The 113,983-nt window shown below is 63.7% G+C and carries 102 protein-coding genes, 1 tRNA gene and 1 pseudogene (2 of these 104 cut by a window edge); 46 read left to right on the forward strand and 58 right to left on the reverse strand.

Annotated elements, in window-relative coordinates; translation table 11 throughout:
- On the forward strand, nt 1-929 hold the 3' portion of the coding sequence (locus NL532_RS01355) for an integrase core domain-containing protein (RefSeq protein WP_023826017.1). Its footprint begins 262 nt before the window's first position; only the last 929 of its 1,191 coding nucleotides appear in the window; the start codon falls outside the window, past its left edge; its stop codon occupies nt 927-929.
- Nucleotides 930-1,123: 194 nt separating this feature from the next.
- On the opposite strand, the gene NL532_RS01360 is transcribed toward NL532_RS01355, so the two are convergent.
- The 6 genes from NL532_RS01360 to NL532_RS01385 all read right to left on the reverse strand — a co-directional run bounded on the left by NL532_RS01360 (nt 1,124) and on the right by NL532_RS01385 (nt 9,219).
- Nucleotides 1,124-1,963: an alkaline phosphatase family protein gene (locus tag NL532_RS01360; RefSeq protein ID WP_023755806.1), complete on the reverse strand. Its 840-nt coding sequence runs from the start codon at nt 1,961-1,963 to the stop codon at nt 1,124-1,126.
- Between the two features lie 64 nt (nt 1,964-2,027).
- Entirely contained in the window at nt 2,028-3,683 is a 1,656-nt protein-coding gene (locus tag NL532_RS01365; protein WP_023694741.1) for an ABC transporter ATP-binding protein, read from the reverse strand.
- Entirely contained in the window at nt 3,683-4,507 is an 825-nt protein-coding gene (locus NL532_RS01370; protein ID WP_023671389.1) for an ABC transporter permease, read from the reverse strand. The genes NL532_RS01365 and NL532_RS01370 overlap by 1 nt, the downstream gene beginning before the upstream one ends.
- A gap of 9 nt (nt 4,508-4,516) precedes the next feature.
- Nucleotides 4,517-5,476, reverse strand: a complete 960-nt coding sequence (locus NL532_RS01375; RefSeq protein ID WP_023671388.1) for an ABC transporter permease — start codon at nt 5,474-5,476, stop codon at nt 4,517-4,519.
- Between the two features lie 16 nt (nt 5,477-5,492).
- The gene (locus tag NL532_RS01380; RefSeq protein WP_023755805.1) at nt 5,493-7,079 is read right to left on the reverse strand and encodes an ABC transporter substrate-binding protein; all 1,587 of its coding nucleotides are present in this window, start codon (nt 7,077-7,079) and stop codon (nt 5,493-5,495) included.
- Nucleotides 7,080-7,233: 154 nt separating this feature from the next.
- Nucleotides 7,234-9,219, reverse strand: coding sequence for a CocE/NonD family hydrolase (locus NL532_RS01385; RefSeq protein WP_023755804.1), 1,986 nt, complete (start codon nt 9,217-9,219; stop codon nt 7,234-7,236).
- Between the two features lie 182 nt (nt 9,220-9,401).
- On the opposite strand from NL532_RS01385, the gene NL532_RS01390 reads away from it, so the two are divergent.
- Together NL532_RS01390 and NL532_RS01395 are read left to right on the forward strand one after the other, a co-directional pair.
- The gene (locus NL532_RS01390) at nt 9,402-9,656 is read left to right on the forward strand and encodes a BrnT family toxin (protein WP_023755803.1); all 255 of its coding nucleotides are present in this window, start codon (nt 9,402-9,404) and stop codon (nt 9,654-9,656) included.
- Nucleotides 9,643-9,954, forward strand: coding sequence for a BrnA antitoxin family protein (locus tag NL532_RS01395; RefSeq protein WP_023755802.1), 312 nt, complete (start codon nt 9,643-9,645; stop codon nt 9,952-9,954). The genes NL532_RS01390 and NL532_RS01395 overlap by 14 nt, the downstream gene beginning before the upstream one ends.
- Nucleotides 9,955-9,964: 10 nt before the next feature.
- On the opposite strand, the gene NL532_RS01400 is transcribed toward NL532_RS01395, so the two are convergent.
- Genes NL532_RS01400 through puuE form a run of 4 tightly spaced genes read right to left on the reverse strand, consistent with a single transcriptional unit; the run spans nt 9,965 to nt 13,367 of the window.
- Nucleotides 9,965-10,558 (reverse strand): nucleoside deaminase, encoded by a 594-nt coding sequence (locus tag NL532_RS01400; RefSeq protein ID WP_023671383.1) that lies wholly within the window; start codon nt 10,556-10,558, stop codon nt 9,965-9,967.
- Between the two features lie 3 nt (nt 10,559-10,561).
- Nucleotides 10,562-11,062 (reverse strand): ureidoglycolate lyase, encoded by a 501-nt coding sequence (locus tag NL532_RS01405; protein WP_023755801.1) that lies wholly within the window; start codon nt 11,060-11,062, stop codon nt 10,562-10,564.
- The gene (locus NL532_RS01410; protein WP_460221660.1) at nt 11,059-11,916 is read right to left on the reverse strand and encodes a bifunctional allantoicase/(S)-ureidoglycine aminohydrolase; all 858 of its coding nucleotides are present in this window, start codon (nt 11,914-11,916) and stop codon (nt 11,059-11,061) included. Before NL532_RS01410 ends, NL532_RS01405 begins: the two co-directional genes overlap by 4 nt.
- 32 nt (nt 11,917-11,948) lie before the next feature.
- Nucleotides 11,949-13,367: an allantoinase PuuE gene (gene puuE / locus NL532_RS01415; RefSeq protein ID WP_023755799.1), complete on the reverse strand. Its 1,419-nt coding sequence runs from the start codon at nt 13,365-13,367 to the stop codon at nt 11,949-11,951.
- Nucleotides 13,368-13,551: 184 nt separating this feature from the next.
- On the opposite strand from puuE, the gene uraH reads away from it, so the two are divergent.
- The 4 genes and pseudogenes from uraH (at nt 13,552) to xdhC (ending at nt 18,876) form a co-directional block, all read left to right on the forward strand.
- Complete coding sequence (gene uraH / locus NL532_RS01420) at nt 13,552-13,926, forward strand: hydroxyisourate hydrolase (protein WP_023694734.1); 375 nt, start codon at nt 13,552-13,554, stop codon at nt 13,924-13,926.
- Nucleotides 13,927-13,929: 3 nt separating this feature from the next.
- Nucleotides 13,930-15,411: a xanthine dehydrogenase small subunit gene (gene xdhA, locus NL532_RS01425; RefSeq protein WP_023755798.1), complete on the forward strand. Its 1,482-nt coding sequence runs from the start codon at nt 13,930-13,932 to the stop codon at nt 15,409-15,411.
- Nucleotides 15,411-17,777, forward strand: coding sequence for a xanthine dehydrogenase molybdopterin binding subunit (gene xdhB / locus NL532_RS01430; RefSeq protein WP_023755797.1), 2,367 nt, complete (start codon nt 15,411-15,413; stop codon nt 17,775-17,777). Before xdhA ends, xdhB begins: the two co-directional genes overlap by 1 nt.
- A 74-nt stretch (nt 17,778-17,851) precedes the next feature.
- A pseudogene (gene xdhC, locus NL532_RS01435) lies at nt 17,852-18,876 on the forward strand (xanthine dehydrogenase accessory protein XdhC).
- 12 nt (nt 18,877-18,888) lie between these two features.
- On the opposite strand, the gene NL532_RS01440 reads toward xdhC, so the two are convergent.
- From NL532_RS01440 to NL532_RS01450, 3 genes are all read right to left on the reverse strand, one after another.
- Nucleotides 18,889-20,139: an LLM class flavin-dependent oxidoreductase gene (locus tag NL532_RS01440; RefSeq protein ID WP_023742582.1), complete on the reverse strand. Its 1,251-nt coding sequence runs from the start codon at nt 20,137-20,139 to the stop codon at nt 18,889-18,891.
- On the reverse strand, nt 20,136-21,077 hold the full coding sequence (locus NL532_RS01445; protein ID WP_023755795.1) for an LLM class flavin-dependent oxidoreductase: 942 nt from the start codon (nt 21,075-21,077) through the stop codon (nt 20,136-20,138). Before NL532_RS01445 ends, NL532_RS01440 begins: the two co-directional genes overlap by 4 nt.
- A 107-nt stretch (nt 21,078-21,184) precedes the next feature.
- Entirely contained in the window at nt 21,185-22,105 is a 921-nt protein-coding gene (locus tag NL532_RS01450; RefSeq protein ID WP_023671373.1) for a LysR family transcriptional regulator, read from the reverse strand.
- 135 nt (nt 22,106-22,240) lie between these two features.
- Between NL532_RS01450 and NL532_RS01455 the strand changes: the two genes are divergently transcribed.
- The 4 genes from NL532_RS01455 to NL532_RS01470 all read left to right on the forward strand — a co-directional run bounded on the left by NL532_RS01455 (nt 22,241) and on the right by NL532_RS01470 (nt 27,045).
- Nucleotides 22,241-23,458: a urate hydroxylase PuuD gene (locus tag NL532_RS01455; protein WP_023671372.1), complete on the forward strand. Its 1,218-nt coding sequence runs from the start codon at nt 22,241-22,243 to the stop codon at nt 23,456-23,458.
- A gap of 2 nt (nt 23,459-23,460) precedes the next feature.
- Nucleotides 23,461-24,777 carry a guanine deaminase gene (guaD, locus tag NL532_RS01460; RefSeq protein ID WP_023829368.1) on the forward strand — a complete coding sequence of 439 codons (1,317 nt, stop codon included), beginning with the start codon at nt 23,461-23,463 and terminating at the stop codon, nt 24,775-24,777.
- Between the two features lie 312 nt (nt 24,778-25,089).
- The gene (locus NL532_RS01465; protein ID WP_023671370.1) at nt 25,090-25,596 is read left to right on the forward strand and encodes a heme-degrading domain-containing protein; all 507 of its coding nucleotides are present in this window, start codon (nt 25,090-25,092) and stop codon (nt 25,594-25,596) included.
- A 168-nt stretch (nt 25,597-25,764) separates the two neighbouring features.
- On the forward strand, nt 25,765-27,045 hold the full coding sequence (locus NL532_RS01470) for a glycerate kinase type-2 family protein (protein WP_023671369.1): 1,281 nt from the start codon (nt 25,765-25,767) through the stop codon (nt 27,043-27,045).
- A gap of 266 nt (nt 27,046-27,311) precedes the next feature.
- On the opposite strand, the gene NL532_RS01475 is transcribed toward NL532_RS01470, so the two are convergent.
- The 4 genes from NL532_RS01475 to NL532_RS01490 all read right to left on the reverse strand — a co-directional run bounded on the left by NL532_RS01475 (nt 27,312) and on the right by NL532_RS01490 (nt 32,939).
- Complete coding sequence (locus NL532_RS01475; RefSeq protein ID WP_023700412.1) at nt 27,312-28,778, reverse strand: UdgX family uracil-DNA binding protein; 1,467 nt, start codon at nt 28,776-28,778, stop codon at nt 27,312-27,314.
- A gap of 2 nt (nt 28,779-28,780) precedes the next feature.
- The gene (locus tag NL532_RS01480) at nt 28,781-30,016 is read right to left on the reverse strand and encodes a putative DNA modification/repair radical SAM protein (RefSeq protein WP_023700413.1); all 1,236 of its coding nucleotides are present in this window, start codon (nt 30,014-30,016) and stop codon (nt 28,781-28,783) included.
- A gap of 119 nt (nt 30,017-30,135) precedes the next feature.
- Nucleotides 30,136-31,521, reverse strand: coding sequence for a glutamine synthetase family protein (locus tag NL532_RS01485; RefSeq protein ID WP_023829367.1), 1,386 nt, complete (start codon nt 31,519-31,521; stop codon nt 30,136-30,138).
- Nucleotides 31,522-31,556: 35 nt separating this feature from the next.
- Nucleotides 31,557-32,939 (reverse strand): aspartate aminotransferase family protein, encoded by a 1,383-nt coding sequence (locus tag NL532_RS01490; protein ID WP_023683506.1) that lies wholly within the window; start codon nt 32,937-32,939, stop codon nt 31,557-31,559.
- 155 nt (nt 32,940-33,094) lie between these two features.
- Between NL532_RS01490 and NL532_RS01495 the strand changes: the two genes are divergently transcribed.
- The gene (locus NL532_RS01495) at nt 33,095-33,547 is read left to right on the forward strand and encodes a hypothetical protein (protein WP_023683507.1); all 453 of its coding nucleotides are present in this window, start codon (nt 33,095-33,097) and stop codon (nt 33,545-33,547) included.
- Nucleotide 33,548: 1 nt separating this feature from the next.
- On the opposite strand, the gene NL532_RS01500 is transcribed toward NL532_RS01495, so the two are convergent.
- Nucleotides 33,549-34,523 carry a WD40 repeat domain-containing protein gene (locus NL532_RS01500; RefSeq protein WP_023829366.1) on the reverse strand — a complete coding sequence of 325 codons (975 nt, stop codon included), beginning with the start codon at nt 34,521-34,523 and terminating at the stop codon, nt 33,549-33,551.
- A gap of 248 nt (nt 34,524-34,771) precedes the next feature.
- Entirely contained in the window at nt 34,772-35,824 is a 1,053-nt protein-coding gene (locus tag NL532_RS01505; RefSeq protein ID WP_023689243.1) for a CobW family GTP-binding protein, read from the reverse strand.
- A gap of 421 nt (nt 35,825-36,245) precedes the next feature.
- Here NL532_RS01505 and NL532_RS01510 point away from each other — a divergent pair, with 421 nt between their 5' ends.
- Nucleotides 36,246-36,716 (forward strand): MarR family winged helix-turn-helix transcriptional regulator, encoded by a 471-nt coding sequence (locus NL532_RS01510; protein WP_023671361.1) that lies wholly within the window; start codon nt 36,246-36,248, stop codon nt 36,714-36,716.
- A 10-nt stretch (nt 36,717-36,726) separates the two neighbouring features.
- Here the strand turns inward: NL532_RS01510 and NL532_RS01515 are convergent, their stop codons facing one another.
- Complete coding sequence (locus NL532_RS01515) at nt 36,727-37,590, reverse strand: AraC family transcriptional regulator (RefSeq protein ID WP_023829365.1); 864 nt, start codon at nt 37,588-37,590, stop codon at nt 36,727-36,729.
- Nucleotides 37,591-37,636: 46 nt separating this feature from the next.
- On the opposite strand from NL532_RS01515, the gene NL532_RS01520 reads away from it, so the two are divergent.
- The gene (locus tag NL532_RS01520) at nt 37,637-38,044 is read left to right on the forward strand and encodes a DUF2000 family protein (RefSeq protein WP_023694715.1); all 408 of its coding nucleotides are present in this window, start codon (nt 37,637-37,639) and stop codon (nt 38,042-38,044) included.
- Here NL532_RS01520 and NL532_RS01525 read toward each other — a convergent pair.
- Nucleotides 38,041-38,829 (reverse strand): alpha/beta fold hydrolase, encoded by a 789-nt coding sequence (locus tag NL532_RS01525; protein WP_023689240.1) that lies wholly within the window; start codon nt 38,827-38,829, stop codon nt 38,041-38,043. The two genes, NL532_RS01520 and NL532_RS01525, sit on opposite strands and share 4 nt — an antisense overlap.
- 128 nt (nt 38,830-38,957) lie before the next feature.
- On the opposite strand from NL532_RS01525, the gene NL532_RS01530 reads away from it, so the two are divergent.
- The 5 genes from NL532_RS01530 (at nt 38,958) to NL532_RS01550 (ending at nt 43,528) form a co-directional block, all read left to right on the forward strand.
- Nucleotides 38,958-39,923: a LysR family transcriptional regulator gene (locus NL532_RS01530; protein WP_023689239.1), complete on the forward strand. Its 966-nt coding sequence runs from the start codon at nt 38,958-38,960 to the stop codon at nt 39,921-39,923.
- A gap of 157 nt (nt 39,924-40,080) precedes the next feature.
- On the forward strand, nt 40,081-40,965 hold the full coding sequence (locus NL532_RS01535) for a DMT family transporter (RefSeq protein ID WP_032886143.1): 885 nt from the start codon (nt 40,081-40,083) through the stop codon (nt 40,963-40,965).
- Nucleotides 40,966-41,032: 67 nt separating this feature from the next.
- A complete protein-coding gene (locus NL532_RS01540; RefSeq protein WP_023752463.1) occupies nt 41,033-42,055 on the forward strand; it encodes a LacI family DNA-binding transcriptional regulator in 1,023 nt (340 codons plus the stop codon).
- A complete protein-coding gene (locus tag NL532_RS01545) occupies nt 42,052-43,035 on the forward strand; it encodes a 2-hydroxyacid dehydrogenase (RefSeq protein ID WP_023671354.1) in 984 nt (327 codons plus the stop codon). Before NL532_RS01540 ends, NL532_RS01545 begins: the two co-directional genes overlap by 4 nt.
- A gap of 82 nt (nt 43,036-43,117) precedes the next feature.
- On the forward strand, nt 43,118-43,528 hold the full coding sequence (locus NL532_RS01550) for a hypothetical protein (RefSeq protein WP_023683514.1): 411 nt from the start codon (nt 43,118-43,120) through the stop codon (nt 43,526-43,528).
- 10 nt (nt 43,529-43,538) lie between these two features.
- Here NL532_RS01550 and NL532_RS01555 read toward each other — a convergent pair whose 3' ends face one another.
- Nucleotides 43,539-44,312: a gamma-glutamyl-gamma-aminobutyrate hydrolase family protein gene (locus NL532_RS01555; RefSeq protein WP_023703661.1), complete on the reverse strand. Its 774-nt coding sequence runs from the start codon at nt 44,310-44,312 to the stop codon at nt 43,539-43,541.
- 294 nt (nt 44,313-44,606) lie between these two features.
- Between NL532_RS01555 and NL532_RS01560 the strand changes: the two genes are divergently transcribed.
- The gene (locus tag NL532_RS01560) at nt 44,607-45,716 is read left to right on the forward strand and encodes a TRAP transporter substrate-binding protein (protein WP_023671351.1); all 1,110 of its coding nucleotides are present in this window, start codon (nt 44,607-44,609) and stop codon (nt 45,714-45,716) included.
- 252 nt (nt 45,717-45,968) lie between these two features.
- Here NL532_RS01560 and NL532_RS01565 read toward each other — a convergent pair whose 3' ends face one another.
- The 4 genes from NL532_RS01565 to NL532_RS01580 form a co-directional block, all read right to left on the reverse strand.
- Nucleotides 45,969-46,997 (reverse strand): zinc-dependent alcohol dehydrogenase family protein, encoded by a 1,029-nt coding sequence (locus NL532_RS01565; RefSeq protein WP_023829364.1) that lies wholly within the window; start codon nt 46,995-46,997, stop codon nt 45,969-45,971.
- A 33-nt stretch (nt 46,998-47,030) separates the two neighbouring features.
- A complete protein-coding gene (locus tag NL532_RS01570) occupies nt 47,031-48,809 on the reverse strand; it encodes a TRAP transporter large permease (protein WP_023750422.1) in 1,779 nt (592 codons plus the stop codon).
- The gene (locus NL532_RS01575; protein ID WP_023683517.1) at nt 48,806-49,411 is read right to left on the reverse strand and encodes a TRAP transporter small permease subunit; all 606 of its coding nucleotides are present in this window, start codon (nt 49,409-49,411) and stop codon (nt 48,806-48,808) included. The genes NL532_RS01570 and NL532_RS01575 overlap by 4 nt, the downstream gene beginning before the upstream one ends.
- Nucleotides 49,412-49,608: 197 nt before the next feature.
- Nucleotides 49,609-50,514, reverse strand: a complete 906-nt coding sequence (locus tag NL532_RS01580) for a branched-chain amino acid ABC transporter permease (RefSeq protein ID WP_023746552.1) — start codon at nt 50,512-50,514, stop codon at nt 49,609-49,611.
- 148 nt (nt 50,515-50,662) lie between these two features.
- Between NL532_RS01580 and NL532_RS01585 the strand changes: the two genes are divergently transcribed.
- The 10 genes from NL532_RS01585 to NL532_RS01630 all read left to right on the forward strand — a co-directional run bounded on the left by NL532_RS01585 (nt 50,663) and on the right by NL532_RS01630 (nt 62,678).
- Nucleotides 50,663-51,271, forward strand: a complete 609-nt coding sequence (locus NL532_RS01585; protein WP_023746551.1) for a CGNR zinc finger domain-containing protein — start codon at nt 50,663-50,665, stop codon at nt 51,269-51,271.
- Nucleotides 51,264-51,794 (forward strand): hypothetical protein, encoded by a 531-nt coding sequence (locus NL532_RS01590; RefSeq protein WP_023746550.1) that lies wholly within the window; start codon nt 51,264-51,266, stop codon nt 51,792-51,794. Before NL532_RS01585 ends, NL532_RS01590 begins: the two co-directional genes overlap by 8 nt.
- Nucleotides 51,795-52,015: 221 nt before the next feature.
- Nucleotides 52,016-55,486, forward strand: coding sequence for an indolepyruvate ferredoxin oxidoreductase family protein (locus NL532_RS01595; RefSeq protein ID WP_286487870.1), 3,471 nt, complete (start codon nt 52,016-52,018; stop codon nt 55,484-55,486).
- Nucleotides 55,487-55,577: 91 nt separating this feature from the next.
- Entirely contained in the window at nt 55,578-57,893 is a 2,316-nt protein-coding gene (locus NL532_RS01600) for a putative bifunctional diguanylate cyclase/phosphodiesterase (RefSeq protein WP_023829363.1), read from the forward strand.
- Nucleotides 57,894-58,060: 167 nt separating this feature from the next.
- Nucleotides 58,061-58,831, forward strand: coding sequence for an N-acyl amino acid synthase FeeM domain-containing protein (locus NL532_RS01605; protein ID WP_023683521.1), 771 nt, complete (start codon nt 58,061-58,063; stop codon nt 58,829-58,831).
- A 99-nt stretch (nt 58,832-58,930) separates the two neighbouring features.
- Entirely contained in the window at nt 58,931-59,080 is a 150-nt protein-coding gene (locus NL532_RS01610) for a DUF3096 domain-containing protein (protein ID WP_023829362.1), read from the forward strand.
- 165 nt (nt 59,081-59,245) lie between these two features.
- Entirely contained in the window at nt 59,246-59,470 is a 225-nt protein-coding gene (locus NL532_RS01615; RefSeq protein WP_023671340.1) for an aa3-type cytochrome c oxidase subunit IV, read from the forward strand.
- A 101-nt stretch (nt 59,471-59,571) separates the two neighbouring features.
- Entirely contained in the window at nt 59,572-60,849 is a 1,278-nt protein-coding gene (locus NL532_RS01620; protein ID WP_023695932.1) for a Re/Si-specific NAD(P)(+) transhydrogenase subunit alpha, read from the forward strand.
- Nucleotides 60,849-61,274, forward strand: a complete 426-nt coding sequence (locus NL532_RS01625) for an NAD(P) transhydrogenase subunit alpha part 2 (protein ID WP_032891560.1) — start codon at nt 60,849-60,851, stop codon at nt 61,272-61,274. The genes NL532_RS01620 and NL532_RS01625 overlap by 1 nt, the downstream gene beginning before the upstream one ends.
- A 6-nt stretch (nt 61,275-61,280) precedes the next feature.
- Nucleotides 61,281-62,678: an NAD(P)(+) transhydrogenase (Re/Si-specific) subunit beta gene (locus NL532_RS01630; RefSeq protein WP_023671337.1), complete on the forward strand. Its 1,398-nt coding sequence runs from the start codon at nt 61,281-61,283 to the stop codon at nt 62,676-62,678.
- A 92-nt stretch (nt 62,679-62,770) separates the two neighbouring features.
- On the opposite strand, the gene NL532_RS01635 is transcribed toward NL532_RS01630, so the two are convergent.
- Nucleotides 62,771-63,688, reverse strand: a complete 918-nt coding sequence (locus NL532_RS01635) for a membrane protein (RefSeq protein WP_023829361.1) — start codon at nt 63,686-63,688, stop codon at nt 62,771-62,773.
- Nucleotides 63,689-64,019: 331 nt separating this feature from the next.
- Between NL532_RS01635 and NL532_RS01640 the strand changes: the two genes are divergently transcribed.
- Nucleotides 64,020-65,066 carry a hypothetical protein gene (locus NL532_RS01640; protein WP_245270311.1) on the forward strand — a complete coding sequence of 349 codons (1,047 nt, stop codon included), beginning with the start codon at nt 64,020-64,022 and terminating at the stop codon, nt 65,064-65,066.
- A complete protein-coding gene (locus tag NL532_RS01645) occupies nt 64,990-65,433 on the forward strand; it encodes a hypothetical protein (RefSeq protein WP_023829359.1) in 444 nt (147 codons plus the stop codon). Before NL532_RS01640 ends, NL532_RS01645 begins: the two co-directional genes overlap by 77 nt.
- Nucleotides 65,434-65,469: 36 nt before the next feature.
- On the opposite strand, the gene gyrB is transcribed toward NL532_RS01645, so the two are convergent.
- From gyrB to NL532_RS01660, 3 genes are all read right to left on the reverse strand, one after another.
- Nucleotides 65,470-67,941, reverse strand: a complete 2,472-nt coding sequence (gyrB, locus tag NL532_RS01650) for a DNA topoisomerase (ATP-hydrolyzing) subunit B (RefSeq protein ID WP_023732636.1) — start codon at nt 67,939-67,941, stop codon at nt 65,470-65,472.
- 144 nt (nt 67,942-68,085) lie between these two features.
- Entirely contained in the window at nt 68,086-70,716 is a 2,631-nt protein-coding gene (locus NL532_RS01655; RefSeq protein ID WP_023829358.1) for a caspase family protein, read from the reverse strand.
- Nucleotides 70,717-70,792: 76 nt separating this feature from the next.
- Nucleotides 70,793-71,362, reverse strand: a complete 570-nt coding sequence (locus NL532_RS01660; RefSeq protein ID WP_023829357.1) for an NADPH-dependent FMN reductase — start codon at nt 71,360-71,362, stop codon at nt 70,793-70,795.
- A gap of 217 nt (nt 71,363-71,579) precedes the next feature.
- On the opposite strand from NL532_RS01660, the gene NL532_RS01665 reads away from it, so the two are divergent.
- Complete coding sequence (locus NL532_RS01665; RefSeq protein ID WP_023829356.1) at nt 71,580-72,950, forward strand: cytochrome P450; 1,371 nt, start codon at nt 71,580-71,582, stop codon at nt 72,948-72,950.
- A gap of 15 nt (nt 72,951-72,965) precedes the next feature.
- Here the strand turns inward: NL532_RS01665 and NL532_RS01670 are convergent, their stop codons facing one another.
- From NL532_RS01670 to NL532_RS01710, 9 genes are all read right to left on the reverse strand, one after another.
- Nucleotides 72,966-73,946, reverse strand: coding sequence for a complex I NDUFA9 subunit family protein (locus NL532_RS01670; protein WP_023693143.1), 981 nt, complete (start codon nt 73,944-73,946; stop codon nt 72,966-72,968).
- 104 nt (nt 73,947-74,050) lie between these two features.
- Nucleotides 74,051-74,503, reverse strand: coding sequence for a DoxX family protein (locus tag NL532_RS01675; RefSeq protein WP_023829355.1), 453 nt, complete (start codon nt 74,501-74,503; stop codon nt 74,051-74,053).
- A gap of 195 nt (nt 74,504-74,698) precedes the next feature.
- Nucleotides 74,699-74,980, reverse strand: a complete 282-nt coding sequence (locus NL532_RS01680; protein WP_023671327.1) for a hypothetical protein — start codon at nt 74,978-74,980, stop codon at nt 74,699-74,701.
- 238 nt (nt 74,981-75,218) lie between these two features.
- Entirely contained in the window at nt 75,219-76,220 is a 1,002-nt protein-coding gene (locus NL532_RS01685) for an Ldh family oxidoreductase (protein ID WP_023829354.1), read from the reverse strand.
- Nucleotides 76,221-76,334: 114 nt separating this feature from the next.
- Nucleotides 76,335-77,144, reverse strand: a complete 810-nt coding sequence (locus NL532_RS01690; RefSeq protein WP_023689221.1) for an ABC transporter permease — start codon at nt 77,142-77,144, stop codon at nt 76,335-76,337.
- Entirely contained in the window at nt 77,144-77,857 is a 714-nt protein-coding gene (locus NL532_RS01695) for an ABC transporter permease (protein WP_196813869.1), read from the reverse strand. The genes NL532_RS01690 and NL532_RS01695 overlap by 1 nt, the downstream gene beginning before the upstream one ends.
- A gap of 139 nt (nt 77,858-77,996) precedes the next feature.
- Entirely contained in the window at nt 77,997-78,797 is an 801-nt protein-coding gene (locus NL532_RS01700) for a transporter substrate-binding domain-containing protein (protein ID WP_023829353.1), read from the reverse strand.
- Nucleotides 78,798-78,851: 54 nt separating this feature from the next.
- Nucleotides 78,852-79,667, reverse strand: a complete 816-nt coding sequence (locus tag NL532_RS01705; protein WP_023671322.1) for an ABC transporter ATP-binding protein — start codon at nt 79,665-79,667, stop codon at nt 78,852-78,854.
- Nucleotides 79,668-79,811: 144 nt separating this feature from the next.
- Nucleotides 79,812-79,967, reverse strand: coding sequence for a hypothetical protein (locus NL532_RS01710; protein WP_196813870.1), 156 nt, complete (start codon nt 79,965-79,967; stop codon nt 79,812-79,814).
- Between NL532_RS01710 and NL532_RS01715 the strand changes: the two genes are divergently transcribed.
- The 4 genes from NL532_RS01715 to NL532_RS01730 all read left to right on the forward strand — a co-directional run bounded on the left by NL532_RS01715 (nt 79,894) and on the right by NL532_RS01730 (nt 83,876).
- Nucleotides 79,894-80,766: a dimethylarginine dimethylaminohydrolase family protein gene (locus tag NL532_RS01715; protein WP_023829352.1), complete on the forward strand. Its 873-nt coding sequence runs from the start codon at nt 79,894-79,896 to the stop codon at nt 80,764-80,766. The genes NL532_RS01710 and NL532_RS01715 overlap by 74 nt on opposite strands.
- On the forward strand, nt 80,736-81,404 hold the full coding sequence (locus NL532_RS01720; RefSeq protein ID WP_023725953.1) for a TetR family transcriptional regulator C-terminal domain-containing protein: 669 nt from the start codon (nt 80,736-80,738) through the stop codon (nt 81,402-81,404). Before NL532_RS01715 ends, NL532_RS01720 begins: the two co-directional genes overlap by 31 nt.
- A complete protein-coding gene (locus NL532_RS01725) occupies nt 81,401-82,981 on the forward strand; it encodes a 5-guanidino-2-oxopentanoate decarboxylase (protein ID WP_023829351.1) in 1,581 nt (526 codons plus the stop codon). Before NL532_RS01720 ends, NL532_RS01725 begins: the two co-directional genes overlap by 4 nt.
- Before the next feature lie 187 nt (nt 82,982-83,168).
- Nucleotides 83,169-83,876: an SDR family NAD(P)-dependent oxidoreductase gene (locus NL532_RS01730; RefSeq protein WP_023829350.1), complete on the forward strand. Its 708-nt coding sequence runs from the start codon at nt 83,169-83,171 to the stop codon at nt 83,874-83,876.
- A gap of 136 nt (nt 83,877-84,012) precedes the next feature.
- Here NL532_RS01730 and NL532_RS01735 read toward each other — a convergent pair whose 3' ends face one another.
- The 4 genes from NL532_RS01735 to aroA all read right to left on the reverse strand — a co-directional run bounded on the left by NL532_RS01735 (nt 84,013) and on the right by aroA (nt 89,240).
- On the reverse strand, nt 84,013-84,834 hold the full coding sequence (locus NL532_RS01735) for an MOSC domain-containing protein (protein WP_023829349.1): 822 nt from the start codon (nt 84,832-84,834) through the stop codon (nt 84,013-84,015).
- Nucleotides 84,835-85,076: 242 nt separating this feature from the next.
- Entirely contained in the window at nt 85,077-86,774 is a 1,698-nt protein-coding gene (gene rpsA, locus NL532_RS01740) for a 30S ribosomal protein S1 (protein ID WP_023671316.1), read from the reverse strand.
- Between the two features lie 204 nt (nt 86,775-86,978).
- Nucleotides 86,979-87,623 (reverse strand): (d)CMP kinase, encoded by a 645-nt coding sequence (gene cmk / locus NL532_RS01745; protein ID WP_023826651.1) that lies wholly within the window; start codon nt 87,621-87,623, stop codon nt 86,979-86,981.
- A gap of 258 nt (nt 87,624-87,881) precedes the next feature.
- Nucleotides 87,882-89,240 carry a 3-phosphoshikimate 1-carboxyvinyltransferase gene (gene aroA / locus NL532_RS01750; RefSeq protein ID WP_023829348.1) on the reverse strand — a complete coding sequence of 453 codons (1,359 nt, stop codon included), beginning with the start codon at nt 89,238-89,240 and terminating at the stop codon, nt 87,882-87,884.
- A 206-nt stretch (nt 89,241-89,446) separates the two neighbouring features.
- On the opposite strand from aroA, the gene NL532_RS01755 reads away from it, so the two are divergent.
- The 3 genes from NL532_RS01755 (at nt 89,447) to NL532_RS01765 (ending at nt 90,580) form a co-directional block, all read left to right on the forward strand.
- Nucleotides 89,447-89,839: a TIGR02300 family protein gene (locus NL532_RS01755; protein ID WP_023671313.1), complete on the forward strand. Its 393-nt coding sequence runs from the start codon at nt 89,447-89,449 to the stop codon at nt 89,837-89,839.
- 173 nt (nt 89,840-90,012) lie between these two features.
- Nucleotides 90,013-90,088 (forward strand) — tRNA-Ala (locus NL532_RS01760).
- A 102-nt stretch (nt 90,089-90,190) separates the two neighbouring features.
- Nucleotides 90,191-90,580, forward strand: a complete 390-nt coding sequence (locus tag NL532_RS01765; RefSeq protein WP_023829347.1) for a hypothetical protein — start codon at nt 90,191-90,193, stop codon at nt 90,578-90,580.
- 48 nt (nt 90,581-90,628) lie between these two features.
- Here the strand turns inward: NL532_RS01765 and NL532_RS01770 are convergent, their stop codons facing one another.
- From NL532_RS01770 to msuE, 5 genes are read right to left on the reverse strand one after another with little or no spacing between them, the layout of a single operon-like run.
- Entirely contained in the window at nt 90,629-91,393 is a 765-nt protein-coding gene (locus tag NL532_RS01770; protein WP_023671311.1) for an ABC transporter ATP-binding protein, read from the reverse strand.
- Nucleotides 91,394-91,417: 24 nt separating this feature from the next.
- On the reverse strand, nt 91,418-92,416 hold the full coding sequence (locus tag NL532_RS01775; protein WP_023732650.1) for an ABC transporter substrate-binding protein: 999 nt from the start codon (nt 92,414-92,416) through the stop codon (nt 91,418-91,420).
- 42 nt (nt 92,417-92,458) lie between these two features.
- Nucleotides 92,459-93,307 (reverse strand): ABC transporter permease, encoded by an 849-nt coding sequence (locus NL532_RS01780; RefSeq protein WP_023711343.1) that lies wholly within the window; start codon nt 93,305-93,307, stop codon nt 92,459-92,461.
- Between the two features lie 24 nt (nt 93,308-93,331).
- Nucleotides 93,332-94,708 (reverse strand): LLM class flavin-dependent oxidoreductase, encoded by a 1,377-nt coding sequence (locus tag NL532_RS01785; RefSeq protein ID WP_023683544.1) that lies wholly within the window; start codon nt 94,706-94,708, stop codon nt 93,332-93,334.
- 55 nt (nt 94,709-94,763) lie between these two features.
- Nucleotides 94,764-95,321 carry an FMN reductase gene (gene msuE / locus NL532_RS01790; RefSeq protein ID WP_023683545.1) on the reverse strand — a complete coding sequence of 186 codons (558 nt, stop codon included), beginning with the start codon at nt 95,319-95,321 and terminating at the stop codon, nt 94,764-94,766.
- A gap of 60 nt (nt 95,322-95,381) precedes the next feature.
- Between msuE and NL532_RS01795 the strand changes: the two genes are divergently transcribed.
- Complete coding sequence (locus NL532_RS01795; protein WP_155923605.1) at nt 95,382-95,579, forward strand: hypothetical protein; 198 nt, start codon at nt 95,382-95,384, stop codon at nt 95,577-95,579.
- 82 nt (nt 95,580-95,661) lie between these two features.
- The gene (locus tag NL532_RS01800; RefSeq protein WP_023711345.1) at nt 95,662-96,681 is read left to right on the forward strand and encodes an LLM class flavin-dependent oxidoreductase; all 1,020 of its coding nucleotides are present in this window, start codon (nt 95,662-95,664) and stop codon (nt 96,679-96,681) included.
- An 81-nt stretch (nt 96,682-96,762) separates the two neighbouring features.
- On the opposite strand, the gene NL532_RS01805 is transcribed toward NL532_RS01800, so the two are convergent.
- The 5 genes from NL532_RS01805 to NL532_RS01825 form a co-directional block, all read right to left on the reverse strand.
- Nucleotides 96,763-97,608 (reverse strand): fumarylacetoacetate hydrolase family protein, encoded by an 846-nt coding sequence (locus tag NL532_RS01805; protein WP_023742297.1) that lies wholly within the window; start codon nt 97,606-97,608, stop codon nt 96,763-96,765.
- Nucleotides 97,609-97,754: 146 nt separating this feature from the next.
- Complete coding sequence (locus tag NL532_RS01810) at nt 97,755-98,486, reverse strand: SDR family oxidoreductase (protein WP_023693125.1); 732 nt, start codon at nt 98,484-98,486, stop codon at nt 97,755-97,757.
- Nucleotides 98,487-98,778: 292 nt separating this feature from the next.
- Complete coding sequence (locus NL532_RS01815; protein ID WP_023829346.1) at nt 98,779-101,151, reverse strand: aldehyde dehydrogenase family protein; 2,373 nt, start codon at nt 101,149-101,151, stop codon at nt 98,779-98,781.
- A gap of 225 nt (nt 101,152-101,376) precedes the next feature.
- A complete protein-coding gene (gene deoC, locus NL532_RS01820) occupies nt 101,377-102,426 on the reverse strand; it encodes a deoxyribose-phosphate aldolase (protein ID WP_023829345.1) in 1,050 nt (349 codons plus the stop codon).
- A gap of 218 nt (nt 102,427-102,644) precedes the next feature.
- Entirely contained in the window at nt 102,645-103,472 is an 828-nt protein-coding gene (locus NL532_RS01825; RefSeq protein ID WP_023700427.1) for a ferredoxin--NADP reductase, read from the reverse strand.
- Between the two features lie 219 nt (nt 103,473-103,691).
- Here NL532_RS01825 and NL532_RS01830 point away from each other — a divergent pair, with 219 nt between their 5' ends.
- Both NL532_RS01830 and NL532_RS01835 read left to right on the forward strand, forming a co-directional pair.
- Nucleotides 103,692-105,776: a hydantoinase/oxoprolinase family protein gene (locus NL532_RS01830; RefSeq protein ID WP_023742295.1), complete on the forward strand. Its 2,085-nt coding sequence runs from the start codon at nt 103,692-103,694 to the stop codon at nt 105,774-105,776.
- Between the two features lies 1 nt (nt 105,777).
- Nucleotides 105,778-107,460, forward strand: a complete 1,683-nt coding sequence (locus NL532_RS01835; RefSeq protein ID WP_023700429.1) for a hydantoinase B/oxoprolinase family protein — start codon at nt 105,778-105,780, stop codon at nt 107,458-107,460.
- A 22-nt stretch (nt 107,461-107,482) separates the two neighbouring features.
- Here the strand turns inward: NL532_RS01835 and NL532_RS01840 are convergent, their stop codons facing one another.
- Complete coding sequence (locus NL532_RS01840) at nt 107,483-108,373, reverse strand: SGNH/GDSL hydrolase family protein (RefSeq protein WP_023689203.1); 891 nt, start codon at nt 108,371-108,373, stop codon at nt 107,483-107,485.
- Between the two features lie 254 nt (nt 108,374-108,627).
- Here NL532_RS01840 and NL532_RS01845 point away from each other — a divergent pair, with 254 nt between their 5' ends.
- The gene (locus NL532_RS01845; protein WP_023829344.1) at nt 108,628-109,398 is read left to right on the forward strand and encodes an ABC transporter substrate-binding protein; all 771 of its coding nucleotides are present in this window, start codon (nt 108,628-108,630) and stop codon (nt 109,396-109,398) included.
- 70 nt (nt 109,399-109,468) lie between these two features.
- Complete coding sequence (locus NL532_RS01850; RefSeq protein WP_023829343.1) at nt 109,469-110,581, forward strand: aminomethyl transferase family protein; 1,113 nt, start codon at nt 109,469-109,471, stop codon at nt 110,579-110,581.
- 1 nt (nt 110,582) lies between these two features.
- Here the strand turns inward: NL532_RS01850 and NL532_RS01855 are convergent, their stop codons facing one another.
- The 4 genes in view from NL532_RS01855 to NL532_RS01870 are tightly spaced (each overlapping or abutting the next) and all read right to left on the reverse strand, a layout consistent with a single transcriptional unit that may run on beyond the window.
- On the reverse strand, nt 110,583-111,044 hold the full coding sequence (locus NL532_RS01855; protein ID WP_023714550.1) for a MarR family winged helix-turn-helix transcriptional regulator: 462 nt from the start codon (nt 111,042-111,044) through the stop codon (nt 110,583-110,585).
- A complete protein-coding gene (locus tag NL532_RS01860) occupies nt 111,041-111,625 on the reverse strand; it encodes an amino acid synthesis family protein (protein WP_023714549.1) in 585 nt (194 codons plus the stop codon). The genes NL532_RS01855 and NL532_RS01860 overlap by 4 nt, the downstream gene beginning before the upstream one ends.
- Complete coding sequence (locus tag NL532_RS01865) at nt 111,618-112,502, reverse strand: UPF0280 family protein (RefSeq protein WP_023714548.1); 885 nt, start codon at nt 112,500-112,502, stop codon at nt 111,618-111,620. Before NL532_RS01865 ends, NL532_RS01860 begins: the two co-directional genes overlap by 8 nt.
- Nucleotides 112,502-113,983, reverse strand: the 3' portion of a protein-coding gene (locus NL532_RS01870; RefSeq protein ID WP_023683557.1) for a hypothetical protein. It continues 60 nt past the right edge of the window; 1,482 of the gene's 1,542 nt are visible here — the last part of the coding sequence; the start codon falls outside the window, past its right edge; the stop codon is at nt 112,502-112,504. Before NL532_RS01870 ends, NL532_RS01865 begins: the two co-directional genes overlap by 1 nt.

The following is a 113,983-nucleotide window of genomic DNA, read 5'->3' on the forward strand; positions in this document are numbered from 1 at the left end:
GTCCAAAGAAGATCGTGGCACGGCTCAGGCGCACGGCTCCCGAGTTCATGTGGCCTTCAGCCTCGACGGTCGGCGCGATCCTTGCGCGGCATGGGCTTGTCCGCGCCCGCAAGCGACCCCGCCTGCGGGCCTGCGGCAATGGACCCTGGCCACAGCCGCAAGAACCGAACGCGGTGTGGACTGGCGATCACAAGGGCTGGTTCCGGACCCGCGACGGCTGGCGTTGCGAACCCTTGACGGTGATGGATGCGTCGAGCCGCTATCTTCTGGCGCTCGAAGCGACGGGGTCGACGGCCGATAGCGAAGCCTGGCCGGTGTTCGAACGGCTGTTTGAAGAGCATGGCCTGCCGGATCGCTTCAGAAGCGACAATGGCCCGCCCTTCGCATCGGCCGGCGTCACCGGGCTGACGCCGCTTGTCGTGCGCTTCATCAAGCTCGGCATCACCCTGGAGCGGATCGCACCCGGCAGGCCACAGCAGAACGGACGTCACGAGCGCTTTCACCTGACCATGCTGCCGATGGCCGAGGCACCGGAAGCCGACCGAACGGCACAGGGCCAGGCCTTCGAGACCTTCCGCCACAGCTACAATGAGGAACGTCCCCATGAGGCGCTGGGCATGGATACGCCCGCCCAGCACTACCGGTCCTCACAGCGCGCCATGCCCAGGACACCACCCGAGCCCGTCTATCCGGCCGAGGCCTCGGTCCGCCGCGTGCGCCACAATGGCGAGATCCGATGGAATGGCGGCTTCATATATGTCTCGCAAGCGCTGGCGGGCGAACCGGTCGCTGCGTTGGAGACCGAAGACGGACAATGGACACTCTCATTCCATGCCCACCCGCTCGGCATCATCGACACACGGCACATGAAGCTTGTCCGCCGCAGCGCCGCGCCAACCAATCCGCTTGGCGCTGCGGCGGACGCATAGGGGGAGAGAAGTGTCACCTATGTATCCGGTTCAAAGTGTTACCCATCTATCGGCTGGACAGCGGCAGCCGGATGAGGGGCGGCACCGGCGTTGGGGTATTTATGTTTGATGTTGCGCTGCCCCTCACCCTTACCCTCTCCCCGTATAGTGACGGGGAGAGGGGGTAGCGAACGGCGGCTCAGCGACGACCTCCGTCACCCCAAAAACGGCTTAGCCTTCATGGTCTCCGGCACCGGCACACCCAGCCGCTTCAGCACCGTCGGCGCCAGTTGCAGCTGATCAAGCAGCGTGTCCGGATCCGGCCCTTTGCCGGCTCCGAAATAATACAGCGCGAAATCCTGCATTTCATCGTCGCGGCCGCCATGATGGCCGCGGTCTGTCTGGCCGTGGTCGGCGGTTACGATCACCTCGTAACCGGCTTGCCGCCAGCCCGGCAGGAAGGCTGCCAGCATGCCGTCCATCGCATAGCAGGCATGGTCCATTTCGTGGCAGTCATGGCCGAAGCGATGGCCCATCGAATCGAGCGTGCAGGTGTGCAGGATCCCGTAGTCGATATCATGGCGCCGGGTCAGCATGGTCAGCGTCGCAAACAAATCGACATCGCTCGGCGTCATCTGGTTGCGGGCATTATAGCCGGTCATGGTGTGGAAGCGGCCATGCGCGATCGGTCCGTTGGGCTCGTCATACTCCATGTCCTCGACCAGATCGAACGGATAGGAACGAAAGAATTCCGACCAGTAGGAATGCGTCACCGCGCCGGTCTTGCCGCCGGCCTTGCTGACCTCGGAGAAAATATCCGGCTTGTTGACGAGAAAACGGTTCTCGTTGGATAGGATGCCGTGCTCCTGCGGCGAAACGCCGGTGTGGATCGAGGCATAGCAGCAGGCCGAGGTCGACGGCAGCACCGAGCGCATCTTCCACACCTGCGCCTCGCCCGATTGCACCCAGCCTTCGAGATTGCCCATCAGCCGGCGCCAGTTCCGGTAGGGCACGCCATCGAAAATGATGAGCAGCAGTTTGGTCTTGAGCGCCATGGGCGGCTCCGGAAAGCTTTTGCCGTTGAAGGAAGTTTTCGCGACAAAGGCCGCGAATTCCCTACTAATTCCCCGCGCTCGCCATGCGCCGTCCCTTGATCGCCTTTTCCAGCCAGCCGATCTCCATCTCGGGAACGGACGACAGCAGCAGGTCGGTATAGGCGTCGAAGGGCGGCGTCAGCACCTTGCTCTTGGCGCCGTAGCGCACCACCTCGCCGCGGTACATCACCGCGATCGAATCGGCGATCGACTTCACCGTCGCCAGATCGTGGGTGATGAAGAGGTAGGCGACCTTCTCGTGCTGCTGCAGGTTGAGCAGCAGCTTGAGAATGCCGTTGGCCACCAGCGGGTCGAGCGCCGATGTCACCTCGTCGCAGATGATCAGCTTGGGCTTGGCAGCGAGCGAGCGGGCGATACAGACGCGCTGTTTCTGGCCGCCGGAGAGTTCGGCCGGATAACGATCGAGAAAGCCCTTGCCCATCTCGATCTCGTCGAGCAGTTCGGCGACGCGCTTGTCGCGCTCGCGACCGCGTATGCCGAAGTAGAATTCCAGCGGCCGGCCGATGATGGTGCCGACGGTCTGGCGCGGGTTCATCGCCACGTCGGCCATCTGGTAGATCATCTGCAATTGCCGCAGATCCTCCTTCGGCCGGTCGGCAAGCCTGTTGGCGAGCGGCCTGCCGTCGAAGGTGACGGTGCCTTCTTCCGGCGGCAACAGCCCGGTGATGGCGCGCGCCAGCGTCGACTTGCCGGAGCCGGATTCACCGACGACAGCCAGCGTCTGTCCCGGAAAGATGTCGACCGAGACGTTCTTCAGCACCTTGACGTGGCTGCCGCCGTAAGCGGCGGTGACGTTCTTGACCGACAGGAACGGCGCGGCGCCGGGCTTCTGCTCGGCATGCTCGATCTCATGCACCGAGACCAGCGCATTGGTGTATTCCTGGCGCGGCTCCTTGATGATCTGGCGAGTGCCGCCCCATTCGACCAGCCTGCCATGGCGCAGCACCATGATCTCGTCCGAGACCTGGGCGACGACGGCAAGATCGTGGGTAATGTAGAGCGCCGCGACATGGGTGTCGCGGATGGCGTCCTTGATCGCCGCCAGCACGTCGATCTGCGTCGTCACGTCGAGCGCCGTGGTCGGCTCGTCGAAGACGATCAGGTCGGGTTCCGAACACAGCGCCATAGCCGTCATCACCCGCTGCAACTGACCGCCGGAGACCTGGTGCGGGAACCGTTCGCCGATGATTTCGGGGTTTGGCAGGCTGAGCTTCTTGAACAACGCCACGGCACGTTTCTCGGCCTCGGCGCGTGTCGCCGTGCCGTGCAGCAGCGTTGCTTCCACCACCTGGTCCATCAGCTTGTGCGCCGGATTGAAGGCCGCGGCCGCCGACTGCGCGACATAGCAGACCTCGCGGCCGCGCAATTTGCGGAAACCTTCCTTGCCGCCCTTGAGGATATCGCGGCCGTTGAGCAGCACCTCTCCGCCGGTGATGCGCACGCCGCCACGGCCATAGCCCATCGACGACAGGCCGATGGTCGACTTGCCGGCGCCGGACTCGCCGATCAGGCCGAGCACCTTGCCCTTTTCCAGCGTCAGCGAGACATCGTGGACCAAAACGATGTTCTTCGGCGCCTCGCCGGGCGGAAACACTGTCGCTTCGATGCGCAGATTGCGGATATCGAGCAGCAGGCCGGGCTTTGCTTTTGTGTCAGCCATCACCCGCGTCCTCCCTTCAGGCTTGTCGTGCGGTTGAGCACCCAGTCGGCGACCAGATTGACCGAAATCGCCAGTGCCGCGATCGCCGCGGCGGGAATGAGTGCCGCCCCGATACCGAAGACGATGCCGTCCTTGTTCTCCTTGACCATGCCGCCCCAGTCGGCATCCGGCGGTTGCACGCCAAGCCCGAGAAAGGAGAGCGTCGACAAGAACAGCACCGCGTAGATGAAGCGCAGGCCAAGTTCCGAGACCAGCGGCGAAAGCGCGTTGGGCAGGATCTCGCGGAAGATGATCCAGCCGCTGCCTTCGCCCCGCAGCTTGGCGGCCTCGACATAGTCCATGACGTTGATGTCGACGGCCACCGCGCGCGACAGCCGGTAGACGCGGGTCGAGTCGAGGACGCCCATCACCAGGATCAGCGTCACCAGATTGGTCGGCAGCACCGAAAGCACGACGAGCGCCATGATCAGGGTCGGGATCGACATCAGCAGATCGACAAGGCGCGACAGAAGCGTGTCGAACCAGCCGCCGAACACCGCCGCCGAAAAGCCGAGGATGGCGCCGAGCGAGAATGACAGCGCGGTGGCCAGCACCGCGATGAACAGCGTGATGCGAGCGCCGTAGATCATGCGCGACAGAAGATCGCGACCGAGATTGTCGGTGCCCAGCAAATGTGCCGCCGTCATCGGTTCCCAGACATCGCCGACGATTTCGGCATTGCCGTACGGTGCGATCAACGGTGCGAAAACTGCCGCCAACACGAACATAGCCGTCAGCACGATGCCGATCAGCGCGGGGATGGGGATGCGTTTGATGTCGAGCATGCCCGCCGCCTATTTCGGATGTCTGAGGCGCGGATTGGCGACGATCGCCCCGATGTCCGCAATGATGTTCAGGCTGATATAAACGGCGGCGAAGACCAGGCCGACCGCCTGCACCACCGGCACGTCGCGCTTGGTGACGTGGTCGACCAGATATTGTCCCATGCCGGGATAGACGAAGATCACCTCGACCACGACGACGCCGACGATGAGGTAGGCGAGGTTGAGCATGACGACGTTGATGATCGGCGCTATGGCATTGGGGAAAGCATGCTTGCGGATGACGTTGAAGGCCGACAGGCCTTTCAGTTCTGCCGTCTCGACATAGGCCGACTGCATGACGTTGAGGATGGCCGCGCGGGTCATACGCATCATATGCGCCAGCACAACCAGCGTCAGCGCGGTGGCTGGCAACGCGATCGCCTGCATGCGCTCACCGAACGGCATGCCGTCATAGACCGTGGAAATGGCCGGGAACCATTGATACTTCACGGCAAAGAAATAGACGAGCACATAGCCGATGAAGAATTCCGGGAAAGATGTCGAGGCGAGCGCCAGGCCGGAGATCAGCTTGTCGACCCAGCCATTGCGGTAACGCACGGCGATCAGGCCGAGGATGATGGCCAGCGGCACGGCCACGATCGCAGCCCAGAAGGCGAGGAACAGCGTGTTCCACAGCCGCCCCTTGATCGACGTGGCAATATCCTGGCCGCTCGACATCGCCGTGCCAAGATCGCCGGTGAGCACACCGCCTAGCCAATGGAAATACCTGATGTAAGCCGGCTGATTCAGGCCGAGCTGCTCGCGCAGATTGGCGAGCGATTCCGGCGTCGCCGACTGTCCGAGAATGGCTTGCGCGACGTCGCCGGGCAGGATCTGGGTGCCGGCGAAGATCAGGACCGAAACGGCCAGCAAGAGGACGATGCCCAGCGCAACGCGCTGGGCCACAAGTTTCACGACGGGTGAGGACATATCCGCAAAGCCGGGCTCAGGCTTCGAGCCAGCACTTCGCCAGCGCGTAGCCGTTCATCAGCTCCTGATGCGGATCGTCTACCCAGCCGCCGACCTTGGCGCCTGTCGCATCGATGAACTGATTGAACATCGGCAGGATCAGGCCGCCCTCGTCGCGCACCAGCACGGCCATGTCGTGGTACATCTGCTTGCGCTTGGTCTCGTCGAGTTCGGCGCGTGCGGCCAGCACCAGCTTGTCGAAGTCCGGACGCTTGAAACGGGTGTCGTTCCAGTCGGCGGTCGACAGATAGGCGGTCGAGTACATCTGGTCCTGGGTCGAGCGGCCGCCCCAATAGGAGGCGCAGAAGGGCTGCTTGTTCCAGACCTCGTTCCAGTAGCCGTCGCCGGGCTCGCGCTTGAGCTCGATCTTGATGCCGGCCTTGGCCGCGCTCTGCTGGAAGAGCTGCGAGGCGTCGACCGCGCCCGGGAAGGCGACGTCGGAGGTGCGCAGCAGCACGGTGCCGTCATGGCCCGACTTCTTGTAGTGGAACTTGGCCTTGTCGGGATCATATTTGCGCTGCTCGATCTCGGAAAACAGCGGATAGGACGAATTGATCGGGAAGTCGTTGCCGAGCGAGCCGTAGCCGCGCAGCACCTTGTTCAGCATCTCTTCGCGGTCGATCGCGAGCTTCAGCGCCATGCGCAGGTCGCTGTTGTCGAAGGGCGCGGTGTTGCAATGCATGATGAAGACGTAGTGGCCGGGGCCGGCATGGTTGCGGATGGTGACGCCCGGTACGCGCTTGATGAGGTCGACGATCTTCGGCTCGACGCGGTTGATCATGTTAACCTGGCCGCCCTGCAGGGCCGCCGTGCGCGCGGTCGCGTCGTTGATGACGATGATCTCGATCTGGTCGGCATGGCCCATCTTGTCGGCCTGCCAGTAATTGGCGAAGCGCTCGCCGCCATGGCGCACGCCGGGCTCGTTGGTAGTGACCTTGTAGGGTCCTGCCGAGATGCCGGCATCCGCCTTGTCCTTGCCGCCGTTGGGCTGGACGATGAGGTGGTAGTCGCTGAGGAGATAGGGAAGGTCGGCGTTGGCCTCCTTCAGCGTCAGGACGACTTCCTTGCCACTGGCCTTGATGCTGTCGATGCCCTTCATGTAGCCCAGCGCGCCGGACTTCGACTTTTCATCAGAATGGCGCTCGAGCGTTGCCGCCACATCCTCAGCGGTCACCGTCTTGCCGTTGTGGAATTCGACGCCGTCGCGGATTTTCAGCGTCCACACCTTGGCGTCGTCCGACGAGCCGATCTCTTCGGCGATGCGGTTCTCGAGCTTGCCTTCCGGAGACAGCTCGACGATCAGTTCGCCCCACATCTTGCCAAAAGCGAACGGCACTTGCGTCATGAACAAAGCCGGGTCCAGGCTGTTCGTGGATTCGCCGCCGACGAGGCCGGCCTTCAGCGTGCCGCCCTTGACCGGGCCTTCCGCGCGAGCCGCACTGGAAAGCAGCATATTGGCGAAGGGCGCTGTGGCGCCGAGTGCTGCGGCGCGGCCGAGGAAATCACGACGGCTCAGCTTGCCGGACGCAACGCGCCGGCTCAGATATTCGAGTTCGTTGGACATTTGAGTTCCTCACTCTGTTGGTTCGACCTTATGGTCGTTTTTTGCTTGTTGTTACCAAAGGGATATTGACCGGAAGGCAAAGCGGTAAGCAAGACGGAATGCGACATGCCGTGGCGTAAATCGTGCGTCGCAACTGGACCAGTCGCGTGGACGCTCAGAGCAGGTCGCGCGGGATCGTCTCTTCGAAATCGCGTTCGAAAACCAGCGTTTCGCCCTCATAGGCTTCGATTCTGGCGCTGACGATGAAGTTTTGCGCATCGCAGCGCATTTCAGCCGACGTCTCGGTGCGCACCGACCATCCGTTTCGCGACAAGGTCTGCGTCCAGTGCGTGCGGCCCGAGGCAGACAGCGGCTCGTCGGGGTGGATCGTCCAGCTCTCGCGGGCAATGCTGCCATTGGCCAGTCCATGCGCGAGATCGCGCACTTCTCCGAAATCATCCGTGATCGACAGCGTGACGATGCCGGTCTTCTCATCCCGATCGACGTGACGCTCGGAATTCGCTGCACGAACTGTCGCGGTTGCCCAGGGTGTTGCGCCTTCGGGAGACTGGAACGAGGTCTCGTCGGCTTTTGCGAGCGGGCGCAGCGGCAGCCTCAGCGTCGCCGCTGAAAGGTCTAGCCGCACCGGCTCCGGCGACGGCCAGATCATCGGCCAGTAAGCGTTGGAAACAGCGATGCGCAGGCGGTGTCCGGCCGGCACGCGGTAGGCGCACTGGTCGAGAATAACGCGCGCCGAAACCGTTTCGCCCGGCACCAGCGCTTGCGGCTGTTCGTGCGAAGCACGATGCGTCAGGTTGAGCACGCCGTAGGAGATAAGTTCCGAGGCGCCGTCGGGGTGCACGTCGCACAGCCGCACCGCGATGTTCGCCTGCGGGCGATCGGACGACACCCGGATGAGAAGCTCCGGCGCGCCGACGATGTCGAGTGCCTCGGCAAGCACAGGCTGATCGAAGCAGACGGACAGCGCATCGTCCGGGCGCTGGTCGCCGGGCAGTTCCGGGCCAAAGGTGAAGGGAAAATATTCGCCGCCGGCGAGCCCGCAGCTTTGCGGGGTCGCCACGATCGCCGGCCTGACTCCGTCAGCAATGAGTTCGATCGCCCCGACCTTGATGTTGGGAGACGGCCATTCCTGTTCGGCCACCCAACGGCCCGGCCGCTCCGGGTGCCAGCGCGCCGGCCGCACACTGTCCATGACATAGGCGCGGTAGTCCGGGTCGGCCTCGACGCCGGTGTCGACGCCCTTCAACCAGTTGTCCCACCAGCGCAACGCCTCCTGCAGGAAGCCGATGGCGGGTTTGGGTTCGGCATAATGCGGGTATTTGTGGATCCATGGCCCGACAATGCCCTTCACCGGCGCCTGGATGTTGGTGACCAGATGCGAGATCGTGTTGCGATAACCGTCATGCCAGCCGCCGATCGACAGCACGGCGGCTTTGACGGCGGAGAAATCCTCGCAGATCGAACCGCGTTTCCAGTAGGCGTCACGATGCTGGTGGCTGAGCCAGAGCGGCAGCAGAAAAGACTGGTTCTCCAGCCGCGTCAGCCAGAGGTCGCGCCATCTGTTGTCGCCGGCGATCAGCGGATCCGGCGGACGCGATGAGTAGGAGAGCATGGTCGAGGCCCAGCCGAAATTCTCGGTCAAAAGGCAGCCGCCCTTGTAGTGGATGTCGTCGGCGTAGCGGTCGACGGTCGAGCACAGGCTGATCACCGCTTTCAGCGCCGGCGGCTGCTTGGCCGCCACCTGCAGGCAGTTGAAGCCGCCCCAGGAAATGCCCATCATGCCGACGCTGCCATTGCACCAGGGCTGGCTGGCCGCCCAGGCGATCACATCACAGGCGTCCTGCAATTCCTGCTCGGAATATTCGTCGTCCATCAGCCCTTCGGAATCGCCATTGCCGCGCATGTCGACGCGGATCGAGGCGTAGCCGTGGCCGGCGAAATAGGGATGCGTCAGCTGATCGCGAAAGATGGTGCCGTCGCGCTTGCGGTAGGGCAGGTGCTCGAGGATCGCCGGCACCGGATCGCTGCTGGCGTCCTCCGGCATCCAAACCCGCGCCGACAGCCGGCAACCATCCGGCATGACGATGCCCATATCGGGGAATTCGACGACCTTGCGGGGAAATTCGGTGATGGTTTTCATGCGATGCTCCAGGATGTCAGTGACGCATGAAGCGGGCATGTCATGAAGTCAAACGGGCGACGGCCGGTGTCGCCGCGACGACGCCACGATATGTAGCCCGATTGTTTTGCCCTGATGTTGCAGGATTATAATTAATGTATTACATTTATTAACTGAACCCAACGTGATGAGGATGGTTTCGCCTGAAAATCGTTTGGGACGAGCCAAAGCGCGTGACGAACCTGGACAGCCGGGGTCTCGATTTTGCCGAACTCGATATTGAGTTTTTTGCGACTTCAACCGTCTTTCCAGCCAAGGCCGACCGGTTCAAGGCGATTGGCGAATTCGGAGAGATCATCCTGGCCGTGATTTTCAAGCCGCTTGGTTCGGAGGCGATTTCGGTGATCTCGATGCGCCGTGCCAGCCGAAAGGAAAGGTCAGTATATGAACAATCATAAATCGCGTGTTCGACCGCTTACCGATGCGGAGGAAGTGGAAATTCAAAGACAAATTGTTGATGATCCCGACGATGCGGAGACGACAGACGAACAGTTGGCGCAAGCCAGGCCTTTCGCGGAAGTGTTTCCAGAACTTTTCGAGAGCATAAGGCGTGCTCGTGGCCGGCCAGCCGTGGAGAAGCCTAAGCAAGTCGTGTCCATCCGTCTGGATCAGGATGTCATCAGTAAATTCAAGGCGACCGGCAAGGGCTGGCAGGCCAGGATCAACGAGGTGCTGAAAAACGCGAAGGTAGGCTAGGCAATCCGCGTCAGTTCAGCGGAATGTCGTTTTCGGACTTGCGCGCCTGATAAGCGCCGGACAGTTCGTCGTAGCGGGTGGAAATATTGCCGATCCTTGCCTCAAGCCGGCCGCGCTCGGCCTCGGGCAGCGCCCGCACCAGCCTGCGAATGGAAAAACTCTTCCAATAAGCGTTCTCGGCATTGTAGCCGCCGGGATCAAGAGTGAAGACCTCTTTCAGGATTTTCAGATCGTGCGGGATCGCAAAGCTGTCGCGTGAATCCTCGTGGCTGAAGAGGTAGTAGAAATTGTCGAAGCCGGTCCAGGTGATCGCCGACAGGCAGAGCGAGCAGGGCTCATGCGTGGCGATGAAGATGGCGTCCTTGGTGTCGACGCGCTCGGCTTTCGGCATTTCATAGAAACGCTTCAGGCAGTGCACCTCGCCATGCCAGAGCGGATTTTCCATCTCGTTGTTGGTTTCGGCCAGCACCAGCGAGCGGTCGCCCTTCCGCAGGATGGCGGCGCCGAACAGCTTGTTCCCATGGGCCACGCCCTCTGCCGTTTTCGGCACGATGTCGTGCTCGATGACATCGAGCAGGCGGTCGATCAGCGATATGTCGGTCATTTCTCAGGTCTCGTTGGGGAGATGGATTTCGTAGGGGTGCGAGAAATGGAACTCTTGGAGGTTGGAGCCGTCACCGCCGCGGTCGACGATGACGAAATCCTGCGCTTCACCGAGTGGTGTCAGCACGCCGTGCCAGAGATTGCGCGGATAGTTGACGCCTTGCCCCGGTGCGGTGATGAAGGCATGCGGCTCGCGCGGACCGTCCTTGCCGTCATGGCAGACGACGACCAGGAAAGGCCGCGGTGACAGCGGGATGAACGCCTGGCTGCCTAAGGGATGGCGCTCGACCATGGTCAGCTTCAGCGGCAGGTCGTAAGGCGTGCCGCGCGCCATCGAGATCAGCACGCGGGCATTCGGTCCCGCGGCTTCAGCGGTGGCGAGATTGTGGTAGCGCTCGGTCTTGCCGCCATTGATCGGGTAGTGATTGCCGCCGCCCATGTCGATGACATCGCCGAAGCCGGCAAAGCTTTCGCGGGTCAGCGGCCGCGCTGTGATGCGGGTCACCGCGCGCGACCGCCAATGCCCGCCCCGCCGAGCTTGGCGTGCCGGTTGACGTCCTTGTAAAGGAGATAGCGGAATTTGCCTGGGCCGCCCGCGTAGCAGGCCTGCGGGCAGAAGGCGCGCAGCCACATGAAGTCGCCGGCCTCGACCTCGACCCAGTCCTGGTTGAGGCGGTAGACCGCCTTGCCTTCCAAGACATAGAGCCCGTGCTCCATGACATGCGTCTCGGCAAACGGGATGACGGCGCCAGGCTCGAGCGTAACGATGGTGACATGCATGTCGTGGCGCATGTCGGCTGGATCGACGAAACGGGTCGTCGCCCAGCGACCCTCGGTGCCGGGCATCGGCGTCGGCGCCATTTGCTGGTCACTGCTGAACAGGACTTCCGGCGCGTCGATGCCGTCGACGGCCTCATAGGCCTTCCTGATCCAGTGGAAGCGTACGGCGTCGCGACCTTCGTTGCGCACCGTCCAGCCGCTGTCCGGCGGCAGGAAGGCAAAACCGCCGGCTTGCAGCACGTGCTTCTTGCCGGCCAGCGAAACGGTCAACTCGCCCTCAACCACGAACAGCACGCCCTCGGCGCCGGCGTCCGGCTCGGGCCGGTCGCTGCCGCCGCCGGGCAGGACCTCGATGATGTACTGCGAAAATGTCTCGGCGAAACCCGACAGCGGCCTGGCGATGATCCAGGCCCTGGTCTCGTCCCAGAACGGCAGGGGGCTGGTGACGATGTCCTGCATCACTCCCTTCGGTATGACGGCATAGGCCTCGGTGAAGACGGCGCGGCCGGTCAAAAGCTCATTTTGGCCGGGATGGCCCCCATGCGGTGCATAATAGGTTTTCTGGTCAGTCTTGATCATATCCATTGGGTCCTGACCCCTCAGTCATTTCATTAGAGCGGGAGCATGTCTTTCAGGCGGAGCAGCGCGATGCGCTCGACCTGTTTGCAGGCGGTATCGAGTTCTACGCCACGGCTGTTGCCGATGCGCGCCTCGAACTCGGCGAGGATCTCCTCCTTGGTCTTGCCCCGCACCGCGATGATGAAGGGAAAGCCGAAGGTGGTGACGTAGGCGGCGTTGAGCTTGGAAAACAGCTCGCGCTCCTTGTCGGTCAGCGCGTCGAGGCCGGCGGAGGCCTGCTCGCGTGTGGATTCCGCAGTGAGGCGTCTCGCTTCGGCCAGTTTGCCAGCGAGATCGGGATGGGCGTTGAGGACGCCGATCCGCTCGGTTTCGCTGGCGGCGCGGAAGACGCGGCAGAGCGCATTGTGCAGGCCGCCGGCGCTGTCATGCGCCGGCCCAAGCTCCAGCTCATAGGCACGTTCGGCGATCCAGGGCGAATGTTCGAACACGCCGCCGAAAGTGTCGACGAAGGTCTCGAACGCCATCTTCGACGGCTTGAGCGCCGCCGGCTGGTAAGGGTGGTTCTCCTGCCAGTGCCTGGCGATATCGATGCGCCGTGCCAGCCAGACCTTGTCGTGCGATCTGACATAGTCGACGAAGCGCTTCAGCGCCGCCACCCGCCCGGGACGTCCGACGAGGCGGCAATGCAGGCCGATATTCATCATCCGCGGCCGGCCCGCTTTGCCCTCGGCATAGAGCGTGTCGAAACTGTCCTTCAAATAGGCGAAGAACTGGTCGCCGGAATTGAATCCCTGCGGCGTGGCGAAACGCATGTCGTTGGCATCGAGCGTGTAGGGGATGACGAGTTGCGCGCCGCCGCTGTGCTCGAACCAGTAGGGCAGTTCGTCGTCATAAGTGTCCGACACATAGTCGAAGCCGCCCTCTTCGGCCACCAACCGCACCGTATTGACCGAGGTGCGGCCGGTGTACCAGCCGGTCGGCCGTTGGCCCGTCACCTCGTAGTGCAGCTTGATCGCCGCTTCGAGGTCGCGGCGCTCGTCCTCGGCGCTGTGGTCGCGGTAGTCGATCCATTTCAGCCCGTGCGAGGCCATTTCCCAGCCGGCCTCCTGCATCGCCGCAACCTGGTCGGGCGACCGGGCTAATGCTGAGGCGACCCCGTAGCAGGTCACCGGCACTTGCGCCTCGCTGAACAGGCGCAGCAGCCGCCAGAAGCCTGCCCGCGCGCCATATTCGTAGATCGATTCCATGTTCCAGTGGCGCTGGCCGACCCAGGGCGCGGCGCCGACGATTTCCGACAGGAAGGCTTCCGAGGCCTTGTCGCCGTGCAGCACGCAGTTCTCGCCGCCTTCCTCGTAGTTGACGACGAATTGGACGGCCACATGCGCACCGCCCGGCCATTTCGGATCCGGCGGATTGGCTCCGTAGCCGCGCATGTCTCTAGAGTAACGCATTGCCCCTCCCCGCCGGACGCTGCCGGAAGTTGTGATCAGGATAGTCGAAAGGGTTGCTCGCGCATTCCCCCGAAATTTTTGAAAGTGTTTTTGTGCCACTCCGCTCGACCGGGCCTTATGCATCGCCTTTAATTGGCGCACAATTCACTGCTTTGTTCGGCTGTATCGGAAATGGGAGGCGCCAGTGGCAGAAACGTCGAAAGCCGATGGCGGACGTCTGACGACGCATGTGCTCGACACTGCGACCGGCAAGCCGGCGGCGGGCCTGTCGATCGCGCTTTATCATCTTGAGAGCGACGCGCGGATACATTTGAAGACCGTCGTCACAAATGCCGACGGCCGCTGCGATGCGCCGCTGCTGGCAGGAGCGGAATTCCGCCTTGGCGAATACGAACTGGTGTTCGCCGCCGGTGACTATCTACGCGGCCAGGGCACCAAACTGCCGGAACCGGCCTTCCTCGACAGTGTGCCGATCCGCTTCGGCATGGCGGAATCCGTCCATTATCACGTGCCGTTGCTTATCTCTCCTTATGGCTACTCGACCTACAGGGGGAGCTGACGCATGGCCAAGATCACCATACGCAACGAGATCCGCTTCATCCTCAATGGCAGGGATGTCGCGCTGTCGTCGGTGGCGCCCGACGCGACCTTGCTCGACTGGTTGCGGCTCGACCGCTCGCTGCGCGGCACCAAGGAAGGCTGCGCCGAGGGCGATTGCGGCGCCTGCACGGTGCTGGTCGGAAAATTGTCCGCCGGCAAGCTGGTTTATGAAAGCGTCAATGCCTGCATCCGCTTCCTGGGATCGCTCGACGGCACCCATGTCGTCACCGTCGAGCATCTGCGCGGCGCGCCTGGCCAATTGCATCCGGTGCAGCAGGCGATGGTCGATTTCCACGGTTCGCAATGCGGCTTCTGCACGCCGGGCTTCGTCATGTCGCTCTACGGCCTGTGGATGAAGTCGCCGGACCCGTCGAATGCCGCGATCGAAAAGGCCTTGCAAGGCAATCTTTGCCGCTGCACCGGCTACGAGGCAATCATGCGCGCCGCGCGTGCCATCTCCAGCTACGGCAAGGCGGCGAAGGATCCGCTGGCGGCCGAGCGCAAGGCGATCACCGCCAGGCTCGAGGCTATGCATGACGGTGCCCGCGTCGAAATCGGCGCCGGCAAGCAGCGGCTGGTTGTGCCGGCTGACGTCGACGATTTCGCCGCTGTACTGGACAAGGAACCCGGCGCCACTGTTGTCGCCGGCTCGACCGACGTCGGCCTGTGGGTCACCAAGCACATGCGCGACATCTCACCGGTAGTCTTCATCGGCAATCTCGAGGGGCTGTGCGCGATCTCCGAAGAAAATGATGTCATCACCATCGGCGCCGGCGTCACCTACACCGACGCCTTCGCGACACTGGCCAAGCGCATCCCCGCGCTCGGGCCATTGTTCGACCGCATCGGCGGCGAACAGGTACGAAACATGGGCACCATCGGCGGCAACATCGCCAATGGCTCGCCGATCGGCGACACGCCGCCGCCCCTGATCGCGCTGGGTGCGCAACTGACGCTGCGCCGCGGCAAGAAGCGGCGCACCATCGCGCTCGAGGATTTCTTCATCGCCTATGGCAAGCAGGACCGGCAGCCAGGCGAATTCGTCGAGGCCGTGCACGTTCCCGTGCCGGCCAAGGGCACGAAGTTTGCCGTCTACAAGATCACCAAGCGCCGCGACGAGGACATCACCGCAGCCCTTGGCGCCTTTTTCCTCGACTTGGCCAAGGACGGAACCGTGGCCGATATATGCATCGCCTATGGCGGCATGGCGGCCACCCCGAAGCGGGCTTTCGGTGTCGAAAAAGCGCTGCTCGGCAAGCCGTGGACGGAGACAACGGTGGAAGCGGCCATGGCTGAATATGCCGGCGATTTCACCCCGCTGACCGATATGCGGGCATCGGCCGAATACCGGGCGCTGGCGGCCAGGAACCTGCTGCTGCGCTTTTTTGCCGAAACCAGCGGCAGCAAGGCGCCGTTCCAGGTGTCACGCAACGAGGCGGCCTGATGAACAAGCACGCCTCTCCAGATCTCAAGGCGCAGAAGATTTCCGGTGGCGTCGCCGCCGACCAGCGCCACGATTCCGCGCACAAGCATGTCAGCGGCAGCGCGGTCTATATCGACGATATGCCGGAACCGGCGGGCATGCTGCATGGCTGCCTCGGCCTGTCCACGGCGACGCATGCGACGATCAGCAAAATGGATCTGTCGGCGGTGCGCGCGGCGCCGGGCGTCGTCGATGTGCTGACGGCCAAGGACGTTCCGGGCGAAAATGACATTTCGCCGACCGGTCGACACGACGAGCCGGTGCTGGCCGACGACAAGGTGCAGTTTTATGGTCAGCCGATCTTCTGCGTTATTGCCAAGACGCGCGAACAGGCGCGCCGCGCCACCCGGCTGGCCAAGGTCGAATACAGTCCATTGCCTTTCGTCACCGACATTGGCGATCTCGACCCCCGCAAGGACAAGCTGGTCACGCCGCCGCTCACGCTGAAGCGTGGCGATGCCGCTGCCGCGATCAAGGCGGCGCCGCGCCGGCTGAAGGGCAAGATGCGCATCGGCGGCCAAGAGCATTTCTATCTCGAAGGCCATATCGCAGTGGCCATTCCTGGCGAGGACCAGGACGTCACCATCTATTCCTCGACCCAGCATCCGAGCGAAGTCCAGCATATGGTCAGCCATGCGCTGGGCGTGCCGAGCAACGCCATCACAGTGGAAATCCGCCGCATGGGTGGCGGCTTCGGCGGGAAGGAGACGCAAGGCAACCAGTTTGCGGCATTGGCTGCGATCGCCGCCAAGAAACAACATCGCGCGGTCAAGATCCGGCCCGACCGTGACGACGACATGATTGCCACCGGCAAGCGCCATGACTTCCTCGTCGACTACGAAGTAGGTTTCGACGACGCCGGCAACATTCTTGGCGTCGACTTCATGTTCGCGGCGCGTTGCGGCTTTTCATCGGACCTGTCCGGCCCGGTCACCGACCGCGCGCTGTTCCATTGCGACAACACCTATTTCTGGCCGGCGGTGCATGCGCAATCGGCGCCGCTTTACACCAACACCGTGTCGAACACGGCGTTTCGCGGCTTCGGCGGCCCGCAGGGCATGGTCGGCGCCGAACGGGTCATCGACGAGGTTGCCTTTGCCGTCGGCAAGGACCCGCTCGAAATCCGCAAGCAGAATTTTTATGGCACCAGTGGTGATAAAGACGGGGGCCGCAACGTCACCCCTTATCACCAGACGGTCGAGGACAACATCATCCACCGCATCGTCGCCGAGCTGGAGGCGAGCGCCGACTATGCGGGGCGCCGCCGCATCATCCAGGCCTTCAACGCCAACAGCCGCTTCATCAAGCGCGGCCTGGCGCTGACGCCGGTCAAATTCGGCATCTCTTTCACGGCCACCCACTACAACCAGGCCGGCGCGCTGGTGCATGTCTACACCGATGGTTCGGTGCATCTGAATCACGGCGGCACCGAGATGGGGCAAGGCCTCTACGTCAAGGTGGCGCAGGTGGTGGCGGAAGAGTTCCAGATCGACCTCGACCAGGTCAAGATCACCGCGACGACCACCGGCAAGGTGCCCAACACTTCGGCCACCGCGGCGTCGTCCGGCACCGACCTCAACGGCATGGCGGCGCAGAACGGCGCCCGCCAGATCAAGGAACGGCTGACCGACTTCGCCGCCGAAAAATACCAGGTGCCGCGCGAGCAGGTGCTTTTCCTGCCCAACCGGGTGCGCATCGGCAACCAGGAGATCGCCTTCACCGACCTCGTCAAGCAGGCCTATATGGCCCGCATCCAACTGTCGGCGGCGGGTTTTTACAAGACGCCGAAAATCCACTGGAACCGTGACAAGGGCGAGGGCCGTCCGTTCTATTATTTCGCCTATGGCGCCTCGTGCTCGGAAGTCTCGGTCGACACGCTGACCGGCGAATATGTCGTCGAGCGCACCGACATATTGCATGAAACCGGCCGCTCGCTGAACCGCGCCATCGATCTCGGCCAGATCGAGGGCGGCTTCATCCAGGGCATGGGCTGGCTGACGACGGAGGAGCTGTGGTGGGACGACAAGGGCCGGCTGCGCACGCATGCGCCGTCGACCTATAAGATCCCGCTCGCGTCCGACCGGCCGAAGATATTCAACGTCACGCTGGCCGACTGGCCGGAGGCCAACGAGCCGACGGTGCACCGTTCCAAGGCGGTCGGCGAACCGCCCTTCCCGCTCGGCATGTCTGTGCTGCATGCGCTGTCGGACGCGGTGGCAAGTGTGGCCGATCATAAGGTCTGTCCGCGTCTCGACGCTCCTGCAACACCAGAACGGGTGCTGATGGCGATCGAACGGCTGAAGGGTGAAGCCAAGAATAGCGCCTGACTCTGACCTGGATTCTGGCAAAACGTGCAATTCAGACTGAAAAACCCTATATTTCCCGTACGGGAATGCGAAATATGAAGTCGAAAGTGCAAAGCCTCAGAGCTTTTCTCGCCAGCGCCGGCCGGCTTGCTCTGGTCGAAGTGGCCGACACCAAAGGCTCGACCCCGCGCGAGAAGGGCGCCTTCATGCTCGTCTCGCAGGCGGCGACTTTTGGCACGATCGGCGGCGGTCAGCTCGAGTACATCGCGATCGACAAGGCGAGGCAGATGGTGGGGTCTTCACCCTCCCCCTTGGGGGGAGGGTCGGCCGGCGAAGCCGGCCGGGGTGGGGGTGCGGACGATCGTGCCAAGCCACCCCACCCCGTTTCGCTGACGCCGCCACACGGCGTCCGCTCACCGACCCTCCCCACAAGGGGGAGGGTAAAGAAGCCCGCATTGGCTTCGACGAAGTCTGCGCCACGCTGGACGTGCCGCTAGGCCCCGAGATCGGCCAGTGCTGCGGCGGGCGCGTCGAAGTCTTGATCCGTATCGTCGATGCCGCGCTTACAGCCGAGCTGATCGCGGCCGCAGAAGCCGAGGAAGCCCACCTGCCGCATGTCTATATCTTCGGCGGCGGCCATGTCGGCCAGGCGCTGGCCGCGACGGTTGCACTTCTTCCCGTGCATGGCGTCGTCATTGAGACGCGGGTCGAAGCGCTGGAAGGTATGCCGGAGACGGTCGAGAGGCGGCTGACGCCGATGCCCGAGGCCGAGGTTCGAAACGCTCCCGCCGGCACCGCCTTCGCCGTCCTCACCCACGACCATGCGCTGGATTTCCTCATCGTCGCCGAGGCGCTGAAGCGCGACGACGCGGCCTATGTCGGCATGATCGGCTCGAAAACCAAGAGAGCGACGTTCACGAACTGGTTCCTGAAATCGGCGGATGGCACGGAGGCTGAGTTGGCCCGCCTCGTCTCCCCGATCGGCGGCGACGCCGTCAGGGACAAGCGCCCGCCGGTGATCGCGGCGCTCGCTGCAGCCGAGATCGTGACGGCACTGGTCGTTCACAACACCGCGCCGAATGCCGACCATGAAGTCCAGCACAAGATGATGGCCGGCTAAGCTTCGGCGCGGCTAAGCAGGCCGCTTCAGGCCAAGATGATCTCGCAAGGTGCTGCCTTCGTATTCCCGACGGATCAGTCCGCGCCGCTGCAGTTCCGGCACCACCAGCGTGGCAAAGGCATCGAGCTCGCCGGGGAAGTATGACGGCATGACGTTGAAGCCGTCCGCGCCGCCGCCCTCGAACCGCGCCTGCAATTCGTCAGCGATCTGCGCCGGCGTGCCGACGATACGCCAATGGCCACGTGCGCCGGCGAAATGGCGCGCAAGCTGGCGGATCGACAGGCCGTCGCGGCGCGATTGTTCGATGACCAGCGCCTGGCGGCTTTTCATGCCCTCGGTCTCCGGCAGCTCGGGCATCGGTCCGTCGATCGGATAGCTCCCGAGATCGGAGATGCTGAGATAGCTGGACAGCAGCGCCACGCCGACATCGTCAGGGATCAGCGCCTGCAATTCCTCCTGTTTCTCCCGCGCTTCGGCCTCGGTTTCCGCCACCACCGGGGAGACGCCGGGCATGATCTTGATGTCGTCGGGTTCCCGCCCATAGGCTGCCATACGGCCCTTGAGGTCGTCGTAAAAGGCCTTGGCTTCCTCGAGGGTCTGCGCCGCCGTGAACACCACGTCGGCCGTGCGTGCGGCAAGGTCGCGGCCGACATCCGAGGCGCCGGCCTGCACCATCACCGGCGCGCCCTGCGGCGAGCGCGGCAGGTCGAGCGGGTCGCGCACCGAAAAGCTCTGGCCGTTGTGACAGTGAAAGCCACTGCCTTGCCAAAGTCCCGATACCACCTCGGCGAATTCGCGCGCCCGCTCGTAGCGGTCGGCATGGGGTTTCAGGCCCGTCGCGCCGAAATTGGCGGCTTCGATGGGGCTGGCCGACGTCACCAGGTTCCAGCCAGCCCGGCCACCACTCAGATGATCGAGCGACAGAAAGGTGCGCGCCAGCCCATAGGGCTCGTTGTAGCTGGTCGAGGCCGTCGAAACGAGGCCGATGCGGCTGGTCTGGACGGCGAGCGCGGACAGCAGGCTGATCGGCTCGAAGCCGATCGAGCGTGAGGTCTGGCTGGCGATGCCGACATTGGCTTCGCGCAGGCCGGCGGCGTCCTCGCAGAACACCATGTCGAACTTCGCCGCTTCCGCCGTGCGCGCCAGCCGGATGTAATGATCGATGTCGATGCCTGCCGTGACATGCGCCTTGGGGTGACGCCAGGCGGCGATGTGGTGGCCCGTCGCCCACAGGAAGGCGCCAAGCTTCATCTGGCGGGTCATTGCGCTCCTCCGGCAAGTCTGAGATGCGAGCGCAAGGTGGTGCCGGGATAATCCGGGCGGACGAGGCTGCGGCGCTGCAATTCCGGCAGCACGCGGCCGATGAAACCGTCAATCGCGGCAGGCGGTATTGCGATGTTGAACCCGTCGCAGCTTTGCGAGCTGAACAATGTTTCGAGCGCGTTAGCAGCGACATCTGCGCCAACGTTCAGCAGCAGCTTGACCGCACCCGGATCGCGTCCGCAGGCCACAACGCGGCGCTTGAGATCGTCATGGCGCGCCTTGGCGTCCTCTGTGGGTCTGTCCAGCAGGACGACATCGGCGGTGCGGGCGGCGATATCCAGGTCGGCCTCGGACAGGCCGGACAGCACCAGCACCGGCGTATCCTGCGGCGAGCGCGCGACGTTCAGCGGCCCGCGCACGGAGAAAAATTCGCCTTTGTGGTCGAGCAGGTGCATTTTTTCGGGATCGTGGAAGCGGCCGCCGGCCTTGTCGAACAGCAGCGCGCCGGCATCCCAGCCCTGCCACAGGCGCTGAACGATGCCGATGTATTCCTGCGTGCGGCGGCGGAACACATCGTCGGAAAATCCATCCGGCCGGCTGAAATTGGCGGCTTCCCGTGGCGCCTGCGCCATGGTCGCGTGCCAGCCGGCGCGGCCATGGCTGATGATGTCGAGCGAAGCAAAACGGCGCGCCAGATTGTACGGCTGGTGAGCCACCGTCGAGGCTGCAGCGACAAGGCCGATCCGACTTGTCACCGTCGCCAGCGCCGCCAGCAAGGTCGTCGCTTCGAAAGAACTCGACCCGGCGCTGTTCGGCGCGGAATCATCGAGGACAATCATGTCCAGCCCCGCCGCTTCCGCTTGCTTGGCAAAGCCGGCCAGGTCGCTAAACCCGAGCGGCTGCCCGGAAGTAATGTTGAGCGAAACGGCAAGATGCATTGTGGCTTGCTGGTCAGTCGGCATGGGACCATCGATCATAGCCCGGCGTATGCGAACCTAAGGTCACCTGCTTGTAAGACAACCCTGGCGACTGGGCCAACAGCCCCTCACTTGCCGGCCAGCAAATCCTTGATCAGCCGCTGGCAACGCTCGGCCATGAAGTCGAGCAACAGCCGCACCTTTGGATCCTGCAGCTTCTTGTGCGGATAGACGGCGGCGAACTGCACCGGCGTTGGCGGCGTGCTGGCCAGGATGACCTGCAGCCGCCGGTCGCGGATGAAGGGTTCGACCTCGAAGCGCGGCTTGTTGATGATGCCGCGGCCCGACAGCGCCCAGCCGGTCAGCACATCGCCATCGTCGGTGTCGTAGGGGCCGTGCACCTCGAATTTCTGCGGGCCGGACGGCGTCTGCAGCGTCCAGACATATTCGCGCGCCCCGGAATAGCGCAGCATCAGGCAGTCGTGCTTCTTGCCGATAAGCTCCTGTGGCTCCACCGGCTCGCCGCGCGCTTCGAGATATTTCGGTGCCGCCACCAGCACGCGTTCACATTCCATGATGCCGCGCATCCGCAGGCTGGAATCCTCGATGATGCCGAGCTTGAAGGCGACGTCGATGCCTTCCTTCATGATGTCGATATTGTGGTCGGAGAGCCTCAGCCGCACCTCGATATCGGGGTATTTGTCGTGGAAATCCGGAATGCCCGACGCCACCAGCCGCCGTCCGAGGCCGAGCGGTGCGGTCACCTTGATGGTGCCGCGCGGTTGGCCGGAAAGCGCCGAAACCGCGGCTTCCGCCTCGGTGATAGCCTCCAGCACCTGCTTGGCGCCGGAGTAGAACACCGTGCCATGCTCCGTCGGCATCAATTGCCGTGTCGTGCGGTTGAACAGCCGCACGCCGAGGTGTTTTTCCAGCTCCTTGATGCGGTTGGAGGCGACCGCCGGCGAAATGCGCATGTCGCGGCCTGCCGCCGAGAGATTACCAAGCTCGACGACGCGGACGAAGACGGCGATGTTGTCGAGATAGGCCATTCGTGGCTCTTTATGTGGCGGCGTACGTGGTCAGCCTAGTATTTTCCATTTTTTTTTGAAAGTCATCGTACACCTCGCCTCTTTTCGTTTGCGCCCCACACCGTAAAGTCAGCCGATCGGCAGGGACGATTTCACATGATGGATTTCGCGATTTTCTGGGACTGGCTGAGTTTCGCCGTGCGCTGGCTGCACGTCGTCACCGGCATCGCCTGGATCGGCTCGTCCTTCTATTTCGTCGCGCTCGACCTTGGCCTGCGCCAGCGCCCCGGCATGCCGGTCGGCGCATTCGGCGAGGAATGGCAGGTGCATGGCGGCGGCTTCTACCACGTCCAGAAATATCTGGTGGCGCCGGCCGAAATGCCGGAACATCTGACCTGGTTCAAGTGGGAATCCTACGCCACCTGGCTGTCCGGCTTCGCCATGCTGTGCGTGGTCTACTATGCCGGCGCCGACCTGTTCCTGATCGACCCCAATGTTCTGTCCATGTCGGTTCCCGTGGGCATCCTGCTGTCGATGGCGACGATCGGCGTCGGCTGGGTTGTCTACGATCTGCTCTGCCGGTCGCCGCTCGGCAAAAGTGACACCGGACTGATGCTGGTGCTCTATGGCGTTCTGGTGTTCATCGCCTGGGGTCTGACGCATCTGTTCACCGGCCGCGCCGCTTTCCTGCATCTCGGCGCCATCACCGCCACTATCATGTCGGCCAATGTCTTCATGGTGATTATTCCAAACCAGAAGATCGTCGTCGCCGACCTGATTGCCGGCCGAAAGCCCGACCCGAAATACGGCAAGATCGCCAAGCAGCGCTCGCTGCACAACAACTACCTGACGCTGCCCGTGCTGTTCCTGATGCTGTCGAACCACTATCCGCTGGCGTTTGCGACGGAGTTCAACTGGGTCATCGCCTCGCTGGTGTTCATCATCGGCGTCTTGATCCGGCACTATTTCAACACCGTGCATAAGCGTGCCGGCAACCCCCACTGGACCTGGATGGCGGCTGCGGTGCTATTCGTCATCATCATGTGGCTGTCGACAGCGCCGAAAATACTGACCGGCGAGCCCAAGGCATCCGCCGCGGCCGAAGTCTATATCGCCTCGTCGCATTTCCCGGCGGTGCGCGACACCGTGCTTGGCCGCTGCTCGATGTGCCATACGGCCGAGCCGGTCTATGAAGGCATCTACCATGCGCCGAAGGGCGTGATGCTCGACACCGACGCCGGCATTGCCGAGCATGCGCGTGAAATCTATTTGCAGGCCGGGCGCAGCCACGCCATGCCGCCCGCCAACGTCACCCAGATCAGCGACAAGGAACGGGCGCTGCTGGTCGCCTGGTTCGAAGGCGCAGGGAAATAGGGATGACCTCCACACTTCTGCGCGGCCGCACGCTAAGCTTCTTGCGCTGGCCCGAAGCCATCGACGACCATGCCGCCTGGCGCTATGAGGAGGATGGCGGCCTGCTGATCCGCGACGGCCGGATCGTTGCCGCAGGCAGCTACACGGAAGTCGAAAAGCAAGCGGGCGACGGTGCGAAAAGGATCGATCATCGGCCGCATCTGCTGCTGCCCGGCTTCATCGATGCGCATGCGCATTTCCCGCAGATGCAGGTCATTGCCTCCTACGGCGCCGAACTGCTCGACTGGCTGAACACCTACACCTTTCCCGAAGAGACCAAATTCGCCAACGCCCAGCATGGCCGCCGCATCGCCCGGCTGTTCCTGGACGAGATGGTGCGCCACGGCACGACGACGGTCGCCGCCTACTGCTCGGTGCACAAGGCGTCTGCCGAAGCGTTCTTTGCCGAATCGCATGCGCGCGGCATGCTCAACATTGCCGGCAAGGTGATGATGGATCGAAACGCGCCGGTAGGCGTGCTCGACACGCCGCAATCCGGCTATGACGATACGAAGGCACTGATTGCGGAATGGCACGGCAAGGGCCGCCAGCTTTATGCGATCACGCCGCGCTTCGCCATCACCTCTTCGCCCGAACAGTTGGAGATGTCGGGCGCGCTCTGCCGCGAAAACCCCGACCTGCACATGCAGACGCATCTGTCGGAAAACCACGCCGAAATCGCCTTCACGCAAAAACTCTATCCGCAGGCGCGCGACTACACCGATGTCTACGAGCAGTATGGCCTGCTGGGGCCAAAGAGCCTGTTCGGCCACTGCATCCATCTCTCGGAACGAGAGGCCGATGCGCTGTCGGACTCAGGCTCGGTGGCGGTGTTCTGCCCGACCTCGAACCTGTTCCTCGGCTCCGGCCTGTTCGATTACCAGCGCTTTCGGCGCCGCGACAAGCCGCTGCGCATCGCCGCGGCCAGCGATGTCGGCGGCGGCACCAACTATTCGATGCTGCGCACCATGGACGAGGGCTACAAGGTGATCGCGCTGACTGGCGAAAAGCTGAACCCGTTCCAGTCCTTCTGGCAATTAACGCGTGGCAATGCCGAGGCGCTGTCTATGGCGGACAAGGTCGGCACGCTGGATGAAGGCACCGATGCCGACATCACCGTGCTCGACGCCCGCGCCACGCCGGCGATGCGGCTGAGGATGGAGACTGTGGACACGCTGGCGGAGGAGCTGTTCCTGCTGCAGACATTGGGCGACGACCGCGCGGTGCGCGAGGTCTATGTTGCGGGGCGGCCGGCCAAGAGTGATATGATCGCGGGTTAGGACTCATCATCCGCGCGGGACAAGATGATGATTGCGCCTGGTTGCCAAGAGGTTCCCCCACTCCGTCGCCGCTTCGCGGCGCCACCTATCCCCCTCCGGAGGGAGAGGAAGGGAGCCTTTGCTTCGGAGGACGGGCGCCGGTTCGGACAGCTTTGCGCCCTTCCTCTACCCCGTCGATCGGGGGAGAGGTGTCGAGAGAAGCTCGACGGAGTGGGGGGGCGATCCTGGCGGGGCAAGACCACCACCGCGACGAGACCTTGACCGGGCGGAGCTTGTCGTACACACGATTTGTGACGATTTCGGAGAACAAAAATGGCCGCCGCAGACGACATCGCTCTGATCCAGAAACAGGAAGAGACGCTGGTCTTCCCGGCCTTCGACGAGGCCGTCGCGTTCAAGGTCGGCGCGGCGATCCGCGAGCGGGCGCTGGCCGAAAAGCTGCCCATCATCATCGATATCAGGCTGTGGGATCGGCCGCTGTTTTATGCCGCGATGCCCGGTTCAAACGCCTCCAACCCCGACTGGGCACGACGCAAGATCAATGTGGTCAAGCGCTACCTCAGGAGCACCTATCGTCTGGTGCTGGAACAGCAGCGACCGGACCGCACCTTCAAGGTCGGCGAGGGGCTGGATATTGCTGATTACGTACTGGCCGGCGGCGGGTTTCCGGTGACTGTAAAGGGTGCCGGCGTCATCGGCGTCATCGCCGTCTCCGGCCTGCCGGAACGCCAGGATCATGGCGTCGTCGTCGATGCACTGTGCGATCATCTCGGCGTCGATCGGACACAATTGGCGCTGCCGCCGGAAGGTAAATCGTGACGTTGGCGCTGCCCCTCATCCGCCTGCCGGCACCTTCTCCCCGTATAGTGACGGGGAGAAAGGACAAGCTCGAGCGCTGGCGATCCCCTCTCCCCGTCTTTCACGGGGTGAGGGTGAGGGGCAGCGCCAACGTTTGCTCATTTTGAAAACCGCCAGTTACGGCCAAGGATAACCGTGCTCGATCCCAAATCCTTTCTCATCTCGATCTTCAATGCCGCTGTTGCCGCTGCCGATCCTGAACGGACCATCAGGGATCATCTGCCGGCCAGGCCCAAGGGCCGCACCATCGTCATCGGCGCCGGCAAGGGCTCGGCGCAGATGGCGGCGGCATTCGAGAAGGTGTGGGATGGCCCGATCGAAGGGCTGGTCGTCACCCGCTACGGCTATGGCGCCAGATGCGAGCGCATCGAAATCATCGAGGCGGCACATCCGGTGCCGGACGCTGCCGGTCTTGAGGCGTCGCGGCGCCTGCTCGAAAAGGTGCAAGGGCTGACTGCGGACGACCTGGTAGTGGCGCTGATATCGGGCGGAGGATCGGCGCTGCTGCCGTCGCCTGCCGCCGGCCTGACGCTCGCCGACGAAATCGCCGTCAACGAGGCGCTGCTTGCCTCCGGCGCGCCGATCGCGGCGATGAACACAATCCGCAAGCATCTCTCGACCATCAAGGGCGGCCGGCTGGCAGCTGCCGCCTGGCCGGCCAAACTGGTATCACTGGTTGTCTCTGACATTCCCGGCGACAACCCGGCGCTGGTGGCCTCCGGCCCGACCGTGCCCGACTCCGGCAACCGCGCCGATGCGCTGGCCTCGATAGCGGCCTACGGCATGAAACTGCCCGACGCCGTCATGGCGCACATCAACTCGCCAGAGGCCGATGCGCCAGATCTGGATGACCAGCGCTTTTCACGCAATGAAGTGCACCTGATCGCCTCGGCTGGCGTGTCGCTGGAAGCGGCAGCCGCTGAGGCAAAACGGCAGGGCATCGAAGCCGTCATCCTCTCCGATTCCATCGAGGGCGAGGCGCGCGAGGTCGGTGGCGTGCATGCAGCCATTGCGCGCGAAGTGGCGACGCGCAACCGGCCGTTCAAAAAGCCGGTGCTGATCCTGTCCGGCGGCGAGACGACCGTGACCTTGCGGGCCCCTGTTGACGGAAAAAGGGGCAAGGGCGGCCGCAACTCCGAATTCCTGCTCGCCTTTGCCATCGGCATCAGCGGCGCGGAAGGTATTCATGCACTGGCCGCCGATACCGACGGCATCGATGGCTCGGAAGACAATGCCGGCGCCTTTGCCGATGGCTCGACTGTCTCGCGCATGCGTGCCGCCGGCATCGACGCCAAGGCGATGCTGGCCGGCAACAATGCCTGGACGGCGTTCAACGCGATCGGCGATCTGTTCGTGCCGGGGCCGACGGGTACGAATGTGAACGATCTGAGGGCAATCCTAATCAGTTAATCTGGCCGTGGCGGCCGAAGTTTTCCAACGTTGGATTCACGACCGTGAAGCCACCCAGCTTCGTCATCCCTGGGCGAAGCAGGAGCGAAGCTCCGTCGCGAAGACCCCTGGGATCCATTCCGTGATGTTAGCCGTCGAGCGCAACGGCATAATTCTGCACCGTAGCAGCGTGCAAACGTCGCGGCATGGATCCTCGGGTCTGCGCTGCGTCGCTTCACTCCTTGCTCCGCCCGCGGATGACGATGTCGCTGAGGCTTTCGCTCATCTCACGACCCCATCAGCCGCTTCACCTCTTTCATATCCTTTAGGAACCGCTCGCGCTCAGCCTCCTTGTCCGTCGGCTCGTGAATGCGCAGGATAAAGGAGGGGTGGATGGTGATGAACACGCGCAAGCCATCCTCGCGTTCGATCAACTGGCCGCGCATTTTCGTCACGGCAATGGCCTTGCCCAGCAGCGACAACGCCGCCGTTGCCCCAAGCGCCACGGCGAGGTCCGGCTTGATCAGCTCAAGCTCCCGGCCGATCCACCAGCGGCAGGCCTGGACTTCGCCGGCATTTGGCTTCGAATGGATGCGGCGCTTGCCGCGCGGCTCGAACTTGAAATGCTTGACGGCGTTGGTGACGTAGACTTTTTGCCGGTCGACGCCTGCGTCATCGAGAATTGCATCGAACACTTTGCCCGCTGGCCCGACAAAAGGTTTGCCGGCGAGATCTTCCTGATCGCCCGGTTGTTCGCCGACGAAGACCACTTTGGCATCATCCGGCCCCTCGCCGAACACGGTCTGTGTCGCGTCGCGCCACAACGGGCAGCGGCGGCAGCCTTTCGCGGCTTCGCGTAGCTCGGAAATGGTGTTGGCGTCATCGTCCGGCGCCTCGGCCGGCTCGCGCTTCGGCCAATGTTTCGCCTGCAGCTTGGCGTGGTGCGGCGCCGGCGTTGTCGGCAGTCTGGCAATCATATCCCTGGCGGCCTCGTCCGCTCCTGCGATCAGATCTGGAATGAGCGAGGCCTCGGGAAGGTTCCGCCAATATTTCTTCGGCATCTCCTTCTGCATCGCCTTCACCTTGAGCCGCGCCGGGTTGAAGATGTTTTCGAAATAGGTCAGCCACAACGCCTCGGTGTCGTCCTGATCGGGTGCATCGCCCTTGGCCGCACCCGGCCCGATCGCCAGCCTTTCGCCGTTCCAGTCGGCGGAGGCATAGGGCGTCAGGATGGTCCAGCGCATGCCGGTGAACCGCCGGACGAAGAAATCCGCGTTGCGCTCGACAATGAAATGCTCCGGCTCGAACCAGGCGACGTAGCGCTCGTTCTCGCCGTCGCCGATCTTCCGGAAGCGTACGAAGGCATGCATCTTATGGCTGTCGCGCCGCACCGCCTTTTCCATGGCTTCGAGCCGCCTGGTGTCGGGATCGGATGCGATCGCCAGCAGTTTCGGCTCGGTGCGCAGGCGCCAAAGCATCCAGTAGAGAAAGGCAAACCGGCCGGGGTCGGAGTGGCAGAAGGCCGTTTCGGCATGGGCGATGAACTCGCGCGGGACGGTAAGCTGCGCGCCCTCTGGCACCGCCGGCAAGGCATCTTGAGTATCATTGGCGTCGGACCCGACACCCCAACTAATATCCTCAGGTCGGACCTCATTCAGCGCCAGACGCCGTGCCGCATCGCGCCAACCGGCGAAATCGGTCTGGCTCGCTAGCCGGACAGTGTATCGGGCAAGGTCGAGCTGGGCCGGCTGCATGGTCAAAACAGAGACAGTTGTTCGCAGGACTTTACGATCGTGTCGCGCAAGCCGGTCTTGTCCGTTAGTCCACCCGGCGACCAGCCTTCGGCGATGATGAAGGGCCTCAGCTTGGCGATCGAATGGCAGATCCGTCCGACATCTTCCAGCCGCATGTGTCGGTGGCGGCGGGTTTCAAGGATCTTCGCCACCACCTTGGTGCCCAGACCCGGAACCCGCAGCAGCGCTTCCCGATCGGCGCGGTTGATGTCGACGGGAAACCTCGCCCGATTGCGCAAAGCCCAGGCGAGCTTGGGGTCAATGGCGAGATCGAGCATGCCGTCGCTGCTGCCGGCGAGGATTTCCGGCTGCGAAAAGCCGTAGAAGCGCATCAGCCAGTCGGCCTGATAGAGCCGGTGCTCGCGCATCAGCGGCGGTTTCTGCAGCGGCAGCGACGATGACGAATCCGGGATCGGGCTGAAGGCGGAGTAATAGACGCGCCGCAGATGGTAGCTGCCATAGAGCCGCGCACTGGTGTGCAAGATGCCGTCGTCGGATGTCTTGTCGGCGCCGACGATCATCTGCGTCGACTGACCTCCGGGCGCAAAGCGTTCGCGCTTCTTGGTCCTCAGCGTCGGCTCGGCTTTTTCCTCCATCTTCCGGCGCAGGTTCGCCATGGAAAGGCGGATCGTTTCCGGCTTCTTCTCCGGCGCCAGTTTCTTGACGCCCTCATCGGTCGGCAGTTCGACGTTGATAGACAGCCGGTCGGCGTAGAGCCCGGCCTGCTCGACCAGTTCGGCCGAGCTTTCCGGAATGGTCTTCAGATGAATATAGCCGGAGAATTTTTCGTCCAGCCGCAGCCGCCGCGCCACCTCCACCATCTCGGCCATGGTCTCGTCGGGCGAACGGATGACGCCGGAGGACAGGAAGAGGCCCTCGATGTAGTTGCGCCGGTAGAAATCCATGGTCAGCTTCACCACCTCGTCGATGCTAAAGCGGGCGCGGCGCACATTCGATGACGAGCGGTTGATGCAGTAGCTGCAATCGTAAATGCAGAAATTGGTGAGCAGGATTTTCAGGAGCGAAATGCAGCGGCCATCCGGCGCGTAGGAATGGCAGATGCCCATGCCTTCTGTGGAGCCGATACCGCCGGATTGGAGCGAATCCTTCTTCGCCCAGCCGGACGAGGCGCAGGAAGCATCGTATTTGGCGGCGTCAGACAGGATTGCCAGCTTTTCACGGACGGTAGGTGCGCTCATCCGTTCATGATATGTTCTTGAAGGCTGCAGCGCCACCTCATTTGATGCAGGCGGCGAAAAAGTAATCGCCGCCTGATCGTCGGGCTAGCAGGACGACTGCCCGAGTTCCAGGCGGTCTCTCAGACCTCATGGAGGTAGAGGTGGTAATCCAGCTCGCTGACGGTGCGGGCGACGCGCAGATACTCCGACTGCTTGATCGCCACGAAGGTGCGATGCAGATCCTCGCCAAGCGCCTCTTTCAGGAAGCTCGATGCCCGCGCCGCCTCGATCGCAGCGCGCCAGTCGACCGGCATGGTCGTGCGCGTGATGGCGGCTTCATAGCCATTCCCAGTGGTTTCGGGGCCGGGGTCGAGGCCTTCATCCAGACCCTTGATGATGCCGGCCAGCACCGTTGCCGCGATCAGGTAGGGATTGGCGTCGACACCCGACGGCCGGTGCTCGATGCGCCGGTTCTTGGCGTCGCCCGCCGGGATGCGCAGCGCCACCGAACGGTTGTTGACGCCCCAGGTCGGCGCCACCGGCGCATAGGACTGCGAGACGAAGCGCCGCCAGGAATTGGCGTGCGGCGCAAACACCAGCATCGATTCGGCCATGGTCTGGATCAGCCCGCCGAGCCCCTGCAGCAGCGGCAGCGACCAGCTTTCGCCGCCAGCCTCGGCAAAAACGTTGCGGCCGTTCTTGTCCTGCAACGAAACATGGAAATGCATGCCGGAGCCGGCGTATTTTTCGATCGGCTTGGCCATGAAGCAGGCGGTGACACCATGGCGGCGCGCCTGCGCCCGCACCAGCCGCTTCAACATGACGAGGTCGTCGGCCGCCCGCATGACATCCTTGCGATAGTTCAGCGTCAGCTCGTACTGGCCGGGCGCGTATTCGGAAATCACCGTTTCGGCCGGAATGCCTTGCGCCTTGGCCGCGGCATAGATGTCGGAAAACAGCGGCTCCATGCCGTGCAGATGGTCGACGGAATAGACTTCCGTCTTGGCCGAGCGGCGGCCGTCGAGCACGGCGTCCGCCGGCTTTACCTTGCCGTCGGCGTCACGCTCATTGGCAAGCAGGAAAAATTCGAGTTCGAAGGCGCCGGCGGGATAGAGGCCCTTGGCCGCCAAGATGTCGACCTGCCTGGCCAGCGCCAGCCGTGGGTCCGACGACATAGGCTGTCCCTCGAGATGGTACATCGCCATCAGCAACTGGCCGCGCGGCGGGTTCGTGCCGTAAAGCGGCACCAGCGTGCCGGGGATCGGCCATGCCCTGAGATCGCCGTCTCCAGTCGTCCAGATCAGCCCGGTTTCGTGCACATCCTCGCCGGTGATGTCGAGGCCGAGGATCGAGATCGGCATGTGGCGGCCGCCCTCGAAGATGCTTTTCAGCTCATGCCGGCGCACGATCTTGCCGCGGCCGACCCCGTTGGCGTCGGTCAAGACGATATCGAAGGCTTCGATTTCGGGATGGGCGTCGAGAAAGGCTTGCGCCTCGGCGGGCATCGAGCCCGAAGGTGAAGTCATGATTAGTGTACTCGAGTTTGGCTTGGCAGCTTGTCTCATGCCGTCAGCCTTGCCGCAACCGTGGCGAAGGCGGTGATCAGCCGGTTGACCTGGGCGCCGGTGGTGGCCGGTGAGATCAGCATCATGTTGTGAAAGGGCGCGATCAGCACGCCCTGGTTGACCAGCGCGACATGGATAGCCGCCTCAAGCTCCGGCGCATGGGCAGTCTCGGCTTCGGCGCCGTTCCTGAGCGGGCCAGGGGCGCAGATGAACTCGACGCGGGCGCCGACGCGGGCGACATGCCAGGGCAGATTGTAGCGATCGATGACGCCGGTCAGCCCGGCATCGAGCCGCAGGGCGAGGCGATCCATCCGGGCATAATTCTCCTGCGTCATCACCTCTTCGAGCGTTGCGCGCATGGCTGCGAACTGCAGCGGGTTCGCCGACAGCGTCGTGCCCATGCCGGAATAGCCCGGCTCCTTGGTTCGATTGTAGTCGGCATAGCGCGAGGCGACCTCGTCGCTCATGCCCCACACGCTTGCCGGCACGCCACCGGCGATCGGCTTGCCCAACACGAATAGGTCGGGCTGCAGTCCGAATTTCCTGGTGTAGCCGCCGGGTCCAGTCGAAATCGTGTGGGTCTCGTCGATCAGAAGCAGCGTTCCGGCCGCGCGCGTCAGTTTGCGCAAGGCGTCGTGAAAACCCGGATCGGGCAGCACCATGCAGGAATTGGTCAGCACCGGCTCAGCAATGACGCAGGCGACATCCTTGTCCTTGAGCGCTGCTTGCAGCGCGGCGACATCGTTGAATTCAATGACCTTCGCCGTCTTGGTCAGGTCGCGAAACTCACCCGCCAGCCCCGGCCGATTCACGGGCTTGCCGTCGACCATCCGGACCATCGTCTCGTCGACCGAGCCGTGATAGCAGCCGTTGAAGACCAGTATCTTTTCGCGGCCGGTGACGGCGCGGGCGACGCGCAGCGCGAAGCGGTTGGCGTCGGTGGCGGTGGTGGCGATCTGCCAGAACGGCAGACCGAAACGCTGTGTGAGCAGCGGCCCGATGGCCAGCGCATCCTCCGAAGGCAGCATATAGGTCAGGCCGCGCCCGGCCTGGCGGCGGATGGCGCGCGCCACCGGCGGCGGCGAATGGCCGAACATCGAACCGGTGTCGCCGAGGCAGAAATCGTCCAGCCTGTTGCCGTCGATATCCGTGATGGCGGCGCCCTTGGCGCTTTCGACCAGGATCGGGAATGGCGTCGGCCAGTCGTTCATCCAGTGCATCGGCACACCGCCGAAGAAGCCTGGCAGGCCGTTACCGACCTTGGCCTGCGATTTCGGCCGCGCCTTGCGGAAGGTGTTCGCCTCGCTTGTCCGCAATGCAGCGATGCGGTCACGGCTGATACCGCCAATGGACGCCTTTGAACTGTTCGTGCTGTGCATGAAATCCCTCTCGGCCGGCACACTACCCAATTGGCGACGGCAACCGCAATTGGCCGTGTTGGTGCGCTGCATTGGGTCAGCAGCAAGTTCGGCAGACTTGACCTTCCGGCGCAGTCGGGCGCCAATGCGATCGGGTCTGTGGTTTGGGGAGAAAAATGCGGACGATCATCTGCGCTATTGCGCTACTCTTGTCGGCCGCTGCGGCTTCCGCATCGGGCGGCGTCTGGTGTTCCGTCGATGACAAAGCGGTGCAATTCGAGGTCGGCGCCGGGGTCACCAGAGGTATGGGCGGCCCGACCTTCAATTTTCGCGGCGATCTCGAGATACTTGGCCGGCCGGAAGGCGACAGTCTGCGCAAGACCGTCTTCGAGGATTCCGACCTCACCCAGTACTGGCTGGACGACAAGGAGTTGCGGCTGAACGTCTACCACGAGCATCAGCTCGGAGATAAATTCAACTCTGTCGAACTGACGATCCTGACCAAGACCAGTGACGAGGGCGTCTATGACGGCCGGTACACGCTTGCCGTCTATGACAACGCCGCCGACACGGAACAGGACGGCAAGCCGAAAGAATTGACCGGCAAGGTGTCGTGCGGAGCCGAATAGGTCACGCCGAGATATCAATGACGCCGCAGTCGCCGGCGGCACTGCCGAAGGCGACCCGGCGCTCTTCCTTATCCCACATCATCGCGGTGATGGCGCCCTTGCCCGGGCGGCGCAACAGCACCTCTTTGGCATCGGTAAAGCGCACCGCCATGACCATGCCGTCATCATAGCCGACGGCGACGACATCCTGGCTCGGATGGCAGGCAACCGATGTCACCATGGCGTTGCCGCGCGTGCCGAGCTCCAGCGGCGCCTTGCCCATCGGGCCGTCCTTGCCCGAAAACGGCCAGACGATCGCCGCCGGCGCGCCGGAACTCGCCAGCCATTTGCCCTTCACGCTCCACGACAGGCTTTTGACCTTGCCGGGATAGCCGGTCATGCGCATGTGCTTGCCGTCGGCGAGCTTCCAGCCATGCAGCGCGTTTTCCTGCATGGTGGTGACGAGGAAGGCGCCATCCGGCGAGAAGGTGACGCCGGTATGGGCACCGGCCCATTCCAGCTCCACCGGCTTGCCGTCGGCGGCCGGGAAATGCAGCGTCGCGCCATTGTAGCGGGCGACGCCGAAGCGTATGCCCTTGGGGGAGAAGGCCAGCCCCTCGACCGAACGCGGATGGGCAAACTCTTTGGTCTTGCCGTCGGCAAAGCGCACGAACGCAGTCTTGCCCGTGGCATAGGCGATAGCGCCTTGCGGCCCGGCGGCAACGCTGGTGATCCACTTCTTGCCGACGCTGGCGAGTTCGCTGACATTGCCGCCGGCGGCAACGGCAAAAATCTTGCCGTCCTCGCCGCCGGTGATCAGGCGGTCGTTGGCGGCGTCATGGAACGTGGAGAGCAGGCCGTCAGTGGCCTGAATTGTCTTGTGGCCGTTGTCGAGCCTATGAACTGTCCCATCGGCGAGCGCAAAATGCGGCACGTTGTCGAGGAAGACGGCGGCAAGGCAGTGACCTTCCAGGTCGAGGGGAGCAACTGTGGGCATCAGGACCATTCCAATGAAGCTGTCACCACTCCCGGGAAGCCACTGAGGCGGCCAGGCCTGGCGCCGACCTTCTCCCCTTGTGGAGAAGGTGGATCGGCGCGCAGCGCCGAGACGGATGAGGGGTGTTGAACGGATCGCCGTCGGTGCCGAGCTGGAGCACCCCTCATCCGACCTCGCTTCGCGAGGCCACCTTCTCCCACAAGGGGAGAAGGAAGAGCGGGCAGCGCTAGCGCCATAGAGTCCGGAAATCAAGCCGCCTGGCAGGCGTCAAAGCTCTTCTTCAGCCGTTCGGCGTCAAGCTCGCGGCCGATGAACACCAGCCGGCTCTCATGCTTTTCGCCGTCTTTCCAAGCGCGCTGGTGGTCGCCTTCGATGATCATGTGCACGCCCTGGATGACATAGCGCTCGTCGTCGCCCTTGAGCGCGATGATCCCTTTCAGCCGCAGGATGTTGGGACCTTCCATCTGAGTGATCTTCTCGATCCACGGGAAGAATTTCTTCGGGTCCATCTCGCCGCCGCGCAGCGACACCGACTGCACGGTCACGTCATGGATGTCGGAGGGATGCGCGTGATCGTGATGATGATGGTCGTGATCATGATCGTGGTGATCGTGGTCGTGATCATGGTGGTCGTGATCATGATCGTGCGCCTCGAGAAAATGGGGATCGTTTTCCAATGCGCGCGACAGGTCGAAGGCGCCGCGGTCGAGCACTTCGGACAGCGCCACGCCGGCGCGCGTGGTGCGGTGAATCCTGGCCGCCGGGTTGATGGCGCGGATGGTGGCTTCGACCTTGGCCAGCTCTTCGGGCGTCACAAGGTCGGTCTTGTTCAGCACGACAACATCGGCAAACGCGATCTGGTCCTCGGCTTCCTTGGAATCCTTCAACCTGAGCGGCAGGTGCTTGGCGTCGACCAGGGCCACGACAGCGTCGAGTTTGGTCTTGGAGCGCACGTCGTCGTCCATGAAGAAGGTCTGCGCCACCGGCACAGGATCGGCGAGGCCGGTGGTCTCGACGACGATGGCGTCGAAGCGGCCGGGACGGCGCATCAGGCCTTCGACGACGCGGATCAGGTCGCCGCGCACCGTGCAGCAGACGCAGCCATTGTTCATTTCGTAGATTTCCTCGTCGGATTCCACGATCAAATCATTGTCGATGCCGATCTCGCCGAATTCATTGACGATGACGGCATAACGCTTGCCATGGTTTTCCGACAGGATGCGGTTGAGCAGCGTCGTCTTGCCGGCGCCGAGATACCCGGTGAGAACGGTCACGGGGATTTGCGTCTGTGCTTCGCTCATATCTTGCCTCGAAATGGCTGGGCCACGGAATTGCGGGCCGCAAGAAGGGATTGTTGGCCTGATATAGGATGTGTGCCGGCCTTTTGCACGAGGCAAACCGCCTGGGTGTTTGACCCAGGATTGACGAAGCGGATGGGTAGACCCGAGAGGCCGAGTGCGAGGGATGCCGACCATCAACGTGTTGCCGGAAACGCCTCTTCGTTGACCTGTGCTGAGCCGCGCCGCGTCAAACCGTTGCAATCGCCTTGGCGGAAACTCGTTTGTCATCTAACTGAAATAAACATCTGGCATCACCATTTCGAGCACCACAAATGCTTGCCGGCAAAGCTGTTTCGAAAGCCGGAATCTTTTTGATCGTCGATTGCCAACCGGCCGGCTGCGTCTATGCTGCACGCACCGGTACGGCCGAAGAGGGATCACCATGGCCAAGGCGGACAAGACTGCAACGATGAGCCGGCTGCATTCGGCGGCAAGGCTGGCAAGGACCGCGCTGGCGGCGCGGCTTCTGGCGCACGGCTTCTATGCCGGCCAGGACCAGATCATGCTGACGCTCGACCGCGAGGACGGCCAGACGCCCGGCAATCTCGCCGGCCGCCTCGGCGTGCGCCCGCCGACCATCACCAAGACCATCAACCGGCTGCAGGCCCAGGGCTTTTTGGAAAAGCGCGCCTCTTCCGCGGATGCACGCCAGGCGCATATCTTTCTCACCGACACCGGCCGCGAGATCATCCACGCCATCGAGAAGTCGGTGAAGAAGACCGAGAAGCAGGCGTTGAAGGGCCTCGACAAGAAAGAACAGAAGACGCTGTTCAAGCTGCTCGCCCGCATCGAGGCCAATTTGTCGAACGAGGAGCTGGTGCTTGTCGACGACGATGGCGACATCGACGATTGATCTTCCTGACCTAGGCGGCTACCGAAGGCCCGCGCACCAGGGTCGACCAGCGGCCGGGCGTCAGGCCGAATGCTTTCTTGAAATGCCTGTTGAAATGGCTCTGGTCGCTGAAGCCGGCGCCAACGGCAATCTCGGCCAGCGGCTCGCCCACCTCGATCATCCGTCTTGCCTTTTGCAGCCGGCGCATCAGCAGGAACCGATGCGGGCTGGTGGAATAGGTCGCGCGAAAATGGCGTGACAGCGCATAGCGGTCGAGCCCGGTGACGGCTTCCAGCTCATCGGAACGAACGGACCGCTCGGCATTCTCCTCGAGATAGCCGCGCGCCAGCGCTGCCGCACGCGAGGCCGACTTCCCCATCGGCTTTGCTTTCTGTCCCGCATGACGCCCCAGCTGCTGCGCCAGCTCCGCAACGAAATCGGCGACGAACAGCTCGTCCAGTTCCTCATCGAGCGGCGACAGGGCCGAAAGCAGCGTGCCACGCAAGGCAGGATCGCTGACCACAGAATCCCTGACGAAAGGCAGCGGCGCGCCGTCGAGGCAGTCGAGCAGCAGTGAGGGTTCCAGATAGAGGATCCGGTAGCGCAGACCATCCTCGGTCCCGGCGCCGCCATCGTGCACTTCGTCGGGATGCAGCACGATAACCTGGCCGGGCAGGCTGTAGTTGACAGTGCCCCTGTAGTGGAAGCGCTGCACACCGGAAAGCGTCACGCCGACGGCGAGTGTATCATGACGGTGCAGGTCGAAGGCGTTGCCATGGAAATGCGCCTCGATGCGCTCGATGCCGGTGCTGCCTGGCGCCGAGACGATCCGGTCTTCATCCGCGCACGAACGTCCAAGACCCTGTGTCGCCTCACCGTCTAGATCGTGCGTCATCACCTATCCCTGCCCTTCATGGGCGTGCTCCGGAGTCCTCATTTTGGTGTTCGATACGAAATTTGCAATCGTGCTGCGGGACGATCTCGCCGTCTGGCAAAAGCTCAACGTCACGGCCTTCCTGACCAGCGGCGTCGTCGCGCAATTCCCCGACATTATCGGCGAACCCTACCGCGACCGCGCCGGCAACCTTTACAATCCTCTGTCGATCCAGCCGGTCATCGTGCTTTCGGCCGATGGGCCGACGCTCAACTCCATCCACCGGAAGGCGCTGGAGCGGGGCGTGACGGCGTCAGCCTATGTCGAGGAGATGTTTGCCACCGGCTTCGATGCGGCCAACCGCGCCGTCTTCGCCGAGTTCGGCCCTGAGGACGCCAAGATCGTCGGCATCGCGCTGCGTGCCGACAAGAAACTCGTCGACAAGATCACCAAGGGCGCCCGCATGCACGCCTAATTCAGCAGGAAGCGTGTAACGGCGCTCATGAATTCAGTCGGCCGCTCGACGTTCAGCATATGGACGCCCGGAAGCAGTGTAAGCGTGGCGCCGGGGATGCTGGCTGCGATCGCCTCGCTGTGGCTTGCCAGCGTTACCTTGTCGTCTTCTCCACCGATCACCAGGGTGGGGGCGGTAATGAGGGAGACAGTCCGGCGCAGATCGCAATCGCGTACGGCGGCGAAGCATCCCGCGAGACCTTGGGGCGGCGTCGCCAGGACCATCGCGCGGAACGCGTCGACGGTTTCGTTTGGGCCGGCAAGCATCGAGGCGGGAAACCAGTTGTGCATGAACATGTCCGCGGCGGCCGACATGTTGCTCGCAGCAAGGACAGTACGGATCTGCTCGTCAAAGTAAGAAGCCGGCCCGAGATGTGGCGAGGTGTTGGAAAGGATGAGACGCTCGATGCGGTCCGGGGCATGGATACCCAGCCACTGCCCTACGAAGCCGCCCAGCGACAGCCCGCAGAAATGCACGCGGGCGATCTGAAGCGCATCCAGCAGCTCAAGGACGTCGCGGCCCAGCCGATCGAGCGAATAGGCTCCGGCCGGAGCATCGGAACTGCCGTGGCCGCGCAGATCATAGCGCAGCACCCGGAAAGATCCGGCAAATTCCGCAAGCTGCCGGTCCCACATATGCAGGTTCGTCGCAATGGAATTCGAGAGCACAAGCACAGGGCCGGCCCCCGCCAACTGATAGGCGATCCGGCAGCCGTCGCCCGTCGTAAAATAAAGCGTGTCAGTCATCTGGTCCTCATCTCACCCTGGCGAAAGGAGTTCGATGCTCCCGCCGCCCTTTGAATGAGCCACACTAGGCCTCGTAATTATCCAGGAAAATTACTATGATTGGACAATCTCAGTAGGTTTTGGCGATAATGAATGGTCTGAAACTCCACGACCTACGGTGCTTTGACGCCGTGGCAAGCGAGGGCAGCTTCCAGGCGGCCGCCCTTGCCTTGAACCGATCGCATCCATCCGTCTTCGCCGCTGTCGCACGCCTCGAGCAGTTGCTCGGGCTCACACTTCTCGACCGCAGCGGATATCGGGTGGGGCTGACGGAGGCGGGCCGCGAGTTTCACGCGCGAGCGCAGCTGACATTGCGCGAGCTCGACCATCTGCGAACCTATGCGGGCCAGTTGGCGAGTGGCGAGGAGACGGTCCTGCGTGTCGTCATGGGTGATCTCTGCCCGCGACCGCAAATCCTGCGTATGCTCAGCGGCTTCTTTGCCGAACGCACCGGGACACGCCTGCACCTGGAGTACGAGGCGGTCGGCGGTCCGCTCGAACGGTTGATGGAAGGCTCGGCTGACCTCATCTTCCATCGCGCGGATCCTTCCGATCCGCATCTCGAGCGGATCGATCTCTGCGCGGTGCCCCTCGTGCCGGTGGTGGCGCCTGGGTTCCTTCCGTTCGCGCCTGGCCGCGAGATTGCGCCGGAGCAGATGCGGCCCTTCACCCAGTGCGTGATCCGCGACACGGCGCGGCGGCCAGCGCCGGAGAGCTATTTCCTCATCGACGGCGCGCATCAGTGCTCGGCGCCGGATCATCTGATGAAGAAGGAACTGATCCTTCACGGACTGGCCTGGGGCCATCTGCCGGCATGGCTGATCGAGGACGAACTGCGGGATAGGAGGCTGATCTCGATCGCTGGTGCACATCTGCCCGGCCGGACGGAGATCCTGGCGGCGGTGCGCCGGCGCGACCGACCGCATGGACCCGTCGCCGAGGCGTTGTGGCTTCATCTCCAGGCGCAAGTGGCATCCGACGGCAAAGCACCGGATGTCAGAACGTCGCAGCGGAACGCAAAGCGCCTTAGCTGGCATCGGATCGGCCTGCGCTGAACCTGTCTCAGACGCCTGTTGTGCCAGTCGCTTTTGGCTTGCCGGGCGCAGGCGATTGCCGCAAAGGTTAAGCGTTGATCCTCCCTGCCCGGCCTGACATTTGAACGTTCCCGCAAAATCAGACGAAAGCGCAACGCCGCCCGCGGCGATGCTGTTCATGCTTTCGACCTATGTCTTTTTCACCTTTCTCGACACCTCGAGCAAATATCTGGTGCTGGCCGGCGTCTCGGCGCTGATCGTCGCCTGGGCCCGCTTCACCGTCCATGTCCTGCTTGTCGGCGTCTTCCTGCGCGGCTGGCGCGAGCCGTCGCGCTTCCGCGCCAACAATTTGCCGGCCCACATCCTGCGCGGCGGTCTGCTGTTCGGCTCGACCATGTGCAACGTCATGGCGCTCAAAACGCTTCAACTGGCCGAGACCACCTCGATCTACTTCTTCGGGCCGATGGTGATCACCGCCCTTGCCGGACCGCTGCTTGGTGAATGGGCCGGCTGGCGGCGCTGGCTGGCAATCCTGTCGGGCTTTGTCGGCGTGCTCGTCATTACAAGGCCGGGCATCGGCGTGTTCGGCATCGGCCATCTTTTCGCGCTCGGCTCGATGCTGTCGAACAGTTTTTACGTCATCATGACGCGGCGGATGTCAGCCAGCGAAACCTCGGAAAGCCTGATCCTGTTTTCGGCGCTGGCGCCGGCCGTGCTGCTTCTGCCGATGCTGCCGTTCTCGCATGGGCTGCCGCAGGATGGCTGGCACTGGTTCATACTGGTGATGCTGGGCGTGTTCGGCGCCGGCGGCCACTGGCTGCTGGTGCAGGCCTACCGCCTGGCGACCACCACGGCGCTGGCGCCGTACCCCTATTCGCAGATGGTCTGGATGATCCTGTCCGGCTGGATCATCTTCCACCAGTTCCCCGACCGCTGGACGCTGGTGGGTGCTGCCATCATCGTCGCCAGCGGCCTTTACATCATCCATCGCGAGCACCGTTTGCGGCTGCGCAATCGCACGACCGTCGATGCCGAGGCGGAGGCGCTGGCGAAAAAACTTTGATTTGCTCCGAATCCGATGGCATAACGCCGCATTTAAAAAATTTTAAAAAAACTCGGGGAGCGAAGGGCTGGCACAAAAGATCAAGCTTTCGACGATCGCGGATGCGCTTGGCGTGTCCACGGCCACGGTCTCCCTCGCCTTGCGCGACAGCCCGCTGGTCGCCGGCGCCACGCGTGACCGCATCAAGGAACATGCGCGGGCCATCGGGTATATCTACAACCGCCGCGCCGCCTCACTGCGCACCTCGCGCTCGGGCATTGTCGGTGTCGTCGTGCACGACATCATGAACCCGTTCTTCGCCGAGATCCTGCGCTCGATCGAAAGCGAACTCGATCGCAGCCGGCAGACCTTCATCCTGTCCAACCATTATGACCAGTTGGAAAAGCAACGCACCTTCATCGATACGCTGCTGCAGCTTGGCGCCGACGGCGTCATCATGTCGCCGGCCATCGGCACGCCGGCTTCCGACATCGTCATGGCCGAGGAAAACGGCCTGCCGGCGGTGCTGATCGCACGCAGCGTGGAAGGCGCCGACGTGCCGGTGTTTCGTGGTGACGATGCCTATGGCACGGCACTTGCCACCAATCATCTGATCTCGCTCGGGCACAAGCGCATCGCCATGATCGGCGGCACCGACCAGACCTCGACAGGGCGCGACCGCTACCAGGGCTATCTCAACGCCATGGAGGCCGCCGGGCTTGAGGTCAGGCCGTCCTGGCGCATCGCCGGGCCGCGCACCAAGCAGGGCGGATTCGAGGCGGCTGGACAGTTTTTGGCACTTAAAGACAAGCCAACCGCCGCTTGCTGCTGGAATGATCTGGTCGCCATCGGCCTGATGAACGGCATTGCCCGCGCCGGCCTGGTGCCGGGCGCCGACATCTCGGTCACCGGCTATGACGATCTCGAGGAGGCGGCAATCGCGACACCGGCGCTCACCACAGTCTGGAATGGCCAGCGAGAGGTCGGCCGCCGTGCCGCCAGCGCGCTGCTCGACAAGCTGAACGGACAGGCGGTACGGCCGTCACAGGAACTGATCAAGCCGGAACTGCATGTGCGCCAGTCGACCGGCAAGCCGGTGGAGCGTGAATGACCAAGACTGATGCGTTGCAGACCGTCGCCGTTCTGGTGCCGGGACATTTCAACGACCATGCGGTCGAGCGCATCGACCGCACCTTCAAGCGGGTCAAGATAGAGCGAGCCGATCCCGCCCTGGTCACCGAGGAGATGCGCCATGACGTGCGCGCCATTGCGTCCTTTGCCGGCGTCAATGCGGCATTGATGGATGCATTGCCCAACCTCGAACTCATCGCCTCCTTCGGCGTCGGCTATGATTCGGTCGATGCCGGCCATGCGGCCAAGAAAAACATCATGGTCACCAACACCCCCGATGTTTTGACCGAGGAGGTCGCCGACACCACGATCGGCCTTTTGCTCAACACCGTGCGTGAACTTTACAACGCCGAGAAATGGCTGCGCGACGGCAGTTGGGTGAAGAAGGGCAACTATCCCCTGAGCCGGCTGACCTTGCGCGGTCGGCATGTCGGCATTTTCGGCATGGGCCGCATCGGCCTTGCCATTGCGCGCCGGCTGGAAGCGTTCGGGCTGCCGGTGGCCTACCACAACAGGCGCAAGGTCGAAGGTCTGGCTTATGAATACCACCCGACGCTGAAGGGCCTTGCCGAAGCGGTCGATACGCTGATTTCCGTAGTGCCGGGCGGCGCTTCCACGGAGAAGGCGGTCAATGCCGAAATCCTGGCGGCGCTTGGCGCCAACGGCGTTTTCGTCAACATCGGCCGTGGCAGCACGGTCGACGAGGCAGACCTCGCCGCAGCGCTTGCCAACGGCACCATCGCCGCGGCCGGGCTCGATGTTTTCGCCGATGAACCGAATGTGCCCAAGGCTTTGCTGGAGGCGCCCAACACCTCGCTTTTGCCCCATGTCGGTTCGGCCTCGCACCACACGCGCCGCGCCATGGCGGATCTGTGCGTCGACAATCTGGTATCCTGGTTCAGCGAGCGCCGGCCACTGACCCCGGTGCCGGAGACGGCGCAAGTCAAGCCACGAAGCTGAGCGGCTGTCTGCCACACTCGTTAACGTCGGCTTAACGCTTTGGAATCATTCTGCATCTGCGCCGGGGGGCGCGGAGTGCAAGATGACGAAACTTCCGGCATTGATTGCGGCAGCGGCACTTTTCGCCGGCTTTCAGCTGTTTCACGGCGGCAGCAGTGAAAGTTCGGCCAATGAAGCAAGGCCGGCAACCACCTTCAGGCTGGTCGCCAATGGCGACGAAGGCGACTGCGCGGTTAGCCGCGGCGCCGCGATTGACGATGGCCTGTCGCTGTTGACCGTGGCGCCGAACTGCCGCGGGCTGCTGCCGGGGATCGAGCGGGCAAAATTCTGGCGAGAGGGCGAGGACGGCACGATCGCGTTCAGCGCCGACGGCACCGACCCGATCGTCACCTTCTCGGTTGCGGATGGCGACGGCTACGAATCCTACGCTCCGGCCACGCCGCTGCTTTCGCTGGCGACAACCGGCGAACGGGATCAATCCGCCGGCAATTGATCGTCGGGATTTATTCCGCCGCCGCCCGCGCGCCGGCCTTCGCCGCCGCATGCAGGCGCACCGCATCGCCGAAGGCGCGGAAGATCTTGGCCGAGTTGCCGTCCGACTTGACCCAGTATTCGGGGTGCCATTGCACGCCGACGGCGAAGGCGCGGGCGTCCTTCACCGAAACTGCCTCCACCGTGCCGTCGCCGGCAACCGCCTCGACCTGCAGCTTCGAGCCGAGCCGGTCGATGCCTTGGCGGTGCAGCGAGTTGACCTTGATGTCGCCGGCGCCAAACACGCCGGCCAGGCAGCTGCCCGGCTTGATCGAAATGGTCTGGTGAATGGCGAAGCGTTCGTCCTGGTTGTCGCTCACCGGCGCGCGATGGTCGAGCGAGCCTTCGCGCTCCTGGATCTCGGTGCCAAGCGTGCCGCCCAGCGCAACGTTCAACTCCTGGATGCCGCGGCAGATGGCAAGCAGCGGCACGCCGCGCTCGATCGCCTTGCGGATTAGCGGCAGCGTGGTGGAATCGCGCGCCGGGTCGTAGGGGCCGTTGGCTTCGCTGGCGTCGCCGCCATAGAGCGATGGATGCACGTTGGACTTCGAGCCAGTGACCATGACACCGTCGACCGAAGACAACAGCTCGTCGAAGTCGAGCCGGTCACCGAATGACGGCACCAAAAGCGGGAACACGCCGGCGCCGGAAAGTGCTGCCTCGATATATTGCTGCGGGACGGCATGCCAGGTGTAGTTGTCGAACTGACGGACGTCGGTTGATATGGCGACGAGCGGCTGGTGCATTTTGGGTCCGGATTCCATTTGGCGCGAAGCGAATAGCTATTGTGCCTGCAAAATAGGCGATCCGAAGGCGCTTTTCCATGGCAAGTTTCGCCATCTCGCATGGGCCACGCGGCGAACGTTAGACTATAGTTGCAGGCTGGCCGGCCGGCCCGCGGATTTGTCGCCAGCGCCGCCGTCAAATCCCGCCACCATGCTGGACTCGACCTTTTGCCCGTGTATTGTTTCGGGCAAATCGATACCGGACGTGAGGAGATGTCCCTGATATCGGTTGTTGGTCCAATAGGGAGGAACTGCATGGATCGTCGTTCATTCATCCGCAAGGCCGGGGTCACCGGCGTGGGCGCAGCGGCGGCTGCCGCTACGCTAGCCGCACCGGCAATCGCCCAGTCCAATCCGAAAGTGACGTGGCGGTTGGCGTCATCCTTTCCCAAGTCACTCGATACGATCTATGGCGGCGCCGAAGTCTTCTCCAAGATGCTGTCTGAGGCGACGGACGGCAATTTCCAGGTCCAGGTCTTCGCCTCCGGCGAACTCGTGCCCGGCCTGCAGGCCGCCGACGCCACCACTGCCGGCACCGTCGAGGCCTGCCACACGGTGTCATACTATTATTGGGGCAAGGACCCGACATGGGCGCTCGGTGCGGCGGTGCCGTTCTCGCTCAACGCGCGCGGCATGAACGCCTGGCACTATCATGGCGGCGGCATCGACCTGTTCAACGAGTTTCTTGCCACGCAGGGTCTTTTCGGCCTGCCCGGCGGCAACACCGGCGTGCAGATGGGCGGCTGGTTCCGCAAGGAGATCAACACCGTCGCCGACCTGTCCGGCCTCAAGATGCGCATAGGCGGCTTTGCCGGCAAAGTGGTGCAGAAGCTCGGCGTCGTGCCGCAGCAGATCGCCGGTGGCGACATCTATCCGGCGCTGGAAAAAGGCACGATCGACGCCGCCGAATGGGTCGGCCCCTATGACGACGAGAAGCTCGGCTTCTACAAGGTCGCGCCCTACTACTATTATCCCGGCTGGTGGGAAGGCGGCCCGACCGTCCATCTCTTGTTCAACAAGGCCAAGTACGAGGAGCTGTCGCCCGCCTACAAGTCGCTTGTGCACACCGCCGCGCAGGCGGCGGACGCCAACATGCTGCAGAAATACGATTTTCTCAATCCTGCGGCGGTGAAGCGGCTGGTGGCCGGCGGCGCGAAATTGCGCCCGTTCAGCCAGGACATCATGGCCGCCTGTTTCGAGAAGGCCAATGAGGTCTACACCGAAATGGAAGCCACCAACGCGCCGTTCAAGAAGATCTGGGACTCGATCAAGGGCTTCCGCAAGGAGCATTATCTCTGGGCCCAGGTGGCCGAGTACAATTACGACACCTTCATGATGGTCCAGCAACGCAACGGCAAACTGTAGGCTGGGATCTGCCCCTTCTCCCCGTCACTATACGGGGAGAAGGTCCCGGCAGGTGGATGAGGGGCGGCGGCAAACTTCGGCGATCGATCGCCTTGGGCTTGGTAGTCGCCCCGAAATTATAGCTTATCTTTCCAAGCGTTGACGCTGCCCCTCACCTGCCTGCCGGCATCCTCTCCCCGTATAGTGACGGGGAGAGGGACGCGGTCATCGTCGTTTCGCCAATCGCCAACGTCGCAGGATTGAGGCTGCCCTTCATTCCCTGCCCGGCACCACCAACACCTTGACCTCGCCGGGGGCGGCCGGGTTGGAGATAACCGAGGGGGCTCCGTCCAGGCCGACCTGTCTGGAGATGAGCTTGTCGATCTCGATTGCCCCGGACGCGACAAGGTCCGCCGCCCGCCTGTGGGTGAAGGGGTTGATGAACGAGCCGAGAACCTTCAGTTCGCGAAACAGGATGTCGAACGGTTCGAAGGGCACTTTCACGCCTTGCGGCATCACGCCGACGATCACCACCGAGCCGCCGGACTTCGCCAGCCGCATCGATTGTTCGACGGTATCGGGGACACCGGCGCATTCGAGCACCACGTCGGCCCCGCCGGGCACAAGGCCGGCTGGGCCGGCGATCGCCTCGATCGGGTCGACCGCGCTTGGGTCGACCGTCGTCGTTGCACCGAGCTCTTCGGCGAGCGCACGGCGGGAGGCCTGCCGCGTCGACAGGATGATGGTCGCCGCTCCTGCGAGCCTCGCCAATTGCACGGTAAGCAGGCCGATGACGCCGCCACCAAGCACCACCACGGCAGCGCCGGGTCTGATTCCGGCGAGGTCGACAGCGTGCAGGCAGCAGGCCAGCGGCTCGCAGAAGGCGCCATGCGTTGGCTTGAGGTTCGCAGGCAGAAGAAAGGCCTGGCTCTGCGGCATCACGACGTAGTCGGCGAAGCCGCCGTCGCGATGGATGCCGATGGCCCTGAGATTGCTGCACAAATTGACCCGGCCAGCCCGACAATGACTGCAGCGTCCGCAGAAGATGTTGGGATCGCCGGTAACACGGTCACCGATGGCGATGCCGGAAACCGCATCACCGACAGCCTCGACGATGCCGCAGAATTCGTGACCAAGCGTCACCGGTGGGCTCGAAGGGAATTCGCCGTGGAGGAGGTGACGGTCGGTGCCGCAAACGCCGCAGGCTTCGACGCGCACCAGAACGTCCTGCGGTCCCGCAACAGGCTTGTCGACCTCCCGTAGCGCAATGCTGCCCACGGCTTCCAGGCGCACGGCTCTCATAACATCCTCACTCAGGTTCTCAGTGTTCACACATCAGTTGAAGTTCGGCGGCTGCGACAGGTCGGTCGCCGGCGCCGCCGGCTTGGCGGGCGGCGTCTCGCCGAAATTCGGCGGCTGCGAGAGATCGTTCAACGGTGGCGCCGCGGGTGATGGGCCACCGTTGGCTGGTGGTGGTGTGCCGAGAGGCGCAAGGCCTGGCATATCAGGCAAGTTGATCTCGATCGTTCCCGGATCGACGGCCGCACCCTTGTAGCGCATGACCATTTGCGGGAAGGCGATGGTCAGCCCGATCATGATCACCTGGATGCAGACGAAGGGCACGGCGCCCCAATAGATCTGGCCGGTGGTCACCGGCGCGATCTGCTTGCCGGTGAGGCGATCGAGATAGGGCACGCGCGCGGCGACAGAGCGCAGGTAGAACAGCGCAAAGCCGAAAGGCGGGTGCATGAAGGAGGTCTGCATGTTGACGCCGAGCAGCACGCCGAACCAGATCAGGTCGATGCCGAGCTTATCGGCTGCCGGCGCCAAAAGCGGCACGATGATGAAGGCGAGCTCGAAGAAATCGAGGAAGAAGGCGAGCACGAAGACCAGGATGTTGACGCCGATCAGGAACCCGACTTCGCCGCCCGGCAGCGACGTCAACAAATGCTCGACCCAGACGTGGCCGTTGACGCCGTAGAAGGTCAGCGAGAACACCCGCGCGCCGATCAGGATGAACAGCACGAAGGAGGAAAGCCTGGTGGTCGACGCGAGCGCCTGTTTGATGACATCCAGCGACAACCGCCCCTTCATTGCCGCCATCGCCAGGGCGCCAACCGCGCCCATGGCGCCGCCCTCCGTCGGGGTGGCGATGCCGAGGAAGATGGTGCCCAGCACCAGGAAGATCAGCGCCAGAGGCGGGATCAAAACGATGATCACCTGCTGCGCCAACCTGGACATCATGTTGATGTTCAGGCCCTTGTCGGCGATCGCCACGATATAGATCAGGATCACCCCGATGCTGGCGCCAAGGATATCGGCATTGTCGCCATGCGCCGGCGCAAGGTAGCGATAGGCCGCATATGAAGCCGCGACTGCCACCAGCAGTGCCGCGAGCAGCGACAGCACGCCGTGGCCAAGCGTGCGGGCCGCCAGCGGCAACGCCGGCATCGAGTTCGGCCGGACGATCGACATGGTCAGGATGTAGAGCGTGTAAAGGCCGGTCAGCACCAGGCCGGGGATCAGCGCGCCGGCATACATGTCGCCGACCGAACGGCCGAGCTGGTCGGCCAGAACGATCAGCACCAGCGACGGCGGGATGATCTGGGCGAGTGTGCCGGATGCCGCGATGACGCCCGACGCCAGTCGTCGGTCATAGCCGTAGCGCAGCATGATCGGCAGCGAGATCAGGCCCATGGCGATGACCGAAGCCGCGACCACGCCCGTGGTAGCGGCAAGCAGCGCGCCGACGAAAATCACCGCATAGGCAAGGCCGCCGCGAACCGGGCCGAACAGCTGGCCGATCGTGTCGAGCAGGTCCTCGGCCATGCCCGATCGTTCCAGCACGATGCCCATGAAGGTGAAGAACGGGATTGCCAAGAGCGTGTCGTTCGACATCACCCGGCTGCCGTAGAAATTGTCGGGCAGCGCATGCAGCAGCGGCCACGCCAGGTTGATCGAGCCGCCCGAATAGGGCGACAGCACGACACCGATGAAGAAGAACATCAGGCCGTTTGCGGCGAGTGAAAAAGCGACGGGATAGCCGATCAGCAGGAAGATGATCAGCGAAGCGAACATGATCGGCGCCATGTTCTGGGCGATGAACTCGATCATGGGCGCGCCTCCTGGGCGAGCGCCTTGGCCTCTTCAGCAAGGGCTTTAGCCTCGAGCTCGGCCTGTTCGTGCACCGAGATGAACGGATTGGGATCGTCCATGTCGCCGCGCATGATGGCTATCTTCTTGATGATCTCGGAGATGCCTTGCAGCGCCAGCAGGAAGAAGCCGACGAGCAGGATCGCCTTGGCCGGCCAGATGATCAGGCCGCCGGAATTGTTCGACATTTCGCCGCTGCGGAACGACAGCGACACGTAGGGGACAAAATAGATCACCATCAGCGTCACGAACGGCATCAGGAAGAAGACATGGCCGAGCAGGTCGATCCAGTGCTGCACGCGGCGCGACCACATGCCGTAGACGATGTCGATGCGGATATGGTCATTCTGCTTCAGCGTATAGGCGGCGGCCAGCATGAAGGCGGCGCCGAACAGGTACCACTGCAGTTCCAGCCAGGCATTCGACGAGACGTCGAAGACCTTGCGGATGATGGCATTGGCGGCGCTGACCAGGATTGCCAGCAGGATCAGCCACGATATCCACCTGCCGATGAACTCGTTCATACGGTCAATCGTTCTCGATAGAGCGAGCAGCCCTGCCATGCATTTCCTCCCTCAGGTCGAAGGCGCGCCGGCTCCCCTATTTTCCGTCGCGCCGCTGTGGCCCAACGGTATGCCGTGCGTGGTTCGGCGGGTCAACATGGCATGGCGCGATCAACGCCGTCGTGACGGGAGGCAGGGGATAAAGTGCCGACCGGCTGCTGCGTCATGCAACCAAAGTCTGACAGCGGATGCGGCGATCAGGCGATCTTCTGCTGGTCGCGGCCAGGACCGATCAGCACAAGTGCCGCGACCAGGAACAGATACATCCAGCCATCGCGCCATTCGACCGGGAAATAGCCGGCCCATAGCGACTCCGCCATGCCGAAGGCGGCCGCACCGAGCGCGGCCCGAGGCGGAGAGAGATAGCCGCCCACCGCCGTCACGAACAGGATTTTCAGCCCGTAGACAAGGCCGGAGCCGAAGCTGACATTGCCGTAGTAAAGGGCGGCCATGATTCCGGCCAGCGCGGCGCAGAAACCGCCGAACAGCACCGCATGCCGGAACACTGCACGCACGTCCACGCCGCACATGGCAGCCGCTTTGGGATCGTCGGAGACGGCGCGCCAGCGGCGGCCGAAGCCCGAGCGGGCAAACGCCCATGCAGCGAGCATGATTGCCGCCAGAACCACCGCGCAATCGATGAGCTGGATCAGCGTCAGCGTCGCCTGGAAGCCGGCATCCTGAGCAAAAACGATGGGCTGCGCCAGCATCGGCGGCAGCCACCAATCATGCGTGTCGGCGGCGATACGGCTTGCTTCCGACAGCACCAGCAGGATGCCGAGCGTCGTCACCACAATGGCATTGGGCGTGCGGTCGGCCAGCGGTTCGAAGACGCTGCGCGACAGCACGTGGCCGATCAGCGCGGCATAAAAGAAAGCCGTGACGACGCCGAGCACCACTGCCGCCAGCAAGGTCAGCCACAATACCTGATAGCCGAAGGCCACGGTCAGGATCATCGTCTGGCCGCAAAAGGCGAACAGCGCGCCATAGGCGAGATTGGTCCGGTGCAGGATGCCGTTGGTCAGCACGTAGCCGAAGGCAAGCAGCGCATAGAGCGCGCCGGAATGCAGCCCGTTCAGCACCTGCTGGAAGAAATAGAGCATGGACAGCTTTCAGGGCATGTCGCCCAAAAGTGCAAAGCGGTTTTGGGGCAACGACTTGCCTCAACAAAATCCTGCGCCGGAGCCCGCGCCAAGGTTTGCATCGTAAAATCTAACTTGTCAAACGCGATTTATCGGTTAGATTTCTGATATGACAGTATCTTGGACCCCACATCGCTTCACCGGCGGCATTCTTGCGCTCGATACGGCCAACACCGTGGTGTTGCGCAACGATCCGGAAAAGACTTTCGACCGTTTTGCCGATCCGGCCGAGATCGCGCGCTTCGCCAACGCCGCAACCGGCTTTCGCGGTGCCGAGCTTGGCGGCAGACCGCTGGAGGCGACCTCGCCGGACAGGATCGCCCCGGTGGTGCTGGCGATCCGCGAGACGACCGACCGCCTGTTTCGCGGCGCGGTGTCGAAAGGTGCGCTTGCCGCCGGCGACCTCGCCGCTTTTCTCAAGGCCTGCGCCAACGGCCTCGATCGGAGCCCTGCCGAAATCGGCGCACCGGGTAGACCGTTCGGCGATCCATCGACGCCGATCGCGTTCGAGGCGGCGCTGGCGGTTTCGGCCTTGTCGCTGCTGCGCGACGACACGGTCGCCAGGCTCAGGATCTGTCCCAATTGCAGCTGGCTGTTCGTCGACAGGAGCCGCAATTCCAGCCGCCTTTGGTGCGATATGGCTGTGTGCGGCAACCGCCAGAAAGCAAGCCGTCACTATCGCCGCCGCACGGCGGCACATGAGGTCAACAATGCTTAGGGTTGTTTTTCGTTCGATCCTTGTCGGTGCTGCGCTCATTGCAGCCGTTGCGCTTGGCGCCTGCCGCGACACCGGCGGCGACGGCAAGCTGTTCGAGGTTTCCGGCAAGGTCGTCGTCTTCAATTACCGCCTCGCCCGGGCGACCTATGTCGTGACGCTGCGGCCCCTGCAGCCGATGGGCGAAGGCCAGGTTGCGGTCGCCAGCTTCCAGAATCCGGCTGGCGGTCCTCCCCTGGTGATCGAGCAGAAGGTCTGGCCGAAGCTCGACAAGGTCAGCCTGGAAAGCCCGGCGCTGACCTGTATCGTCAAGGACAAGCCCTATGCGATTTCGATCAGCATCAGGGGTCCTGACGGCACGTTCCTGCAGAAGATCGACACGACGCTGATGTCGAGCGAGGACCAGTCGATCCTTCCCGACCGGCCGCTGGTGGTCGACCAGCTCTATACGGCCAATCCCGATCTTGCCGGCCATCCCGACGGCAAGCTGCCGGGTGAGCCGAAGCCGGATTGCTCGAAAGGCTGACGCGTCTTAGCCCGGCGCGACTGCGTGGAAATTTCTGGTCGCCGGACAACCGCCGCGGACCGATTTCGTGCCGAATACGCGACGGCAGCGGATCGTTCGTTGCGCTTTGCCTGGCACTTTCGATTTCGTTTGACCTGCCTTGCAAGCGGAGAAAGACTGCGCCATCTCACTCCTACGTTGGCTGCGCGCCCCCGGTGCTGTCTCCGCAGAGGAAATGCCTGATGACGCTGCACGACGTCGCGCTCGACGACAAGTTCGATCTTGGTAAGGAGCGCATCTTCCTGTCCGGCGCACAGGCGGTCATCCGCATGCTTTTGATGCAACGCGAGCGCGACCGCCGGGCCGGCCTCAACACGGCCGGCTTCGTGTCCGGTTATCGCGGCTCGCCGCTCGGCGGCCTCGATATGCAGCTGTGGCGGGCGAAAAAGCAGCTGGCGCAGGCCGACATCGTCTTCCAGCCCGGCCTCAACGAGGAGCTTGCCGCCACCGCCTGCTGGGGCTCTCAGCAGACGGAATTAATGGGCGAAGGCAAGCATGACGGGGTGTTTTCGGTCTGGTACGGCAAGGGACCGGGCGTCGACCGCTCCGGCGACGTTTTCCGCCACGCCAACCTCGCGGGAACGTCGAAGTATGGCGGCGTGCTTGCGCTGATGGGCGACGACCATATGGCCGAATCATCGACCAATGCGCACGCCACCGAATTCCTGTTCGTCGACACCATGGTGCCGATCCTCAACCCGGCCGGCGTTCAGGAGATCATCGACTACGGCCTCTACGGCTTTGCCATGTCGCGCTTCGCCGGCACCTGGGCGGCTATCAAATGCGTCAAGGACAACATCGAATCCACGGCCTCCGTCGATGCCGCGCTCGAGCGCCTGAACATCGTCGTGCCGGAGTTCGATATGCCGCCCGGCGGCCTCAACATCCGCGATGAGATCGACATGCTCGGCCAGGAGGAGCGGCTGCATGAATACAAGCGCGCCGCTGCATCCGCCTTCATCCATGCCAACGGCCTGAACCGCATCGTCTATTCGGGCGGCCGCGCGCCGAAGCTCGGTATCATCACGCTGGGCAAGAGCTATCTCGATGTCCGCCAGGCGCTGGAAGACATCGGCATCGACGAGGCCGCCGCCAACCGCATCGGCATCCGCCTGTTCAAGGTCGGCTGCCCCTGGCCGCTCGACCTGCAGCATATCGCCGAATTCGCCCGCGGCCTCGACACCATCGTCGTCGTCGAGGAGAAGCGCTCGCTGATCGAGGTGCAACTGCGCGAAAACCTCTACGGCACCGCCACCCAGCCGATGATCGTCGGCAAGAAGGACGAGCGCGGCGACTGGCTGTTCCCGGCCAAGGGCGCGCTCGACCCCAACGAGATCGCCATTGCGCTGGGCGAGCGCATCCTGCGCACAATCGGCCCTTCGGAAGAGATCACTGCCAAGGTGGCGAAGCTGCGCCAGTTCCAGGCGATGCTTGCCGAAACCAGCGATATCGGTTCGCGCACGCCGTTCTTCTGCTCCGGCTGCCCGCACAATTCCTCGACCAAGGTGCCCGACGGCTCGATCGCCGCCGCCGGTATCGGCTGCCATTTCATGGCGCTGTGGATGGACCGCAACACGGTCGGCTTCACCGCCATGGGGGGCGAGGGCGCACAATGGGTCGGCCAGGCGCCATTCTCCAAGCGCGGCCACATTTTCCAGAATCTCGGCGACGGGACCTACAATCACTCCGGCACGCTGGCGATCCGCTTCGCGCTGTCGACCGATGCCAACATCACCTACAAGATCCTCTACAACGACGCCGTCGCCATGACCGGCGGTCAGCCGCATGAGGGCGGCCTGACTGTCGACATGATCGCCAGGCAGGTGCGCGCCGAAGGCGTCGAGCGCATCGCCATCGTCACCGACGAGCCGGAGAAATATGCGGGGAAGGCCGAATTCCCCTCCGGCGCCACCATCCACCACCGCGACGACCTCGACCTCGTCCAGCGCGAGCTGCGCGACGTCAAGGGCGTCTCGGTGCTGCTCTACGACCAGACCTGCGCCGCCGAAAAGCGCCGCCGCCGCAAGCGCGGCACCTTCCCGGATCCCGACAAGCGGGTCTTCATCAACGAACTGGTCTGCGAGGGCTGCGGCGATTGCGGCGTGCAATCGAACTGCGTCTCGATCCAGCCGGTCGAGACCGAGTTCGGCCGCAAGCGCAGAATAGACCAGTCGAGCTGCAACAAGGATTTCTCCTGCGTCAACGGCTTCTGCCCGTCCTTCGTCACCGTGCACGGCGCCAAGATCAGGAAGGCCGAAGGCATTGCCGGCCGCTCCGACCCGCTTGACGGCGTGCCGGTGCCAGCCGAATTCCCGCTCGGTAGCGAGGGTTGGGCGGCGATCATCGACGGCGTCGGCGGCACCGGCGTCGTCACCATAGGTGCTGTGCTCGGTATGGCCGCCCATCTCGAGGACAAGGGCTGCGGCATGATTGACATGGCCGGCCTCGCTCAGAAGGGCGGTTCGGTGTTCACCCATGTCCGCATCGCCCGCACGCCGGACGACATCCACGCGATCCGCGTTTCGGCCGGCAAGGCCGACCTGGTACTCGGCTGCGACCTTGTCGTGTCCGGCGCCAAGAAGGTGCTTGGCGCGGTGCGCGAAGGCCATACCATCTTCCTTGCCAACACTGCCGAGATCATGCCTGGCGAATTCGCCCGCTCGGCCGATTTCTCGCTGCCCATCGAGCGCCTGAAGAAGGCGATCCGCGCTGCCGCTGGCGACGACAAGACGCATTTCTTCGACGCCACGCGCACCGCCACCCAATTGTTCGGCAATTCGCTCGGCGCCAACATGTTCATGCTCGGCTTCGCTTTCCAGCATGGCGGGCTGCCGCTGTCCGCGCAAGCCGTTGAAAGAGCGATTGAATTGAATGGCGAGGCGGTGGCGATGAACATCGCCGCCTTCCGCTGGGGCCGGCGCGCCGCGCATCAGCCGGAGTTTGTGCGCGGCCTCATCGCGCAACCGAGCAAGGCCACTGAGATCGCCGAGACGCTGGACGATATCATCGCCCGCCGCGTCGCTTTCCTCTCTGCCTATCAGAATGCCGCCTATTGCAGGCGCTATGTCGAGCGGCTGGCGGTCCTGCGTGCCGCCGAGGCAAAGGCCGTGCCCGGCTCGACCGCGGTGACCGAGGCAGCCGCCAAAAATCTGTTCAAGCTGATGGCGATCAAGGACGAATATGAGGTGGCGCGGCTCTACACTGACGGCTCCTTCGCTATGGAGCTGTCAAAACAGTTCCATAGCTACGAAAAGCTCGAATTTCATCTGGCGCCGCCGATCATGGGCAGGCGCGGCAATGACGGCAAGCCGAGGAAATCGAGCTTCGGCCCGTGGATGATGAAGGGTTTTCGCCTGCTGGCGGCGCTGAAAGGCCTGCGCGGCACGGCCTTCGACGTGTTCGGCTACAGCGCTGAGCGGCGCATCGAGCGGCAGCTTCTGGCCCGCTATGAGGCCGATCTGGAGCTTGTCGCCAAGGCACTTGCGCCAGGCAGGATCGAGGCCGCCATCGCCCTTGCCTCGGTGCCGGCGCTCATTCGCGGCTACGGCCATGTGAGGCAGGCCAGCGCCGAAAAGGCGGCGGATGAACGAAATCGCCTTCTTGAACGATTCAAGTTGCCGGTGCAGCCAAGCGCATTACAAGCCGCTGAGTAGCCAAAAGGGCCGGAAAAACAGGCCCTTCAGCGCGAGCTAAAGGTTTTTTAATGGGACTATGCCAAGGCTGTGGTTCAGTTGGGCGCCAGTAATGGGCAGAACAAAGACCGATAACATCCCTGTGGATGTTTATATCCAGTTTGTGCGCTCGTTGTTCGACAACGCGCATATGCTGGTCATTGGCGCGCTTTGCCACGCAACCGCCAGCCTTATGGTCTATTGGCGCAACGGCCAGCCTGTCTTCCTGGTTCTTGCCGGAGCACTGCTTGGCATCGGCGTTTGGCGGTATTTCAGCTTGCGGCGGTTCCATCGCCTGGGTGGTTCCATCCACGATGCCTTGGATGCGACACGATGGGAGCGCGAATATATCCTGAACGGCAGCATCCAGGGGCTGATGCTGGGCCTGTTCTGCTTCATTTCGATCTATGTCTACTCGGATGCATATGCCGAGATCGCAGCGCTCGCCATAACGCTTGGCTCTCTGGTCACGGTCGTAGGCCGAAACTACGGCTCGCCCCGCATGGTCACGATCTTCGCGGTAACCTTCGTCGGGCCGATCGCAGCAGCCCTTATCCTCAGGTTTGACATCCCCAGTGTCGTGCTTGGGCTGCTCATCATCCCGTTCATGTTCATCATCAAGGGCAGTGCCGACCATGTGCGCAACGTGCTGTTCTCGGCCGTGGTCGGGCATAAGCAGGCGAGGCAAATCGCGCAGCGCTTCAACCGCGCACTCAACACCATGTCGCATGGCCTGGTCATGCTCGGACCCGACGGCAAGGTCGTGGTCGGCAATGCCGAAGCAGCGCATCTGATGTCGCTGCGCTCGCCCGACCAGCTGCTCGGGCGGTCGATCCATTCGCTGCTCCTGCGCGGCGTTGCGGGCGGCATGCTGGCGCCGAAAGACTGCCGCTATGTCGAAGCGCAGCTGACGCGCGCGTTGCGCGAAGGCCGTGACCGCAAGGTGCTGGTCTCCTTCTCCAATGGCCAGCACTACGAGTTCTCGGCCCGCGAGGGCAATCAGGACCTCGGCGTCATCACCTTCGAGGACGTCACCGCCCGCGTCGAGTCCGAAGAAAAGATCCGCTTCATGGCGCGCTATGACAGCCTCACCGGCCTGCCGAACCGCGCCTATTTCCATGAGCTCGTCGGCGAGGCCATGGCGTCGGGCAGCTGCGACCGGCTGTGCGCCCTGGCGGTGCTCGATCTCGACGATTTCAAGAGCGTCAACGACACACTTGGCCATCCGGTCGGCGATGGGCTGATCTATGCCGTTGCCGAGCGACTGGCGGCCGTCGCCGGGCAAGGCGTCAATGTCAGCCGCTTCGGCGGCGACGAGTTCATGATCTTCTTCGACCGCGTCGAGGATGAAAGCCATCTGACCGGCCTGCTCGACCAGATCTTTGCCGATCTGCAGGGCGAAGTCGATGTCGCTGGTCACAGCCTGCGCATCCAGGCAAGCGCGGGCACCGTGCTGTCCAGGGTCGAGGACACCGATGTCGACGCCATGATCGTCAAGGCGGATCTGGCGCTCTACAAGGCCAAGGAACTCGGCAAGAACAACTGGCGACTGTTCGAGGCGGCGATGGATGCGGCGTTCCGCAACCGCCAGATGATGAAGGCCGACCTGCGCACGGCGGTCGAAGGCAAGGCGCTGCGGGTGGTCTATCAGCCTATCGTGGCGATGAACACCATGCGCATCGCCAGCTGCGAGGCGCTGTGCCGCTGGGATCATCCCGACCTCGGGCCGGTTTCGCCCAGCGTCTTCATTCCGCTGGCCGAAGATATGGGCATCATTTCCGAGATCAGCACCTTCGTGCTCGCGGCTGCCTGCGCCGAATGCGCCAAATGGCCCGCACAGACCAGCGTCTCGGTCAACCTTTCGGCCAAGGATTTCCGCAGCCGCGACGTCGTCCAGAAGGTTCGCGACGCGCTTGCCACTTCGGGGCTCGCCGCCGGCCGCCTCGAGATCGAAGTCACCGAAACCGCGCTGCTCGACGACAAATCGCTGACGCGCCAGTATATCGAGGAACTGAAGCAGCTTGGCGTGCGCATCGCGCTCGACGATTTCGGCACCGGCTATTCAAGCCTGAGCTACCTCCACAAGCTGCCGCTCGACAAGATCAAGATCGACCGTTCGTTCCTGATGGACGTGACCCAGAACAAGCGTTCGCTCGACTTGTTGAAGGGCATCGTGGACCTGACCCGCGTGCTCGGGCTGACCGTCACCATCGAAGGTGTGGAAACGTTCGAACAGCTGAAGATCCTGGTGCATTCGGTGAAACCCGACCTCGTCCAGGGCTTCCTCTTCGGCGCAGCTCTCAGCGCGTCCGGCATCGAAACGATGTCCAGTGTGACCTGGCCCTTCGCCGCGGAATTGCGGCCCGTCGCCAAACTCGCGACCACATGAAGCCCAACCTTTAAATCGCGCTTGGAAGCCGTCAAAAAAGCTGTGAATTGCCAAAACGTTAACCTATTGTTAACGTTAATATTCGGTAAACACAGACGATTAGAGTTTCATCTTCTTGTTCATTCGGTCGTCCGGTATGGTTTAGTTGCGACGGCACGAGGGTAACAATGGAAACTCAGCTAGCAGGTATGCCTCTGGTGGCTTCTAGGGCCACCGCTCAGTCTCCTTCGGTGTTTTCTCGTCATATCATGGACGTCCTGGAGCACGTCGAGTATCGCCTTTGCGACGGTGCCGAGGATTTGGAAGCCATCTATCGACTTCGCTACAAATCCTACCTTCATGCTGGCATGGTGAAGCCCGATGCCTCGCGTATGGTAAAGGACGACTTCGACGATCTGCGCAATTCCTACCGATTTGGCGTGTTCTTCGATGGTGTTCTGGTCAGCACCATCAGAATCCACTACGCCTGCGCGAAATACCCTGTTTCCCCCAGCACGGCCGTGTTCGGCGACACGCTGGCGCGGCGGCTGGCAGTTGGCGAGACGTTCGTCGATCCAAGCCGTTTCGCTGCCGATATCGAGTGGTCGACCAGCCTGCGCGTGCTGCCCTACGTGACGCTCAGGCTTGCGGTCGTAGCTTGCAGCCACTTCAAACCGACATATTGCCTGACGGCGGTCAAGGAAGAGCATGCCGGCTTCTATCATCGCATCTTCCGTTCCGAGCAGGCGGTGCCCCCCCGCATCTATCCCGGTCTCACCGTTCCCGTGCATCTGTTCCAGTCGAAGTGCTCCGAAAACATGCAGGCGACGCTGGATCGCTTCCCGTTCTTCAACTCCACGGCGTTCGAGCAGCGCATGCTCTTCCAACGCCCCAAGAGCGGCGAACTCGCACCGCTAACCATCCTGCCCACCGCCAAGTTTTTCCGCGAAGCCGCCTGACACCACTGAAGCCTGCGCAATTTGGCACGCGAGCTCTGGAGCTTTCCCGCCGCTTCCGCGTTCTGGATGACGCCGACGCGGCCATAGAAAGGAACCGACATGCATATTCCCGAGCTCGCGCTTACCCCGCTGATCTCGCTGATTGCCGGCGTGCTGATCCTGGTGATGCGGCGGCTGCTCAACTACATCGTCGCGCTCTATCTGATCGTCATTGGGCTGCTCGGGCTGTTTCCGCATCTGGCCGGTTGAAGCGCAAACCCTTAACGTTCGACGCTAGGCCGGCGACAAGAGCCCATACCGCCGGCTTTCAACATTCTTTGAGGCTGTTGTCGCTGGTCGTGCGGCAATAGCGCCATTGCTCTTGGCCTGGCTTTTCGCTATGTGCCTCAAAGATGTCTTCGAAGGGGTATTCCTATGGCTGATCACACGCCGACCGGTCCTGTCGAACTGGGCGCGAAGATGGACTATGCCGAACATGACCGCACCTATCATGGCTTTCTGGCGCTGGCCAAATACGGCTCGCTGTTCTGCGGCGCCCTGCTCCTGGCCATGGCTTTCGGCTTCTTCGCAGGCGGCTTCTTCTCCGCGACCATCCTGTTCGTGCTGATCCTCGCCCTCGGCGCCTTCATTCTCCGATAGTCTCTTCAGACCCTTGCCAAGGGCGTAGCCGGACATCCGGCCGCACTCTTTCGCAAAGCCGCACTCTTGCGCAAACAGGTTCCAGCCGAAAGGATCATGCGGTGGGACAGACGGTTTTCATCCCTCGCGAGCTCGATGCCAGCGAGCCTCGTGTCGCGGCCTCGCCCGATACCGTGAAGCGGCTGGCGGCGCTGGGCTTCGACGTCACCGTCGAGACGGGCGCAGGCACCAAGTCGCGCATTCCCGATGAGGAGTTCGCCAAGGCGGGTGCCGCGATCGGCAAGGCTTCGGATGCGAGCCGGGCGGATGTGGTGCTGAAGGTGCGCCGGCCGACCGACGCCGAGCTGAAGGGCTACAAATCGGGTGCGGCGGTCATCGCCATCATGGATCCCTACGGCAATGATGCCGCGGTCGCGGCGCTTGCCGAGGCTGGGGTCACCGCCTTCTCGATGGAATTCATGCCGCGCATCACCCGCGCCCAGTCGATGGATGTGCTGTCGTCGCAGGCCAATCTCGCCGGCTACCAGGCCGTGATTGACGGCGCATCGGAGTATGACCGCGCGCTGCCGATGATGATGACTGCGGCCGGCACCGTGCCGGCGGCGAAGATCTTCATCATGGGCGTCGGCGTTGCCGGCCTGCAGGCGATCGCCACGGCGCGCCGTCTCGGCGCTGTCGTCACCGCCACGGACGTTCGTCCCGCCGCCAAGGAACAGGTGGCGTCGCTTGGCGCAAAGTTCCTCGCCGTCGAGGACGAGGAGTTCAAGGCGGCCGAGACCGCCGGCGGCTACGCCAAGGAAATGTCGAAGGAGTACCAGGCGAAGCAGGCAGCGCTCACCGCTGAGCACATCGCCAAGCAGGACATCGTCATCACCACGGCGCTGATCCCCGGCCGGCCGGCGCCGAAGCTGGTGTCGGCGGCGATGGTCGCCTCGATGAAGCCGGGTTCGGTGATCGTCGACCTCGCCGTCGAGCGCGGCGGCAATGTCGAAGGCGCGGTTGCGGGTCAGGTGGTGACGACGGCCAACAACGTTAAGATCGTCGGCCACCTCAACGTGCCCGGCCGCGTCGCCGCATCGGCCTCGCTGCTCTACGCCAGGAACCTGTTCGCCTTCCTCGAGACGCTGGTCGACAAGACCAGCAAGACGCTCGCCATCAACCGCGAAGACGATCTGGTTAAGGCGACGATGCTGACCGACGCTGGCCGCGTGGTGCATCCGGCCTTCGCCAAGGCGGCGGAACAGCCCCATATCGAACCGGCGGCCATTCCGGCCGAGACCATGGTGGCTGATGCCACGCCGAAGAAGGCTGCACCGAAAAAGGCGTCCGACAAAGCCACTGCCGGCAAGTCCGCCGCCAAGCCGAAGGGGATCGCGTGATGGATCAGACCTTGCAGAAAGCCCTCGATCAGCTCGACCAGGCAAGTGCCGCCGTCCGGCTGGCTGTGCAGAACCTGGCCAACGCGCCCGGTGGCGTCGATGCGGCGGGCGATGCCGCGCACGCACTGTCCGGCGGCGCCATCGATCCCTTCGTCTTCCGCTTCGCCATCTTCGTACTTGCGATCTTCGTCGGATACTACGTCGTCTGGTCGGTGACGCCGGCGCTGCACACGCCGCTGATGGCGGTCACCAACGCCATCTCCTCGGTCATCGTCGTCGGCGCGCTGCTGGCCGTCGGCATCTCGGCCTCCGGCATTGCCACCGGCTTCGGCTTCGTCGCGCTGATGCTGGTCTCGGTCAACATCTTTGGCGGCTTCCTGGTCACCCAGCGCATGCTGGCCATGTACAAGAAGAAGGACCGGTAGAGAGCCATGAACGCCAACTTCGCGTCCTTCCTCTACCTGGTCTCCGGCGTCCTGTTCATCATGGCGCTGCGCGGCCTGTCGCATCCGACCACCAGCCGCCAAGGCAATCTCTACGGCATGATCGGCATGGGCATTGCCATTGCCACCACGCTGGCGCTGGCGACTCCGTCCGCCGGGCGCTTCGGCCTGATCGTGCTTGGTCTGGCCATCGGCGGCGGCGTCGGCGCCGTTACAGCGCGCCGCATCGCCATGACGTCGATGCCGCAGCTGGTCGCCGCCTTCCACTCGCTGGTCGGCCTTGCCGCCGTCATGGTAGCGGCAGCCGCCATCTACGCGCCGGAAAGTTTCGGCATCGGCACCAATGGCGACATCCACGCCCAGGCGCTGATCGAGATGAGCCTTGGCGTTGCCATCGGCGCCATCACTTTCACCGGCTCCGTCATCGCCTTCCTCAAGCTCGATGGCCGTATGTCGGGCAAGCCGATCATGATCGGCGGCCGTCACATCATCAACGCGGTCCTCGGCATCGCGCTGATCGTGCTGATCGTGCTTCTGGTCACCACCGAGGCCAAGCTGGTGTTCTGGCTGATCGTCGCGGCGTCGCTGGCGCTCGGCGTCCTCTTGATCATCCCGATCGGCGGCGCCGACATGCCGGTCGTCGTCTCGATGCTGAATTCTTATTCCGGCTGGGCCGCCGCGGCACTCGGCTTCACGCTTGGCAATCTGGCGTTGATCATCACCGGCGCGCTGGTCGGCTCGTCCGGCGCCATCCTGTCCTACATCATGTGCAAGGGCATGAACCGGTCGTTCATCTCGGTCATCCTCGGCGGCTTCGGCGGCGAGACCGCGGCGGTTGCCGATGACGGCATCGAACGCACGGTCAAGCAGGGCTCGGCCGACGACGCCGCCTATCTGATGATGAACGCACAGAAGGTCATCATCGTGCCGGGCTACGGCATGGCGGTCGCCCAGGCCCAGCACGCGCTGCGCGAAATGGCCGATAAGCTCAAGGCCAATGGCGTCGACGTCAAATACGCCATCCACCCCGTGGCAGGCCGCATGCCGGGCCACATGAACGTGCTGCTCGCCGAAGCCAATGTTCCCTATGACGAAGTGTTCGAACTGGAAGATATCAACTCCGAGTTCGCGCAGGCCGATGTCGCCTATGTCATCGGCGCCAATGACGTCACCAATCCGTCCGCCCGCGACGACAAGTCGTCGCCGATCTACGGTATGCCGATCCTCGACGTCGACAAGGCCCGCACCTGCCTGTTCGTCAAGCGCTCGCTCGGCTCGGGCTACGCCGGCATCGACAACACGCTGTTCTACAAGGACGGCACCATGATGCTGCTCGGCGACGCCAAGAAGATGACCGAGGAAATCGTCAAGGCCATGGATCACTGACCCCGCCGCAACCTTCCACTGGAAGGTTGTCGGTCCATCATCGGAAACAAAAAAGCCCGTTTCGACCGGGCTTTTTGATGTTGAAGACCGGTTCAGCGGCTGGTCAGGAAAACCGCTTCCTCGTCGTCGCGCTGCCTGCCGCCCAGTGCTGCCGCAGCGCTGGCGATGAAGGCGCCGATAACCAGCGACAGGGCGCCAAGCAGTGCGAAGGTGGCGCTGCCTTTCCGTGCGGCGTCGGCGGCCTGCTTGGCCTTGACCTTGGCGTCCTCGACCCTGGCCACCAGGGCGTCGACACGCGCCTTGGCGTCAGCCTCGGAAAGCCCGGTGCGGGCGGCGACCAGCTGCGACAGATAGGTCTTGTCGTCAGCCGAAATTTCGCCTGCCGCCGCACTGGCGACGAGGATGCGCGAAGCCTGCCCGGCCGCAGCCGCATCGCTGTCCGGATTGGCCGCCGCGAGCTTGGCGGCATCAGCCGGACGGAACAGCGTATCCACAAGATAGGACGTCGCATTGTCGGCCGGTGCGCTGCCGGCATTGGCGGACGCGCCGGCCGAAGCACCCATGGCGGCGCCCGAGGCAACAGTAGAAGCCGCCTGCACGCCTGAACCAAGCACTGCCGACAGCGCCGACCCGAGAATGCCGACGACCAGCAATGTCGCCAGCGCCCAGGCGAGGAGGCCGTGCGCGGTGTCGCGGAAATAGACCTCATCGGTGTGGATGCCGACCCATTTGGTGCGCAGGCGTCCGGCAAGATAGCCACCGACCCCGGAGGACAGCCATTGCACGATGATGAGCCAGATGGCGCCGGACACCGCGAAGGTGGTCAGCGAGGCACTGGCGCCGGACCACGGCGAGACCATGGTCAGCCCCAGCCCCGAACCGAGCAGCATGAGGATGAAGGTCAGCGTCGAGGCCGCGAAGGCGCCGGCGATGATCGGACCCCAGCTGACGGCCGGGGCGGAGGATTCTGTTGAGGCGGATACGTCGACAGCCGATACGGTGGACTGCATCGACGCCTCCTACCGTACGAACAGCATGATGAGAATGATGATCGGGATCGGAATACCGAGCAACCAGAGCAAAATACCGCGTCCCATAAAGAGCCTCCCTGCGAGAAATTGATCGATGTCGTCACAATGTTCCTGAGCGATTTCCGTTCCGAAGGGCAATGAAATGATTTGCTTGCCGGGAACGGAACTATTTTCCGCGCGGCCCGAGGCACGACTGCGAAACTGTGGATTGGTTCACGGAGTTCCACATGGGCTGCCGTGTATTGTTGGCTCGGTGAGCCGGGGGTAGCATGAGCGATCCCGCCGTCGGATGTCGTCAACGGAGACGCTGATGCCCAAGACTGTCGCATCGCTGGCTTACAAAAAGGCGCAGCCCGGCCAGGCGGTGGTGATCGTGCACGGCATGGGCGAGCAGCGGCCGATGGGTACGCTGCGCGGCTTCGTCCAGGCGGTCTGGAGCAGCCACCCCACCCGTGCTCCGCCTTACGCCCGCATCCCTGATCCGGCCGTTTCCGGCGCCACGATCAACCAGAGCTGGATCACGCCCGACAGCCGGACCAAGTCACACGAACTGCGCCGCATCACCACGCCCTACGACGTCGATGGCCGCCGTACCGATTTCTACGAGCTTTATTGGGCCGACATCACGCAAGGCACGACGCGCGGCCGGCTGGCCGCCTGGGTGACGAACCTGTTGTGGCGCAAGCCCGCCGACATTCCGCTCGACGCCCGCAAGCTTTACTTCGCCACACTTCTGATCGTTATCGTCATTCTGGGCGCAGCACTCGTGCTGGCAACATCGGTCTGGCAACAGGCCGTTACCTCGACGACCGGCCTGATGATCACCGCCCTCGCTTCTTTTGTCATCTGGGCGGTGGATCAGTTCGCCCTGCCCTATTTCGGCGACGTCGCCGCTTATGTGCGCGCCGAGGCCGGAACGATCGAGAAGCGCGCGCTGATCCGCGACCGCGGCCTGACGCTGCTCAAGACGCTGATGAAGGACGACGCTTACGATCGCATCGTGCTGGTCTCGCACAGCCTGGGATCGATCATCGCCTATGATCTGCTGCAGATCTTGTGGGCCGAGTTCCGGCCGCGAAGGCTGGAAGCGGTCCGCGACAAGGCCAAACTGGCGGCGGTCGAGGCCATCGACAAGGCAACGCTCGGCTCTGATGGGTCAGCGTGGCCAAACAATCTTGAAGACCTCGCCGGGTTCCGGCGCGGACGCCGACCACCCGCTGCCCTGGAAGATCAGCGATTTCGTCACGCTTGGCAGTCCGCTCTCCCACAGCGAATTCCTGGTGACCTACAATCTCGCGGAATTCAGGCGTGGCCTTGCCGAGCGCCTGTTCTCGGCCTGCCCGCCGATTGCCGATGACGGGCGCGCCGGCGGCACCGTGCTTTACCAGGAAGGACACAGCCAAGCAGGCAAGGCGCAGCGCGCGGTGCATCATGGCGCGGTGTTTGCGGCAACGCGCTGGACGAACGTCTACGACCGCGGCAATGGCTGGGCGACAGGCGATCCGATTTCCGGTCCGATGACGGAAAATTTCGGCCCCGGTGTGGAGAACATCCAGGTCGAGCTTCGCAGCTCACTTGGCCGTATCTTCACCCACACGCTTTATTGGTCATCGACGGCAAACGGCGTCGAAATCGCCCTGCCGGCGGGCACCGCGCCGCGCTCGCATCTGCAAGTGCTGCGCGACGCGGTGGACCTTGGTCGGAAGCTGGAGCCAAAGGCCTGACCCGGAGTGGAGCTCCGGCGGCAAGGCCCCCAGCCATCAAATGTCCAGATTGGCCACCGACAGCGCGTTGTCCTGGATGAATTCGCGCCGCGGCTCGACCTCGTCGCCCATCAGCCGCGAGAACAAGCTGTCAGCATCGGTGGCGTCATTCACCTTGACCTGCAGCAGCGAGCGCACATTCGGGTCGAGCGTGGTTTCCCAGAGCTGTTCGGCATTCATCTCGCCGAGGCCCTTGTAGCGCTGCATGGTCAGGCCCTTGCGGCCGGTCGCAAACACCGCGTTGAGCAGCGCCAGCGGCCCCGAAATGACTTCGGAGACATCCTTGCGGCGCAGCACCGGCGGCTCGCCATAGACTTCCATGAGGCGCGGGGCATAGCGGTCGAGCTGGCGTGCGTCGGCCGAATTTATCAGCCCGGCATCGAGCTGCGCGAATTCCTTGACGCTGCGCACCGTGCGTTCGAACACGTAGCCGCCGACGCCCTCATTGGAGGTCGACAGCCGGCCGGTCCAGCCGCGCTCGGTGTCTTCGGCAATGATGTCGAGGCGCTGGGCGACGCGCTCGGCCATGGCGTTGGCGCGGCCGAGATCGTTCAACACGTCGGCATTGAGCGCGCCGGCGATCGCCGCCTGTTCGACCACACCCCTGTTGTAGCGCGTATGCAGCCCGTTGATGAGCTGGCGTACTGCCAGTGCATCATCGATCGAGCCGCGCAGATCCTGTCCGGCCCGCGCCTCGCCGGAGGCAAGCGTCAGCGAAGCCTCTTCCAGCCCCGAGCCGATCAGGAATTCCTCGAAGGCGCTCTCGTCCTTGATGTATTGCGAGCTCTTGCCGCGCGTCACTTTGTAGAGCGGCGGCTGGGCGATGTAGAGATGGCCACGCTCGATCAGCTCCGGCATCTGGCGGAAGAAGAAGGTGAGCAGCAAGGTCCTGATATGGGCGCCGTCGACGTCGGCGTCGGTCATCAGGATGATCTTGTGGTAGCGCAATTTGTCGGCGTTGAACTCGTCCTTGCCGATCGAGGTGCCGAGCGCGGTGATCAGCGTGCCGATCATCTCGGAGCCGAGCATGCGGTCGAAGCGGGCGCGCTCGACATTGAGGATCTTGCCGCGCAACGGCAGGATCGCCTGGTTCTGGCGCGAACGGCCGCCCTTGGCGGAGCCGCCGGCCGAGTCACCCTCGACGATGAAGATTTCGGATTTCGCCGGGTCGCGTTCCTGGCAGTCGGCAAGCTTGCCGGGCAGAGAGGTGACGCCGAGCGAGCTTTTGCGGGTGATGTCGCGGGCCTTGCGCGCGGCTTCACGCGCCGCGGCCGCCTGGATCACCTTGTCGATGACCACCTTGCCCTCGGTCGGGTGTTCTTCCAGCCATGTGCCAAGCGCCTCGTTGACCAGGCCTTCGACCACGGGCCGCACCTCTGACGAGACCAGCTTGTCCTTGGTCTGCGAGGAGAATTTCGGGTCGGGCACTTTGACCGACAGCACCGCCGTCAGGCCTTCGCGGCAGTCGTCGCCGATCAGCGCCACCTTTTCCTTCTTGGTCAGGCCCGACGATTCGCCATAGCCGGTGATCTGGCGCGTCAGCGCGCCACGGAAGCCGGCCAGATGGGTGCCGCCATCGCGCTGCGGGATGTTGTTGGTGAAGGCCAGCACGTTCTCGTGGTAGCTGTCGTTCCACCACATCGCCACTTCGACGGTGATGCCGTCGCGCTCGGCCTTGATGGCGATCGGCTTGTCGATCAGCGGTTTCTTGACCCGGTCGAGATATTTGACGAACTCTTCCAGGCCGCCATCATAGTGCAGTTCGTGGCGCACGAGATCGGCATGGCGGGCATCGGTCAAAATGATGCGTACGCCGGAATTCAGGAAGGCGAGTTCGCGCAGCCGGTGCTCCAGCGTGCCGAAGTCGAACTCGACCATGGTGAAGGTTTCGGACGACGGAAAGAAGGTGATCTCGGAACCGCTGCGGCCCTCATAGGTGCCGGGCTGCTTGTTCTGCTCATAGCTGCCGGTCGCCTTGAGCGGCGCATCGGCATTGCCATGCGTGAAGCTCATCTCGAAAATCTGGCCGTTGCGGCGGATTTTCAGCTTCAGCCAGGCCGACAACGCGTTGACCACCGAGACGCCGACGCCGTGCAGGCCGCCAGACACCTTGTAGGAATTCTGGTCGAATTTGCCGCCGGCATGCAGCTGCGTCATGATCACTTCGGCCGCCGAAATGCCTTCGCCAGTGTGAATATCGGTCGGAATCCCGCGGCCATTGTCGATAACGGTGACCGAACCGTCGGGATTGAGCGTCACCGTGACCAGATCGGCATGGCCGGCCAGCGCCTCGTCGATGGCGTTGTCGACCACCTCATAGACCATGTGATGCAGGCCCGAGCCGTCATCGGTGTCGCCGATATACATGCCCGGCCGCTTGCGGACAGCGTCCAACCCCTTCAAAACCTTGATGGAATCGGCGCCGTATTCGGCCTCAGCGCCGTTGGCGTTGTCGCTTTGATCGCTCATGAAAACCTGTCTGATTGATGCCGCATGCTCAGCGCGAAAAATGGCTTCGAATCACGCCGCTTTGATGTCCTAGATATAGGCGCAAAAGGCGATTTTTCCAAGGTTTGCGGGGATTTCAGGGCTGAATCCCGAGCTGGCAGCCGGCTATTTTTTCGCGGCTTTCAATTTGGCCAGAAGTCGGCGCAGATATTTGATCGTGGGTTTGTCCCTCGGCGCCAGTTTGCCTGTGCGGTCAAGCTCCAGCGTCAGGTCTAGCGCCTGCGACAACACAGCCTTCGGATTCTTCGCCACATAGGCATAGTTGATGTAGGCCTGTACCAGATCGAATTGCCAGATCGCATTGTCCGGATCGGACAGGGCCAACCGCTGGCGGATGGCCAGGCTGGCTTCGAAGGCCTTCTTCGAGCCCTCATAGTGGCGCTGCTTGGTCTCCAGCAGGCCTATTTCCTCGAACGTGATCGACAGGTCGCGCTGCCAGTCGGAATTGCCCGGGTCGAGCTTTGCCAATCGGTCGGCAATGACGAGACTGTCCTGATAGTTCTGCAAAGCACCGGCGATATTGCCCTGGGCATCAAACACGCCGGCAATTTTTTCCAGACAGACCGATAGGTCGCGCTGCCAGTCGGTGTTGCCTGGGTCGCTTGCGGCAAGGTCTCGCGCCGTGGCCAGCGCTTGCTGGTAGGCCTCCAACGCGAGTGGCCAGTCCTTCTGGTCGCCGTAAGCATTGCCGATCTTGGCGTAACCGACCGACAGGTCGCGCTTCAAATCGGTGTCGTTTGAGTCGCGGCGCACCAGCGCTTCGGCGATTATTTGGCTCTTGTTGTAGGCGTCGAGCGCGCCCGCAGCGTCGCCACGCTCGCGCAGAACGTCGCCGATCCTTGTGTAGCTGACGGAGACGGCGCGCTGGTGCCTGGGGTCGTCCGGGTTGTTTTGCGCCAGCGCCAGCCGAATTCTCAGGCTCTCTTCGAATGCAGTCTGGGCGCCATCCAGCTGGCCGGCGGTGCGGGCAAGGCCGCCGATTTCGTCGTAGGTAATGGTCAGGTCGCGCAGCAGATAGACGCTGTTCGGCTCGGCATCGGCCAATTGCTGCTTGATGGACAGGCTTTGGTGGTAGGCCTGGGCTGCCGCACCCAGGTCGCCTTGCGTGGCCAGCACATTGCCGATCTTGTCATTGGCCATGGCGAGATCGCCGAGCCAGTCCTTCTTGTCCGGCACGTCTGTGGTCAGGCCCTGCAACATGTCCCTGGCCGCCTCATAGTTTTGCAGGGAGGCCGGCAGATCGCCTTGCGCCATCTTGATGTTGGCGAACTTGATATGGCCGATGGCCAGGTCGCGCTTGACGCTCGGATCGGTTTCCTGGCGCGCTCGCTGCTCAAGATTGGCGACCAGCGCCGCAAAGGCGCGGCCGGCGGCGTCGGTGTTGCCGACCGTTGTGTAGAGGATGCCGAGCTCTTCCAGCGTGCGGCTTTGGCGGTCGGCCTGTTCCAGGCTGAGCGAGGTCTGCCCGGCTTCGCCATAGAGCGCCAGCACCGTTTCATAGTCCTTGATGGCGGTTGCATAGTCCAGGGTGGCACGCGCCGCGCCGCCCGAGAGAAATCGCGTCGCGGCTTCGGACAGGGTGCGGCTGACGAAATTGGCCTTCAACGCCTGGCGCGAGACATTGTCGACGTCGGCGGCCTTGGCGAGGATCACGCGTGCACCATCGAAAGCGCCGAGCGCCAACTGTTCCTCGGCCTGGCGGCGCAGTTCGGTCACCTGCGGGTCGTCGGCGGCCAGCGTCTTCATCTCGCCGCGCACCTTGACGAAGGCGTCGGCGGCCTCGCGCAGCTTGGCGTCCAGGCTTTCGCCGGAGAGATGGCTGGTGTCGGAACTGATCAGCGCGCCATAGAGCGGCGCCAGCGGCATGTCGGCATCGCTGGCGACACGCTCGACCGCGCCGCGCATTTCCGGCGTCACATCGGCCATGGCAAGCAGCAGCCGCTCGCGCTCCGGCAATTGTTCCTTGGCCGCCGAGGCGAAGAACAGCTTCGGCAGCCCGCTCTCGACGTAGGGCAGCTGTTTCCCGCGCGAAAGGTCGTAGACCTCCTGCTGCACCAGCGTCAGCACCGAGCGGATTTCGAGCCCGTCGGTGCCGAGATATTTGGTCAGCGCCGCCGTGAAGGGCGAATTCGCGCCGCTTCCATCAGCCGCCGTCTCGCCGGGCGCCGCCGAAAAGGCGAACAGGATATTTTCCGCCTTGCCGATGCGCCCGAGACCCGGCTTGATCTTGTCCACCAGATCCTTGATCAGCGATGTCGCGCCGCGTCCGTCGCCGCTGCCGCCCGCAAACGGATCGCTGCGGCAGGCGTCGAGCACGATCAGCCCGACCTTGGCGGTGGCTGTCACGGCGTCGCGCACCTCCTCCAGCGGCAGGCTGGTCTTTTCCAGCTGGTCGAGCGAGGAGGCATCGGCGTCGACCGGCAGCAGCCGGTTGTCGCCGGAGATTTCGACGCCATGGCCGGAGAAATACACCAGCGCCACGTCGGCGCCCTTGGCGTCCTCGCGAAAATCGTCGAGAGCCCGGCGCATGCGCCTGAGATCACGATTGGTCTCAAGCACGACTTCGAAGCCGAGCTTCTTCAGCGCCACTTCCATCACCTCGCCGTCATTGACAGGATTGGCCAGCGGCCGCACCAGCCGGTAGTCGTCCTCGGCAATGACCAACGCCACGCGCCGCTCCGCCACCGCTGTGGCGGTGGTCGCAAGCATCAACAGCAAGGCAAACAACAGGCGCAAATCGAACCGCCCCCGGCTCAGTCACCTGCCGACCATTCCACCTCTTTATGGCATGAGCAAGCCGGGGCCGGCTGCGTTACGCAGCCCGCATCGGCTTCAGCGCCTCGCTCCAGCGCGAGAGCTCGTCCAGCATGGTCTTGGTGCCGCCCTGTACCTGCTCGCTGGCCTGGAAGGAGCCGTCGCTCTCCAGCAGTTTCTGATACATCGGCAGCGCGACGCCTTCCGAGATGGGCATGACGCCCACCGCGGTCAGCAGCGGCTTCAGCGCCTGCGCGGCGCGCAGGCCTCCGGAAACGCCGCCATAGCTGAAGATGGCGGCTGGCTTGTATTTCCATTCGCGCGCAAGGTAGTCGATGGCGTTGACGATCGCAGGCGCCACGAAATAATTGTACTCCGGCGCCACGAACACGAAGGCGTCGGCGGCATCAATGACCTTCGACCAGGCTTTGGTGTGGTCGTTCTGGTAATTGCCGAGCCTGGGGTGATGCGGCTCGTCCAAAACCGGCAGATGGAACGTGTCAATGTCGGTCAGCACCGGTTCGAATTTGCCGTGCTCGCGGGCAAAATCCTCCAGCCAGTGGGCGAAGACCGGCCCGGCGCGGCCCGGCCGCGTGCTGCCGATTATGATGTTCAGCTTGTGCTTCAAGCGGACTCTCCTGGGCGATTGGCAGTAGCTGTTGGTAACTGTCACCTATGGCAGAGTGTCCAACCGGACAAGCCGCAACCGTTTCACCGGCGGTCACGATCCGATGAACACACCGTCTGTCGGGCACACCGGGCGCTGCAGCGTTTCAGTTTGCCGTTCGGTCACATGGACGCCCGGATTGCCAGCCACTACATCTGAGCTATCAGCGGAGCACCTCATGGACACGCAGCCCGTCCCCTTCGTGCCGCCGGCGCCCAGGCCGCGCACGACGCCGCCTTCGACGCTGGAGATGATGCGGATCGTCTACCGCAATCCGCTCGAACTGTGGGGCGAGCACACCTACAACGAGCCCTGGATTTCGGCGAATGGCGTCGGCGGGCATCTGATCGTCGCCAACGATCCCGGCCTTATCCGCCACGTGCTGATCGACAACGCCAAGAACTACAAGATGGCGACGGTGCGCCAGATGATCCTGCGACCGATCTTGCGCGACGGGCTGTTGACCGCCGAAGGCGAGGTGTGGAAGCGCTCGCGCAAGGCGATGGCGCCGGTGTTCACGCCGCGGCATATCTTCGGCTTCGCCGAGCCGATGCTGCGCCGCACGATGCAGTTCGTCGCCCGCTATGACGAAGGCGGCATGACCGATGTCGCCCATGACATGACGCTGCTCACCTACGATATCCTGGCCGAGACGCTGTTTTCGGGCGAGATTGCGGGCGAGCCCGGCAGTTTCGCGCAGGAGATCGACCGCCTGTTCGAGACCATGGGCCGCGTCGATCCGCTCGACCTGTTGCGCGCGCCCGAATGGCTGCCGCGGCTGACCCGCATCCGCGGCCGCAAGACCATGGCCTATTTCCGCAAGATCGTCACCGATACGGTCAAGATGCGCGAGGAGCGGCTGAAGCGCGACCCCGACACCGCGCCGCAGGATTTCCTGACGCTTCTGCTGGGCGCCGAAGGCCCCGACGGGCTGACGCGGGCGGAAGTCGAGGACAACATCATCACCTTCATCGGCGCCGGCCACGAGACCACCGCGCGGGCACTGGGCTGGACGATCTACTGCCTCGCCGAAGCGCCGTGGGAGCGTGAAAAGGTCGAGCGCGAGATCGAGGCCGTGCTGGCGCGCGAACCCGACCCAACGAAATGGCTCGACGCAATGCCGTTCACCCGCGCCGCCTTCGAGGAGGCGCTGCGGCTTTATCCGCCGGCGCCGTCGATCAACCGCGAGCCGATCGAGACGGAGACCTGGAACGATCTGGTGCTCCCCAAGCGCGCGGCCGTACTGGTCATGCCCTGGGTCGTGCACCGCCACAGAAAACTGTGGGACATGCCCGACGCCTTCATGCCCGAACGCTTCCATCCGGGAAACCGCGAGAAGATCGACCGCTTCCAGTATCTGCCGTTCGGCGCCGGTCCGCGCATCTGCATCGGCGCCAGCTTCGCCATGCAGGAGGCGATCATTGCGCTGGCCGTCATGCTGTCGCGCTTCCGCTTCGACGTGACGGCCGAGACCAAGCCGTGGCCGGTGCAGAAACTGACGACACAGCCGCAAGGCGGCCTGCCGATGCAGGTCACGCGGCGCGTTTAACGGCGCAACGCCTTGTTACGCGATCCCGGCAGGCTTGCGCTGGAACTGGCCTGCGGCGCGGAAGCGCCAGAGATAGCTGGGCAGGATTGTGCCGATAGACTGCGGCTGGATGTCGAGGCCGGCAAGGTTCCGGTTGGCCTTGTTGGCCTCCTCCGACACAATATTGGGCTGGCGCAGCAGCAGCACCTGGTCCTTGGTCAGCAACGGGTTGGGCAGCAGGCCGAGGATCGAGGCCTGCAGATTGGCCATCCACCACGGCACCGGCACCAGGAGCCGCTTGCGCTCGATGACGGTGAGCAGCTCTTCCATGCACTGCTTGAAGGTGAGCACTTGCGGCCCGCCGAGTTCATAGATCTGGCCGCCCTTGATCTTGCCCTCGACCGAACGCGCCACTGCTTCGGCGACATCGCCGACATAGACCGGCTGGAACTTGGTCTGGCCGCCGCCGATTAGCGGCAGCACCGGCGAATAGCGCGCCATGTCGGCGAAGCGGTTGAAGAAACTGTCCTCGGGTCCGAAATTGATCGACGGACGGAAGATGACGGCGTCCGGGATCGTCTCCAGGACGGCCTTTTCGCCGAGCGCCTTGGTGCGGGCATAGTCGGATTCGGCGTTGAGGTCGGCGCCCAGCGCCGAGATGTGGGTGAGCCCTGCGCCGACCGAGCGTGCGGCTTCGGCGACGGCGCGGGCGCCGAATTCGTGCACGGTGTTGAATTTCTGCCGGCCGCTTTCATGCGGGATGGCGACCAGATTGATGACATGGTCGGCGCCCTGCACGGCGCGGTCGACCGACCAGCGCACGCGCACATTGGCCTGCACCGGCTGGATCTGGCCGACATTGCCGAGCGGCTGCAGATGTCCCGCCAGATCGGGCCGGCGCACCGCCACCCTGATGCGGTAGCCGCGCTTGGCCAGCGCCCGCACGATGTGGCGGCCGACGAAGCCGGAGCCGCCGAAGACGACCACGAGCTTGGGGATCTGCAGGATTTCGGTCATGGCTGGCTCCGGCGCTCGAAAGCTTGGCTGAAGCCGTTTCATAGTCCGTTTTGGGCCAAAGGCAAAGGGTGACGCGTCGTCGCTGCCACCCTCTTATAGACCCTTCAGAACGCCTTGCCGATGCGCGCGTCGACCGACTGGCGGTTGCCGCCGCGGATAACGAAGAACAGCAGGATCGCCGCCCATAGAAGCGACTTTTCAGCGCCGGAAAAGCCCTGGCCGACAGTGATCCAGTGGAACCAGACGGTGACCAGCAGCACGATCATGCCGGCAAAGGCGGCGGGCCGAGTCAACAGGCCGATGGCGATCAGAATGCCGCCGAAGAATTCGGTGCAGGACAAAAGCAACGACCAGAACGCGCCGGGATAGAAGCCGAGGCCTTCGACCATCTCGGCGGCGCCGAAAGGGTTGGTGATCTTCTGCGAGCCGTGAATGGTGAGAAACCCGCCGGCGACGACGCGCAGAAGGGTTTCGGCGCCGTCATGCAGCGACGAGTACAGGCGGCCAAACACCGGAATGATCAGTCTGCCGCGGGAGGCGTCGGTGGTTGCGGACATCGTAGCTCCTGTTGTTGTGATGACCTCTCGCAAACGCCCGATGGTCCCATCAAGTCAAGTTAACAAAAGTTAACTTACCGTCATGTTTATTGCTCACGGAGGGATGAAACGCAGAAAACCCCGCCGAAGCGGGGTTTTCCGGGCAGCATCAGGACGAAGCCAGGGGCCGACGGAGCGGCCTGACCTGAGACGGTATCAGGAGGGCGTGAAGCAAGTACGCCCACCCCAGCCCTGGACATCCGACATGGTGCCGCCGACCTGCTTGCAGGCCGCGATGAAGTCGGCGCTGCAATTGGCAAATTTGGCGTGGCCGTTCTTGCAGTAATGGTCCTCGGTTGCACCGCCGCTCGGAGCCGTGATGACGCCGGCCGAAGATGGCTTGACCGGCGCGGCCTTCAGGGAGGCCGCCTGGGTGGCGCCCATGAAAGAACCGAGCAGAAGGACTGCTATCAGCAAGGTGGTCTTGGTGTTGGTCATGATGATTTCCTTTGATTGCGGTTGATGTTTCCGGAGCGCAAAGGGCACACCCTTCGCGTGAAGCAGGCTTTCGATTTGGTTGGGTGTTTCCCTCCGGTCTGGTTCGGGCAAGCTCACCTTGCCCTGGACAAGGATGGGTCGCCGCAAGACGCAAGAAGGTTCAGCAGGCGGCGCAAATGCGCGCCTGCCCGTCGCCAACCGGAAGGTCAGTTTAAATTGTTTGATAAAGAAGGATTCTTCAGCCCGAATAGCGCTCGGCGAATTCGGAAATGCGTTGCACCACCGCCTTGGGGACATTGATGCCGCGCGCCTGCGCCTTCTCGGCCGCTTCGGCCCGCGCCCGGCCCGGCACGTGCACGCCAAAGCGCCGGCGCAGCCGGTCGAGCTGATCCTTCATGCGCTGTTCGAAATCCGGGTCGAGCAGCTTGGGTTCGACGGCGAGCACGAACAGGCCCGTTCCGGGGCTGTCCGGTCCGCCGCTGAACCATGGCGCGTCGAGCGACCAGTTGGCGCCCGACAGGCCAGCCGCCAGCACTTCGACCATCAGCGCGATGTTGGCGCCACGCTGGCCGCCGAAGGCCAGCATGGCGCCCTTCATGGCCGCGGCCGGATCGGTGGTCGGGTTGCCGCTGGCGTCCAGCGCCCAGCCTTCGGGGATCTTCTTGCCGTCCTCGGCCGCCTTGCGGATGTTGACGAAGGCGGTGGCGCTCGACGACTGGTCGATGACCAGCGGCGCGCCATCAGCGGCGGGTGCCGCAAACGACATCGGGTTGGTGCAATAGACCGGCTTGACCGAGCCCGAGCCTGCCAGCACCGCCGGCCCGTTGGTGGCGGCGAAGGAGACCAATCCCAATTGCGCCAGACGCCCGGTGAAATAGCCTAGTGCGCCGCAGGTATAAGCGTTCTTCTGCGAGAAGATGGCGACGCCGAACAGCCTTGCCGCCTTGGCGAGGTCGTCGATGGTGCGGTCGAAGCCGGTATGGGCGAGGCCGCCACGCGCATCGGAGAGATAGACGGCGAGCGCCGGCCTGGTGATCACGGGATCGGCATTGCCGTCGATGCGGCCGGCTTCCAGCGCTTCGAGGTAATCGATGAAATGGGTCAGCCCGACGGTCGAAAGCCCTTCCGCCTCGGCGGCAATGATCGAGGCGGTGAGCGACCTCGCCGCCTCCTCATTGGCGCCGGCGCCGAGCGCCGCCATCCGGCACAGCCCTGTTGCCTGGTCGAGAGAGAGTTGCATGGTGCGGACCCGATTGGTGGTGAGAGTGAGTAGGGAGTAGTCAGTAGGGAGTAGCGAAAGCAAGCGGTTTCCCGGTCATATGCTGACTACTCACTACTGCCTGCTCACTGTTCCCTAGCCCACCTTGTTCGGTATGCGCGCCTCGATCTTGCTGAATGCAAACACCAGTATGCCGGTGATGATCATGTAGATCAGCGCCAAAAGCAGCAAGGGTTCGTAGGTGAGGTAGGTGTCCTGCCGGACCTTGGACGAGACTGCGAAGATGTCGATGACGCTGATCGTCGCCACCAGCGGCGTCGACTTCAGCTGCAGCACGGTTTCGCCGGTCAGCGTCGGCAGCGCCCGGTAGATGGCCTGCGGCAGCCAGATGCGGCGGAAAATCTTCCAGCGGCTCATGCCGAAGGCGCGGGCTGCCTCTAACTGCCCCTTCGGCACGCCGGCAAAGGCGCCGCGCATCACTTCGCCCTCATAGCCGGCGAATGACAAGGTCAACGCCAGCACGCCATAGGGCCAGGCTTGCCTGAGATACGGCCACATCCAGGATTCGCGAATCCACGGATATTGCGGAAACAGCGAGCCCAGTCCGTAATAGAGCAGCCACAGCTGGATCAGCAGCGGCGTGCCCCTGATGACGGTGCAGAATGTCCTGGCTGGAGCGGAAAGCCAGAACGGGCCGGCGGCCTGCGCCAGCCCGAGCGGCACGGCGAGCAGGAAGCCGAGAAAGCAGGTGACGGCCAGGATCCACAGCGACCGCCAGATGCCGAGAAGCCCCATTTCGTAATATTGCGGCAGCCAATCCCAGCGCATGAAGAAGGCTGCGCCGAAAACCAGCGCGATCGCGACCAGGATCAGCACGATGCGATGCGGCTGCAGCCACAGCGACGTGCGCGCGGCAGCGTTGATGATGGTCGCTTCTCCGGCCATCAGCGCGCATCCTTGAGCGACGGCATACCGCGCCGCGACCAGGCCTCGAGGCGGCCGATGAGCAGGTTGGAGACCAGCGACAAGATGAGATAGAGCACGCCCGCGGCGAAAAAGAAGGTGAAATAGGCTTTGGTGACGCCCGCCGCCTGCCGCGTCGCCAGCGCCAGTTCGTAAAAGCCGACGACCGCCAGAAGGGCCGTATCCTTGGTGGCGATCAGCCACAGATTGGCGAGCCCGGGTATGGCGAAGGGCAGCATTGCCGGCAAGGTGATGCGCCGCAGCATGAGCCCGGGTGACATGCCATAGGCGCGGGCGGCTTCGATCTGGCCCTGCGGTATGGCCAGGATGGCGCCGCGGATCACTTCGGTCGAATAGGCGCCCTGGACAAAGCCGAGCACGGCGATGCCCGCGGCAAGGCCGCTGATGTCGACGCGCTGGTAGCCCATAGCGGTCAGCGCCTGGTTGATCAGGTCTGTTCCGGCATAATAGAGCAGCAGGATCAGCACCAGTTCGGGCACGGCGCGCACGATGGTGGTGTAAACCGCCAGCAGGTCGCGCACGACAGGACCGCCATAGAGCTTGCCAAAGGCGCCACCGGTGCCGATCAGAAGACCGAGGACCGTGGCGCCGAGCGCGATCTCGATCGAATGGAGCAGCCCAAGCAACAGCGTGCCGCCCCAGCCCGGCGGATTGGGCGAGAGAAGTTCTATGATGCCGGCCGCCGAGGCCGAAAGAAGTGCGTCGATCAGCGTCGCCCCCGGATTGCTGGCTTCAACCACCGCCGACGGCAGCGCCGGCGGGGGCAGGGAGGCATGGCGCTAACGCCATGCCCCCTAGCTCATGCGAGGATCGTCAGTTCGACTGCGCGCCGCCACCACCGTAAATGTCGAAATCGAAGTATTTCTTCGATATCTCGTCATATTTGCCGTTCGAGCGGATCGCCTTGATGCCGGCGTTGATCTTGGCCTTAAGGTCGGTGTCTTCCTTGCGCACGCCGGCGCCCACGCCCGGTCCGAGCACTTCATCGTCCGGAGCCACCATGCCCTTCAGATCGCAGCAGGCCTTGCCCTGGTCCGACTTCAGGAATGCGTCGAGCGCGATCGAATCGGCCTGCACCGCGTCCAGACGGCCTGCGGCCAGATCGTTGTTGGCTTCGTCCTGGGTCTGGTATTCCTTGATCTCGGCGGTCGTGGGCCCGAAATGCTTCTTGGCATAGGCCGAATGGGTGGTCGACACCTGCACGCCGAGCACTTTGCCCTTGAGATCGTCGGGCGTGGCGCCGAATTTCTGGTCCTTCGGGCCGATGATGGCGGTCGGCGTGTTGTAGTACTTATCCGAGAAGTCGATGGTCTTCTCGCGTTCGGCGGTGATCGACATCGAACTGGCGATGACGTCGATCTTCTTGGTCGTCAGCGCCGGGATGATGCCGTCCCAGGCGACAGGCGTGATGACGCAGTCGAGCTTCTCCTCGGCGCAGACGGCGTCGATGAACTCGATTTCCCAGCCAACCCATTTGCCGGAAGCGTCCGGCGAGGTGAAGGGCGGATAGGGCTCGGCGGCGACACCGATCTTGACCGGATCGGCCTTGGCCACGCCGATGGCGGCAACGCCGAGCAGCAGCGCTGCGGCGAATGTTTTCAGAACAGTCTTCATGTCACGACTCCCAGTTTGTTGTTGGTTCCCGGTTTTCTTCCGTCCCGGCTTGTCCTAGCCGATGTTGCGGATGAACTGCTTCAGCCTTTCGGATTTCGGTGCGCCGAATATCTGCTCCGGCGGCCCCTCTTCCTCGACCAGCCCGTTGCAGAGGTAGACGACATGGGTCGCGACCTCGCGGGCGAACTTCATTTCATGCGTGACCAGCACCATGGTGCGACCCTCGCGCGCCAGGTCGCCGATCACCTTCAGCACCTCGCCGACCAGCTCCGGGTCGAGCGCCGAGGTCGGCTCGTCGAACAGCATGACGCGCGGGTTGATGGCCAGGGCGCGGGCGATCGCCGCGCGCTGCTGCTGGCCGCCGGAGAGATAGGCCGGATAGACGTCGCGCTTTTCGGCGAGGCCGACGCGCGCCAAAAGCTTTTCGGCTTCCCTGATCGCCACGTCGCGCCTGACGCCCAGAACATGCACCGGAACCTCGATGACGTTCTCGATCAGCGTCATGTGGCTCCACAGGTTGAAGTTCTGAAACACCATGCCGAGCTTGGCGCGGATGCGTTCGATCTGCCGGCGGTCGGCGGGCACAGTGTGGCCGTGGCTGTCGGCCTTGAGTTTGATCTCCTCGCCATTGACGCGGATGATGCCGCTGGTCGGGTTTTCCAGGCAGTTGATGCAGCGCAGCAGCGTCGACTTGCCGGAACCCGAGCCGCCGATAATGGCGATCACCTCGCCGTCGCGCGCCGACAGCGAAACGCCTTTCAGCACATGCAGATGGCCGAATTTCTTGTGCAGGTTCTCGACATGGATGGCCTCGGCGGCGCCGTCCTGCGCCTTGCCGGATTGGACTGCGGCGGTTCCCGCCGCGCTCACCGGGGAACCTCTGCCACAGGGTCCACGGCAGATCGTCGAACGTCTATCCGGCTAATCAACATACGCTGTAATGCCCACTCCAGACTTCAGCATGGACCCAACAGCGCGAGCCCGTCAATCCCGCTCATTACGGCACTTGCGGCCTTATTGTGCAAGTGTATAAATAGCCTCCGATGAAATTTTTTCTATTTTTTTCACCTTGAAGACGGCATTGAAAAGGGCACCGATGAGCGCTTTCGGATCACAGTCCATGGCGGCGCCGTTGCGGCGCGTGCTGATGCGGTCGGCGGCCAATGCCATGCGCGGTGCCGACCGGGCTACCTGGCACTATGGCCCGGGTTTCGACCCGGCGAAAGCGGCGGCGCAGCACGCGGCTCTCGCTGAGCTGGTGACGGCGTCCGGCGCCGAAATCGAATGGATCGATGACAATGCCGACGGGCTGTCGGATTCCGTATTCACCCACGATCCGTCACTGATGACCGATCGCGGCGCGCTGATCCTGTCCATGGGCAAGCCACTGCGCGCCAGGGAGCCATCGCTGCATGAGGAAACCTACACACGCTTGGGTATTCCTATCCTCGGCCGCGTCGAGGCTCCCGGCCAGGTCGAAGGCGGCGATTGCGTATGGCTGGATGCCAGCACGCTGGTGATCGGGCGCGGGGTGCGCTCCAACCAGGAAGGCATACAGCAGGTTTCCAACCTGCTGACGCCGCTCGGCATCTCCCTCTACGGCTTCGATCTGCCGCTGTGGCAGGGCGAGGAGGCGTGCCTGCATCTGATGTCGGTGATCAGCCCGCTGGCCGACGACCTGGCCCTGGTCTATTCACCGCTTTTGCCGGCGCCGTTCTATCAGTTGCTGAAGGCGCGCGGCATCCGGCTGGTGGAAGGCGACGCCGAAGAGTTTGCCGCGTCCAACGGCCTCAGCCTGAACGTGCTGCCGACCAGCCCGCATAAGGTCATTGCCGTCGCCGGCTTTCCCAAGACCAGGGCCGCGATGGAAGCCGCCGGCTGCACGGTTCAAATCTTCGAGGCGGATGCCCTCTGCATCGCCTGCGAAGGTGGGCCGACATGCCTGACGCGGCCCATCCTGCGGCAATGAATGAGCGCCGCAAGTTCCGCCGCGAGGGCGAGGAGCGGCGGCGGCAGGATTTGATCGACGCGACCCTGGACAGCGTGGCCGAACATGGGCTGGAGGGCGCCAGCCTGCGCACCATCGCACTGCGCGCCGGCGTCACCGCGGGGCTGATCCGGCACTATTTCCCCGGCAAGGAAGACTTGCTGCAGGAAGCGTACGCGGCGCTGATGGGCCGTATGACCGAGCAGGCGAAGGCAGCATTGCTCATGGAAGACGCCGCGCCGCGCCAGCGCCTTGCGGCCTTCGTTACCGCCAACCTCAACGCCCCGATCATCGATGCACGCGTGTTTTCGCTGTGGGCAACCTTCATCGGCCGCGCCGGCGCGGATCCGAGCCTGGCTCGCGCCCACCGCGAAGGCTATCTTGGCTTTCGCAACGAGGTGGAAGCAGTCGTTGCCGAAGTGCTCGGCGCCGAGCAGCGCAGGCCAAACGCAAATGAGCTGCGCCGCCATGCCATTGCCATCAACGCGATCATCGACGGGCTCTGGATCGAAGGCTGTCTGGCCGCAGAGATGTTCTCGCCTGGCGAATTGGCGGCGATCGGCGTCAAAGCCATAGAGGCCGAGCTCGGCCTCGCGCCGCAAAAGGGAGAGAAGCCATGACCACCATCGGCGAAGCGCTGATCACGCTGCTCGAAGCGCATGGCGTCGACACCGTTTTCGGCATTCCTGGCGTCCACACTGTCGAGCTTTACCGCGGGCTGGCGCGTTCAAAGATACGCCATGTCACGCCGCGTCACGAACAGGGCGCCGGCTTCATGGCCGACGGCTATGCCCGTGCCAGCGGCCGGCCGGGCGTTGCCTTTGTCATCACCGGACCGGGGCTGACCAACACCATCACCGCAATGGGCCAGGCGCGCGCCGATTCGGTGCCGATGCTGGTGATTTCGGGCGTCAACGCGATGCCGACGCTGGGCAAGGGGCTGGGCTTCCTGCACGAACTGCCGGACCAGCGCGGCATGATGGAGAAGGTGGCGCTGTTTTCGCAGCGTGTCACCGAGGCCAGCGAATTGCCGGGCGCTCTGGCGCGGGCCTTTGCGCTGTTTTCGTCGTCGCGGCCAGGCCCCGTCCATATCGAGATCCCGACCGACGTCATGGTCAAACCGGCCGACGGCATCGCTGCTTCGCTCACCAATGCGGCGGCGCCGGCGCCGGATGGCTCGGCCATTGCCGAGGCCGCCAGACTGATCGCAGCCGCGCGCCGGCCGCTGATCCTTGCCGGTGGCGGCGCCAAGCGCGCCGAACAGCCACTGCAGCGCCTGGCCGAGCGGCTCGGCGCACCTGTCGTCCAGACCGCCAATGCGCGCGGTCTGCTGCACGCGCATCCGCTTTGCGTGCCGGCCAGCCCCAGCCTGAAGGCGGTGCGTGCGCTGATGGCAGACGCCGATCTGGTCATCGCTGCCGGCACCGAATTCGGCCCGACCGACTATGACGGTTACAGCGACGGCGGCTTCGTGCTGCCCGCCAATCTGATCCGCATCGATATCGGCGCCGACCAGCTCGCCCGCCGGCCGGTGAGCGTCGGCATCCAGGCCGATTGCGCGGAGGCGCTTGGTGCACTGCTAGGCGCGCTCCACCCTGATCATGCCGCAGCGAAGGACGGCGAGAGCCGCGCAGCCGCGTCGAGAAAGGCGGCCTTTGCCGAGCTCAGCCCGGCCTATGCCGCGCAGGTGCGTGCGGTGGAAACCATCCGCGACGCACTGCCGGGCGCCATCATCGTCGGCGATTCCACGCAGCCGATCTACGCCGCCAATCTCTATTACGACCATGACCGGCCAGGCGGCTGGTTCAACGCCGCCACCGGTTTCGGCGCGCTCGGCTACGGGCCGCCGGCGGCGATCGGCGCAGCGCTCGCCATGCCCGGCGTGCCGGTGGTTTGCCTCACCGGCGACGGCGGCTTTCAGTTCACCTTGCCGGAGCTGGGCGCGGCGCTCGATGCACCCGCACCGGTCATCTTCGTCGTCTGGAACAACAGAGGCTATCGCGAGATCGAAACGTCGATGCTCGATGTCGGCGTCGAGCCGGTCGGCGTGTCCCCGGCGCCGCCGGATTTCTGCAAGCTGGCCGAGGCCTATGGTATATCAGCCGAGCGGCTTGCCGGTACTGCCGGTCTCGCCGATGCGCTCAAGCGCGCACGCGCAACGGGCATGCCTCACGTCGTCGAAATCACCATCGACTGACGCTTGACCGCGCGCTTTGCGTCAATGCGCGGGTCAGAAGGGGGCGGTCGGCGACTTCGAGCGATGCAAAGACGCAACAACTGCCATGTCGAGATGTCGGTTGAGTGATCGTGCAAAAGGCGCGACGCTCTGCGTCGGCGCGGCACGACAAGCGACATAATCATAAGAAACGACAGGAGCGTCCAGGATGACGGAAACAGTTCAGGGCAAGCATATCGTGGTGACCGGTGGCACCGGGGCGCTGGGTGCCGCGGTCGTCGGCAAATTGCTGGGGGACGGCGCGATCTGCCATGTGCCGAATGCCCACGCGTCGGCCCCCTCGCATTTCCCCTTCGCGGCCCATGATCGCGTCCGGCTGGCGCACAATGTCGATCTCGCCGATCCTGCCAAGGTCGATGCCTTCTATGACAGCGTCCCCGAATTGTGGGCCTCCATCCATCTGGCCGGCGGCTTTGCCGCAGCCCCGGTCGAGAAGATCGAATCCGCATCCTTTGCCGAAATGATGGACACCAACGCCCGCACCGCCTTTCTGTGCTGCCGCGCTGCGGTGCGCTCCATGCTGGGCTCGAACACAGCGGGCCGCATCGTCAATGTCACGGCACGCGCCGGGCTCGACCCGCGCCGGGGTGCCGGCATGGTCGCCTATAGCGCCAGCAAAGCGGCGGTGGCAGCGATGACCGTGGCGATGGCCGAAGAGCTGAAAGGCAAGGGTATCCTGGTCAATGCGGTTGCGCCTTCGACGCTCGATACGCCGGCCAACCGCGCCGATATGCCGGACGCCGATTTCGGCAAATGGGTCAGCCTCGAAGCCGCCGCCGAGGCAATCGCCTATCTGGCATCACCCGCCAATCTGGCAATGAACGGCACGCTGGCGCCACTTTACGGCCGCGCCTGAAGTTCCGCCGCGCAGGCGACTCATTTGGTTTGGCTTCCCGATGGCGGCCTTTGCCGACCTCGCCTGATCTACAGCGGAGGTTGGCCATTCAATCATGGCGACCGCCGACGCCTCCACGGCATTAGAAGACCTGCGACTACGTCAGGTTCGAGACGCCTGCCTCCACGACCTCGACTGCGTCGCCGATGGCGATCGTGCCGGCGTTGTTGGGAATCGCATTCTGGCCGAAGATGATGCCGCCCTTGGCGGAGCGGTGGATTTTGCCAAGCGTCTGCAACGGCTCGCGCGGGTCCGGCTGCTCGCCGCTCAACGGATCGCGGGTGGTGATGACACATCGCGAGCAGGGCTTCGCGATCCGCAACTCCACCGTGCCGATGCGGATCGTCTTCCAGCTGTCTTCAGGCCATGCGCCTTCTGCGTCGAGGACGATGTTTGGCCGGAACCGCGCCATCTCGATGGGCCTGGCAAGATGGCTGTTCAGATGGTTCAGCGAGCCTGTCGTGGCGATCAGCAGCGGAAAACCGTCGGCAAAGCCGACGAAATCGCCGGGCTGGCCGAATTCCGCATCGACCGGCCGGTTTTGCGGATCGTCGAAATAGACGAGATCGACGGGCCGGCCAAGAATAGCCGAGAGATAGGCGCCGGCGGCCGGATCGCCCGGCCGCGCGGCAGCCATATCCTTCCAGATCTTGACTTGCCGGAGCGCGGTGCCGGGAGCCGGAGCCTCGACGAAGTGCGAGCCATGCCTGTCATGTTTCAACAGGATGCCCGTTTCGCGATGCTCGACGTCGATCGTCGTCATATCAGGTATCTGGCGAATGGTGAGGAACTGCCCATCCTTGTCGACGACCATCCAGCGGCGGTCGCCTTCCATGCCCATTGTCTCGATGTCGGCGCTCGGCACGGCATGGCCGCGCAGGCTCTTGACCGGATAGCGATAGAGTTCGGCGACCTTCATCCCGCATGCTTCTCTGTTGCCCGAAGGGCCTTCCGTGTTTACGTCTGCAACGACGGCCGAGCCTACAACCGCGCGTGCGGAATTGAAGGGGTTGCACGGTCTTAGTCTTGTGCCAATCGCGCAGCCGAGCATGAAAAACCCGCGAGCCTTGCGGCCCGCGGGTTTTCTTGTTCAGGCTGCGCGCGAGGCGCAGCCGAGGCCTAGCTTGCGCGAAGCGGCTTGCGCGCTGCGCGCGAAGCGGCTTAGCTGCCCTGCTTCTTCAGCGCGGCGCCAAGGATGTCGCCCAGCGAAGCGCCGGAGTCGGTAGAGCCGTACTGTGCGACGGCTTCCTTCTCTTCGGCGATTTCCAGCGCCTTGATCGAGACCTGCAGCTTGCGGGTCTTCTTGTCGAAGGCGATGACGCGGGCGTCCAGCTTCTGGCCGACCGAGAAGCGCTCGGGGCGCTGCTCGTCACGGTCACGGCTGAGGTCGTTGCGCTTGATGAAGGTCTCGATGCCGCTGTCGACCAGCCGCACTTCCAGACCGCCATCCTTGATGCCGGTGACTTCGCAGGTGACGACAGCGTTCTTGCGCAGTTCGCCTGAAGTCGCGGCTTCGCCGACCGTGTCCTTGGCCAGCTGCTTGATGCCGAGCGAGATGCGCTCCTTGTCGATGTCGACGTCGAGCACCTGCGCCTTGACCATGTCGCCGCGATTGTACTCTTCGATGACCTGCTCGCCCGGACGGGTCCAGTCGAGGTCGGAAAGGTGCACCATGCCGTCCACGTCGCCTTCGAGGCCGATGAACAGGCCGAACTCGGTCTTGTTCTTGACCTCGCCCTCGACCTGGCTGCCGACCGGATGGCTCGCGGCAAAAGCCTGCCACGGGTTTTCCAGCGTCTGCTTGAGGCCGAGCGAGATGCGGCGCTTGGCCGGATCGACCTCGAGCACCACAACGTCGACTTCCTGCGTCGTCGACAGGATCTTGCCGGGGTGCACGTTCTTCTTGGTCCACGACATTTCCGAAACGTGGATGAGGCCTTCGATGCCCGGCTCCAGCTCGACGAACGCGCCGTAGTCGGTGATGTTGGTGACGGTACCCTTGATCTTCTTGCCGATCGGGAACTTGGTGCCGATCTCGGACCACGGATCGCTCTCGAGCTGCTTCATGCCGAGCGAGATGCGGTGGGTTTCCTGGTTGATGCGGATGATCTGCACCTTGACCGTCTGACCGATGTTGAGGATTTCGGTCGGATGGTTGACGCGGCGCCACGCCATGTCGGTGACATGCAGCAGGCCATCGATGCCGCCGAGGTCGACGAACGCACCGTAATCGGTGATGTTCTTGACGACGCCTTCGACAACCTGGCCCTCTTCGAGGTTCTGCACGATTTCCGAACGCTGTTCGGCGCGGCTTTCCTCGAGCACGGTGCGGCGCGACACAACGATGTTGCCGCGGCGGCGATCCATCTTGAGGATCTCGAAGGGCTGCGGGTTGTGCATCAGCGGGGAGACATCGCGGATCGGGCGGATATCGACCTGGCTGCGCGGCAGAAAGGCCACGGCGCCGTCGAGGTCGACAGTGAAGCCGCCCTTGACCTGGTTGAAGATGACGCCTTCGACGCGCTCACCTTTGGTGAACTTCTCTTCGAGCTTGACCCAGCTCTCTTCGCGGCGGGCTTTGTCGCGCGACAGGACGGCTTCGCCCAGCGCGTTTTCGATGCGCTCGACCATGACCTCGACCGTGTCGCCGACCTTGAGCGTCGAGTCCTTGCCCTTGACGCCGAATTCCTTCAGCGGCACGCGGCCTTCGACCTTGAGGCCGACATCGATGATGGCCATGTCTTTTTCGATCGCCAGGATCGTGCCCTTGACGACCTGACCTTCGCCGGAGTGACCGGTGGTAAATGATTCTTCGAGCAGGCTCGCGAAATCGTCGCGAGTGGGATTTGCAGCTGACATATTTTCTCCTGGAGTGCCCCGCATCTGAAGCGGGACGGGCGCCGTGGGTTAGCGTTGCGTTGGCCTGCCGGCGTTCCGGGCTACAAAAGCCCTGGGCCGCCTAAGCGGCAATTCCGGCGCATGAAGAATGCTGGCAGGCTGGTTCGTGCCCGATATGGGTATTTTCTTCGCTTCCGGCAATCGGTGGAGCGGGAAAACCCTGGATCAGGCTTTGTCTCTCTTGGCCAGGGCGTCGTCGATGATCGCATTGGCCGCTAGAAACGCGGCCTCTATAGCCATTTCGGAGGTATCAAGCAAGTGCGCGTCCGCCGCCGGCTTCAGCGGCGAGTCGGCGCGGCCCATGTCGCGCTCGTCGCGGCGCACAATATCGGCAAGGATTTCGGCGAAATCGGCGGTGCCGCCGATGCTTTCGATCTCGGCCAGCCGGCGCTGCGCCCGCACTTCGGCGCTCGCCGTCACATAGAGCTTTATGTCGGCGTCAGGGCACACGACCGTGCCGATGTCGCGCCCGTCGAGCACCGCGCCTGGCGGTGTCCTGGCGAAATCGCGCTGCTTTTCGACCAGGATGCGCCGGACGGTAGGGTAAATCGCGACCTTCGAGGCCGCCTCGCCAACCGCATGCGCCGACAGCACCGCACGGTCGAGCTTTGCCAGATCGACCTGGCGTGCGGCGGTTTCGGCTGCCGAGACATTGTCGAGTGGCAGCGCGTGCCGGATCAACGCATAGGCGACGGCGCGGTAGGTGAGGCCGGTGTCGAGCAGGTTGAGGCGGTAGTGGTCGGCCAGACGTCGGGCCAGCGTGCCTTTGCCGGCGCCGGCGGGACCGTCGATGGCGATGGTGAAGGTCATTGGCGGGCCAACACGATCGAAAGGCTCGATGAAAAAGACAGACGCCGCGATCCTTCGCGCCCCCCTCTGTCCTGCCGGACATCTCCCCCTCCAGGGGGGAGATCAGAAGCTTCTGCGCCCCACTCTTTCCTGCAATTTCGAAAACTGGCGAAAGCCGCTGTGACGGCCGATCTCCCCCCTTGAGGGGGAGATGTCCGGCAGGACAGAGGGGGGCGCTGTCCCGCCGACATCTCTGCTTGCTTTGCGCTTGGCATCAACCTACCCGATCTCCGCACCGAGCCCCGTCATCAGACCCATGAACTCCGGGAAACTCGTCGCGATCATGGCGGCGTCGTCGATGGTTACCGGCTTTTCCGTTGCCAGCCCCATCACCAGGAAGCTCATGGCGATACGATGGTCGAGATGCGTCTGCACCGTCGTGTCCTGGCCATTGGGATGGCCGCCCAGCCCCTTGCCGCCGGGCTTTCCGCGCACCGCGAGCGAAGCTTCGCCTTCGGTGCAGTCGACGCCGTTGAGCTTCAGCCCATTGGCAACCGCTGCCAGTCGGTCGGATTCCTTCACCCGCAGCTCTTCCAGCCCCTGCATCAACGTCTCGCCCTCGGCGAAGCTCGCGGCAACCGCCAGCACCGGATATTCGTCGATCATCGACGGCGCCCGCTCGGGCGGCACGGTGACGCCATTGAGCTCGGAGTAGCGCACGCGCAGATCGGCAACATCCTCGCCGCCGGCATTGCGCGGGTTCAAGATGTCGATCTGGCCGCCCATTTCCTGCAACGTTAGAAGCAGGCCGGTGCGGGTGGGGTTCATCAGCACGTTCTCGATGACGATGTCCGAACCCGGCACGATCAGTGCCGCGACCAGCGGGAAGCCGGCCGAGGAGGGGTCGCCGGGCACGGCGATGGTCTGCCCCGTCAATTTGCCCTGGCCCTCGATGAAGATGTGGCGCACGCCGCGCTCGTCGGTCTCGACCGAGAGATTGGCGCCAAATCCCCTAAGCATCTTTTCGGTATGATCGCGCGTCATCACCGGTTCGATCACGGTGGTGATGCCGGGCGTGTTGAGGCCTGCCAGCAGCACGGCCGACTTCACCTGCGCCGAGGCCATCGGCACGCGGTAGGTAATGGGTGCGGCGTGTTTCGGCCCATGCAGCGTGATCGGCATGCGGTCGCCCGGCGTCGCCTTCAGCACCTGCACGCCCATCTGGCGCAAGGGTTCGAGCACGCGGCCCATCGGCCGTCCCGACAGCGATGCGTCGCCGATGAAGGTCGTTTCCATGTCGTAAGTGCCGACGAGGCCCATTGTGAGGCGGGAGCCGGTACCGGCATTGCCGAAATCGAGCGGGCCTTCCGGCTGCAGCAGCGCGCCATTGCCGGTGCCGCGGATCACCCACTCGGCGCCGCGCTTCTCGATATGCGCGCCCATCGCCTTCATGGCGGCCGCCGTGCGCATCACATCCTCGCCTTCGAGCAGGCCGGTGACGCGGGTTTCGCCGGAGGCAAGGCCGCCGAACATCATGGAACGGTGCGAAATCGACTTGTCGCCCGGCACGCGAGCGGTGCCGGAAAGGGCGGATGATTTGCGGGCGGTGGCCGGCTTGGCAGCGGCGGCGTGAGACATGGAATTTCCCTGGACGGAATGCCGGCGCACCGGCGCTTTTCATTTGTTGCGGCGGTCTCGTATCACGGCGGGCACGAATGGTCATCCCCATGGTCGTCGCTTGGCGCGAGGCCTTTCAGTGCTTGGTTTTGTGACGCCGGCTTTTCGCTTTGACAGCGCGGTAAACTGTGGTTAAGGGGACCACTCTTTTACTGACGAGGCTTGACGTGGCAAAAAACGAACTTGGCACAAAGCGTGTCGACCCTGAAACGGGCCGAAAATTCTACGACCTGAACAAGGACCCTGTCGTCTCGCCCTATACGGGCAAGACGTATCCGCGTTCCTATTTCGAGGACGGCAAGATCGCCGCCCTCGAAGAGGAAGAGGAAGTGGCCGAGAAGGAAGTGGACGCCGAGGAAGAAGAAGGCGTTGAAGTCGTCTCGCTTGAAGAGGCCGACGAAGACGTCAAGGCCGGCGACGAGCTTCCCGACCTGGGCGACGACGAGGACGATGTCGATCTAGGCGACGATGAGGACGATACTTTCCTTGCCGACGAAGAGGAAGAAGACGACGACGTCGCCGACATGATCGGCGTCGGCGACGACGACGACGAAGTCTAGGAACGCTTCGAACGCATGCATTTAGCGGCGTTCACGGGCTATGATGAAAAAGCGGGCCTCGAAGGCTTGATCTTCAGGGAAGGCGGGGTTAGAAGCCGCCTGCACTAAACGGCGCGGTCCTGAAACCCGCGCCGGACCTCTCGCCGGCAACGGCGACGGCTGACTGCCGGAGTGGGGCCATAGCTCAGTTGGGAGAGCGCTTGAATGGCATTCAAGAGGTCGTCGGTTCGATCCCGATTGGCTCCACCAAACAGTCTCTTTCCGACGCTCGGTTTCGCGGCATTCATGCTTGTCGCCTGCCAGTCGGCGCCTGAACCATCATCGCCGCCGCCAGCGCCCGCACCTCAGCCCATGGACCCTGCCGCGATCTCTGCTCCTGATGGTGCGGCGGTCCTCGATCCATCCGTGCGGGTTATGCCGCCCGGCGAAGGCGTCCCGGCCAAATATGTCGCGTTTTCCGGCATATGGGGCGGACAGCTGGACGGGATGTATGACGGCAAGCTCGCCGTGCTGACGATTACGCGCGGCGGCAATGTCACCGCCACCTATGCCTGGGGCGATGTCGCCGACAACAAACCGGGCGTGGCCGACGGCGAAGGCAAGATTTTCGGCAACACGTTGAAACTGCGGCGCCTTCCCAATGGCGCGGACGTCAGCGCGGTCATTCAGGCGGACGGAACGCTGGCCGTCACCTATGGGCTTGCCGACCGAACCTATACGGGCACGTTCACCAAGCAATAATCGCGAGAGCTAATCTTCCGGGGGAGCCACGGCTGGCCCCTTCCCCGATCAGTGCAGGCCGAATTCGCGCAGCAGTTCTTCGCGATAGCGCACGAAGCGGCTCTCGCTGCGCTCGCGCGGGCGTGGCAGGTCGATGTCGATCAACCGCGCCGCGCCGCCTTTCTCCTTGGGCAGGATCAGCACCCGGTCAGCCAGATAGATCGCCTCCTCCAGATCGTGGGTGACCATCACCATGGTGACGTTCTCCTCGCTCCAGATGCGCGCCAGTTCCTCCTGCATGCCGATCTTGGTCATGGCGTCCAGGGCCCCCAGCGGCTCGTCGAGCAGGAGGATCTCGGGCTGCACGGTGAGCGCCCGGGCGATGCCGACGCGCTGCGCCATGCCGCCGGAAAGCTGGCTCGGAAAAGCATCGGCGAATTCGGCAAGGCCGACCAGGGCGACGTAGAAGCGGGCGCGTTCCTCGGCCTGCCTCTTGGGAACACCGCGCACTTCGAGGCCGAACGCGACATTGCCGAGCACGCTCAGCCACGGCAGCAGCCGCGGTTCCTGGAAGATCACGGCACGCTCGGCGCCGACGCCATGCACCGGCTGGCCGTCGATCGCGACACCGCCGCTGTCGGCCGCCTCCAGCCCGGCCAGAATACGCAGCAGCGTGGTCTTGCCGGAGCCGCTGGCGCCGACGATGACCAGGCATTCCCCCGAACGAATGTCGAGGTTGAGCGTCCGCAGCACGGCAAGCTGGCGCCCGCCGAGGCTGAAGGATTTGGACAGGTCGCGGATCGAGACCTCTCCGCCACGGTTGGAACCGGCCATCTTGTCTCTCAGCTATTTCAAAGCTCAGTTGATCTTGGTTTCGCCGGGCCGGTACAGGATGTCGGCGGCTTTCAGCTTGCCCTTGGCCAGACGGCCGTCTCGCTCCAGCACGGCGACCCAGAAGTCGATGTCGCGATCGGTCGCCTGCGCACCTTCGCGCAGACCAAAGCCGGTCCAGTAGCGGGCGAGATCGCCGTTTTCGCCGCGCTTGTCGAGGATAGTGGCCAGCACCTTGCGGGCTTCGTCCGGGTTCTGGCGCGACCAGTCCGAGGCGCGCGCCGACTGTTCGACGAAGTTGCGCGCCGCATCCGGGTTGGCGGCAATGAAGTCGCGCCTGAGTACGACGAAGCCGCCGGCGAGTTCGCCGAGCACCTGGGTGTCGTCGAACACGCCGCGCACGCCGCCGTTGGCGACCAGCGCGCCGGCAAAGGTCGCCTGCCAGTAGCCGAGGCCGGCAATGTCGACCTGGCGCGAGCGCAGCGTCTGCTCAAGCTGCGGGCCGGGCACGACAATGAGGTTGGCGGCGGTCGGCGGCAGGCCGACGCTGTGCAGGGCCTCACGCACCGTATAGTCGAGATGAGCGCCGAGCGTGTTGACCGAGATGGTCTTGCCGGCAATGTCGGCGATCGATTTGATCGGGCTGTCTTCCAGCACGTAGAAGACGCTCTTCACATCCTTGTTGATGCCGTTGCTCGGATACGCCGCGACGAAGTCGTTGCCGCCGGAGATCGAGTTGATCACCGCTGCGGTGGCGGCCGAGCCGATGTCGACGCTGCCGGAAGACAGCGCAAACAGCGATTCCGGTCCACCCGAGGAATAGCCGACATTCTCCAGCTCGACGCCGAGCCCTTTGAAGTAGCCGAGCTCGTCGGCCAGCTCGTGCGGGGAGATGCTGCCACGGCTGGCGAGGTAGCGGAACTTGACGGCTGCGGCTTGCGCAAAGGCCATGCGCGGCAGGCCGGCGGCGATGAGGCCGGCGGCAAGCGGCGCGCCGGCAAGCAGCGAACGGCGGGTGATTTTCATGATCGGGTCCTTCCTGGAGGTAAACGGTGAGGGGCGGACTGCTCAGTTGACAGGATTGCTCCAGCGACAGAGCCGCCGCTGCAGGGTGACCAATGCCTGGTTGGCGATCAGGCCAAGCCCGGCGAGGATGACGATTGCCGCAAACATCAGCGGGATCTGGAAATTGTACTGCGCGTTCATCACCTGGAAGCCGATGCCCTTGTTGGCACCGATCATCTCGGACGCGATCAGCAGCAGCAGCGCCGTGGTGGCGCTCAGCCGCAAGCCGACGAAGATCGACGGCACGGCGCCCGGCAGTACGACGCGGCGAAACACGGTGAGCCGGCTCGCACCATAGACGCGCGCCATTTCAAGCAGCTTGGGATCGACTTCCTTGACGCCGCTGGTGGTGTTGAGCAGCAGCGGAAACAGCGTCGCCCAGAAGATGACGAAGATCTTCGAGGTCTCGCCAAGTCCCAAGAGCAGGATGAACACCGGATAGAGCGCCAGCGCCGACGTCTGCCGGAACACCTGCAGGATCGGATCGAGCGCGGTTTCGACCGGGCGCACCTGGCCCATGAACAGGCCGAGCGGAATGGCAACGGCGACAGCCGCCGCAAAGGCGATGCCGGCGCGTTGCAGGCTGATGGCGATGTCGCCGAGCAGGCTGCCGCCGGCAAGCCCCTTCCAGAGTGCGACGACGATCATGTCGATCGGCGGCAGCACCGCCGCGTTGACCCAGCCGACGCTGCTCGCCACCTGCCAGAGCGCCAGGAAGCCGGCAAGCACGCCGTAGCGCTTCAGGAAGCGAACAGCCGCCTTGCTGCCGAGGTTCAGGAAGTCGGTGCCGAGCCCGGTTTCGCCACCACTGCGGCGAACCGTGATCTGCCGATCGATGTGCTGCAGCGTCATTGCTTCACCCCTTCGATGCCAAGGTCATTCGGCGGCAAGGACGGTCGAGCGGGCGACGGTCCATGGATTTTCCGGGCGCCTGAGGCCGAGATTCTCGCGCAGCGTGCGGCCTTCGTAAGCCGTGCGGAACAGGCCGCGCCGCTGCAGCTCGGGAATGACCAGGTCGACGAAATCGTCGAGCGCGCCGGGCAGCCAGGGCGGCAGGATGTTGAAGCCGTCAGCCGCCTCGCTGGTGAACCATTCCTCCAGCTGATCGGCGACCTGCGTGACGCTGCCGACGATGGTGTAGTGGCCGCGCGCCGTCGCTACCCATTGGTAAAGCTGGCGGATGCTGAAATTGTGCTCGTCGGCAATCTGCCGGATCAGCGCCTGGCGGCTCTTCATGCCTTCGGTTTCCTTGCTCGGCGGCAACGGGCCGTCGAGCGGATAGCCCCTGATGTCGAGCGTCTGGCCGGCAAGACCGTTGAGGAGCGCAACACCGTCCTCGGGCAGGATAAGGTCGTTGAGCTGTTGGTATTTGGCGCGGGCCTCGTCCTCGGTGCGGCCGACGAAGGGCGCGACGCCCGGCATGATCAGCACTTGGTCGGGATCGCGGCCGACTTCAGCCACGCGCGCCTTGATGTCGCGGTAGAATTCCTGCGCCGTCTCGAGCTTCTGATGGGCGGTGAAGATGACCTCGGCCGAGTGCGCGGCAAGCCCGCGTCCGTCTTCCGACTGCCCGGCCTGTACGACAACCGGATGCCCCTGCACCGGGCGCGGCACGTTGAGCGGACCCTTGACGCTGAAATGCTCGCCCTTGTGGTCGATGTCGTGCAATCTGTCCTTGTCGTAGAAACGGCCCGACTGCTTGTCGCGGATGAAGGCGTCATCCTCCCAGCTGTCCCACAGCGCCTTGACCGTCTCGACATGCTCATGCGCCCTGGCATAGCGCTCGGCATGGCTGGGCTGGACGTCGCGGTTGAAATTGCGTGCCGTTTCGTCGCCGGCCGAGGTCACCACGTTCCAGCCGGCGCGGCCGTTCGACAACAGGTCGAGCGAAGCGAATTTGCGCGCCAGCGTGTAAGGCTCCTCATAAGTGGTGGACGCCGTTGCGATGAAGCCGAGATGCGTCGTCAGCGGCGCCAGCGCCGCAAACAGCGTCACCGGCTCGAAGCCGGCGATCTTGGCGTTGCCGCCCTCGCGGGCGCCGAGGCCGACGGTCAGGTTGTCGGCCAGGAAATAGGCGTCGAACAGGCCGCGCTCGGCGGTCAGCGCCAGCTGCTTGTGGAACTCGAAATTGGTGGCGCCGTCGGCCGGCGCATCGGGATGACGCCAGGCGGCGATATGCTGCCCGCCGCCGGGCAGGAAAGCGCCTAGCTTGATCTGCCGCGGCCTGCTATCGGACTTGCTGGCTCGAGTCATTGCAGGCGTCCTTCTGGTCTATGCGGGATGGAATATTGCGTCGCGGATCGTGGTTTCAGGCGGCAAGGACGACGCTGTAGGGCACGCCGGCCACCCGGCATGCCTCGGCGACCGCCTGCCGGGCTCGCGCCTTGACTGCCTCTGACACCAGCACGCCATCTGCAAAGTCCTTGTCCGAGGCGTAGATCGCGGTCGGCAGGGTCTGCGCCTCGAAGAAGCCGAACAACGGCCGCAACTGGTGTTCGACGACAAGCGAATGACGCTCGCCGCCGCCTGTTGCCGCCAGGATGATCGGCTTGCCGCGCAGTGACGACGGGTCGAGCAGGTCGAAGAAGTGCTTGAACAGCCCGGTGTAGCTGCCCTTGAAGGTCGGGGAGCCGACCACCAGCACGTCGGCGCCGAGCAGCTGCTCGATAATACCGCGCGCCGCCGGATCGAGATCGCCAAGCTGTCTTGCAGGCGCAAAGGACGGGCCGAGATCCTCGATGTCGAAAACGCTCAAAGCCGAGCCGGCCCGGCTCGCCACCTCACCGGCGATGTGGCTGACGAATGCCTTCGTCTTGGACGGACGGGTCAGGTTGCCGGACAACCCCACCACCAGCTTTTTTGACATCCGAGGCTCCTTCTCGCAAACGCACTATCCGCATTAAGCCTACCGATTTTGTAGAATTAAATGAGCGAGAAGATTTCAAAACCGGGCTCTGAAGCGAATGGAGTTTGCGGTACATCGCCTTTGGTTGGTTCATTTGGCCCCAAAAGCGCCGCGGCAGATGCTGACGCGGTCGCGCAGGGCATCGCCGGGGACCATGGCCTTGGTCCTTTGCGCACCGATGGGTATCGTCGCGAAACCGTCAAGGGCCGGCGGCATTGACACTGCGTTGTGTCAGTGTCGATTGAACCCGATCGCGTGGGCGACGAAGTAGGCAACTGCAATCAAAGAACAGGATACGCGCATGAAGAAGATCGGCTTTCTTTCCTTCGGCCATTGGTCGCCCTCGTTGCAATCGCAGACGCGCTCGGCGTCCGACGCGCTGCTGCAGTCGATCGACCTGGCCGTCGCCGCCGAGGAGCTGGGCGCGGACGGCGCCTATTTCCGCGTCCATCATTTTGCCCGCCAGCTCGCTTCGCCGTTTCCGCTTCTGGCCGCGGTCGGCGCCCGCACCAGCCGCATCGAGATCGGCACCGCCGTCATCGACATGCGCTATGAGAATCCGCTGTATATGGCCGAGGATGCGGGTGCTGCCGACCTGATCGCCGGTGGCCGGCTGCAGCTTGGCATCAGCCGCGGTTCGCCGGAGCAGGTGATCGACGGCTGGCGCTACTTCGGCTACGTGCCGCAGGACGGCAAAAGCGATGCCGACATGGCGCGCAATCATGCCGAGGTTTTCCTGAATGTGCTGCACGGCGAAGGTTTCGCGCAACCCAATCCGCGGCCGATGTTCCCCAATCCTCCGGGAATGCTGCGGCTCGAGCCATTCTCGGCCGGCCTGCGCGACCGGATCTGGTGGGGCGCCGCTACCAACGCGACCGCCGAATGGGCGGGCAAGCTCGGCATGAACCTGCAAAGTTCGACGCTGAAGTTCGATGAGGGCGGCCAGCCGCTCCACATCCAGCAGGCCGAACAGATCCGCGCCTATCGCGCGGCGTGGAAGGCGGCCGACCACACACGCGAGCCGCGCGTGTCGGTCAGCCGCAGCATCTTTGCGCTGGTGAACGACCGCGACCGCGCCTATTTCGGCGGCGGCAGCAGCGAAGATCATTTCGGCTATATCGAGCCTGAGAAGCTTGCCGTCTTCGGCCGCTCCTATGCCGCGGAGCCCGATGTGCTGATCGATCAGCTGAAAGAGGACGAAGCGATCGCCGAGGCCGACACGCTGCTTCTGACCGTCCCCAACCAGCTTGGCGTCGAGTACAACGCCCACGTCATCGAGGCGATCCTGAAGCACGTCGCGCCGGCTCTGGGCTGGCGCTGACAAGAGGCGCCAGCCGCCCAGCAAACAAAGAGATAGACCGTTTCGCCGGCAAACGGTGAAACGCTCTAAGGGAAGAGGCGGCTAGGCATCCGCCTTGAAGGTCTGCTTCTGCTGGCCGAGCCCCTCGATGCCCAGTTCCACCACATCGCCGGGCTTCAGGAACACCGGCGGCTTCATGCCGAGACCGACGCCGGGCGGGGTGCCGGTGGAGATGATGTCGCCAGGATGCAGCGACATGAACTGGCTGAGATAGGAAACGAGATAGGCGACGCCGTAGACCATGGTCCTGGTCGAGCCGTTCTGCATCGTCTTGCCGTTGACCGTCAGCCACATTTTGAGGTTCTGCGGATCGGCAACCTCGTCCTTGGTGACAAGCCACGGCCCGGTCGGACCGAACGTGTCGCAGCTCTTGCCCTTGGTCCACTGGCCCTGGCGCTCGGCCTGGAAGGCTCGCTCGGACACGTCATGGGCAACGGCATAGCCGGCGACATAATCCAGCGCCTCGGCTTCGGTGACGTATTTGGCTTTTCTGCCGATGACCACGGCGAGTTCAACCTCCCAGTCGGTCTTTTCCGAGCCGCGCGGGATCAGCACATCATCGTCGGGACCGACAATGGCCGAGCTCGCCTTCATGAAGATGATCGGCTCCGGCGGCACGGCGGCGCCGGTTTCGGCGGCATGGTCGGAATAATTCAGGCCGATGCAGATGAACTTGCCGGTGCCGGCGACGCAGGCGCCGAGGCGCGGCTTGCCGGAAACCGCCGGCAGCGAGTTCGGATCGAGCTTCGACAATGTCTCGAGCGACGCCGGATCGAGCGCCTTGCCGGCAATGTCGGCGACATGACCCGAAAGATCGCGGATCGTTCCATCCGCATCGAGCAGGCCGGGGCGTTCGCTCCCTATCTCGCCATAGCGCAGCAGTTTCATCTTGCTCTCCAAATTGCGGCCCAAGGCCGTTTTCAAAACTCGCTCCGCCAAGCGATGACTGGGCGGACTCTGGCTATCGGACCCGACCTGGGGCAAGCCGGACTTTAGAACTGTTCGAGCCTGGACCTGCGGATCGAGGCTATTGCTCAGATCGACCAGCCGCCGTCGATATTATAGGCCTGGCCTGAGGTGTACGTGGCGCCGGCGAGGTAGACGGCAAGGTCGGCGATTTCCTCGGGCGTGCCGAGACGGCCCATCGGCTGGCGGGCAATGAAGGCCGCGCGGGCCGCCTCGTAATCGCCCTGCGCATGCATGCGGTCCTGCAGCGACGGGCTCTCGACGGTGCCGGGGCAGATGGCGTTGCAGCGAATGCCCTTGGCGACATAGTCCGCGGCAACCGCCTTGGTGAGACCGATCACGGCCGCCTTGGAGACGCCATAGGCGAAGCGGTTGGGCACGCCCTTGCCGGCGCCGGCGACGGACGACATGTTGATGATCGAACCATCGCCGCGTTCCAGCATGCCTGGCAGTACGGCCCGAATGGTTCGGATCATGGCGCGGACATTGAGGTTGAAGGCGAAGTCGAGATCGGCATCCTTCATCTCGAGGATCGAGCCGGAATGAACGAAGCCGGCGCAGTTGAACAGCACGTCGACGCGGCCGATTTCAGCGAAGCCCGATGTGACGGCATCATCGTTGAGGACGTCGAGCTTGCGGGTCTTGATGCCGGAGGTCTTGGCGAGTTCGGCCAGCAGCGCCTCGTTGATGTCGGTGGCGTGCACGACGGCGCCTGCCTTGGCGAAGGCCAATGCGCTCGCCCTGCCGATGCCTTGCGCCGCCGCCGTGACGACAACGACCTTGCCTGCCAGATCCGCCATGCGTTTCTCCTCGCCCTCTTTGGCCACTTCTCGGCCCGATTTAATGCCGGCTGACCGGGGCGTCCTGTGCCAGACAGGCGAGACTATGCGGCCTGCACAATCCATCAGTCCAAAATAACAAATGTTTTTTCTGGTTAAAGAACACACGTCCGGGCGTCAAGCCCGAACGCGATCACCTTCGCGACGGCTGATGTAATGCACATCGCTTGCTCTGATGCAACAACATGTATGACAACCGGGCAACGAGTGACGCTGCCATGGTTCGCTCAAGCACAGCGCGTTTCAGGCGGCATTAGTCGCCGTATGGCACCCAGACGTTCTTCACTTCGATGGCCCGCCGCAACAGGGCATCGCCGGCGGCCTCGTCGGAGGCCCAGTCGAGGCTGCGGCCGTTTCCGGTCCAGACGCGCTTGAGATTGCCGACGGAATCGGCCTCCGCTTTGGCGCAAGTGTCGGCATCGGCAAACAGCCAGAGCCCGTCGACATCGTCATGCTTGGCCAGCACGCCGGCAAGCTCCGCCGTGCGGCCGGTGACGATGTTGATGGCGCCTGCCGGAACGTCGGAATATTCGATCACCTGGTAGAGATCGGTGGCAAGCAGCGGGTATTTTTCCGACGGCACGGCCACCACCGTGTTGCCCATGGCAAGCGCAGGTGCGATCAGGGAGATCAAGCCGAGCAGCGGCGCGCTGTCCGGGGCGACGATGCCGAGGACGCCGACCGGCTCGTGCAAAGCGAGCGTGACGGCGCGGGCCGGTGGCTGATGCACCCTGCCCTCATACTTGTCGGCAAGGCCGGCATAGAGGAACAGGCGCTCGATCGATTGTTCCACTTCCTCCCGCGCGGCCTTGGCGTTGGCGCCGGTCAGTTCGGACAAGCGTGCGGTAAATTCGCCGGTGCGGCCGGACAGGTTTTCGGCGAGATAAAAGAGCACCTGGGAACGGTTGTAGGCGGTCGCTTCCGTCCAGGCCTTGCAGGCGCGGGCGGCGGCAACGGCGTCGCGGATGTCCTTGCGGCTGCCGAGACCGACTTCGCCGGCCAGCTTGCCCCTGGCAGTGGCGACAGAAAGCGAATAATTACCATCGGGCCGCACCTGCTTGCCGCCGATGAACAGTTTGGCCGTACGATCGATGGCGCCGCCATCCGATTGCTCGACGGGCTGCGCCGAAGAGGTCGCCGGCTTGATCACGGGACCAAGCGGCAGTTTTGCCGAGAGATATTCGAACATGCCCTCGCGCCCGCCCTCGCGGCCAAAGCCGCTTTCGCGATAGCCGCCGAAGCCGCAGGCGGCGTCGAACATGTTGGTGCCGTTGACCCAGACGACGCCGGCCTTCAATTGCGGCGCGACATGCAGCGCGAGATTGATGTTTTCGCTCCACACCGAGGCGGCCAGCCCATAGCGCGTGTTGTTGGCAAGCTCGATCACTTCCTCGGTGTTGCGGAAGGTCATGGTGGCCAGAACCGGACCGAACACCTCTTCCTGCGCCAATATATTTGCCGGCGAAACACCGGTGGCGAGCGTCGGCAGGTGGTAGTAGCCGGAAGACGGCAGCACCGCGTCGGGCTGCCAGCAGACGGCGCCCTGTCTGGCGCCTTCGGCGACCAGACCCTTGACGCGGTCCAGTTGCGTCAAGTCGACCAGCGGTCCGATATCGGTGTTCTTGTCGAGCGGGCTGCCGACGCGAAGCCGGCTCATCCTGACCTTGACCTTTGCGATCAACGCGTCGGCAATGCCTTCCTGCACCAGAAGCCGCGAGCCTGCGCAGCAGACCTGGCCCTGGTTGAACCAGATGCCGTCGACCAGTCCTTCGACGGCGCTGTCGAGATCGGCGTCCTCGAAGACGATGAAGGCCGATTTGCCGCCAAGCTCCAATGACAGCTTCTTGCCCGATCCAGCCGTGGCTTTCCTGATGATCTTGCCGACCTCCGAAGAGCCGGTGAAGGCGATCTTCTGGATGCCGGGATGGTTGACGATGGCGACGCCCGCTTCCGGCCCGCCCTGGACGATGTTGACGACGCCCTTGGGCACGCCGGCACGCTCGCAGATCTCGGCAAACAGGATGGCGGTGAGCGGCGTGAACTCGGCCGGCTTCAGCACCACCGTGCAGCCGGCGGCGAGCGCCGGCGCAATCTTCCAGGCCAGCATCAGCAGCGGGAAATTCCATGGGATGATCTGGCCGACGACGCCGACACCCTTGTGGCCTGGGAAATCCTTGTCCAGCGCCTGTGCCCAGCCGGCATGATGGATGAAATGGCGGATGGCCAGCGGCACGTCGATGTCGCGGCTTTCGCGGATCGGCTTGCCGTTGTCGATTGACTCAAGCACTGCGAACAGGCGCTGATGACGCTGCATCGCGCGGCCAATGGCGTAAAGCACTTTTGCGCGCTGGTAGCCCGAGGATGCCGACCATTTCGGTAAGGCCCTGGTGGCTGCGGCGACGGCTGCGTCGATATCGGCGGCGCCGGCATCGGAGATCTTGGCCAGCAGCTTGCCGGATGAGGGTTCGCTGGTCTCGAAGGTCTTGCCGCCGCCTGCTGCCTTCCAGCCGCCGTCGATGAACAGCGCCTTGCCGAAATCGCGTCCGGCAAGCCAGGCATCGGCCTCGGTGCGGGCTTCCGGCGCCGGGCCGTATTCCATGGCGTGATAGCGTTCGAGAATGTTCATGACGCGCTCCAGATAATCGTCTTGGCAGGCGCTCTGTGGCGCCCCCCTCTGTCCTGCCGGACATCTCCCCCACAAGGAGGGAGATTAGCCTTCGCGCCTGTCGGCTCTGAAACGTCGACAATTGGCGAAATCGCCGACGTTAGCCAATCTCTCCCCAATCGGGGGAGATGTCCGGCAGGACAGAGGGAGGCGCGAAGGAACTCGACGTTCAAGGCCTTCTCCGCCTCACGCCATCGCATGGCGGTGGTTGGCCGAATAATGCCCGGTCAGATGATGCTCGAGCTGGCGCTCGATATCGGTCAGCAGGCTCGAGGCGCCGAAGCGGAACAGGTCTGGCTCCAGCCATGGCCGGCCGAGCTCCTCCTTCATCAGCACCAGCCAGTCGAGCGAAGCCTTGGCTGTAGAGATGCCGCCGGCCGGCTTGAAGCCGATGAGAAAGCCGGTCTCCTCGAAATAGGCTCGGATGGCGCGCACCATGGCGAGGCCGACGGGCAGCGTGGCGTTGACGCTTTCCTTGCCGGTCGAGGTCTTGATGAAATCGGCGCCCGCCATCATCGCCACCATCGAGGCCAGCATGACATTGCGCAGCGTGGCGAGGTCGCCGGTGCCGAGGATAACCTTGAGATGCGCATCGCCGCAGGCTTCGCGCATCGAGACGATCTCGTTGTAGAGCTCCTGCCACTTGGCGCCGAAGACCAGGCCGCGCGGGATGACGACGTCGATCTCGTCCGCGCCGTCGCGCACCGATGCCTCGATCTCCTGCAGGCGGGTCGACAGCGGCGCAAGGCCGTGCGGGAAAGCGGTGGAGACGGCGGCGACATGGATGCCGGTGCCGCGCACGGCATCAACAGCCGTCGCGACGAATGGATGATAGACGCAGACCGCCGCCGGGCGGATTTTTTCGCCCTCGATGCCAAGCCCCTCGACGATGTCGCGGCGGAACGGGTTGATCGCCTTGGCGCACAGGCGGCGCACCCGCTCTTCGGTGTCGTTGGAATTCAGCGTCGTCAAATCCATGCAGGAGACGGCGCGCAGCAGCCATGCCGCCTGGTTGTCGGCCTTGATCGAACGACGCTTGATCAGGCTGGCGACGCGGCGCTCCAGCGCCGAGCGATTGACCGAGCGCACCGATTCCATGAAGCCGAGATCGAGCCGCATGCCGGTGTTGCGGGCGATGCCATGCGATTGCGGAACGGGCGTGTTGGCTGCGGCACGCGCCGGCAGCGGCGTGACCTTGGACCCGCCGAGATCGGCTTCGCGGATTGTGCTGCTCATCTCCTGCCCTTTCGATCGACGATTTTACGTCGTGGTGCGTGTCGTTGCTCCCGGACCGCACGGCGGCTTTAGGCGACGCACACCGAAGATAGCCCGTGAAGCATCGCTTCACGAGTCCTTCAAGCGGTCATAGCGGAAAAAGGCGGCGAAAGCAGCTGAATTTTGACCGCATGGTCAAAATTCCAATCGAGAAGCAGGCGCCGAGGCGCCTGCTGATGTCAGCCGACGAAAGCGCGCTCGACGACGAAGGTCGAGGGATGGCTGAGCGAGCCCTCATGGAAGCCGAGGCCTTCGGCCATTTCCTTGACGTCCTTCAGCATATGCATCGAGCCGCAGATCATGATGCGGTCCGTCTCCGGATTGAGCTTCTCGATGCCGAGGTCGGCGTAGAACTTGCCCGAGCCGATCAGCGCCGTGATGCGGCCCATGCGCGCCGATTCTTCGCGGGTCGTCGAATTGTAGAGGGTGACGCGGCCGCCGGTCAGTTCGCCGATCAGGGGATCGTTCTCGAGCGCGGCCACCAGTTCCTGGCCATAGGTCAGTTCGGCATTGTCGCGGCAGGTGTGGGTCAGGATGACCTGATCGAATTTTTCGTAGGTATCGGGGTCGCGCAGAAGGCTGGCGAAGGGCGCGATGCCGGTGCCGGTCGAGATCATGAACAGGCGCTTTGCCGGGGTCAGCGCGTCGACAACCAGCGTGCCGGTCGACTTCTGGCGCATGATGACGGTGTCGCCGACCTGGATCTTCTGCAGTTCGGAGGTCAGCGGACCATCCGGCACCTTGATCGAGAAGAATTCCAGCTCTTCGTCCCAGGCCGGGCTGGCGACCGAATAGGCGCGGTACACCGGCTTTTCGGCATTGGGCAGCCCGATCATGACGAACTCGCCGGAGCGGAAGCGCAGCGACTGCGGACGGGTGATGCGGAACGAGAACAGGCGGTCGGTGTAATGCTTCACCGAGACGACGGTTTCGGCATAGACATTGGCCGGAATCGGAAACTGCAGCGGACGGGCGCCGGCTGTGTTGAGTGCGGATGTGGTGTTCATCAATCCAACTCTGTCTTGCCCACGCCTGTGCGGGCGCCAAACCGTTTCCTGCGCGCCCAGACCATTCAGGTCCCGGCGAGCCGTTCACACACTCCAAAGCAGTGAGCTCTTGTGTCCCAAATTTATTAGTATACAAACGATATTTGTGTCAAGATACCACGCTAAAACAGCTTTCCAAACTGCGGCATATTCGTAGTTCCGCCATTTCGGATTTCGACAATGAAAGAGAATTTTTCGGTGAAGCAGCCGGATTCCGCAGGCGACGTCGTTGCCGGCATCGATGTTGGCGGAACCTTCACCGACCTCATTTTGATCGACGGAAATGACGGCGGAAAGGTGCATATCGCCAAGACGCCGACGACGGTCGACAACCAGGCGTTCGGCGTGGTTTCAGCGCTGGGCGCCACAGGCTTTGCCATAGACGGCATCGACCTCATCGTGCATGGCACGACCACCACCACCAATGCGGTGCTGGAACGCAGGCTGGCGAAAACCGGCATGATCACCACGCGCGGTTTTCGCGACGTGATCGAGCTTGGCCGCCGCACACGGCCGCAGCCCTACGGCATGACCGGAAGCTTCGTTCCGATCATCCCGCGCGATCTCCGGCTCGAAGTGTCGGAGCGCGTCGAGGCGTCGGGCGCGGTGCGCACGCCGCTCGACGAGGCCGAGATGCGCGACGCCGTGAAGACGCTGATCGGGGCCGGCTGCGAGTCCCTGGTCATCCATTTCCTGCATTCCTACGCCAACCCTTCGCATGAGCGGCGCGCGGCCGAAATCGCCGCCGAGCTTTGGCCGAACGGCTACATCACGACTGGCCATGCGCTGCTGTCGGAAGCCCGCGAATTCGAGCGCGGCGTGACCGCCGCGGTGAACGCCTCGGTGCAGCCGATCCTCGAGCGTTATGTCGAGCGGCTGCGCAAGGAATTGGCTGCCAAGGGCTATGCCCGCGACTTCCTGATCATGAACGGCAATGGCGGCATGATCTCGGCCCGCTTCGTCACGCGCGAGTCGGCCAAGACCGTGATGTCAGGCCCGGCTTCGGGTGTCATCGCGGCCGCCTATACGGGCAAGCGCGCCGGCTTTGAAAACCTCGTCACCTACGACATGGGCGGCACCTCGACCGATGTGGCGCTGATCCGCAACGCCGAGCCGGCGGTCTCCAACGAGATCGAGATCGAATATGCGATGCCGATCCATGTGCCGATGGTGGCGGTGCATACGGTCGGCGCCGGCGGCGGCTCGATCGCGCGCGTTGATGCGGCCGGCCTGATCCAGATCGGCCCGGAAAGTGCCGGCGCCAATCCCGGTCCGATCTGCTACGGCCGCGGCGGCTTGGAGCCGACCATCACCGATGCCAATCTGGTGCTGGGACGGCTGGCGCCGAAAAAACTGCTGGCGGTCGAAAATCCGGTCACCGTCGAGCGCGTCACCGGCATCTTCGAAGACAGAATAGGCAAGGCCACCGGCCTCTCCGGCGTCGAGGCGGCGGGTGCAATCCTGCGGCTCGGCAACATGAAAATGGCCGGCGCCATCCGCATGGTCTCGGTGTCGCGCGGCCATGATCCGCGTGATTTCGCGCTGTTCGCCTTCGGCGGCGCCGGGCCGCTGCATGCAACCGCGCTGGCGCGCGAACTCGGCCTGCCCCGCGTGCTGGTGCCGGCCCGTCCGGGCATCACCAACGCGCTCGGCTGCGTCGTGGCCGATCTGCGCCATGACTTCGTCAACACCATCAACCAGCCGGTCGCCGTGCTTGATGAAGCCCGGCTTCGCGAGGTGCTGGAACGTCACCGCGGGGAAGGCGAGGAACTGATCGGCAAGGAAGCGGTGAAGCCGGAAACGATCCGCGTTACGCACTCTGCCGACATGCAGTTCGTCGGCCAGACCCACATCATCAACGTGGCGCTGCCGTCTTCATCGGTGACAAGGCAGGAGTTGCAGGCGCTGTTCGAAAAAGCCTATTTCGCCCGCTTCAAGGTCGAGTTGCCGGAGATCCGCGCCAATCTGGTCAACCTCAACACGTCGGTGACGGGCGTGCGGCCGGCAATCGACCTGTCACGGCTGATCGACCCGGCCGGACGTACAAAGACGCTTGACGAGGCACGGCGCGAGATCAGGCCGGTCTGGTATGCCGGACGCTGGCACGATACGCCGATCTATGCGCGTGAAAAGCTGCCGCTCGATGCCGTCATCGAAGGGCCGGCGATCCTCGAACAGATGGATGCGACCACCGTGCTCGAACCCGGCGACCGCGCAAGATCGGACGCCGACGGCAACATCATCATCGACATTGGCGAGGCCTGAGATGCAAAAGCTCGACGCCATCACGCTTTCGGTCCTGCAGGCTGCCCTCCAGCAGGTCTGCGACGAGATGGATCTCACTTTCTCCCGCGCGGCCTTCTCGCCGGTCATCGCCGAAGCCAATGACCGCTCCGACGGCATCTACTCGGCCGTCGACGGCTCGCTGATCGCACAAGGCAGCCAGGGCCTGCCGGTGTTCGTCGGCGTCATGCAGTATTCGACCAAAACGGTGATCGAGATGATCGCCGACGGCCGTTGCCTGCCGCCTGAGCCGGGCGACATCTACATCGTCAACGATCCCTATCTCGGCGGCACGCATCTCATGGACGTGCGCTTCGCCATGCCGGTCTACCGCGACGGCAAGATATTTTGCTGGCTATCGAATACCGGCCACTGGCCCGATATCGGTGGCTCGGTGCCGGGCGGCTTCTCCGCCTCCGCCACAGCCGTCGAGCAGGAAGGCCTGCGGCTGCCGCCGGTCAAGCTGTTCAAGAAGGGCGTGCTCGACACCGAAATCTACGCCATCATCTGCTCCAACATCCGCGTCGCCGACCAGCGCATCGGCGATATAAGGGCGCAAGCCGCGGCACTGCTGATCGGTCAGGACCGGCTCAATGGAATCCTCGATCGTTACGGGGACGAAACCGTCGTCGGGGCGATCGCCGAACTGCGTCGCCGCGCCGCCGAGCAGATGCGCGCCAACATCTCCGCCATTCCCGACGGCACCTACAGCTCGAAGGCCTTTGTCGACTCGGACGGCGTGGTCAACGAGCCGCTGACCATCGCGCTCGCGGTGGAGAAGAAGGGCGATACGCTGACCTTCGATTTCACAGGTTCGTCAAAACCCTGTGCCGGGCCGATGAACAGCGTGCTGGCGACGACATTGTCGTCGGTCTATCTCGCCATGCGCCATATTTTCCCTGATGTGCCGATCAGCGCCGGCGCTTTCGAGCCGCTGATCGTCAAGCGGCCGGAAGGCACGTTCCTCGACGCCAAATACCCGCGTCCCGTCTCCGGCTGTGCGGCTGAAGTCTCGCAGCGCATCGCCGAGGCGGTGTTCGCGGCGATGGTGCAGGCGCTGCCGGAAAAGGTGACGGCCGCGCCCGCCGGCTCCAGCGGCAATTTCGCGCTGGGCGGCAACGATCCGGCGCGCGGCCGCGACTATGTGATGTATCAGATCTCCGGCGGCGGCTATGGCGGCAATTCAGGCCATGACGGCCTGACCAATGGCTGCTCGACCATCGGCATTTCCAAATCGCCGCCGGTCGAGATCATGGAGCAGGCCTTTCCGGTTCTCTACCGCCACTATGCCTTGCGCGAAGGCTCGGGCGGCGCCGGCAAGCAGCGCGGCGGCTTCGGCCTCGCCTATGAGGTCGAGATATTGCGAGGAGAGGCGCGCGCGTCCTTCGTCATGGACCATGGCCGTTTCGGCCCGCAAGGCGCGCTCGGCGGCAAGGACGGCGCGGTGAACACGGTGACCGTGTTCCGCGACGGCGAGGCACATGTGCCGCCGCATCTGTCCAAGGAACAGGACATCGCGCTCAAGGCCGGCGACCGCGTGAGGGTCGGCACGCCCGGGGGCGGCGGCTATGGCGATCCGCGTGAGCGCGACCCGAAACTGGTCGCCGAAGACATCAGGCTTGGTTACTACACCGTTGAACAAGCCAAAGAGCTGTTCGGAACCTGACAGCCGACAGGCCCGAGCCGCGTCAGGTCTGCAGCTTGGCCTTCAGCGCATCGGCGAATTTTTGCGCGATCTTCTTGAAGCCGGCGGGATCGGGATGCAGTTCGTTGGCCCAGTCGGCCACCTTCAACGTTCCCTGCGTGTCGACCAGATGGAAATTGTTGTTGGGATCGTCGGCCAGGCGCTTCACCACATCGCGGAACGCCGCCAGCGCGTCGTGAACGATGACCGTGCCCTTGGCGACCGTCCAGTTGCAGAAATCGAGCGACGGTTTCAGCCACGGGCCGACACAGGACGGATGCGCTCCGTTCGGGATCGGAAAATCATAGCAATGGCCAAAGATCGGCACGCCTGGCGCGACGCGGTCGCGCAGCGCGAACAAATCGAGATAGCAGGCCTCGACCATGCCGAGCGCCTTGGTGAAGCGGTTCTTGTTCAGCCCGGGGGCGTGGCCGTCATTGAAGTCGAGGAAGATGCAGAACTGGTCGCCGGCAATGTCGTTGCCACCGGCAGAGAACAGGATGGCATCGGGCTTGCCGTCCAGCCAGTTGGCCTTGTTGCGCAGGGCGGCGATCATGCGCTGCTGCTTGGGCAGCGACATCTCGTCGGTCGCCGCATCGCCATGATGGGCAAGGTTGAGGATGGTCGGCGGCATCGAGCCGATGCGGCGCAGCTGCGCGATCACGTCGGTGTCGACGAACGGAAAGCCGTTGCCGGTGAGCGGATAGTCGAACCAGGAATCGCCCTGCGCCAGCATCACCAGCGGCCGGTTGGCGACGGCCGCCTCGAGATTGCCGGCGCTTTCCCTTGCGGTTTCGAGCCGCTCGATGTTGGCCTGGTGAACCCTGATGCGCTTGGCGATGTCGTCGTCTATGCGCCGCTGCGCGGCTTCCTGCACGAATTCCTGCTGGTCCATCCCCAGGTCCCTCCCACGACCGTCTACTTCCAGCTGAGCATGCGCCCATGTCCATGATCGGTCTGTAATTTAGATCACAGTAAGATTCCTGGGGAAGGACGGCTTGCCGCGCCGTGATCGCCGCAGAGCATGTCGTTTCCGTCTCCGTGGGGCCTGCAAAAGACCATAGACTTCTATCCTTGTTTTCGCGCAATTCCGGACGGGAAACCGCCAACACCTTCCCTGGAATTGCTTAGTCAACGGAGATCAGGAACATGCGTCTTTTCGGTCGTTTCGTGCTTGCCGCTTCCACCGCCCTGCTGCTTGGGACCGGTGCTGCCTCCGCCGAGAAACTCAGGATCGGGACCGAGGGCGCCTATCCGCCCTTCAACTATGCCAATTCGGACGGCACGCTGGGCGGCTTCGACATCGACCTCGGCAAGGCGCTGTGTGCCGAGATGAAGGCCGAGTGCGAATTCTCCGTACAGGATTTCGATGGTTCCATTCCGGCGCTGCAGGCCGGCAAGTTCGACGCCATCATCAACATCACCATCACGCCGGAACGGGCCGAGAAGGTCGAGTTCACCCACAAATATTACCAGACGCCGCCGGCCATCGCCGTGCCGAAGGATTCGACCATCGCCGGCACATCGCCGGACGATCTGAAGGGCAAGGTGCTGGGCGTGCAGAGCGCAACCATCCACCAGAATTTCGCCGAGCAGAAATACTCCGGCTCGACCGTGAAAGCGTATCCGACCGGCGACGACGCCCGCACCGACATGGCCAATGGCCGGCTCGACGCGATGATGGACGGCTCGATCATCCTGACCGAATGGCTGAAGAAGCCCGATGGCGCCTGCTGCAAATTGCTCGGCACGCTCACCGCTGATCCGGCCATTCATGGACCCGGCGTCGGCATCGCCCTGCAAAAGGGCAACAAGGAACTGGCCGACAAGTTCAATGCCGCCATCGACGCCCTGCGTGCCAACGGCAAGTACAAGGAAATCAACGACAAATACTTCTCGTTCGACGTCTACGGAAGTTAACCCCTTCACCGCTCCTACCTCGGCAGCGCCATCAGGCGCTGCCGTTTTCATGAGATGACGGAGAAGTTTCTTGGTTGAGCGGCGCTCCCCTTTCTACACCAGCATCGTTGGCCTCGGCGCCACGATGGGCCGAGTCGGCGGCGACTTCGTCTCGGCCAAAACTTATTCCGGCATCGCCGACGAGCATCTGAACACGCGCAAGAAAGTCGGCGTGCAGGATCTCAGCACCATGGGCAAGATGGACATCAAGGGGCCGGAAGCGGAGGCGCTGGTCAACCACGTTATCGTCAACGATGCGGCCGCGATGAGCCCCGGCCAGGTGCGCTATTCCACCGTCTGCCGCGACGATGGCGGCATCATGGACGACCTCACCGTGTTCCGGCTGGGATCGGAGCATTTCATGCTGGTGACCGGTTCGGTCAACCGGCTGAAGATGCTGCCCTGGCTGCAGCATCATGCTGAAGCGCGAAAGGCCTATGTCACCGACATCACCGCGGCCGTCGCCTTCCCGACCATACAGGGGCCGCGCTCACGCGAGCTGCTGAAAGCACTGGTTTCGGATGCCGATCTCGATGAGTTGAAACGCTGGGCGTTCACTTCAGGGCGCGTCGGCGAGACCAAAGTCCTGATCTCACGCACCGGGGTGACCGGCGAGCTCGGCTTCGAACTGTTCGTGCCGGCGGACGAGGCGACTTCCGTCTGGGACGCGCTGATGCGGACCGGCCGCGATTTCGGCTTGAAGCCATACGGCGTGCTGGCCATGTTCACGCTCGGGCTGGAAAAGGCCTATCCGGCGCATGGCATCGACATGGACGAGAGCCGTACGCCCTTCCATGTCGGGCTCGATCGCTGGATCAAGTTCGACAAGGGCGAGTTCATCGGCCGCGAGGCATTGCTCAAAATTCGCGACAAGGGGCTCGACGAACGCTGGACCGGGCTGATTCTCGACGGTGACAAGCCGGCCGCGGATGCCAGGGTTTTCGCCGACGGCGAGGATGCCGGCGTCGTCACCTACAGCGATCACGGCTATTCCTTAGGCAAAGTTCTGGCGACGGCGCATTTGCGGCTGCCGTTCACCGCCATCGGGACCGAACTCAGCATCGACATTGACGGCAAGCCGACCCGCGCGGTGGTGGCGCCGATGCCATTCTTCGATCCTGAAGGCGCTCGGCTGCGGGCCTAAATCAGGCTAACTTCGCTAGCAGCCGCATAAACGTGGCCGCTTCCTTGGCCGTCAGCGGCGCCAGTGTCTCCTGGGTGATGGCGCGGGCCAACGGGATCAGCCGTTCGATCGCCTCGCGTCCCTCTGGCGTGAGGTTGACCAGCAGCCGCCTCTTGTCGACCTCGTGCTTGGTCAGGTCGACCAGGCCGCGCGCTTTCAGTCGGTCGATGACGCCCTTGACCGTCGCCGCGTCCATGGCGATCAGCGTGCCGAGCTGGTTCTGCGAGGTCTCGCCGACATCGTGCAGCTTGGCGAGTGCTGCAAATTGCGGCGGCGTCAGGTCGCTGATCTGGGCGGCAAAGATCGAGACATGGCGCTGATGCGCCTTGCGCAGGATGAAGCCGACCTGCTCCTGCAGGCGGTAGTCATGATCGTCAGGCTCTTCGGCCTCGACGAGCTTGAGAAGATTGTCCCCGCCGCTCATCGCAAGCCGTCCCAGGCCTTGATATCGCCAACCGCGAGGCCGCCCATGCGGTCATGCACGCGCGGGCCGCAGCTCATGGCGAGGCAAAACAGGATTTCGTCGGGGCGAGGCCCGTCGCTGAGGCCTACCTCCATGGCGTCGAAATGGCTGCGGACATAGGCGGCGTTGGTGTGGCCGAGCGGTACGTCGAGCCGCGAGCCGAAGGCGCCGACCTTGGTTGCCGACGGCACGATCGCCTTGGCGTCGCCGAGCCGCTCGCGCATGGCGTAGCCGCCAGGAACGTGCCACAGCGCGCCGTGCTCCAGCTCCCCCGACGAGCCGACAATGGTGCCCTTGCCGTAGGCGTCGATCTGCTTGATGTCGCCGCCCAATGCGGCAATGAGCTTGTCGGTGAGCAGCAGGCCAAGCGGCTTCAGATCGTCCATGGCGCTCTGCAGTTCTTCGACGTAGCGGCCGGCGAACGGGTTCTTCACCAGCGCCACGGCCGCCGCGCGGCGGCGCGGCGCAGCTGCGACCGGGCCGCCATCGTGAAAAATCTCTTCGGTCAGAACCGCAATCTTGCGGATCGGAAACTCAGGCATGGGCAACTTCCTTCCCTGGATTTTTGTTGGGCGCGGCAAGCGCCATGGAACCACTGATGCGCGCTTCCCCACCTAGAAACAGCGCCGATGCGGCAATCAGGCCGCGCCGGCGAAAATCTTCGGCGACGGCAAGGCCATTGTCCAGCGCCCGCTCCACATCGTCACGCGCGAGCATGCCGACGGCTTGTGTCACCAGCCGTGCGCCGAGATCGCTGTCGGGCGCCAGTTCCTGCGCGGCAATGCGCTTGATGGCGGGATTGCCGGGCAGGTCGACGGCGTTGGCAATGAGTGTCGCCGCCGCATCGGCCTCGGCGCCGGTGCGCGCCAGCACGGTGACGGCGTCGGCGATGCCAAGCGAGAACGAACGGCCGCGCCAGCCGCTGGTGGCGACGCCGCGCACGCCGTCCGCCGAGCGAATGGTGAGGCGGTCGGCCATGCCGTTGCCGGTGCCGGCGATCGCCAGGTTCATCGACTGGCCCTTGCCGATATGGAGGGCGCTGTCGCCGCCATTGTTGACATAGGCCCGGTCGAGCTTGCGACCGGCAAGCAATGCCGAGAGCATTTCGTCGGCTACCGATCCCGCGACGGCGGCCATCGGCGTGATGAAGCATTCCGCCAACGGCATGACGGCTGCTTCCATGCGCCGCGCGGTCGGGCCGGCGAAGGTGCGCGGCGCCAGGAAAAATGCCGGCAGCCGCAATTCGGGAAGCTCCTCGACCAACTCGATCAGGATCGTCTGGAAGCGCTCGATCGCCTGATCGTAGGCGGCACGACACTCAGCCGCCTCACCAAAGGCCTCGACGATCAGGTCGATCGGCCCGTGGTTGAGGTGCAGCCGCTTGCCGTCCTGCAGCCAGTGGACTTGCGGGCCTTGCATCAAGAGGCCCCGTTCGAGCCGACGCGGCGCAACTGCGCCAGCGGCGGCCATGGATTGTGGGCCTCGGCGCCTGAGCCGCGGCGCGGGTTGAGATATTCGCCGCCTTTGGCAACGATATCCTCGACGCTGCGTATCTCGGCCTCGTAGCCGCCCAGCCGGACATAGTCGTCGCGGCGTAGCGTGAATTCGATCGGCGCCACCAGCGCCGGCGTCGGCACATAGCCGAAGGCGCCTTCCGGCACGCGCATGACGTCGACCATCAGCGTGATGCCGCCGCCCGGCCAGACATAGACCGGCGCGCCGCCAACGGTAACATAGGTATTCAAGCCCTGCACCGAGCGGGTGAGATTGACCGGGTTTTCGGTGACGCCGGCGCGCAGCGAACCGCCGGCGCCGCCGATGAACAGCACGGTGCAGAGCGCCGGCTCGCAATTGTCCTCGATCAGGCCGACCGATTTCTGCAGCCGCTCGGGGAACGGTTTTTCCACCGGCTTCAACTCGTCGTCGAGCTCGTAATAGGCGAACTGCTCGCCGGTGGTCGACACCATCAGCAGCGACAGGCCGGGGCGGGCGCCCTTCTTGGCGTTCCATTCGCCGAGGATCGACAGCGGGTCGGAAATCGAGGTGCCGCCCCAGCCGAGGCCGGGCTCGGAAACCTTGAAATAGCGGCCCGGCGTCGAACGGCGGCCGATGATCTTGATGCCGGTGTCCTGCCAGCCCAGCACCTTGCCGGCCTGATGCTCGGAGACGACGCCGGTGATGTGGTCGTCGACCACCACCACCTCGTCGACAAGGCCGCGCCATTGCGTGGCGAACATGCCGATGGTGGCCGAGCCGCAGCCGACCCGCATGCGGTGTTCCTGCTTGCCGTCGATGACAGGTGGTTTGCCGGCTTCGACGGTGATGGTGGCGCCGCCATCGATGGTCAGTTCGACCGGCTTGCGATTGCACAGACTGAGCATCGCGTCACAGGTTGCCCGGCCTTCGGCCTTGGAGCCGCCGGTCAGATGATGCACGCCGCCCAGCGACAGCATCTGCGAGCCATACTCGCCTGTCGTGACGTGGCCGATCGCCTCGCCTTGCGCGCGCACGATTGCCGTTTCGGGGCCGAGATGACGGTCCGTGTCGATCTTCACCTTGACGCCGCAGTACGAAAAAATGCCTTCGGTGACCACGGTCACCAGATCGACGCCCTCGACCTCCTGGCTGACGATGAAGGGGGCCGGCTTGTAGTCGGGATAGGTGGTGCCGGCGCCGATCGCAGTGACGAAGCGGCGGCCGTTGTTGACCAGTTCGCCGTCCCATTGCTCGCCCTCGGCGGTGAAGGGCACGACCGCGGCGCCACTCTCTGCCGCATGATCGAGGATGGTCAGCGGGTCCATACGCACGATGCGGCCACCGACATTGCCGTAGCGGTCGCAGGCGCCGGTGCGGCCATCGGCGATGTAGCACATCACCGGACAGGCATCGCAGCGGATCTT

Origin of the sequence: Mesorhizobium sp. C120A (genome assembly GCF_030323105.1) — a bacterium.
Lineage (GTDB): Bacteria > Pseudomonadota > Alphaproteobacteria > Rhizobiales > Rhizobiaceae > Mesorhizobium.

What these genes read in the sequence shown, in the direction of transcription:
- xdhA (WP_023755798.1), top strand. Translation starts at nt 13,930, where the DNA reads ATGGCCAAGATCACCATACGCAACGAGATCCGCTTCATCCTCAATGGC.
- NL532_RS01595 (WP_286487870.1), top strand. Translation starts at nt 52,016, where the DNA reads ATGACGCTGCACGACGTCGCGCTCGACGACAAGTTCGATCTTGGTAAG.
- NL532_RS01810 (WP_023693125.1), bottom strand. Translation starts at nt 98,486, where the DNA reads ATGGCGGATCTGGCAGGCAAGGTCGTTGTCGTCACGGCGGCGGCGCAA.
- guaD (WP_023829368.1), top strand. Translation starts at nt 23,461, where the DNA reads ATGACCTCCACACTTCTGCGCGGCCGCACGCTAAGCTTCTTGCGCTGG.
- NL532_RS01535 (WP_032886143.1), top strand. Translation starts at nt 40,081, where the DNA reads ATGCTTTCGACCTATGTCTTTTTCACCTTTCTCGACACCTCGAGCAAA.
- NL532_RS01795 (WP_155923605.1), top strand. Translation starts at nt 95,382, where the DNA reads ATGAGCGAGAAGATTTCAAAACCGGGCTCTGAAGCGAATGGAGTTTGC.
- NL532_RS01465 (WP_023671370.1), top strand. Translation starts at nt 25,090, where the DNA reads ATGGCCGCCGCAGACGACATCGCTCTGATCCAGAAACAGGAAGAGACG.
- NL532_RS01485 (WP_023829367.1), bottom strand. Translation starts at nt 31,521, where the DNA reads ATGACTTCACCTTCGGGCTCGATGCCCGCCGAGGCGCAAGCCTTTCTC.
- NL532_RS01480 (WP_023700413.1), bottom strand. Translation starts at nt 30,016, where the DNA reads ATGAGCGCACCTACCGTCCGTGAAAAGCTGGCAATCCTGTCTGACGCC.
- NL532_RS01560 (WP_023671351.1), top strand. Translation starts at nt 44,607, where the DNA reads ATGGATCGTCGTTCATTCATCCGCAAGGCCGGGGTCACCGGCGTGGGC.
- NL532_RS01360 (WP_023755806.1), bottom strand. Translation starts at nt 1,963, where the DNA reads ATGGCGCTCAAGACCAAACTGCTGCTCATCATTTTCGATGGCGTGCCC.
- puuE (WP_023755799.1), bottom strand. Translation starts at nt 13,367, where the DNA reads ATGCGTTACTCTAGAGACATGCGCGGCTACGGAGCCAATCCGCCGGAT.
- NL532_RS01630 (WP_023671337.1), top strand. Translation starts at nt 61,281, where the DNA reads ATGAACGCCAACTTCGCGTCCTTCCTCTACCTGGTCTCCGGCGTCCTG.
- NL532_RS01495 (WP_023683507.1), top strand. Translation starts at nt 33,095, where the DNA reads ATGCGGACGATCATCTGCGCTATTGCGCTACTCTTGTCGGCCGCTGCG.
- NL532_RS01730 (WP_023829350.1), top strand. Translation starts at nt 83,169, where the DNA reads ATGACGGAAACAGTTCAGGGCAAGCATATCGTGGTGACCGGTGGCACC.
- NL532_RS01365 (WP_023694741.1), bottom strand. Translation starts at nt 3,683, where the DNA reads ATGGCTGACACAAAAGCAAAGCCCGGCCTGCTGCTCGATATCCGCAAT.
- msuE (WP_023683545.1), bottom strand. Translation starts at nt 95,321, where the DNA reads ATGTCAAAAAAGCTGGTGGTGGGGTTGTCCGGCAACCTGACCCGTCCG.
- NL532_RS01615 (WP_023671340.1), top strand. Translation starts at nt 59,246, where the DNA reads ATGGCTGATCACACGCCGACCGGTCCTGTCGAACTGGGCGCGAAGATG.
- NL532_RS01830 (WP_023742295.1), top strand. Translation starts at nt 103,692, where the DNA reads ATGAAAGAGAATTTTTCGGTGAAGCAGCCGGATTCCGCAGGCGACGTC.
- NL532_RS01545 (WP_023671354.1), top strand. Translation starts at nt 42,052, where the DNA reads ATGACCAAGACTGATGCGTTGCAGACCGTCGCCGTTCTGGTGCCGGGA.
- NL532_RS01600 (WP_023829363.1), top strand. Translation starts at nt 55,578, where the DNA reads ATGGGCAGAACAAAGACCGATAACATCCCTGTGGATGTTTATATCCAG.
- NL532_RS01380 (WP_023755805.1), bottom strand. Translation starts at nt 7,079, where the DNA reads ATGTCCAACGAACTCGAATATCTGAGCCGGCGCGTTGCGTCCGGCAAG.
- NL532_RS01375 (WP_023671388.1), bottom strand. Translation starts at nt 5,476, where the DNA reads ATGTCCTCACCCGTCGTGAAACTTGTGGCCCAGCGCGTTGCGCTGGGC.
- NL532_RS01825 (WP_023700427.1), bottom strand. Translation starts at nt 103,472, where the DNA reads ATGAACACCACATCCGCACTCAACACAGCCGGCGCCCGTCCGCTGCAG.
- NL532_RS01680 (WP_023671327.1), bottom strand. Translation starts at nt 74,980, where the DNA reads ATGACCAACACCAAGACCACCTTGCTGATAGCAGTCCTTCTGCTCGGT.
- NL532_RS01855 (WP_023714550.1), bottom strand. Translation starts at nt 111,044, where the DNA reads ATGAGCGGCGGGGACAATCTTCTCAAGCTCGTCGAGGCCGAAGAGCCT.
- NL532_RS01400 (WP_023671383.1), bottom strand. Translation starts at nt 10,558, where the DNA reads ATGACCGACATATCGCTGATCGACCGCCTGCTCGATGTCATCGAGCAC.
- NL532_RS01665 (WP_023829356.1), top strand. Translation starts at nt 71,580, where the DNA reads ATGGACACGCAGCCCGTCCCCTTCGTGCCGCCGGCGCCCAGGCCGCGC.
- NL532_RS01775 (WP_023732650.1), bottom strand. Translation starts at nt 92,416, where the DNA reads ATGAAAATCACCCGCCGTTCGCTGCTTGCCGGCGCGCCGCTTGCCGCC.
- NL532_RS01640 (WP_245270311.1), top strand. Translation starts at nt 64,020, where the DNA reads ATGCCCAAGACTGTCGCATCGCTGGCTTACAAAAAGGCGCAGCCCGGC.
- NL532_RS01530 (WP_023689239.1), top strand. Translation starts at nt 38,958, where the DNA reads ATGAATGGTCTGAAACTCCACGACCTACGGTGCTTTGACGCCGTGGCA.
- NL532_RS01735 (WP_023829349.1), bottom strand. Translation starts at nt 84,834, where the DNA reads ATGAAGGTCGCCGAACTCTATCGCTATCCGGTCAAGAGCCTGCGCGGC.
- NL532_RS01505 (WP_023689243.1), bottom strand. Translation starts at nt 35,824, where the DNA reads ATGAGCGAAGCACAGACGCAAATCCCCGTGACCGTTCTCACCGGGTAT.
- NL532_RS01700 (WP_023829353.1), bottom strand. Translation starts at nt 78,797, where the DNA reads ATGAAGACTGTTCTGAAAACATTCGCCGCAGCGCTGCTGCTCGGCGTT.
- NL532_RS01395 (WP_023755802.1), top strand. Translation starts at nt 9,643, where the DNA reads ATGAACAATCATAAATCGCGTGTTCGACCGCTTACCGATGCGGAGGAA.
- NL532_RS01720 (WP_023725953.1), top strand. Translation starts at nt 80,736, where the DNA reads ATGCCTGACGCGGCCCATCCTGCGGCAATGAATGAGCGCCGCAAGTTC.
- NL532_RS01565 (WP_023829364.1), bottom strand. Translation starts at nt 46,997, where the DNA reads ATGAGAGCCGTGCGCCTGGAAGCCGTGGGCAGCATTGCGCTACGGGAG.
- NL532_RS01685 (WP_023829354.1), bottom strand. Translation starts at nt 76,220, where the DNA reads ATGCAACTCTCTCTCGACCAGGCAACAGGGCTGTGCCGGATGGCGGCG.
- NL532_RS01785 (WP_023683544.1), bottom strand. Translation starts at nt 94,708, where the DNA reads ATGACTCGAGCCAGCAAGTCCGATAGCAGGCCGCGGCAGATCAAGCTA.
- NL532_RS01605 (WP_023683521.1), top strand. Translation starts at nt 58,061, where the DNA reads ATGGAAACTCAGCTAGCAGGTATGCCTCTGGTGGCTTCTAGGGCCACC.
- NL532_RS01770 (WP_023671311.1), bottom strand. Translation starts at nt 91,393, where the DNA reads ATGGCCGGTTCCAACCGTGGCGGAGAGGTCTCGATCCGCGACCTGTCC.
- NL532_RS01765 (WP_023829347.1), top strand. Translation starts at nt 90,191, where the DNA reads ATGGACCCTGCCGCGATCTCTGCTCCTGATGGTGCGGCGGTCCTCGAT.
- NL532_RS01370 (WP_023671389.1), bottom strand. Translation starts at nt 4,507, where the DNA reads ATGCTCGACATCAAACGCATCCCCATCCCCGCGCTGATCGGCATCGTG.
- NL532_RS01815 (WP_023829346.1), bottom strand. Translation starts at nt 101,151, where the DNA reads ATGAACATTCTCGAACGCTATCACGCCATGGAATACGGCCCGGCGCCG.
- NL532_RS01550 (WP_023683514.1), top strand. Translation starts at nt 43,118, where the DNA reads ATGACGAAACTTCCGGCATTGATTGCGGCAGCGGCACTTTTCGCCGGC.
- NL532_RS01440 (WP_023742582.1), bottom strand. Translation starts at nt 20,139, where the DNA reads ATGACCCGCCAGATGAAGCTTGGCGCCTTCCTGTGGGCGACGGGCCAC.
- NL532_RS01690 (WP_023689221.1), bottom strand. Translation starts at nt 77,144, where the DNA reads ATGGCCGGAGAAGCGACCATCATCAACGCTGCCGCGCGCACGTCGCTG.
- NL532_RS01500 (WP_023829366.1), bottom strand. Translation starts at nt 34,523, where the DNA reads ATGCCCACAGTTGCTCCCCTCGACCTGGAAGGTCACTGCCTTGCCGCC.
- NL532_RS01860 (WP_023714549.1), bottom strand. Translation starts at nt 111,625, where the DNA reads ATGCCTGAGTTTCCGATCCGCAAGATTGCGGTTCTGACCGAAGAGATT.
- deoC (WP_023829345.1), bottom strand. Translation starts at nt 102,426, where the DNA reads ATGAGCAGCACAATCCGCGAAGCCGATCTCGGCGGGTCCAAGGTCACG.
- rpsA (WP_023671316.1), bottom strand. Translation starts at nt 86,774, where the DNA reads ATGTCAGCTGCAAATCCCACTCGCGACGATTTCGCGAGCCTGCTCGAA.
- NL532_RS01580 (WP_023746552.1), bottom strand. Translation starts at nt 50,514, where the DNA reads ATGCTCTATTTCTTCCAGCAGGTGCTGAACGGGCTGCATTCCGGCGCG.
- NL532_RS01800 (WP_023711345.1), top strand. Translation starts at nt 95,662, where the DNA reads ATGAAGAAGATCGGCTTTCTTTCCTTCGGCCATTGGTCGCCCTCGTTG.
- NL532_RS01445 (WP_023755795.1), bottom strand. Translation starts at nt 21,077, where the DNA reads ATGCATCTTGCCGTTTCGCTCAACATTACTTCCGGGCAGCCGCTCGGG.
- xdhB (WP_023755797.1), top strand. Translation starts at nt 15,411, where the DNA reads ATGAACAAGCACGCCTCTCCAGATCTCAAGGCGCAGAAGATTTCCGGT.
- NL532_RS01455 (WP_023671372.1), top strand. Translation starts at nt 22,241, where the DNA reads ATGATGGATTTCGCGATTTTCTGGGACTGGCTGAGTTTCGCCGTGCGC.
- NL532_RS01525 (WP_023689240.1), bottom strand. Translation starts at nt 38,829, where the DNA reads ATGACTGACACGCTTTATTTTACGACGGGCGACGGCTGCCGGATCGCC.
- NL532_RS01570 (WP_023750422.1), bottom strand. Translation starts at nt 48,809, where the DNA reads ATGATCGAGTTCATCGCCCAGAACATGGCGCCGATCATGTTCGCTTCG.
- NL532_RS01675 (WP_023829355.1), bottom strand. Translation starts at nt 74,503, where the DNA reads ATGTCCGCAACCACCGACGCCTCCCGCGGCAGACTGATCATTCCGGTG.
- NL532_RS01625 (WP_032891560.1), top strand. Translation starts at nt 60,849, where the DNA reads ATGGATCAGACCTTGCAGAAAGCCCTCGATCAGCTCGACCAGGCAAGT.
- NL532_RS01805 (WP_023742297.1), bottom strand. Translation starts at nt 97,608, where the DNA reads ATGAAACTGCTGCGCTATGGCGAGATAGGGAGCGAACGCCCCGGCCTG.
- NL532_RS01780 (WP_023711343.1), bottom strand. Translation starts at nt 93,307, where the DNA reads ATGACGCTGCAGCACATCGATCGGCAGATCACGGTTCGCCGCAGTGGT.
- NL532_RS01585 (WP_023746551.1), top strand. Translation starts at nt 50,663, where the DNA reads ATGACAGTATCTTGGACCCCACATCGCTTCACCGGCGGCATTCTTGCG.
- aroA (WP_023829348.1), bottom strand. Translation starts at nt 89,240, where the DNA reads ATGTCTCACGCCGCCGCTGCCAAGCCGGCCACCGCCCGCAAATCATCC.
- NL532_RS01490 (WP_023683506.1), bottom strand. Translation starts at nt 32,939, where the DNA reads ATGCACAGCACGAACAGTTCAAAGGCGTCCATTGGCGGTATCAGCCGT.
- NL532_RS01710 (WP_196813870.1), bottom strand. Translation starts at nt 79,967, where the DNA reads ATGGCATTGGCCGCCGACCGCATCAGCACGCGCCGCAACGGCGCCGCC.
- NL532_RS01670 (WP_023693143.1), bottom strand. Translation starts at nt 73,946, where the DNA reads ATGACCGAAATCCTGCAGATCCCCAAGCTCGTGGTCGTCTTCGGCGGC.
- gyrB (WP_023732636.1), bottom strand. Translation starts at nt 67,941, where the DNA reads ATGAGCGATCAAAGCGACAACGCCAACGGCGCTGAGGCCGAATACGGC.
- NL532_RS01635 (WP_023829361.1), bottom strand. Translation starts at nt 63,688, where the DNA reads ATGCAGTCCACCGTATCGGCTGTCGACGTATCCGCCTCAACAGAATCC.
- NL532_RS01510 (WP_023671361.1), top strand. Translation starts at nt 36,246, where the DNA reads ATGGCCAAGGCGGACAAGACTGCAACGATGAGCCGGCTGCATTCGGCG.
- NL532_RS01845 (WP_023829344.1), top strand. Translation starts at nt 108,628, where the DNA reads ATGCGTCTTTTCGGTCGTTTCGTGCTTGCCGCTTCCACCGCCCTGCTG.
- NL532_RS01725 (WP_023829351.1), top strand. Translation starts at nt 81,401, where the DNA reads ATGACCACCATCGGCGAAGCGCTGATCACGCTGCTCGAAGCGCATGGC.
- NL532_RS01515 (WP_023829365.1), bottom strand. Translation starts at nt 37,590, where the DNA reads ATGACGCACGATCTAGACGGTGAGGCGACACAGGGTCTTGGACGTTCG.
- NL532_RS01715 (WP_023829352.1), top strand. Translation starts at nt 79,894, where the DNA reads ATGAGCGCTTTCGGATCACAGTCCATGGCGGCGCCGTTGCGGCGCGTG.
- NL532_RS01865 (WP_023714548.1), bottom strand. Translation starts at nt 112,502, where the DNA reads ATGCAAGGCCCGCAAGTCCACTGGCTGCAGGACGGCAAGCGGCTGCAC.
- NL532_RS01475 (WP_023700412.1), bottom strand. Translation starts at nt 28,778, where the DNA reads ATGCAGCCGGCCCAGCTCGACCTTGCCCGATACACTGTCCGGCTAGCG.
- NL532_RS01590 (WP_023746550.1), top strand. Translation starts at nt 51,264, where the DNA reads ATGCTTAGGGTTGTTTTTCGTTCGATCCTTGTCGGTGCTGCGCTCATT.
- NL532_RS01555 (WP_023703661.1), bottom strand. Translation starts at nt 44,312, where the DNA reads ATGCACCAGCCGCTCGTCGCCATATCAACCGACGTCCGTCAGTTCGAC.
- NL532_RS01450 (WP_023671373.1), bottom strand. Translation starts at nt 22,105, where the DNA reads ATGGCCTATCTCGACAACATCGCCGTCTTCGTCCGCGTCGTCGAGCTT.
- NL532_RS01840 (WP_023689203.1), bottom strand. Translation starts at nt 108,373, where the DNA reads ATGGACCAGCAGGAATTCGTGCAGGAAGCCGCGCAGCGGCGCATAGAC.
- cmk (WP_023826651.1), bottom strand. Translation starts at nt 87,623, where the DNA reads ATGACCTTCACCATCGCCATCGACGGTCCCGCCGGCGCCGGCAAAGGC.
- NL532_RS01575 (WP_023683517.1), bottom strand. Translation starts at nt 49,411, where the DNA reads ATGGCAGGGCTGCTCGCTCTATCGAGAACGATTGACCGTATGAACGAG.
- NL532_RS01410 (WP_460221660.1), bottom strand. Translation starts at nt 11,916, where the DNA reads ATGATCAAGACTGACCAGAAAACCTATTATGCACCGCATGGGGGCCAT.
- NL532_RS01835 (WP_023700429.1), top strand. Translation starts at nt 105,778, where the DNA reads ATGCAAAAGCTCGACGCCATCACGCTTTCGGTCCTGCAGGCTGCCCTC.
- NL532_RS01385 (WP_023755804.1), bottom strand. Translation starts at nt 9,219, where the DNA reads ATGAAAACCATCACCGAATTTCCCCGCAAGGTCGTCGAATTCCCCGAT.
- NL532_RS01610 (WP_023829362.1), top strand. Translation starts at nt 58,931, where the DNA reads ATGCATATTCCCGAGCTCGCGCTTACCCCGCTGATCTCGCTGATTGCC.